The organism is Bordetella genomosp. 9 (genome assembly GCF_002261425.1).
GTDB lineage: Bacteria > Pseudomonadota > Gammaproteobacteria > Burkholderiales > Burkholderiaceae_B > Bordetella_C.
The window spans coordinates 2,283,611-2,398,953 of sequence record NZ_NEVJ01000003.1; the positions used below are offsets into that span (position 1 = coordinate 2,283,611).

Genomic DNA, 115,343 nt, shown 5'->3' on the forward strand with positions numbered 1-115,343 from the left:
GCATGCTTTTCGAGTTCGGCACGCAGGCGGGCTTCGTTTTCCTCGGACTGCGCGAGCTTTGCGGCCAGTTCGCTGTCATGCGTTTGCAGGCGTGCCTGCAAAGCCTGCAAACGGGCTTCGGCGTCTTCGCAATGTTCGCGCAGCTTGCGGGAATCCTGTTCTGCCTGGCTCAGGCGGGATCGCAACGCATCCCGTTCGCTATGAAGCTGACGGGTGCGTTGCACCAGTTGCCCGATGCGGGCAGCGAGTTGATCGAGGTCTTGCAGCATGGGCGCTATCGTAAACCATTCATCGCCCCGCTACATGGTCATATGCACCATGTGATACCTGGCAATATTTCGCCAGAACTCCATCCCCGCGGTGCGGGTTCAACGCCTGGATGCCGTCATCCATGGAACCGCGGCGAACCCCGCCGCCGATCCCTGCCCCGCAGGCTCATGTGGCCATCCCGCCACGCGGGACCCGACCCGGCTTTCCCTTCTCTTTCTAAAAACTTTCAAAAAGCTTTCATTCGCCTGCCACAACCACCCCTTTGTTACGACTCAGGTACCTGGCAGGTTCAATTCTAGGGAAAACCATAGGCATTCAGCCAAATTACAGGGTTTCATCCCTGAAAGCGCTCCATTACCATGGCGCCATTCGCAGACCTGTGAGTTTACTTTCATCAAGCACACTCCAACCTGAAATTAAGCAAACGGCCGGCTGAACGGTTTTTCTATCACATGCTGTATTAGGAGCAGACAATCATGCAGCTACGTAACAGACAGGACTTCTGGTCCGGGATAATGTTTATCGTCCTGGGACTGGGATTCGCCTTCCAAGCGACCAGCTACCAAATGGGTACCGCTGCGCGCATGGGCCCCGGGTACTTTCCCTTCTGGCTGGGCGTCGTCCTGGCGCTGCTGGGCGCCATCGTCCTGATCGGTTCGCTTTCGAAGAAGGCCACCGAAACCCACGTCGACAAGTTCGAATGGCGCATCGCCTTCCTGGTGCTCGGCTCCGTGGTGCTCTACGGCGTCGTCCTGCGCTTCCTGGGCGTCTACATCTCCGTCTTCCTGCTGGTCGTCGTCAGCAGCCTGGCGAGCCATGAATTCAACTGGAAGGTCGCCGTCGCGAACGGCATCTTCCTGGTGCTGTTCGTCTGGCTGGCATTCATCAAGGGCCTCGGTTTGATCTTCCCGCTTTGGCCGTCCTTCATTGGCGCGAACTAAGGAGCACCGGCCATGGAATTGTTGAACAACCTGATGCTGGGCTTCTCGGTGGCGATTTCGCCCGAGAACCTGGCCTACGCCCTGCTGGGCTGCCTGCTGGGTACGCTGATCGGCGTGCTCCCGGGCATCGGCCCCGTGCCGACGATCGCGATGCTGCTGCCGATCACCTATGTTCTGCCGCCCGTCGCGGGCCTGATCATGCTGGCCGGTATTTACTATGGCGCGCAATATGGCGGATCGACCACCGCCATCCTGGTGGCGCTGCCAGGCGAGACATCCGCGGTGGTGACCGTCCTGGATGGCCACCAGATGGCGCGCAACGGCCGGGCGGGCGCCGCGCTGGCGATTGCCGCGCTGGGTTCCTTCTTCGCCGGCTGCGTGGCCACGGTGCTGCTGGCCGCCTTCGCGCCCCCGCTGGCTGAAGTCGCCTTCAAGTTCGGTCCCGCGGAGTATTTCTCGCTGATGGTCCTGGGCCTGGTCGGCGCCGTGGTGCTGGCGTCCGGTTCGCTGCCCAAGGCGATCGCCATGATCCTGCTTGGCCTGCTCCTGGGCATGGTGGGCACGGACGTGAACTCCGGCGTGGCGCGCTACGACTTCGGCATCCCGGAACTGCAGGACGGCATCGATTTCGCCATCGTCGCCATGGGCGTGTTCGGCTTCGCCGAAATCATGACCAACCTGGAGCAGAAGGAAAACCGCGTCGACATCACCGACAAGATCGGCAGCCTGTACCCGAACAAGACCGAGTTCAAGGAAGCCTATCCCGCGGTGCTCCGCGGCACGGCCCTGGGTTCGGCGCTGGGCATCCTGCCCGGCGGCGGCGCGGTGCTGTCCTCGTTCGCCTCCTACACGCTGGAAAAGAAGATCTCGCGCAATCCGCAACGCTTCGGCAAGGGCCATCCGGCCGGCCTGGCGGGCCCGGAATCGGCCAACAACGCCGCGGCGCAGACCTCCTTCATCCCGCTGCTGACCCTGGGCATCCCGGGCAACGCGGTGATGGCGCTGATGGTGGGTGCGATGACCATCCACAACATCCAGCCCGGTCCGCAGGTCATGAGCAGCCACCCGGAACTGTTCTGGGGCCTGATCGCCTCGATGTGGATCGGCAACCTGATGCTGGTGGTGTTGAACCTGCCGCTGATCGGCCTGTGGGTCAAGCTGCTGAAGGTGCCCTACCGCGTCCTGTTCCCGGCCATCCTGGTGTTCTGCACGATCGGCGTGTACTCGCTGAACTACAACACCTTCGATATCTTCATGACGGCGGCATTCGGCCTGATCGGCTATGTGTGGTCGAAGCTGAAGTGCGAAGGCGCCCCGCTGCTGCTGGGCCTGGTGCTGGGACCCATGATGGAAGAAAACTTCCGTCGCGCCCTGCTGCTGTCGCGTGGCGATTTCACGACCTTCGTGACGCGCCCCCTGTCGGCTTCCCTGCTGGCCGCGGCGATCGCGCTGGTGATCATCGTGGCGCTGCCGTCGATCCGGAAAAAGCGCGAAGAGACCTTCGTCGAAGAAGGTTGACCGCGTGTCTGTACCGGGGGCGATCCCGCATCGCCCCCAACCTTGGAAAAGCGCCCCCCGGGGCGCTTTTTTTACGCCCGGAATAATATGGTGCAGTGCACACAATCTATTACGTTAAAGTAGGGGTTTACCCCGTCTCGAACGCCGCTCCGATCCCCTATGACCTTTGATTGGCAGAATCCCTACAGGACTGCGCGCACGCCCGTGTTCGCGCGCAATGTGGTGGCGACCTCCCAGCCGCTGGCCGCGCAGGCCGGCCTGCGCATATTGGCCGCCGGCGGCAATGCCGTCGACGCCGCCATCGCGGCCGCCGCGACCCTGACCTTGACCGAACCGGTCAGCAACGGCCTGGGGTCCGACTGTTTCGCCATCGTGTGGGACGGCTCGCGGCTGCACGGGCTGAATGCCTCGGGCACGGCGCCCGGCGGCTGGAATCCCGACTATTTCAAGCGCAAGCACAACGGCGTGATCCCGATGCGCGGCTGGGACAGCGTCACGGTGCCGGGCTGCGTGGCGGGCTGGAGCGCCCTGCACGAAAAGCTGGGATCCCTGTCGTTCGAGGACATCCTGGCGCCGGCCATCGATTATGCGGAGCGCGGTTACGCGGTATCGCCCGTGGTGCAGCAGAAATGGGCCGCGCAGGCCGATGTCCTGCAATCGCTGCCCGGCTTCGCCGAACACTTCCTGCCGCGCGGACGCGCGCCCGCGGTGGGGGAACACTTCGTCCTGAAGGGCGCGGCCAGCACGCTCAAGCGCATCGCCGCGACGGGCGGCCGAGATTTCTACGAAGGCGAGACCGCGCACAAGCTGGTGGCGCACGCGCAGGCGCACGACGCCGCGATGACGCTGGCCGACCTGCGCAACTACCAGCCGGAGTGGGTGACCCCGCTGGGCCAGGACTACCGCGGCTATACGCTGCACCAGATCCCTCCCAACGGCCAGGGCATCGCCGCGCTGATCGCGCTGGGCATCCTGCAGAACTTCGACGTGGCGGCGCGCCCGGTCGATCATCCCGAGACCCAGCATCTGCTGATCGAGGCCATGAAGCTGGCGTTCGCCGACGTCTACGCCCACGTCGGCGATTCGCGGCACATGTCGGTATCGCCCGAGCAGATGCTGGCGCCCGACTACCTGGCCGCGCGCGCCAAGCTGATCGACATGCGGCGCGCGAAGCTGTTCACCACGGGCCATGCGCCGATAGGCGGCACCATCTACCTGACCGCGGCCGATCGCAACGGCATGATGGTCAGCTTCATCCAGTCCAACTACATGGGATTCGGCTCCGGCGTGGTCGTGCCGGGCACGGGCGTCAGCCTGCAGAATCGCGGCCATGGCTTCACGCTGGAAGCCGGGCATCCCAATGTCGTCGGCGGCGGCAAGCGGCCTTTCCACACCATCATCCCGGGCTTCCTGATGAAGGAAGGCGCCCCGGTGATGAGCTTCGGCGTGATGGGCGGCAATATGCAGCCGCAGGGCCATCTGCAGACGCTCGTGCGCATGCTCGACTTCGGCCAGCAGCCGCAGGCCGCCTGTGATGCGCCGCGCTGGAAATGGAACCACGGCATATCGGTGGATATCGAGCCCGACATGCCGCAACAGGTGCTGGACGCGCTGCGCGCGCGCGGCCACCTGCTGGAAGGCCTGGAAGATCCGTACATGGATTTCGGCTCGGGCCAGTTCATCTGGCGCCTGGGCGACCCGGCGGTCGATGGCTACGTGGCCGCGAGCGACAGCCGCCGCGACGGCCTGGCGGCCGGCTTCTAGTTCCAGTACCGATCCAGTACCGAATTTCCACACTCACCCACCCCGCAATCGGAGATCCCATGGCTTCCATCGGCAATAAAACCTATGACGCGGCACCCTCGAAGAAAGTCGCCTTCCTGGGGCTCGGGGTCATGGGCTTTCCCATGGCGGGGCACCTGGCCCGCGCCGGCCACCAGGTGACCGTGTACAACCGCACCGCCGCCAAGGCCCAGGAATGGGCCAAGGAATTCGGCGGCAAGACCGCCGCCACGCCGCGCCAGGCGGCCGAAGGCGCGGAAATCGTCTTCTGCTGCGTGGGCAATGACGACGACCTGCGCAGCGTCGTGCTGGGCGACGCCGGCGCCTTCGCCGGCATGGCCAAGGGAGCGGTATTCGTCGACCACACCACCGCGTCGGCACAGATCGCGCGCGAGCTCTACGCCGAAGGCCAGGGCCTGGGTCTGCACTTCGTCGATGCGCCGGTATCGGGCGGCCAGGCAGGCGCCGTCAACGGCGTGCTGACGGTGATGTGCGGCGGCGAGCAGGCGGTGTTCGACCGCATCAAGCCGGTCGCGCAGGTGTTCGGCCGCGCCGTGACGCTGGTGGGCGCGCCGGGCGCGGGCCAGCTGGCCAAGATGGTCAACCAGATCTGCATCGCGGGCATCGTGCAAGGGCTTTCCGAAGGCATCGCTTTCGGGCAGGCCGCCGGCCTGGACATGAAGCTGGTGCTGGACGTCATCAGCAAGGGCGCGGCGCAGAGCTGGCAGATGGAAAACCGCGGCGCGACCATGGTGGACGACAAGTTCGACTTCGGCTTCGCCGTGAACTGGATGCGCAAGGACCTGGGGCTGGTGCTGGAAGAAGCGCGCGCCAATGGCGCGCGCGTGCCGGTGACCGCGCTGGTGGACCAGTTCTACGGCGACGTGCAGAAGCTGGGCGGCGGCCGCTGGGATACGTCCAGCCTGGTCAAGCGGCTGCGCGACTGAGCGGCCGGCGCGGGAGATCAGTAGCCGCGCTGCGAGGTGACGACGCCCGAAATGGCTTCGCCGCGCGCGAGCTTGCGAATCTTCGCGGAGATCTGCGCGATGGCCTCCGCGCGCAAGGTGCTGGCGGCGATGTGCGGCGTGACGTGCACCCGCGGATGCGTCCACAGGGGGTGCCCGGCCGGCAGGGGCTCGACGTCGAACACGTCGAGCGTGGCGCCTTCGAGCTTGCCTTCGTCGAGCAAGGCCAGGAGATCCGTTTCGTTCACGTGCCCGCCGCGGCCGACATTGATCAGGTGCGCGCCCGGCATCAACTGCGACAGCATGCGGCGATCGATCATGCCGGTGGTTTCCGGCGTCAGCGGCAGCACATTGACCAGCACCCGCGTGCGCCCCAGGAATTCGGGCAGTTGGTCCGCGCCGGCGTACGTCCGCACGCCTTCGACACTGCGCGGCGAACGCGACCACCCCAGCACGGGATAGTCGAAGGCCGCGATGGCCTGGGCCACCCGGCCGCCCATTTCACCCAGGCCCAGCACCCCGACCGGCCATTGTTCGCGGCGCAGGCCCGGCATGGGCGACCAGCGCCCGGCAGCCTGATCCTGTTCGTAGCGGCCGAAGCCGCGCGACGCGCGCAGCAGCGCGTACAGGGCATATTCCGCCATCTGCACCGCCATCCCGGCATCTTCCAGCCGCACGATCTGGATGTGCGGCGGCAGATCCATCCCCAGCAAGGCATCGACGCCGGCGCCCAGGTTGAACAAGGCCTTCAGATTGGGTTCGTGTTCGATCAGGGCCGCGGGCGGCTTCCATACCAGCGCGACGTCGGCATTCGACGGCGGGCCGGACGGATCCCACACCGAAATCCTGTAATCGGGCAGCTCGGCCCGCAGGCCAGGAAGCCAATCCGCGGGGTCGTTGTGGGGGCAGGCGAAGAGAACGTGCATGGTTCGAAGGAGAAGGTTGGCGAAGGCCAAAACCTTAGCATGCCGCGCGTGCGGCAGGCTCAAATAAAAACCGCCGCGCCCTTGCGGGACGCGGCGGTTTCGATGGCAGGCCGTGGACCGGTCAGGCGGTCTTGGGCAGCATCGGCTTGTCGCGTTTCTTGAACTTGCGACGTGCGTGGGCAATGATCTGCACCAGGATCAGCAAGGTCGAGATGCCGACGAACCAGGCGCTGATCGGACGCTGCAGGAAGATCATCATGTCACCGCGCGACAGCAGCAGCGCGCGACGGAAGTTTTCTTCCACCATGGGTCCGAGCACGAAACCCAGCAGGATGGGCGCAACCGAGAAATCGAGCAGCATGAAGATCGCGCCGATGATACCGAAGGCCAAGGCTTCCCAGATCTGGAACAGGCTGTTCTGCGTACTGAACACGCCCACTGCGATGAAGAACAGCGCGGACGGGAACAGGTAGCGGTAAGGCACCTGCAGCAGCTTGACCCAGATGCCGATCAGCGGCACGTTCAGGATGACCAGCAGCACGTTGCCGACCCAGAAGCTGGCGATCAGGCCCCAGAAGATGTCCGGGTGCTCGGTGATCAGCTGCGGACCGGGCTGGATGCCCTGGATCAACAGGCCGCCGAGGATCAGCGCCATCACCGCGTCGCCGGGGATACCCAGGCTCATGGTGGGGATGAAGTCGACCTGGGTCTTGGAGTGCGACGCGGCTTCGGGCGACGCCACGCCAGCCAGCATGCCGGTGCCGAAACGTTCCGGCGTCCTGGAGATCTTGCGTTCCAGGGCATAGGCGATGAACGTGGTGATGGTCGGGCCGGTGCCGGGCATGGCGCCGAAGATGGTGCCGACCAGCGTACCGCGCACCAGCGGCAGGAAGGACTGCTTCAATTCCTTGGCTGACGGACGCATATCGCGCAGGCGCAGCTTGGCGCCCGTGCCGATGATGCTCATGCGGTTGACGCTCATAATGAAGTCGGCGACGCCGAACAGGCCCATGGCGATGGCCACCAGTTCCAGGCCGTCGGACAGGTCCAAGATACCGAAGGACAGGCGGATGGTACCCGTGTTCACGTCCGTACCGACCACGCCGCACAGCAGGCCGAACAAGGTCATGCAGATGCCCTTCAGGGGCGACCCGCGCGACATCGTCGAGCCCGCGATCAGGCCCAGCAGCATGATGGAGAAGATTTCCGTCGGGCCGAACTTGAAGGCGATTTCCACCAGCAACGGCGAGAAGAAGATCATCACCAGGATGCCGACCGACGCCGCGAAGAACGACGCGATCATGGTGATGCCCAGCGCCGTGCCGCCCTTGCCCTGCTTGGTCAGCGGATAGCCGTCCAGGCAGGTCACCGCATGCGGCGGGTGTGAAGGCAGGTTCAACAGGATGGCGCCGATGGCGCCGCCGTATTGCGAGCCGTAGAAGATACCCGCCAGCATCATGATCGCGGGGACCGGATGCATGACGTAGGTCAGCGGCAGCAGGATGGAAATGGCCGACAGCGCGCCCATCCCCGGCAACACGCCGATGAGGTTACCCACCAGCACGCCGAAGAAGGACCACATCAGGTTGTGCGGTTCGAAGGCGACGCCGAATCCGAACCAGAGATCAGTTAGTGCTTGATGCATGGCGTATCAACCCCACTGGAACAGCGGGAGCTGCAGTTGCAGCGCCCACCAGAACACGACCACGGCGATGACCACCATGCCCAGAGAAAGAATCAAGGCCTGCTTCACCGTGTTCTTGCGATCGCCCAGCGCCGAGATGAAGGTGATGGCGAACGTCGCCGGCAACAAGCCGCCGTAATGGCCAAGGAAAATGAAAGCCAGGATACCGATGATGATGCAGATGGCACCGCGCATGTCGGGCATGCCGGTGGGATGCGAGGACGGCACGTGCGTCCCTTCGCCCGCTTCTTTTTCTTTTGCGCCTGTCTTGCCGCCGATCGCGATCAACAGGCCCGTGAAAGCCAACAACCCCCCTACCGCTGCCGGAAAGAACCCGGGCCCCATATGGCTTAGCGTCCCGATCTGATAGTTCAGACCACCGTATATCGACCCCAGGCCGATCAGGACCATCAGCGCTCCGCCGTAGTAGTCCTTGTTGTATTTTTTCAGTGTTTCCACTGCATTCCTCCGTGTACTAGGCTTACACCAGCCTTTATAGGAAGTGCTCAGGGTGAGCACGTCCCTCTCACAAAGCACCGTGAGCCTGGAGGGCAGAATAAGGAGGGAAGCTGCTAATCCGCTTTCTTTAGACTGTCGGGTTCCTGAATCCCAGGGTTATCCCCTAACAGGGGTATCCATAGGATGGCGCACAGTCCGACGCCGCCCTGGGCATTCGTTTCGCCGTCGGCCAGGACGATGTCGCCGCCGTTGCGGCGGGCGTAGGCCTGCGCGATGGCAAGGCCGAGGCCGGAGCCCGACGTGGGGGCGCCGCCGGCCTCCACGCCCGCGCGATCGAAGCGTGCGAAGGCCCGTGCGCGCAAGGCCGGGTTGAGCCCCGGCCCGTTGTCGGACACGTGGACTTCCACGCGTGTAGCGGTGCGCACGACCGATACCGTGATGCGTGCGCCGCGCGGCGCATAGTTCACCGCATTGTGGACCAGGTTGGCAATGGCTTCGTGCAATTCGACCTCGGAACCGGCCACGGGAGCCGCCGGGCCTGTCATGCCGCTTTCATCCGTGTCGCCGCGGGCATCGCTCCAGCCCAGGTCCTGCTGCTTTTCGTGGGCGAGCGGCAGATATTGCAGGACCACCTCGCGCGCGACGTCGTTCAGGTCGAGTACGCGCTGCGGCGCCTCGCCGCCCTGGCTGGCATGGGCGAGCTGCAGCAGCTGTTCGGTCAGGCGGCGCGTGCGCCCGAGCTGCGCGACGATGGCGCGCAGGCCATCGCGTATGAGCACCGGATCGCGCTCGCGCAGCGCGTATTGCGCCTGGGTCGACATGATGGCCAGCGGCGTGCGCAGCTGGTGCGAGGCATCGTCCAGGAATCGCGATTGTTCTTCCAGCATGTGGCGGTGCCGGGCGATGTGATAGTTGACCGCTTCCACCAGCGGCGTGACTTCCGAGGGAACGCGGGTGGCGTCGAGGGGCGTCAGGTCGTCGGCCGAGCGCGCGCGGATCTCGTTGCGCAGCCTGGCCAGCGGCCGCAGGGCCCAGGCCACGCCCCACCACACCATCAGCACGACCAGCGCCAGCATGCGGCCGTCGCGCAGCAGCTCCTTGCGGCGCGCGGCGTCCTCGGCCTCGATGCGCTTGCCGGTGCTCTCGCCCACCAGTATCAGGACCTGGCGATGGGTGCCGTGGTAGTAGAGATCGCGGACCAGGGCGACCATGCGGACCGGGTCGTTGCGGTACGCGCCGTCATAGAAAGTGGGCTGGCCGTCGCTGCGCGGCCAGACCGGCGGGCGCGGGATGTCCGGCATGCCGAGCAGGGCCAGGCCGGGGGTGGCGGGCGCCTGGCCGGAGGGCAGCGGCGGCTCGATTTCTTCAATGCGGAAGTACTTGCGCAGGCCGGCGCGCGATTCCAGCATGACCTGGGCATACAACGGGGTCACGACCTGCAGGGCGCCGTCCGGCGTGAATTCGATACTGCTTTCGAGCACGCGCGCCGGCTCCAGCAAGGCGGTGTCGTAGGCGTCGTTGGTGATGTCGGCCAGGGTCTGGTAATCGTTGTAGCTATCGATCACCAGCAGCGCGATGACGCCGGGCAGCAGCAGGGTGATCAGCAGCGCCCGGATGCCGACCCGGGCATACCACGGGCGGCCGGGATCGCGCGTGCCGGACACGCCCGGCGGCGGGAGATGCGCTGACACTGCCGGAACCGGGCCTTTCAAGCGTCAGCGGATTCGGATTCGCTGGCCACGCTTTCGAGCATGTAGCCGAGCCCCCGCACGGTCACGATGCGGATATCGCTGCCCGCCAGCTTTTTGCGCAGGCGATGCAGGACGACTTCGATGGCGTCGGGGTTGGCCTCGCTATCGTGGTTGAAGACCTTGCCGAACAGCTGCGATTTGTCGACCGGATAGCCGCTGCGGGTCAGCAGGGCCGCCAGGGCGGCGTGTTCGCGCGGGGTCAGGAACAGCAGGGAGCCGTCCAGCGTGAAAGCGCGGCTTTCGCTGTCGTACGAGAGCGAACCGCATTGCAGGCGCGGATGCTGCCGCCCACGGCTGCGCCGGACCAGCGCGGTCAGGCGCGCTTCCAGCTCTTCCAGCGCGAAGGGCTTGGTCAGGAAATCGTCGGCGCCCAGGTTCAAGCCGCGCACGCGATCCTGCAGGGCGCCCTGCGCGGTCAGCACCAGCACGGGCGTACGGTCGTCGCGGTTGCGCATTTCGCGCAGCACCACCAGGCCGTGCTTGTCGGGCAGGCGCAGGTCCATGACGATGGCGTCATATTCGGTGCCCGCCATGAAGGCTTCGGCCGTGCGCGCGTCGGGCGCGTGATCCGGCACGAAGCCGCTCTGGGCCAGCGCGCGCACCAGCCAGGACGCCATGTCCCTTTCGTCTTCAACCAGCAATATGCGCATGGCCGTCAGGCCCTCCCGCCAGATTCTCGGCCGCGCGCTGACCATGCACGCGTTGGCGCAGGTAGCGGGTTTCGTGATGCCGCCTGAACAAAATAGCCGAGAGCTCGTTCAGTGCCTGCGTGTAGACATCCCGCTTGAATTCGATGACGGCGTCCAGCGGAACCCAATACTGGCTCCAGCGCCATGCGTCGAATTCAGGATGCTGCGTGGCGCGCAGGCAGACGTCGCTGTCGCGCCCCACCAGCCTGAGCAGGAACCAGATCTGCTTCTGACCTTTGTAATGGCCACGCCATTCCCGCCGGACGAAATGATCCGGGACGTTGTAGCGCAGCCAATCGCGTGTGCGCCCCAAAATGCGGACATGCTCGGGCTTCAAGCCCACTTCTTCATGGAGTTCGCGATACATGGCCTGCACCGGGCTTTCGCCATACTTGATGCCGCCCTGCGGAAACTGCCAGGCATGTTCCCTGATCCGCTTGCCCCAAAAGACCTCGTTTCTGGTGTTGACGAGAATGATGCCGACATTGGGACGGTAGCCTTCGCGGTCCAGCATGGGCCACCCCCACCAAATTCAATACAATTACGACTGATTATACGTACCTGCCGCCTCCTGGAAACCATGCGCGCCTCCAACTACCACATCAATACACTCAAAGAAGCGCCCGCCGAGGCCGAAATCGTCAGCCACCGCCTTATGACGCGGGCGGGCATGATCCGCAAGCTGGCAGGTGGGATTTATACCTATATGCCGCTGGGGCTGAAGGTGATCCGCAAGATCGAGAAGATCGTGCGGGAAGAAATGAACGCCGCCGGCGCCATCGAGCTGCTGATGCCGGTGGTCCAGCCTGCCGAGCTCTGGCAGGAATCCGGCCGCTGGGTCCAGTATGGCCCCGAATTGCTGCGCATCAAGGACCGGCACGATCGGGACTTCGTGCTGCAGCCGACGTCCGAAGAGGTCATCACCGACATCGCCCGCAACGAGATCCACAGCTGGCGCCAGCTGCCGGTGAACTTCTATCACATCCAGACCAAGTTCCGCGACGAGCGGCGGCCCCGCTTCGGGTTGATGCGCGGCCGCGAGTTCACGATGAAGGACGCGTACTCCTTCGACCGCGACGAAGCCGGCGCCCTGCGCAGCTACGACGCCATGTACGAAGCCTATATGCGGATTTTCCAAAGGCTGGGTTTGGAATTCCGTGCCGTGGCCGCCGATACCGGCTCCATCGGCGGCAGCCGCAGCCATGAATTCCAGGTGATCGCCGACACCGGCGAGGACCTGCTGGTCTACAACCCGGACACCCAGTACGCCGCCAATATCGAACTGGCGGAAGCGGCGCCCTTGCTGGCCCAGCGCCAGGCGCCCGGCCGGGCGCTGGAAGCCGTGCCGACGCCCGGCGCGGCCAAGTGCGAGGAAGTCGCGGCGCAGTTGGGCATTCCGCTGGAAACCACCGTCAAATCCATCGTGCTGGCGACCGAGCCGGAAGCCGGCCAGGTGCGCATCTGGCTGCTGATGCTGCGTGGCGACCACGTCCTGAACGAGATCAAGACGGCCAAGGTGCCCGGACTGGACCAAGGCTACCGCTTCGCGACCGAGGACGAGATCGTCGAGCATTTCGGCTGCAAACCCGGCTATCTTGGCCCTATCCAGACGCAAAAGCCCGTCACGGTGGTGGCGGACCGCACCGTCGCGAATATGGGCGACTTCGTCTGCGGCGCCAACCGGGAAGGCTTCCATTACGTCGGCGCCAACTGGGGCCGCGACCTGCCCGAGCCGGCCCACGTGGCCGACCTGCGCAACGTGGTGGCAGGCGACCCGGCGCCGGACGGCAAGGGGACCCTGGCCATCCAGCGCGGCATCGAGGTGGGCCATGTGTTCTACCTGGGCACCAAGTACTCGTCGGCGCTGAAGGCGACCTACCTGGACGAGACCGGCAAGCCGGCCTTGCTGGAGATGGGCTGCTACGGCATCGGGGTCACGCGCATCGCCGCGGCGGCCATCGAGCAGAACCACGACGAACGGGGCATCATCTGGCCGCGCGCCCTCGCCCCCTTCGAAGTGGTAATTTGTCCGGTGGGATGGGGTAAAAGTGAAACTGTTCGTAACACCGCCGTTGCACTCTACGAAGCCCTGCGCGAACGCGGCGTGGACGTCATTCTTGATGACCGTGATGCCCGGCCCGGCGTCATGTTCGCTGAATGGGAGCTGATAGGCGCTCCCCTGCGCGTAACAGTTGGAGAACGTGGGCTCAAGGACGGTGTGGTCGAATTGCAGGCCCGCCGCGAAGCCAGCGCCAGTACGGTGCCGGCTGACCAGGCGCTGGAGCAAGTACTGGCCAAGCTGGAAAACCTTTGACCGCCCCGTCGTCCTCGCAGCAATCCCTGGAATCGACCCTGGACATCCGTGTGTATTACGAAGACACGGATGCCGGCGGCGTCGTTTTCTACGCCAACTACCTGAAGTTCATGGAGCGCGGCCGGACCGAATGGCTGCGCGCGCTGGGCTTCGAACAAGCCAGCCTGGCGCAGGCGCAGGACAGGATGTTCGTGGTGGCCGGGCTGGACATGGTCTACCGCAAACCCGCCCGACTGGATGACATGCTTACCATACGTTCGCGTGTTACACGAGTCGGCCGGGCTTCGATACACTTCGCGCAGCGGGCGGAACGCAGCGGGGAACTGCTGGCCGAGGGCAACATCCAAGTGTGCTGCGTGGATGCGACCAGCCTCAGGCCCGCGGAACTGCCTCCGGGATTGCGCGCAACACTCGATTCTATTCAGGGATAAAAATGCAAGTCTCCAACGACCTGTCGTTGTTCGCACTGATCGCACATGCGAGCGTGCCGGTCCAATTGATCATGCTGCTGCTCCTGGGCATTTCCATCATGTCCTGGACGTACATCTTCGCCAAACGCCTGGCTATCAGAAGGGCCCACCAACAGACGCGCCGTTTCGAAGACGACTTCTGGTCCGGCGGCGACCTGTCCATGCTGCAGCAGGCGGTGGCCAACCGCCGTGCCGAACAAGGCGCCCTGGCGCGGATCTTCGACGCCGGGATGACGGAGTTCCTGAAAGCCCGCCGCGCCGCAGCCAGCGACGCCAACGCCGTCCTGGACGGCGCCCGCCGCGCCATGCGCGCCGCGTACCAGCGTGAAATGGACTCGCTGGAATCCCACCTGAACTTCCTGGCCTCGGCCGGCTCGGTCAGCCCGTACATCGGCCTGCTGGGAACGGTGTGGGGGATCATGCACGCGTTCATCGGCCTGTCCAATATGCAGCAGGCGACCCTGGCCTCGGTCGCGCCCGGCATCGCCGAAGCCCTGATCGCCACCGCCATCGGCCTGTTCGCGGCCATCCCCGCGGTGGTGGCCTACAACCGCTTCACCAACGATATCGACCGGCTCTCCATCCGCTTCGACAGCTTCGTCGATGAGTTCCTGAACATTCTGCAACGGCAGGTGCGCTGATGTCCTCGGTACGCTCGGGCGGCCGTTCCAGCCGCCGCATGAAAGCCGACATCAACGTCGTTCCCTATATCGACGTGATGCTGGTCCTGCTGGTGATCTTCATGGTCACCGCTCCCTTGATCACGCCCGGACTGATCAACCTGCCTTCGGTGGGACAGGCGTCCGACGTCCCGGTCAAGCCGCTCGAAGTGCAGATCTCGGAAAACGGCGACATCGCGCTGCGCATGCGCGAGCCCGGCGCCAATCCGGAGAACATCGGCCGCTCGGAACTGGTCAGCCAGGTCCGCGCGCGCATCACCGCGGACACCCCGGTGGTGATCGCCGCCGACGGCAAGGTGCCGTATGAATCCGTCGTGAAAGTCATGGACGAACTGCGCACGAACGGCGTGACGCGCCTGGGCCTGCTGGTCGACCAGCAGTCGTCCACGGGTGCCGCCGCCGCGGCGGCGGGACAACCGCAGCAGCGGCCCGCCGCGACCAAGCGCTGATCGGCGCCCTATCCACTTCATTCGATGACGCCTCCTCTAATCAAGCACTCCAGCCGCGCGCCGGAAGCGCCGCCAGCGCAGGACAATCGGAAAGCATTCGGCCTGGCCGTGCTGGTCCACGCCATCCTGGTCCTGGTCCTGGTGCTCGGCGTGAACTGGCGCACGGAAAATCCAGGGCCTGTGCAGGTGCAGCTGTGGGCCAACGGCGATTCGCCGGTTTCGCCGCCGCCTACGCCCCAGCCGCAACCGCAGCCCACGCCCCAGCCGCAACCCACGCCGGAACCGCCGCCGCCCCCGCCGCAGCCCCAACCGGCACCACCGCCTCCCCCGCCGCAGCCGCAGGCCCAGCCCAAGCCGGACGACACGCCCGATCCCGAGATCGCGCTGCAGGAAGCGCGCAAGAAGAAAGAACAGGAAGAAAAGGAACGCCAGGCTGCCCTGGCCGAACAGGCACGCCTGGAAAAGGAACGCCAGCAGGCCGCGCTGGAAGAAAAGCAGCGCCTGGAGAAACAACGGCAGGATGCCGAAAAAGCCGCCGCGGCCAAGGCTGCGGCGGAAAAGGCGGCCGCCGACAAGGCCGCCGCCGAGAAAGCCGCGGCTGAAAAGGCTGCCGCGGACAAGGCGGCTGCTGAGAAAGCGGCTGCCGATAAGGCCGCCGCCGACAAGAAAGCCAAGGAAGACGCCGCCAAGAAGGCCGCGGCTGAAAAGGCTGCCGCTGACAAGGCGGCCGCCGAAAAAGCCGCCGCCGACAAAGCCGCGGCCGAAAAGGCTGCCGCCGAGAAGGCGGCAGCCGCCAAGAAGGCCGCCGCCGACCGCGCGCTGAAGGAAGCCTTCCGCAACGACGCCCTGGGCGCGGCCGGGATTCCCGGCGGCACCGCCGACCGCAACCAGGCGGGCGGCGGGCGCGACGATGGCTACGGCGCCAAGGTACGGGCCTGCATCCAGCCCGGCGTTTCGTATCCGACGCCCCCACGAGCCGGCTCGTCCAACCCCACCGTTCAATACCGGGTACAGTTGAACTCCAGCGGCGCCGTCACCTCGGTGAGCCTGACGTCGTCGTCCGGCAATACCGGCTTCGACCGCGCGGTGGAAACCGGCATCCGCCGCTGCAACCCCTTCCCGAAACCTTCGACCGGAAGGTACGAATCGGTGATCGACGTTATTTACCGCATGTATGACTGACAGGAGATTGCTTACCATGACTCCAGCCCATCGCCGACCCTCGATCCAGGCTGCGCTGAGGACCTACGGTTTCGGCCTGTTGGTGTTGCTGGCAATCCTGCTGGCAGGCCGGCCGGCCCACGCCCAGTTGCGCGTGGACATTTCCGGAACGGGGGCGACCCAGTACCCCGTGGCCATCGCCGACTTCGCCGGCGACACCACAAGAGGCCATGCGCTGGCCGAAGTCATCCGCGCCGACCTGAACCGCACCGGGCAGTTCCGCCTGATCGACGGCTCGAGCGCCGGACTGACGGTGGACAGCACCGTCAACTATGACGATTGGCGCGGCAAGGGGGCCGATTTCCTGGCCTACGGCAGCATCAACCAGACGCCGGACGGCCGCTTCGATATCCGCTACCGCCTGGCCGACACGGTCAAGCGCGGGCAACTGGATGGCGTGGCATTTTCAGGTTCCGAACAGGAACTGCGCCGCGTGGCGCACCAGATCGCCGACCGTATCTACGAAAAAATTACGGGTGTGCGCGGGGTCTTCTCGACCCGGATCGCCTATGTCCTGAAACAGGGCAACACCTATGAGCTGCAGGTCGCCGACGCCGACGGGCAAAATCCCCAGGTGGCGCTGCGGTCGCGCGAGCCGATCATTTCGCCGCGCTGGTCGCCGGACGGTACGCGCCTGGCCTATGTGAGCTTCGAATCCGGCAAGCCGGTGGTCTATGTCCACACCCTGGCCACCAGCGCCCGCGTTCCGGTCGCCAACTACAAGGGCAACAACAGCGCGCCGGCCTGGTCGCCGGACGGCAGCATGCTGGCCATCGTGCTGACCCGGGACGGACTGTCGCAGATTTACACCATCAGCGCGGACGGCTCCAACCTGCGCCGCGTGACCCGCTCGCCCGGCATCGACACCGAGCCCACCTTCACGCCGGATGGCGGTTCCATCATCTTTACCAGCGACCGCAGCGGCGGCCCGCAGATTTACCAGGTGAGCATCGGGGGCGGAGAGCCCCGCCGGCTGACGTTTAATGGTGGTTACAACGTCTCACCGCGTATTTCGCCCGATGGTTCCACGCTCGTGTACGTTGCAAGACGAGACGGCGCGTTTCGTATCGCTTCGCTCAATTTGTCCAGCGGCACCGAGACTTTGCTGACTAATGGCAACGATGACCAATCTCCCAGTTTTGCGCCGAATGGAATGCAAGTACTATACGCGGCTATCCAAGGCGGACGTAACGTTCTTGCAGTGGTATCGAGCGACGGCCGCGTGCGGCAGACGCTTTCGGTACTGAACGGGCAGATCAACGAACCGACTTGGGGCCCATTTACCCGCTAACACGTGTGACTCACTTATCAACAAAGGAACCATCATGAAGTCGCGCATTGCCAAAAGCCTAACCGTTGCAGCGCTCGTAGCAACTCTGGCCGCTTGCAGCTCCGTCCCCCTGGATGACAAGGGAGGCCAGGGCTCTGGCTCGGCGGGCACCGCCAGCGGCGGCTCGGGTCCGGTCATGGACCCGTTCAACCCCTCCAGCCCCCTTGCTCAGCAAAAGAGCGTGTTCTTCGACTTTGACAGCTACACCGTCAGCGACCAGTACAAGCAGCTGGTGCAGATGCACTCCGGCTACCTGACCAGCCATACGACGCAGCGCGTCCGCATCGAGGGTAATACCGACCCCCGCGGCAGCTCGGAGTACAACCTGGCGCTGGGTACCCGCCGCGGTAACGCCGTGGCCGACCTGATGAAGCTGAACGGCGTCAACGCCGGCCAGATCGAAGTCATCAGCTTCGGCAAGGAACACGCCACGGGTACGGACGAAGCCAGCTACGCCCAGGATCGCCGCGCGGACATCAACTACCAGCGTTGATTCCAACGGCTGATTCGTCAGCTGTCCAAGGCTGATATTCTTGCCTTACAACATGCGTCGGGATGGTCGAATGGCCGCCCGGCGCATGTTTTTATCTTGACCCAGGAATTCTCATGAACGACCGAGTCCCGTCTTTGCGTATCCTGGTGGCCTCCGCCGGCTTGGCTTTCGCCGCCCTGTCCTCTCCCGCCCATGCGTTCGCGGACGACGACGCGCGCAATGCGATCCTGGACCTGCGCAAGCAGATCCAGCAGATGAAGCAGATCAATGACAATTCACGCATGCAGCTGGCGGACCAGATCCAATCGCTGCAGCAGCAGGTGACCGAGCTGCGCAACCAGATCGAGCAGGCCACGCACCAGGCCGTGCCGCGCGCGCCCGCCAATGGCAGCCAGTCCGATACGGGCGGGGCGACCGCCGGCGACCCGCAGGAACAATCCACATACGACGGCGCCATCGACCGCTTCCGCAACGGCCAGTACAAGGAAGCCGCCGAAGCGCTGACCGCCTTCCTGGCGCTGTACCCCAACAGCCAGCTGGCGCCCACCGCGCAGTTCTACCTGGGCAGCAGCCGCTACGCGACCAAGGACTACAAGGGCGCGATCGACCAGCTGAACACCATGGTCAAGAACGCGCCCGACAATGCGCGCGCGCCCGACGCGCTGCTGGTCATCGCCGGCAGCCAGATCGAGATGAACAACCGCGCCGGCGCCAAGTCCACCTTGCAGCGCATCGTCAAGGACTACCCCAATACGCAGGCCGCCGACACGGCGAAGAACCGCCTGCAGCTGCTGCAATAAGGCGTGGCCCCCGCCGATCCGGTGGCGGCCTACCGGCGCCTGCTGCGGCGCCGCGCCCTGCTGCTGGCCGCCCTGGTCGCGCTGATCCTGGCGGCGATGCTGGGCAATTTCCTGATCGGCGGCAGCGACCTGCCGGCGCAGGCCCTGCTGGCTGCCCTGCTGCATCCGGACGGCGCGCCGCCGGTCGACCGCGTCATCGTGTGGACCCTGCGCCTGCCGCAGGCGGCGTCCGCGGTGCTGGTCGGCATGGCCCTGGGCCTGGCGGGCGCCGAGATGCAGACCGTCCTGAACAATCCCCTGGCCAGTCCCGACACCCTGGGCGTTTCGTCCGCCGCCGCGCTGGGCGCGTCGGTGGCGATCGTGTTCGGCGGCTGGCTGCTGCCGTGGATCGCGCCGGACTGGGCGATCGCGGCCTGCGCATTCGTGTTCGCGGCCGCCGGCGCGCTGCTGCTGGACACCGTGGCGCGCCGCGGTGGCATGCGGGCCAGCGGCGTGGTGCTGTTCGGCATCGCGATGGTGTTCCTGTGCAACGCGGTGGTTTCGGCGATCCAGTTCGTGGCCAGCGCCCAGGCCTTGCAGAACCTGGTGTTCTGGACCATGGGTAGCCTGGGCCGCATCGGCTGGATGCAGCTGGGCGCGCTGGCCCTGGCCCTGGCGCTGGCCCTGCCGCTCTCGCTGCGGGCCGCCTGGCGCCTGACGGCGCTGAGGCTGGGCACCGAGCGCGCCGCCAGCTTCGGCGTGGACGTGCGCCGCCTGCGGCTGGGCGCGCTGGCGCGCATCAGCCTGCTGTCGGGCCTGGCGGTGTCGCTGGCGGGCGTCATCGGATTCATCGGGCTGGTGGCGCCCCATATCGCGCGGCGCCTGTTCGGCGAGGACCATCGCTTCTACCTCGCGGGCAGCGCGCTGGTGGGGGCCGTGGTGCTGTCGCTGGCCTCGATCCTGTCCAAGTGGCTGGTGCCGGGGCTGGTATTGCCGATCGGCATCGTGACGGCCCTGGCGGGACTGCCGGTTTTCCTGGCGGTGGTCCTGCGGCGGCAATTGCCATGACGGTCGGCATATCGATGGCCGGCGCGCCGGGCGCGGACGGCCTGTCGGTCCAGGACATACGCGCCGGGTACGGCGCGCGGGAAGTCCTGCGCGGACTTTCGCTGCAGGCGCTGCCGCCCGGACGGGTCACCGCGGTGCTGGGGCCCAATGGCTGCGGTAAATCCACCCTGTTGAGAACGCTGGCGGGGCTGATGCCCATGCGCCAGGGCGCGGTCGCGTGGGCTGGCCGCGACCTGGCGTCCGTGCCGCCCGCCGACCGCTCGGCGCTGGTGGCGTACATGCCCCAGGATCTGCCGGACGCCGTACACCTGCGGGTGCTCGAGGCCGTGGTGGCGGCGGCGCGCGCGCGATCGGGACGTCTGGGCGGGCGAGCGGATGTCGACGCGGCGCAGGCGCTGCTGGCGCGGCTGGATATCGGCCACCTGGCGATGCGGCACCTGGATGAGCTGTCCGGCGGCCAGCGGCAATTGGCGGGACTGGCGCTGGCCTTGGTGCAGCAGCCTCGCGTCCTGCTGCTGGATGAGCCGCTTTCCGCGCTGGACCTGCGGCACCAGTTCGAGGTGATGGCGCTGCTGGCGCGCGAAACGCGCGAGCGGCGGCTGGTGACCCTGATGGCGACGCATGACCTGGCGGTCGCGCTGCGGCATGCCGAACATGCGATCCTGCTGCATGACGGGGCGCTGGCGGCCGAAGGCGCCCCGGCGGACGTGTTGGCCCCCGCCATGCTGGCGGACGTCTATGGCGTACGCGGGCGCGTCGGCCGCACGGACCTGGGTGCGCCTTATGTCGTCATCGACGGCCTCAACGCGGCCCCGGGCCCGCACCGAGCAGACGGTCCAGGCACTTGAACCGGCGCAGCGCCGGCAAGCCGAAAGGATTGATCACGCTGCCCGCGTCCAGCTCCAGCGACACGCGTTTGCCGGAAAGATCGAAGTCCAGCTTATAGCGGTCGCTGCGCACCTGCCGCAGCGTGCCCAGATCGAGCAGCCTGAACAACGCCCATGGTCCGCTGACCGCGTGGCCGTCGCGCCCGCCGGGGTCCGCCGGCTCATAGCCGATACGGCCGGACTGCGCGGCGCTGCTGTCGGGCCAGGCGAAACTGATCGGGACGGCGGGGCCATGCGCATAATCCAGGGCCTGGTTTCCCAACGCCAGCGTGAAGCGCGTGAAATAGGAATCCAGGAACAGCGGCAGCAGCTGGAAGCGCACCGCCATGGTCTTGCCGCCGTCCGGAAAGAAGGCCTGGCGTATGGTCGCGGCGTCCTGGAACACCTGCAGCGCGGCGCGCGAGAAACCCAGGCGCACGGCGTTCGGCCGCCAACGCCAGGGCGTCACGCTCATATCGACATAGGTCAGCAGGTTGGCCTGGAAGAAGCTCGCGAGCAGTCCCGCGGGTCCGAACAGGCGGTTGAAATCGTCCTGCGTCATGTCCTGGCTGGAACGCGGGTCGACGGGATAGCGGTTGTCCAACGCGGCATGGCAGAACGGCGCCACGTCGGCGCGCCATAGTTCGTCTATGCGGCGCCGGATGTCGTCGACCGCCACCGCCTTGCCGTCGTTCGCCAGCTGCTGCAGCATGTCGCGCAGCGGCGACGGCTGGCCTTCCGCGGCATCCTGCATGGCGCCGATCGCGTCGGCCGGCGGCGCCGGTACGCCATGCTGGCGGGCAGCATCGACACCATCCAGGAACTGCGCCACGCCTTCGATACTGGCCTGGATCCGTGCGATGGGCGGCGCGGCGCCGTTCGCCCCCTGGAACAGTTGATGGAGCGCGCCGAAGTGGCGGTCGACCGGGGTCGGCGGCGAGCCCTTGCCGGCCAGGTCGGTTTGCACCGCGACGGCTTGCAGGAAGCGGCGCAAGGGGCTGTCCGCCCCGGCCAGGACATGCATTTCGGCAGCGCCGTCGCGGGCGTCGGGCGGCATGGCGCCGACGCGCACGTCGTTCAACAGCGCATCCCAGGCTTCCACGTAGCGCGAAAAATAGGTTCTATCGAGCGACTCGCGCAAGCGCTCGGCATGGCCGGCGGACACCGGACGCCGCAGCACCCACCCATCCCGCTCGCTGCCTGTGATGAGCTTGTCGCGCGCGGCGGGATATAGGTGGTAGCCGGACAGCGTGTACACCCCCGGCACGCCATCGGACAAGGGCAGCCCGCTGGGACGATGCAATGCCAGCGGCGTGTCCATGCCTTCCAGCTGGGCGACGGACAAGGGTTCCGGCACCGCCTCCGACAGGTCCGCCTGCAGCATGTCGTACAGGCGGTCGGCCAGGGGCCGCGCGCTGAGCTCGGCGCGGACACGCGCGACCCGTTCGGCGTCGGGCGGGGCACTGGCTTCGAAATCGGGCACGTCCAGCAAGGCGCGCGCATGGGACAGGAGTTTCGCGCGTCCCGCATCGGTCAGCGGCAAGGCGCGCGCGTCATGCGTGATCCATGCCATGACGGCGGCGGCATCGAAGTGCTCGGCATCGCCCAGCATCAGATAGGTGCGCAAGGCCCGGAACCGCGGCATGTCGCCTTGCGCCGGGTCCATCATCGCTTCGCGGGCGCGGGCCTGGACGAAGGGCAGCAGGGCCTGCCGCAGCAGCGTGCGGTATTCGGTCCGGGCCGCATCCTTCAATCTGTCACCCTGGTACAGGCCGACCCAGCGCTCCAGGATGGATTCGGCCGGCGAGCGGGCCGGCGGCAACGCCGGTCGCATCGCCGCGTCGAGCAAGGCCAGCATCCTGGGCAGCTCATCGGCCGTGCCGCCGGTGTCCACGCTGGCGGCCAGCGCGGCCAGGCGTGCCGTGTCGGCATGCACCGCGCGCGTCATCACGCGGTTGCGGTCGAAACCCGCCATCAGCACGAGCACGATGGCGGCCACTGTCACGGCCAATGCCGCCGGCGTCAGGTAACGCGACGCGTGACGCCTTGCGCTTGCCGCCGCGCGGCCGGCCAGGCCGGCTTCGCGGAAGATCACGTCGCGCAGCAGCCCGGCGATGAAGTAGCCGTGCGGCTGCGTGGATCCGCGCGGACGGGCGGGCGCATGGGCCCGCACCGCGGCCGCCAGCGGGCTGGCCGAAACGGGATGCTCCTGGCCATCGCGCGCGGCGCTGGTGAAGTAGACGCCGCGCAGCCACGCAGGCGGCGCCTGGTAGGAGCGGGCGAACACATGGCCCAGCATCCCGTAAAGCGGCTCGGCCAGCGATTCGAACTGCGCGGGAAAGCCGTAGATGGCGCCCGCCTGTACATCGTCGCCCGCGGTGGCGGCCAGATGCACGACGCGATCCTGCAGGCGGCGCACCAGGGCGACGAACTCCGACATGAATGCGGCCAGCGCGGCATCGTCGGCGCGCGGTGCCGCGCCGGCGAACGTGACGCCCCAGGGCTGCTCTGCGCCGCCGCGGTCGAGGTGGGTGAAGAAGGTGTCGAAGCCGGCCAGGCGGTCGCATTGCGTGACGACGACGTACACCGGGAAGGCGCGCCGGAAGCAGCGCTGCATCTCGCGCAGGCAGGCGCGGATTTCGCCGGCGCGCGCCATGGCGGTCTGCTCGCCGCCGAGCAGGTCCTGCACGTCGATGGCGACGATGACGCCGTTGACCGGGCATAGCCGGCGTGCCTGGCGCAGGCGTTTCAGCAGGTGATGCCAGATCGCCGCGTGCGCGCCGGGCGTCTCGATCACCAGGGCGCGGTCGCCGAGCCAGAAACGGCAGGGATCACCTGGCCGCCATTCGGATTCCGGCGCCGGCGCGCCCAGGCCCAGGCGCGAGGCTGCCAGCAACAAGGTCTTGCCGCCACCAGGGCTGCCGAGCGCCAGGTACCACGGCAGCCGATACAGGCTGTGGCGACGCAAGCGCCACCACGGGCCGTCCCTGCGCAGCACGCGCAGCGTGGAACGGAACAGGGCATCCAGCCTGTCGCGCGCCGCCACCAGTGTGCCGTCGTCAGAGGCCGCCTGGGCGGGTTCCGGCGGGGCCGGCTGCCAGGTGATGCGCAGGCGATCCAGCCGCCGCACCAGCGCGAGCACGCCGTAGGCGAATATCCACAGCAGGCACAAGGCCAGGGTCAGCCACGCGCGCGCAACGGGCGTCGCGAACGGCGCATAGCCCGCATAGGAGACGCGCGGCGACTGCTGCACGACAAAAGCGATGCCCAGCAGCACCAGCACGGCCAGCGCGATGCGGCGTACGGTCAGGCCGCCGAAGGGATTCTTGAGCATGTTGCGCGGTTTGTTTTATATGACTTTGCGGGCCTGGCCTGCCGCCAGAGGGAAGGCCGGTGATGAAGCGCGCTATGGCGAAGCGCCCGGCGCCAGCAGGGTGATGACGACGCGCCGGTTGCGGGCCTGGCCCGCGGGCGTGTCGTTGGACGCCACGGGTTCGCTGCTGCCCTTCCCTTGCGCCAGGAAGCGCTGCGGCTGGTCGGTTTCCTGGCGCAGCAGCTCCACCACCTGCGTGGCGCGGGCCAAGGAAAGCGCCCAGTTGGAGGGCGCGCCGGGCGCGGGCCGCTGATCGTCGGTGTGCCCGACGACCAGGACCTGTCCGGGCACGATGCGCAGGGCATCGCCGATCCGGCGGATCAAGGGCAGATCGGCGGCGGGGACGCGCGCGCTGCCGGAGGCGAACAAGGCATCGCTACCCAGCGTCAGGACGACACGACCCGTCTGGTGGTCGATGCGCAGCCGTCGCGCATCGACGTCGGCGGCGAGGATCCGGTCGAGTTCGTCCGCGAACGACGCGAGCGGCGGGAGCGACGGGGCGGCCGCCGGCGCGGGCGGGGCGGTGTCGCGTTCCGGCGGGACGACGACGGGAACCTTCACCCGCACGGCCTCGCGCGCCAGCGCGACGGTTTCGGCCTGCTGGCGCAAGCGCAGCTCCAGCCAGCCGTAGAAGGACACCAGGGCGAAGAACAGGCCCGCCATGACCCACCACAGCGGCCGCAGCAGGCCGACGCGGCGGTTGCCCGCGCTGTCGCCGCGCCAGCGTGGCGACAGGGCGGAATCCGGCGCGCCCCGCACATTGCGGATCAGGCCGCGCAGCTTCTGGCGGACCTGGCCCAGCGCGGCCACGCCCTGCGGCGACAGGCGATAGCGGCCCTGCATGCCCAGCGCCAGTATCACGGACAAGAGCTCCAGCACATCGATGTTGGCCGAGGGATCGCGCGACAGTTCATGCAGGATGGTGAAGAAGCGCTCGCCGCCCGATGCTTCCCCGTGGAAGATGACCAGCAGGCTGCGCGCGGACCAGGCCTCGCCGCCCCAGGGCGTGGCGGCGACGGCTTCGTCCAGATAGGTGCAGAGGCAATAGCGGGCGGCCGCCACGGTGTCCGTCGGCACGTGGGCGCAGGCATCGACGAAGTTGCGCACCATCAGCGCCAGCCGGCGGCGCAGCTCTTCCAGCGGCAGCGGCGGCGGCTGGCGGCCATGCCGCAACAGCATGCCCAGTTCGAGCAGGGGATGCGCCGCCTCGACCAGCGGATTCAGCGCGTGGCGCGGCAGGAACAACGGCGTGGCGGCGAAGGTGGTGTCGACGACGGCGGCGCTGTCCGTCGACACCGGGTAATCCAACATCCTCATTGCCGTATGGCCCACAGCTCGAGGCGCAGGCCGGGGAAATCGCCCGCCACGTGCAGCGCGATGCCGGCGGAAACCGGCAGATCCGCCCATAGTTCATCGGATGCATCCAGGGCGAAATAGCAGCGGTTGGCGTGGAACGGCAACTGCCGGGGGGCGACCGGCAGCGTGCGCAAGGCGATGCCCGGCAATTGCAGCGTGACCAGGTCGTGGATCTTTTCCACCGGTCCGACCTTGAGCTTGGCGGGCAGGCTGGCCCACAGCGCATCGGCCGGCAGGTCCGCGCCCGCCGCGAGCACGAAGCTGGCGGTACGCAGCAGACCCACGTCCGGGATGCGCCCCACGCGCATCCCGAACTGGCCTTCTTCCAGCGGGATGGGGATGGCCTGCGGCTCGATCACGGCCGACAGCGCGCGCCGCAGGTATTCCATGAGCGGCTGGAAGCAGCTGTCCAGGCCATCGTGCCGATAGGGCGGCAGCTTGGGCGGCCGCCGGTCGCCCTGGCTGAAGCAGGCCAGCTCGCCCGCCAGCCGCAGCATCTCGCGATAAAGATGTTCCGGATGCAAGCCGCCCGCCGCCGCCAGGTGCGAAAAAAAGGGCTCGGCGCGATTGACCAGCTGCAGCAGCAGGAATTCGGCGATCTCGGCCGCGCCGTGGGTCGTCGGCCGAACCAGGCGGTCGGCCAACGCCGCGCCGCGCTGGCCCAGCAGGCCGACCAGTTCGTCCGTGAGCCGGACCAGGCGCGGCGCGGCGCGGCAGTCGATCACCGGCGGGCAGTAGGCGCGATCCAGTAAGACCGTGCCGTCGGAACGGCGTTCGAGTATGCGAACCACGCCCAGCACCGCATGGCCTTCCGCGACTTCATGGTCGAACGCCAGGCGCAGGCGCAACCGTCCGACCTGCAGCAGGGCATCCTGGTCCGCGTCGGCATTGCTGTCATGGACCGTGTATTCGGCGATGCGGTAGCGGGCCGGGGCCGCCCCCGGATTACCGACCACATCATCGGCCACATCATCGGCCGCAGCCTCGGGCGCGCCGGGCCGGGCCAGCGGCAACGCGAGCACCGCCAGCACGTCGCGCGTGCCATCGGGCACGTCGCGCGCCCCTGGCAGATCGTCGTCCACCGGCAGGCTGAAGGGCGTGCCGTCCGGCATGATGCCCTCGCAGGCCAGCAACGCCAGCTTGCCCAGGGCCAGTTGGTGCTCGTCCAGCTCCAGCCTGGAAAAACCCCAGCGCCGCGGACCGCGACCCAGGCGCCCGTCGATGTAATTGCGCCAGTAGCGATCATGCTGCTGCAGATGTTGCTGCTGCAGCAGCATGCCTTCCGACCAGACGATCTTATTGTTCCAGTACATCAATCCCCTCCTTCCAGGAACCCAAATCATTCTTGCCGTCGCGCTCGGCCACGGCCACGCTGCCCGCCGCCAGCGTCACCACCCAATCGACATCACCACTGTCCGGAAGGCCGACCACGGCCCGCCATCGGGCGCGATAGATGTCCCGGTAGGCAACGAGCACGGCCAGGTAACGCGCGCCCGGTACGAGCGATGGACGCAATGCGAGCCGTTGGCCGGGCCGGACCGCCAGCACCGAACGCGACAGCAGATCCTTCCCCAGGATGCGCTTGTCGTTGTCGTACAGGTCGAAGAAATTCGCCTGGCAGAAATCGTCGGACTGCGCCAGCTCGTAGATACGCACGATCACGGGAGAAGGCCGCCCTGCGCCGTCCGGGTTGAGATCCGGCGCGGCCTTCAGCCGCAGATGGATGTCTCGGTCGACGACGTCGGCCGTGCCGCATGCCGCCAGGCATGCGAGCAGGCAACTGGTGGTCAGCAGGCGCGCGGCAAGGCGTCGGCACTCATGCATCGGCGTCCGGGCACCCTGCCGTTGCCAAGCCCGCCTGCGTGGGCAGCCTGCAGGCGTAGTGCTCTGGCGAGGCGGTGTCGCGCGCGGCCGCCTCGCGGTAGCCCGGCAACGGCCGGCGCGGCGTGCGCAGGCCCAGCGGATCGGCGTCCGCCAGCACGGCCAGCCGGCGGTCCAGGGCGGGATCGCCGGCCAGCAGGTCGACACGGGCCAGCGCATCCAGCGCGCCCGCGCGGGTATTGAAGGTGTTCCAGAAATTGTCGTTCATCTGCTCATCCTCGAAGCGGCCGGCGCGTTGGTTCGCGGCGGCGCCGAATTGATCCCCCGCCGCGCCACCCAGGCGCCCCATGGTCAGGGGTCTGGATGCGCGCCGCGCGAGACCGGTACGATCGATACCCTTAAGGAATCCGATGCCTGAGGAGAGGATCGCATCATCCGGCGGTCCGGACACCGGGAAAAATCGTAGGCTCAGGGCACCATGGTGCGCACGCAGCCCGGCACGACGACGGAGATGACGCCGGCCCACTGGCACATGCAACGCGAGTTGTTGTCCAGCGCCGGCAAGCCGCCCACCAGCACGGTGGGCGCGCCCGGCAGCCAGGGCGCCTCGACGATGGGAATGCATGGCATGGGCGTCAGCACGCCCAAGGCGGCCGTGGTCGCCGCCTCCACTTCCGGATTCGCCAGCGACATGCACATCAGGAAGGGCGTGATGTTGAGCAAGGGCTTGTTGTCCTCGATGTTGGCGGCGGGCCGCCCTTCGACGAGGACACGCGACTCGGGCTCCACGATCAGCGTGGACGGCGCGGTGCCGAACGTGCACATCAGCTCGGCGCCAAGTACGACGGGCAGGGCCATGTCAGTTCCGCTTCACCGACGTGCCGTCGTCGGCCTTCCTGGGATGGTCGGGCGCGGTGGTGGAGCCGCCCGGCCCGCTGCCGGCGGCGCCGCCCGAGTTCAGCAGCACCATCGGCCCCGATATCTGCACGCCGGCAGGCGTCACCGAGACGAAGCTGTCGCCGACCTTGAGCGACAGCATGGCGGTGGCCTCCAGGACCAGCGTCGCGCCGGCCTTGACGTGCACGAGCTCGCTCTTGACCACGTATTTTTCGCCGGCTTCATGGACGATGGCCAGGCTGGCGTTCAGCGACACGTCGCGCGCGCGCGTCAGCTGGCTTTCGTTCACCGTGACGTGCTGTGATTTCGCTTCGACCAGATGGGCGTTCTTCACGATGGTGTGGGAATCCTGGCCGACGTAGGCCAGGCTGTCGCGCTCGATATAGTTGTCCTGGTTGCCGTCGGTGTAGAGCAGGATCTGCAGCTTGTCGTCGTTGAAGCGCAGCTCGTTGCGCTTGCCGGCATTCTTGCCGCCCGTGCCCTGCGTATGGAAAGTCGACACCGCGGCGGCATCGGGCAATACATAGGGCGGCTTGTTCTTGCCGTTGTAAAGGCCGCCCACCACCAGCGGCTTGTCGGGATCGCCATTCAGGAAGTGGACCAGGACTTCATGATCCTTGCGCGGCAGGAACATGGCGCCCCAACGGCCGCCGGCCCAGGGCTGCGCGACGCGCACCCAGCAGCGCTGCATGATCTTGCCGGCCGCGGGCGGATTGAATTGTTCCCAATGGAACCGCACCTTGACGCAACCATGCGCGTCGGTGGCGAAGTCGTCGCCGTCCGGCGCGACGACCGTGGCGGTCTGCGGACCGACGTTGGGGACGTGCGCCCACGGCGCCGGGTAGTAATGGCTGTTGCGCGGGATCGCCGCGAACCGGCAGTCGAACAGCGCGCGATGCCGGCCGCCCGCCGCCTTGCGCGCCAGGAGCCGCTGTCCATCGTTCATCCGGTACTTCACGTCGGTGACCAGGTAATCGCCGTCCTGCTCCGTGCACGGGTGGCCGGACAGGCCGAACCAGCCGCCGGCGGCCACGCCCACGGCGGTGGCGCGGCCATGCACCCGCGCGGCGCGTGCCAGATGCGTGTCGAGCTGGACGCGGGCATAGCGCTTTCCCACAGCGTCGTCGACATACCAGCGTGCCGGCTCCTGGTGCTCGTAGTCCTTGTCTCCGGCCGGGTCGTCGGCCTTGGCCTTCAGGCCCCCGGAGGCGCTACGGCCGACGTTCAGATAATCGAAGGCATTGGCCTCGCTCAATCCCGCCACGACGCGTCGCGATGCACGCCAGTCGTAGACGGCATCGGCGGCGGCCCCGCCGTCCCGATCACGCCTGACAGGGTCGAAGGGGATCGTTCGGTAGTCCTTGATGGCTTCATGCTGCTGCGTGTCGTCCACCAGGACCAGCGTGTCCGTACCGTCCTGCTGGTGCTCGAAGTAGTAGTAGATGCCTTCCCGCTGCAGCAGGCGGTTGAGGAAGTTGAAGTCCGTCTCGCGGTACTGCGTGCAATGGTCCAGCTTGGGATAGGACCGGGTGCAGGCGTTGCGGAACCCGACCTTGCGCTCGTCCAGCAGCACCCGCACGATATCCGGCACCGACTGGTCATGGAAAAAACGGCAATGCGAGGACCGCGTCAATCGCCACACCGTCGGGCGGATGATCGCGCGGTAGGCCTTCCGGGGCAGTTCGGCATTCCTGGTCAGTACACCCAGCTCCAGCAGGCTGAACTGCGCGACGATCCCGTTCAGGAAGCGGTCGCCGCGCTGCCCCCGCACGGTGATGCAGACATTGCTGCCGAGGAAACTGGGCGACGGCTCGCCGTTCGCGCAGGAAAACAGGATCTTGATCTTGTAGGGCCGGCCCAGGCGCTCGCGGCCTTTCACGTCGTGCAGCAAGGTGTCGGCCGGAAGCCGGGCGCCGGATATCCGCAAGGGCCGTTCGCCTTGCGCGTCACTCGCCATCGGCAGCCTCCGTGCTTGCGTCGCTGAGCGCGTAGCGGAATTCGCCGTCGCCGGCATCCACGCGGATCTCGCGCGGCACCCGTCCTTGCTTGCGCCACTCCAGCAGGCGCCGGCCGACGCCGGGCAATACCGCCTGCATCAGCACCGCGTCGACCAGGCGCGCGCCGCTCTGCCTTTCGTTGCAGCGGGCGGTGATCTCGTCGACCACCGCGTCCGTATAGGAGAAGGACAGCGCGTCGCTGCCATGCAGGCGTTGCGCCAGGCGGTCGAGCTGCAGGCGCACGATGCGGCGCAGGTTCGCCGGCGCCAGCGGGTAATAGGGAATGGCGGTCATCCGGCCCAGCAGGGCGGGCGGGAATACCTGCAGCAGCGGCGCGCGCAGCGCTTCCAGCAGCTGTTCCGGCGCGGGGTATGGGGCATCGTCCACGCACAGGCGTTCGATCACGTCCGAACCCGCGTTGGTGGTGAGCAGGATCAGGCAATTGCTGAAGTCGATCACCCGCCCTTCCCCGTCTTCCATCCAGCCTTTGTCGAACACCTGGTAGAAGACCTCATGCACGTCGGGATGGGCTTTTTCCACTTCGTCCAGCAGCACGACGCTGTAAGGACGGCGCCGCACGGCCTCGGTCAGGACGCCGCCTTCCCCATAGCCGACGTAGCCGGGCGGCGCGCCCTTCAGGGTGGAAACCGTATGGGCTTCCTGGTACTCGCTCATATTCAGGGTGATGACGTTGTGCTCGCCGCCGTAAAGCACGTCGGCCAGGGCCAGCGCGGTCTCGGTCTTGCCGACGCCGGACGGGCCGGCGAGCAGGAACACGCCGACGGGACGGCCGGGACGGTCCAGCCCCGCGCGCGCCGTCTGGATGCGGCGGGCGATGCATGCCGTGGCCGCGGGCTGGCCGACGATGCGGCGGTCGAGCGTCCTGTCGAGTTCGAGCAGGCCGTCGATTTCGTCGTTCAGCATCCGGCCCACGGGAATGCCGGTCCAATCCTGCACGACGGCGGCCACCGCATGCCGGTCCACGCAGGCAGCCACCAGGGGCTGGTCGTCCTGGGTCGATACCAGTTCGGCCTCCAGCCGCGCGAGCTCGGCCAGGCAGTCCGGCGCGGGAACGTCGCCTTGAGTTTCCGCTTCGGTTTCCGCTCCGGCTTCGATCAGCCTGGCGCGGCATCGCGCGATCCGGGCGACCAGCGCCGCCTCGGCGTTCCAGCGCGCTTCCAGCGCGATGCGGGCCTGCTCCTCGCGCACCAGCGCGGCCGCGATGTCGGCCGCGCGCGCGCCGTCGCCCAGGCCCAGCGCGGCCTCGCGCTCCAGCAAGGCCAGTTCGGCGCGCAAGGCATCGATGTCGGCGCGGCGGCGGTCCAGGGCCGCGGGCGTCGCATGCCGGCTGACCGCCACGCGCGCGCAGACGGTATCGAGCAGGCTGACCGCCTTGTCCGGCAGCTGGCGGTCGGGAATGTAGCGATGGCTGAGCCGCACCGTCGCCCGCAGCGCGTCGTCCAGGATATGGACGCCGTGGTGCGACTCCATGGGCGCCACCAGGCTGCGCAGCATGCGCAGCGCCTTCTGTTCGTCGGGCTCGTCGACGGCGACAGGCTGGAAGCGCCGCGTCAGGGCCGGGTCTTTCTCGATATGGCGCTTGTACTCGGCCCACGTAGTCGCAGCGATGGTGCGCAAGGTGCCCCGCGCCAGGGCCGGCTTCAGCAGGTTCGCCGCGTCGCCGGTGCCCGCCGCGCCGCCGGCGCCCACCAGGGTATGCGCTTCGTCGACGAACAGGATGATGGGCTTTTCCGCCGCCTGCACCTGGTCGATCACCTGGCGCAGGCGCTGTTCGAATTCGCCCTTCACGCCGGCGCCGGCCTGCAGCAGGCCCACGTCCAGCGTGCGCAGCGCCACGTCGCGCAACATGGGCGGGACATTGCCCGCCACGATGCGCTGTGCCAGCCCTTCGACCACGGCGGTTTTGCCGACGCCGGCCTCGCCCGTCAGGATGGGATTGTTCTGGCGCCGCCGCAGCAGGATGTCGATAACCTGGCGGATCTCGTCGTCGCGGCCGACGATGGGGTCCAGCTTGCCGTCGCGGGCCAGCGCGGTCAGGTCGACGGTGTAGCGTTGCAGCGCCTGCTGGCCGGGCTCCTGCCCCGGCGGCGATCCCGCGGCCTGGTTGGGCGGCATGCCCTCCAGCAGGCCGTCGGCGCCGGTGGCGCCTTCTTCCGGCGAACCGCGCAGCCACGCGCCGAAGCCCTCGTCCAGGACGGCATGGTCGATGGCGGCGAACTGGCGCGAGATGCCGATCAGCGCCCGCCGCAACGATGGCGTGCGCAGCATGCCCAGCAGCAGGTGCGCGGTGCGCACCTGGACTTGCCCGTACTGCAGCGACGCGTACATCCAGCCGCGTTCGGCCGCTTCTTCGAGCTGGCTGGAAAGATCCAGCGTCCTGCCCGCGCCGGGCGGCAGCCGATCCAGCGCGGCCGTCAGATCCCGCGCCAAGGCGGCGTTGTCGATCTGGAAATGGCGCAGGACGCGCAGCAGGTCCGAGTCATGGGACTGGAGGACCTGGTGCAGCCAGTGTTCCAGTTCGACGTGCGCGTGGCCGCGCAGTTTGCAGAAAGTGGTGGCGCTTTCCATGGCTCGATAGGCGAGCGGGGAGAGTTTGCCGAATAAAGCAGCGCGGCTGATTTCCGCCATATTTCAAGGTCCTTGGTCGCGCCGGTCAGCGCCTGGAGTAAGTGTTTTCGCGCGGCTGGATACGCACGGCGGGCGTTACGCCGGCGGCCGTGCGACGGCCCAGCCAGCTGGTGTATGCCAGCCGCGCGTGGCCATCCAGCCGCATGCATGCCGCGGCTTCGCGCGTCAGGCGCAGTTCGATATCCCATTCCAGCAGCCCGCCGGTGTAGAGCCGGACCCAATCGACGAGCCGCCGGTGGCTGGCGGTGCCGGGCAGCAGGCGCCGCATGTCGCCGGCCCCGACCGGCCCGATCAGCACGCGGAATTTGCTCTGCCGGTCCCACACGCGCCTGCCGATGACCAGGCCGCGGCCCAGTGGATGGCGGGAGGCCCTGCCGCCCAACCGGGTGCGGTCGCCGGCGCCCAGCCGCAACCACGTACCGACGAACTGCATGATCCGCACGGGCAGGTCGAAGTACTGGCCCAGCAGCAGCCCCAGGCCGCTGGCGTGACGGGTGCGCGTGGACAGGAGGCCGCAGAACTGCAGCCTGTCCAACACGTCTCCCACATCCGCGACATTCCGTTCGCCTGGACTTGCCGCGCCCGCGACCGCGCCGGACCAGCCGCACAGGCTGCCGACGTAGTAGCCATAGCCGGCGGACGCAGGCCGCTCCGGGTCCATCCCCACCACGGGTTGGCCGGCCGCCCAGGCCCGGTAGAACAGGCATAGCTGGCGATGGTGGAACACGTCGGCGAACGCGGCGAGCGTCGCGTCGCCGGCGTGCGCGATGCGGTTGTGCACGTACTCGGCCAGGTGCAAGGGCATGGGGCCGTTCACGCCGAACAGGCCGCCGACATTCACCGACAGCCGCGCCGGCCGGTCGTCGCCGGCCGGCTGGTAGGCGTCCAGTTCGGCCGCGACGAAACCCAGGCGGGGCCGCTGTCCGAGCCTGACCGCATCGTCGCGAGGATGCCGTGAATAGCCCAGCCGCGGCCGGTCGCGATGCGCGGCCTCGATGAGCCGCAGCGCCTGGAAGAAGCCGAAACGCCGCGTGTCGCGAGCCAGCGGCCCGTCCGGACCTACAGGGTGTGGCACAGGCCCTCCGTGCCGGCCCATCGCATGATCTCGCCCCGTGTGGGCGTGCGCACGAGGGTTTCGGCAAAGTGGTTGATCGACACATAGCCCGCGAAGAAGGCCTGCAGCACAGCGGAGAAAAGAAAGGCGCCGCCGCCCTGGAAGGCGCCGTCGTCCAGGGTCAGTGTGACTTCCAGGCCGCGCCCGAAGGCCGCGCGCCCCGGCGTGGGCAACCTGCGGGTGATCCCGCGCGATCGCACGCCGGCGATGCCGGAGATCTGGCGCCTGCCGACGACGTCGGTCTCGTGGCAGTACAGGTCCAGCAGCTCCCGTATGCCGCGCCCGCCCGCGCCCTCGTCGTCGAACAGCGAGCGGTGATTGAGCGCCAGGTGGTTCAGCAGGCGCCAGGTCGATGCATTGGCCGTCATGCCGGGCCGCGGTTCGCTCGGCCCGGCCACGCAGCGGATGCCGCGCACCGGCATTTCGTCATCGAAGAAAAAATCGGTGGTGCCCACACCCACGGGCATCGACAGCGGCAGGTCGCGATTGGTGCACAGTACGTCCAGCCCCAGCTGCCGGATGTCCTCGCTCAACGGCGCGGCGTCCATATCGAGCAAGGCGATGAACACGTCGCTGCCCATGTAGCGCGACCGCGGACCGTCACGCAGTTCCCGCTGCGTTGCCCGGCGCGGCTCGCGGCGCAGCTGGAAAAAGCCCCCGCCGGCACGGCGCTGCGCTTCCGGATCGCGGACCCGGAAGAACGGCTCGAACGTGCGCGGCCGGGTATCGGACGCGCCGTAACCGTGGGCCGCCTCCACGCCATGGATTTCGAGGTCGATGGGCCGGCTGCGATCCGGTACGACGTGGAACTCGAACTTGCCCGGATCCAGGATGAGCCGGTCGGAACGGCAGGGAAACAGGTTGATCGCCGGCGTGCAGTTCAGGCAGAAGTTCGACGGGCCGATGACGCGTTCGAGATGCGGGTCGTGGTTGTCCAGCAGCAGCACGACGTCGAAGGCGGAGTCGTCGCGGCCCCGCAAGGCATCGCCCAGGCCATGCAGCGCGACGAACAGATATCTTTCCGGAAAGGCGAAGTACTCCTGCAGCAGCCGGTAGCCGCGAAAAGCCTGGCGCGATGGCGGCAACAGCGCTTCGTGGTCGGACAGTCCCACCGCGGCGACGCAGTCCGCGCCCAGGGGCGCGAGCCAGCCCCGGGCCGAAGTGCCCGCCCCCGCCCGGCCGGCGGCATGCGACGCCGCGGGCGCCGACAGCCAGCCCTGGATGACGTGGCCGACCAGAAGCTCGTAGAGCCGGGACGGCAGCGCGTCCGCGCCACGCAGGAACAAGACCAGCTTGTCCATCGCCAGGGCATGCGCGGGCATGCCGCCCGTCAATGAAAACCGCAGGCGCAGCATGGCCTCCGGCCGCTGGCCATTGTCGATGCGCGCGCCGTTGATGCTACCGACGCAGGGTGTGTATTCGGCGGCATCGAGGCGCAGCGGCCAGAGCGTCACATCGTGCGCGGTCCGGTACTCGCAGCGCGTCGTGCCGAACTTGTCCAGATGACTTTTCAAGGCCGTGCCCCGCCCGACCCGATAGCCGCGCGCCAGGCCAGGATGCCCCCATTCGGGTTGCAGCTGGATCACCGTCATGGACGGGGTGGGCGCAAGATACTGGGGGTAGATCATCTCGGCGAGATGCCGCGTGAAGCGGGGGAATTCGGCCTCCAGCCGCATGCGGGTCCGCGCCGCCAGGAAGCTGAAGCCTTCCAGCATGCGCTCCACGTAAGGATCGGCGCATTCGAAGCTTTCCAGCCCCAGGCGGCCGGCGATCTTGGGATAGGCTGCGGCGAACTCGCCGCCCATCTCGCGCAGGTAGCGCAGCTCCTCGCTGTAGTACCGCAGGAATTCCGGATTCATTCACGCCCCTGTGTGGCGCCCGGGGCGACCGCGATCTGGCCGTTTTCCAGGTCCAGCTCCGTCATCAGGTACAGGCGTTCGGGATACGGTTGTGCCCAGAGATCGCCCTCGACCAGGAAGGCCATGGTGTTGCGCCGGGCGTCCTGGTCTGGCGGCACGGGCGACACCTTGAGCGTATCGACCAGGATCCGCGGTTCGAAGCGCCGCAGGGTCTCGGCGATGTCCGCCGCCAGCCGCAGCCGGTCGACGTTGGACGCGACCTTGCCGGCGTAGTCGGGCAGTCCCGCGTTCAATACGGAACCGGCGATCTCGGGATACGCTTGCGGCCCGCTCTCCAGTCCGGGGATTTGGAGCCGGCGCGCATTGAGCAGCTGGCGAACGTCGCGCAGCACGCCTTCGCGCAGCTGGCGCAGCGAGATCACCCTGTGCTCGCGCAATTCCAGGGCCGATCCGGGGTCCAGGTCGGTAAGCCTGTCCAGTAGCGCCGGCTGCAGCCGATTCCTGCTGACAAGTTCGGTCATCTCGCGTGTGCAACCATCAGATGAAGAAACGATGGAAAGACGGCCGGACCGCCTGATCGGCGGCCCGGCCATACCGGGGTGGCGCTTCGATAAAGCGCCATCCCGTTCAAGCCGCCTGTCAGAACGCTTCGTGCGTGACGCGGTCGTAGCCGCGCGTGCCGGTGGGCTTGAGGGTGCCGTCGTCGATCACCTCGAAGGTGTCGATGGTGATCCGCTTGTAGTCGATGGAGAAGTTATCGACACCGCCCACGGAGCCCGGTTGGAAATCGATGATGTAGCAGTTCTCCAGCTTCCACTTTTCGGCGATAGACGGCGTCTTTTCGCCAGCCCGCGTGTATTGGTAGATGGTGATTTCGGGCACCTCGAGCCGCTTGTCGAATGCGGAAGCCAGCTTGGGCGTGGCCGCCGACGTCGGCTTGGACACGGTGACGTCGCTGTACACCACACTGCCCGGACGCATCTGGCCGCCCATCTTCAGACGCCCGGAGTTGCCGGCTTGATAGCTGGCATGGAACAGGTCGACCTGCTTTTCCGCGCCGGCGAGCTCGCAAGCACCGGGAATGTCCTTGCCGAAATCGCCGGTCCAGCGAATCGGTTGATCTTTATAATCCATGTCGTTCATGCGTTACTCCTGATACGTGATACGCAAAAAATGCCGAACACCGGGCCCGGCGGCGGGTATGCCGCCGGACCTATACGGCGGCGCAATGACGCGGCCGACGTATTACTTCCCTTCGACGGCGGGAAGCTTGCTGACCAACCGCAGCGAAACGGTCAGCCCTTCAAGTTGGTAGTGGGGCTTCAGATAGATCTTCGACGTGTAGAAGCCGGGATTCCCCTCGACTTCCTCGACCGTCACGGCCGCGTCGCTGAGCGGCTTCATCGCCTTGACGATTTCCGACGACTGCGTCGGCATGCCGTCCATGTACTTCAGGATCCAGCGGTACAGCCAGCGCTGCATCTCTTCCTTCGTCTTGAAAGAGCCGATCTTGTCGCGCGCGATGCACTTCAGGTAATGCGCGAAGCGGCAGCAGGCGAACAGGTACGGCAGGCGGGCGGACAGGTTGGCGTTGGCGGTGGCTTCCGGATCGTCGTATTCGGTCGGCAATTGCAGGGACTGCGCGCCGATGAAGGCGGCGGTGCCGCTGTTCTTCATGTGTACGAGCGGCAGGAAGCCCGCCTTGGACAATTCGGCTTCGCGGCGATCGCTGATGGCCACCTCGGTCGGGCAGATGACGTCGACGCCGCCGTCGTCGGTGGGGAACATGTGCACCGGCAATCCGTCCACGGCGCCACCCGACTCCACGCCGCGGATGCGCGAGCACCAGCCGTATTCGATGAAGGACCGGTTGATGTTGACGGCCATCGCATACGCCGCGTTGGCCCAGGTGAAGCGTTCCGGGTCACCCGATCCGGTGTCTTCCTCGAAGGCGAACTCATCCACCGGGTTGGAGCGCGCGCCGTACGGCGTCCGGGCCAGGAAACGCGGCAAGGTCAGGCCGATATAGCGAGAGTCCTCGGATTCGCGCAGCGCGCGCCAGGCGGCATGTTCCGGCGTCTGGAACAGCTTATTGATGTCGCGCGGGTTGGCCAGGTCGCGCCAGGACTCCAGCAGCATGACCGATGGCGCTGCGCCGGCGAAGAACGGCGTATGGGATGCGGCGCAGATCCTGCCGATCTGGGTCAGCAGGTCGACGTCGCGCGCGCTGTTGTCGAAGTAGTAGTCGCCCACCAGGGCGCCGTAGGGCTGGCCGCCGAACTGGCCGAATTCTTCTTCGTAGATCTTCTTGAAGAAGGGACTCTGGTCCCACGCCGAGCCCTTGTATTTCTTCAAGGTCTTGTACAGATCCGTCTTCGAGACGTTCATCACGCGGATCTTCATCTGCTCGCTGGTTTCGGTATTCGATACCAGGTAGTGCAGGCCGCGCCATGCGCCTTCCACGTCGCGGAACTCGGCGCAGTTCAGGATCCTGTTGATCTGCAGCGTCAGCTTGCGGTCGATCTCGGCGATCATGGCCTGGACCGTATCCATGACGTCGGCCGAAATCAGCGTCGCGTCCTTGAGGGCGTATTCCGCCAGGGTGGTGATGGACCGCTCCACCGCACGTTTGGCCTCGTCGTTCTTCGGCCTGAATTCCTTCAGCAACAGGCTCGAGAAATCGCTGCTGGCGCCCTCGATTTCCACTAGTCCGTTGGCCTGTTCGGCCGCCGTCACTGCTTCACTCATGTTCTAACCTCGTATCCTGGGGAATTTACGATTGGGGTGCCGCGCCTTCCGGCTGGTCGGCCGCGGGCGCCTGGCCGGCGCCGGCATCCGGTCCTTCCTGGCCTTCGGCTGGCGCGGCCGGCCGCGCGAGCGTCTGCATCAGCGCCGGATCGGCCAGCAGCTGGGAGACCATGTCTTCCGCGCTGACCTTCCCATCCATATAGGTCATCAGGTTGGACAGGTGGCTGCGCGCTTCCAGCAGCCGGCGCAGCGGCTCGACCTTGCGCGCGATCGCCGCGGGCGAGAAATCGTCCATGCATTCGAAGGTGATATCCACGCCCAGGTTGCCCTCGCCGGTCAGGGCGTTGGGCACCGACGTGGCCACGCGTGGCTTGATCGCGGCCATGCGATCATCGAAGTTCTCGCTGTCGATCTCCAGGAACTTGCGCGCGGCGACCGGCGGCAGCGCTTCGAGCGACTGTCCGGACAGGTCGGACATCACGCCCATGACGAAGGGCAGGTTCACCTTCTTTTCCGAACCATTCACCTCGACGTCGTACTCGATCTGCACACGAGGCGGACGCATGCGCCCGATGGACTTCTGACTGTTTTCCTTGGCCATCCGGAATATCTCCGTTAGTGGGTTGAATAAGCTTCCGACGGATCGATACCGGGTAGGGACACCTCGGGGCGAATGCCGAGAAGAATGCCGATCTCCGCGGAGCCCTGCGGCGCCAGTTCGGACATGAGCTCGATGAAGTTCATGGGGATGAGCCCCTTGGCGCGCTGGAGCAGGACCGGCACGGGGCTGCCGGGTTCCTGTTGCGCGTAGTACTCGCAGATGCGGTCCAGCAGGCGCGCGACGTCGTCGCGGCCGCGGATGTCGCGGTCCGCGCCGGCATGGCCGTCCGCATGGCTGCCTGCATGGATTCCCGCGTAGGTGCCGCCTGCGACTGCTTCGCCCGAGGCGGTGTCCGGCCCCGCCAGGCGCTGGCCGGATCGCAGCACGTCGGGATGGCGCGACAGGTAGTCGCGCAACACCCTGGCCGCATGGCGCAAAAGCCGGGGCAGCTTCTCCACGGCCAGCGCGTGACCGGGCTCGACACGGCGCGCCAGCAGATCCTCGATGCGTTCGAGGCTGGCGCTGGCCTGCTCCAGCCAGGCCAGGCAGGTTTCGATTTCCGCGCGGCTGGCGGCATGCACGGCGGCCTCGACGACCGCCGGTTCCGTCGCGGTTTCGCCCTGGCGCGGGCTGAGTTCCCCGGTGGCGAGTTCGATATCCCGCGGGCTCACGGCGCCGAAACCCGCCGTCCGCACCAAGGCCGCGAGCCGCGCCTGCCGCAGCAGGCCATCGACGTCATCGAGCGCCACCAGGGTGTTCAGGCGCTCCACCGGATCCTTGTCTTCGTCCAGGGCGGGATGCAAATGGTCCCAATGGCGCTCGATGCTGGCTTCGAGCAGCGCCAGTCCGTCGGCCAGGCCCGCGTGTCCATGCAGGCCGGTCAGGCAACGTGCGTTCCACACCAGCACGCGCAGGTCGCGGGTACGTGCCAGCAGCTTCGATATCGCCGGCCTGACCGCCCGCCAGTCGGGATCGGCGGCGTCGATGCGCATGTCGCCGTACTCCACCGCGGCCGTGCCCTGCATGAGGCGGGCCAGCTCGATATAGTCGGCGTCGTACTGCAGGTCGGGACCGCAAGGCGCGTCGGGCGCGATGTCGCCCAGATACGCGTCCAGGTCCATGACGCCGGCGCCCTGTCGGACGTGCCCCGCACCGTCGCCCGGCGCTTCCCGCACGACGCCGTACGCCACGCCGGAGGCCTGCATGGGCTCCGGCGGCGCGGCGCCATCCTGATGCGCGGCTCGCTCGGGAAGTACGTCTTGAACAGACACGATAATGTCTCTCTGGGGCAGCAGCACGCTGGCTTGTGACTGGGGCTGCATCGATACGAAGCGAGTCGCTTCGATCTGGCGATGCGGGTTGCGCGAGGCACATCCTGTGGGATGCACGCCGACGAACGAAACTTTACGTGCGCGCCGCGGTCGCCAGAATCCGAGAAATCTGAGGACGTCGAGAAATCGCGCGCCTGGGATCGCCTCATGTTGCGCGTCGATCACTTTGAGATTTATCGGCAGGCCATGATCGCGGCACGACGCTATGTTCTGGTCTCAGGCAATTCCGCCGATCACCACATGACGGAGACATCGATGCCCACGACGATCGACAACCCTGGCCTCGCCCGCATGCGCCTCGCGCGCAACCAGGTATTGGGAATGCGTCAGTACCTGAAGGACGATGGCGACTACACGGAGCGCGCCTTCCAGCGCTATGTGCGCATATGCCGCCCGCCCCGCGACCTGGAACGCCGGAACTTCCAGGCCATGGTCAAGGTCCTGACCGATGCACGCGTCACCATCAACTTCAATGCCGCGACTTTCTTCACGGGGGAGTGCGCCTACGAGAGCTATATCAACTGCTTCGAACGCGCAGCGCAGGGCCTGGCGCCGCCCCATTCACTCAAGCAACGGGATCAGGTCGAGACGCGGGTGTTCGATTATCCCGGGAAGGACGAATACCATGCGGGGCGCGGCGCCGGCAGAAAACCCGCGCAGGTTCGAATGCAGATCCAGCACTACGCCGCCGACTGGCAGCGGTATCCGATGATGCGGCCGCGTTACGGCGCATTGGACTTCGGCTACTGCGTCAACGGCGGCGTGGGCAGCGATTACTACGGAAAATCCTTATTCATCCTGGAGGACTACGTCAAGGCGGCCAGCAGCTATTCGCATACGGACTCCTTTTTCGTCGAGAAGGACTTCCGCGCACGCCGGGCGGAATACGGCGGCGTGGCGCCCCAGGCACACCAGGCCATCGCGCTGTTCCACGAGATGCCCAAGCTGCTCTATTACTGCCATCCCTTCATGCTGCGGCAGATCTACCGCTATGCCAGCGGGGCAGCCACGCGCGGCAGCGAGCGCAGCCTGCCCGGCGTCCTCGATGGCAAGCTGAATTACATCGAGTGCCAGATGCAGACGGACGTGCGGTTCTCGCGCGACGTGCGGGGCATGGTGATCTCGCACGGCGATATCCAGGCCGCGGCCGCCGCCTACCGCAACAAGGGCTACCAGGCCTACCAGATGCGGAAGTTCGCGCAGCGCTTCGCGCACCGGCATGGATTCCCGGTCCGCTTCGTCGACTGACGAGTCCGGCGCGGGGCGGGGGCGGGCTAGAATCGAGGCGCCGAGTTCCGGCCCGCCGCTACGAATCCGCCATCCGCGATGCCTCACGATTTTCCGTATCCGATCCATCACGCCTCCGCCGACGACCTGGCGCATGCCGTCCATGGCGCCGGCCAGCCCGTCGTACTGGTGCATGGATCGCTGTGCGATCTGCGCTATTGGAAGGCCCAGGTGCCGGCGCTGTCGCGCGACTTCCGCGTGTATTCCGTGAGCCTGCCGGGTTATTGGCCGGCAGCGGCGGACACCGACCTGGCGGGCTTTTCCGTCGAGGACCATGCGGACGCGCTGGCGGCCTTCATCGACCGGCATTGCGGCGGACGCGCGCACGTCCTGGGACATTCGCGCGGCGGGCGCGTCAGCTTCCAGCTGGCGCGTCGGTATCCGGACAAGGTGGACGCGCTGGTGCTTGCCGATCCCGGCCTGGTGCTGAGCGAGCATGACGACAACCGGGACGATTTTCGCCGCCGCGCGCTGGAATGCATACGCGCCGGCAGGATCGAACCCGGCCTGGCCTTGTTCATCGACACGGTCAGCGGCGAAGACACCTGGCGCCGCATGGTGCCCTGGTTCAAGGATATGGTGATCGCCAACGCGCATACGCTGACGGCGCAGGCGCATGAGGCGCCCTACATGCTGACGCCGGCGGACGCCGGGTCGGTTCCGCACCCGGCATTGCTGATAGGCGGCGCGCTCAGCCCGCCGCCTTATCCCGCGGTGCTCGATGCCCTGCAGGATTGGTTGCCGAACGCGCAGTCGCTGCGGATCGCGGGCTCTTCCCATGGCATGAACCTGGGGAATCCGCGCGCCTTCAACGAAGCGGTCCGGCGCTTCCTGGCCGCCTAGCGGCCGCCGGCCCGCGGGTCAGATGGCGGCGTCAGGCGCCGGAGCCGCGGATGCTGTCCGGGCTGAGCTTGCCGTTGAACAAGTCTTCCAGCCGCTTGGAACGCGCGGGCAAGGGCGGGGGCATCCCGGCATCGGGCTGTTGGGCGGGCGGCGTACCGGGGCTGATGCCCGGCTTCAGGCGCACGCCGCAGTAGGCCGGACTGCCGGCCGGCGTGCCAGTGCTGGTGGTCCGGGCGGGACTGGACGACGATCGGCTCGACCACGCGCCGGGCGAGCCGTCGGGATCGTCGATGCGCGCCGCGCCGGCCGATGGCCTCGCGCCGGGCGCGACGGCCGCGGCCGTGCTGCCGCTCATCGCCGGGATGTCAGCGCCGCCCATCATGCACGTGCCCGTGACCGGCCGCAGCGCCAGCCTGGCCAGGCTGGCGCGGGGCCCGCCGCCCGGGCGCGTGCCGATCAAGGTCGTCTTGGGGGTGCGGGCATGAATCAGCCGCTCCACCAGCCGGCTGATCGAGCGGGCGGCGCGCGTGACGCGGCTCCTGCAAGTCCGGAATACGCGCGCGCCCAGCCGGCCGCGCGGCGTCTCGATGCCAGCCATGCCCGCCGCGCCCAGGGCGGACGGCGAGGCGCCGGGTAACTGTATAGCCATTTGATGAATCTCCAAGGCCCTGTCGTGACGGGGCGTGAAAGACGCCGCGGCGCGCGGATCACGCACGCCGGGCGCGTGCCGCACGCGAACGCCGGCCACTGTATCGTCGGCAGGATTCCCGGTCTGTCAGGCCGCGCCGCGCAGGGACCGGCGCGCCGCGCGTCCCGCGACGGAAAGGCCGCCCGGCAAGCTTCCTGCACGGGCGGTGATTCGTAGGACTGTTTGACCACATGTAGGACCAACTAACCCGAACTCTCCCGTCGCACACCGTTGCGGCATCGGTCCGGATCCCCATGCCATCGTCAGGAGCGCCGCGACTTGCGCCGTGCGGCGCTCGGGCGCGCGGCGGCCGCCCGCATGGCCCCGTGGTAAAACACCGGCGACGGCCCGCCGGCGGCGCCCTGCCCCCATCCCCATACGGAGCGACGCATGACCACTCTTTCCGCCACCGTGTGGCAGACCCTGCAGGAAGAATTCTCCGATATCGCCGACGCGCAGGCCTATACGCGCATCGTCACGCGCCTGCTCATCGCCGTGCTGCTGGGCGGCCTGATCGGCTACGAACGCGAACGCAGCGGCAAGGCCGCGGGCCTGCGCACCCATATGCTGGTGGCCCTGGGCGCGGCGCTGTTCGTATTGGCGCCGCTGCAGGGCGGGATGGAAGTCAATGACTTGAGCCGGGTGCTGCAGGGCGTGATCGCCGGCATCGGCTTCCTGGGCGCGGGCGCCATCATCAAATCGAGCGCCGAAGGCGAGGTCCGCGGACTGACCACCGCGGCCAGCATCTGGCTGACGGCGGCGATAGGCATCGCGGCGGGCATGGGCAAGGAAGTCGTGGCGATCGTCAGCGCCCTGATGGCGCTGGTGATACTGGATGTGCTGCACCGGGTGGAGCGGCGCATCAACGGCAGCGCGGCGAACCCGCGCCCGGGCTCGGACGGCCAGGCCTGACCCGCCGCTGTCGCCGCCCGCCCATATCTCCGCCCGTAGCTCCGCCCGTAGCTCCGCCCATATCGCGGCGTTAACCGCCGCGGTTGTCGCCGCGGTTGTCGCCTCGGGCGGATACCTGCCGGGCGACGATCTCGCCCAATACCCGCATCGCGTCTTCCAGGGTGTCGTCCCAGGGATGGCCATAGTTCAGCCGCAGGCAGTCGCGGAACTCGCCGCGCGGCGAAAAGATAGGCCCCGGCGCGACGCTGATGCGCTGCTCCAAAGCCGCACGGTAGACGGCCAGGGCATCCGCGCCGGGCGGCAACTGCACCCACAGGAAATACCCGCCCTGCGGGCGCGAGGCCCGCGTGCCTTCGGGGAAATGGCGCGCCAGCGCCGCCATCATCAGCTGCTGCTGGCGCGCCAGCGTCAGGCGCAGCTGGCGCAGATGGCGGTCGTAGCCGCCATGGTCCAGGTACTCGGCCAGGGCCAGCTGGTTGGGACTGGGGGAAGCCAGCGTCGTCATCAGCTTCTGACGTTCCACGTCACGCGCGTAGCGTCCGGCGGCGACCCAGCCGACGCGGTAGCCCGGCGCCAGGCATTTCGAGAAAGACGCGCAATGCAGCACCAGGCCGTCGCGGTCATAAGCCTTGGCGGGCAGCGGCCGCACCCGCCCGAAATACAGCTCGCCATAGACGTCGTCTTCGATCAGCGGGATGCCATGTCGGGCCAGCAGCCCCACCAGCGCCTGCTTGCTGCTGTCCGGCATCAGGCTGCCGGTGGGGTTCTGGAAATTGGACATGATCCAGCAAGCGCGCGGGCGATGGCGTTCGATGGCCTGGGCCAGCGCGTCCAGCTGGATACCCGTGCGCGGGCTGGTCGGCACTTCCACCGCATGCAGCTTCATGCGTTCCAGCGCCTGCAGGGTGGCATAGAAGGCCGGCGACTCGATCAGCACCGTGTCGCCCGGCCGCGTGACCGCCAGCAGGGCGAGCTGCAAGGCTTCCATCGCGCCATTGGTAATGACCAGGTCGTCGCCCTGCACGTCCATGCCGTCGATCAGGTAGCGCACGGCGATCTGCCGCCGCAGGGCGGCATTGCCCGTGAACATGTCGGCGATGCTGCTGCGCGGATGCATGCGCCGCAGGCCCGCCTTCAGCGAAGACGCCAGACGCATCAAGGGAAACAGCGTGGGCGCCGGAAAGGCGGAGCCCAGGGGAATGGTATCGGGGTCGCGCACGGACCCAAGGACGTCGAATACCAGCGCGGCGACGTCCACCTGCGCGGCGTCGCCATCGGGACGCGATATCTCCGGCTCGGGCGGCGGACGCCGGGTCGGGCTGACGTAATAGCCCGAGCGGTCGCGCGCCTGGATGTAGCCGCGCGCCTCGAGCAGGTAATACGCCTGGAATATGGTGGACACGCTGACGCGGCGCGCGGCGCTGGCCTGCCGCACGGACGGCAAGCGGTCGCCGGCCCGCAGCGTCCCGGCCTGGATGGACCGGGCGATATCGGCGGCGACGGCTTCGTAGCGCTTGAGCGGCGCGGCCCGGGTGGAAGGGGAATCTGGCATGGCTGCTAAGGTAACAATTCCCACGCGCCGGCGCGACAGAAGCGCCGTTTCGTTGCCGATTTGACCATATCCCCCCGCCCGCGAGACCGGTCATGCCTGGAAGTCCCGCCGCTGGGCACGATACTTGCTATCAGGGCGCCCGCTGCGATACATGAAGTAACGTGCGGTACTATTTCCACCGTCGCTGCGATAAGGCGAAGCTTTCAACCGGAACGTCATGCAACTGTCCCACAAAAACGACGATATGCCCGTCCATCTGGGCATAGCGATCCTTAGCGTGCTGATACTGGCCATCGACATCGTGACGCCGCTGGGCGTGGCGATATGGGTGTTCTACATGCTTCCGGTGGTGCTCAGCGTCTTCCAGCGCAATCGCTACGTCCCGTTGATGGTCGCGCTGCTGGAGCTGGTGTTCATCATCGCCGGCACCTTCCTGCCCCTGGGCGGCAATGTCCCGACGCAGAACCTGATCAACCGCAGTTTCGGCCTGGTGACGATGTTCACCACCGCGCTGCTGTGCATGCAGGTCATCACCGCAAGGCTGAACGCGCAGCGGCTGATGTGGCTGCAGCAGTCCGAGAACGCCTTGGCGCAGGACCTGCTGGGCGAACTGAGCGTGCAGGAAATCGGGCAGAACGCCCTGCGGGCGCTGGCCAAGGTCACCAATGCACAGGTAGGCGCGATGTACCGGCTCCACCGCGGCGCATTGTCGTGGGTCGGGGGCTACGCGCGCGACCGGGCCGACGCGCCCGACGCCACGCCGGGCCGCGGCATGGCGCTGGAAGTCGCCAACCATGGCGCCCCGCTGGTCGTGCGCGACCTGCCTCCGGGCTACACGCGGGTCACGTCCGGCGTCGGCGAAGCCGCGCCGCGCGTCCTGGTGGTTGCCCCCATCACCGCCGACGGACGCGCGCAGGGGGTGGTGGAACTGGGATTCCTGCAGGACGGCGGCGATTTCGAGCGCGAGCTGGAACTGCTGCGCACCGGCGGCGAAGTCATCGGCGTCGCCCTGCGCTCGGCCCTTTACCGCGAACACCTGAAGGAGCTGCTGGAAGAAACGCAGCGCCAGAGCGAAGAACTGCAGACGCAGCAGGAAGAGCTGCGCGTCTCCAACGAAGAACTGGAAGAACAGGGCCGCGCCCTGCGCGAATCGCAGACCCGCCTGGAACAGCAGCAAAGCGACCTGATGCAGAGCAATGCGCGGCTCGAAGAACACACGCAGCGGTTGGAGCAGCAGAAGCGCGAGCTGCAGCGGGCCCGCGCCACGCTGGAAACCAATGCGCGCGAGCTGTCCCGCGCCAGCCGCTACAAGTCGGAATTCCTGGCGAACATGTCGCATGAATTGCGCACGCCCTTGAACAGTTCGCTGATCCTGTCGCAGATGCTGGCCGATCCCAAATCGGCGAACATGGCGCCCGGGGAAATACAGCGCTACGCCCGCACCATCCATGCGTCGAACGCGGATCTGCTGACCCTGATCAACGACATCCTGGACCTGTCCAAGATCGAGGCCGGCCATGTGGATATGGCGCCCGAGACCGTGTCGGCCGCCGGCGTGCTGGAACCGCTGCGACAGATGTTCGAGCCCATCGCCGCCGGCAAGCAGCTGGATTTCCGCATCGACATCCACGACAGCGCGCCGGCCACCTACGTGACCGACGCCGCCAAGCTGCAGCAGGTGCTGAAGAACCTGCTGGCGAATGCCTTCAAATTCACCGAACAGGGCGAAGTGGTGCTGACGGTACGGGGCGTGGCCGACGGACGCGTGGCGTTTGCCGTCAGCGATACGGGCATCGGCATCCCGCCGCACCAGCAGGAAGTCATTTTCGAGGCCTTCCGCCAGGCCGACGGCACCACCAGCCGCAAGTACGGCGGCACCGGGCTGGGGCTGTCGATCTCGCGTGAACTGACGCGCCTGCTGGGCGGCGAGCTGCGCGTGGAAAGCGAGGCCGGCAAGGGCAGCACGTTCACCGCCGAGATCACCTCCGACCTGGCCGCCCATCTGGCCGCCACCGAAGCGCAGGCGGCCACGGCCGCCGATGCGGCAAGCCGGGAGAGCGGCGCGGAAGCGGGCGGCGATGCCCCCCTGCCCGCCACGGCGCCCACCAGGACCGCGGCATCGCCCGCCGACAGCGCGGGCGCGGGCATGCGCGCCGCCTTCGCGCGCTTCGATCGCAGCCAGCGTGCCGAGGCCGGCGACGCCGCCCCGCGCGCGCCGTCGGGCTCAGGAACGGGCCTTGCCGGCGCCGGCGAGCGCACGCTGGGCCCCGCGCCCAACATCGGCATCTTCCGGCCGGCGCGCGGCGATATCGAGGAACGCCGCCACGAACGCATGGTCATGGTGATCGAGGACGACGAGCGCTTCGCCGACATCCTGTACGAACTGGCGCACGAACTGGGCTTCGATTGCGTGCTGGTTTCGCACGGCGCCGAAGCGATGCGCCTGGCGCGCGAACTGCGTCCCAGCGGCATCCTGCTGGACGTGGGCCTGCCCGACCAATCGGGCCTGAGCGTGCTGGACCAACTGAAGCAGGATCCGGCCACCCGCCACATTCCCATCCACGTCGTGTCGGTGGCCGACCACATACAGACGGCGCTGGAACTGGGCGCGGTCGGCTATGCGCTGAAACCGGTGGCCCGCGAGGAACTGGTGGAAGCCTTCAAGCGTGTGGAGGAAAAGCTGCAGCGGCGCGCCAGCCGCCTGCTGGTGGTGGAAGACGACCCCGACCTGCGCGCCAGCATTTCGCTGCTGCTGCAGGCCGACGATATCGAGATCACCACGGCGGGCACGGTGGCCGAAGCCCTGGAACACCTGGCCACGCGCACCTTCGACTGCATGGTCATGGACCTGATGCTGCCCGACGCTTCGGGCTACGAGCTGCTGGAACAGATGGGCACCGGCCGCAAGTACGCCTTCCCGCCGGTGATCGTCTATACCGGCCGCGCGCTGACCCGCGACGAAGAACAGCGCCTGCGCCGCTATTCGCGTTCCATCATCATCAAGGGCGCCAAATCGCCGGAACGGCTGGTGGACGAGGTGACGCTGTTCCTGCACCGGGTGGAAGCGACCCTGCCGCCGGACCAGCAGAAGCTCCTGATGCAGGCACGCCAGCGCGACATGGTGTTCGAAGGCCGCCGCGTCCTGCTGGTGGAAGACGACGTGCGGAATATCTTCGCCCTGTCCAGCGTGCTGGAACCGCTGGGCGCGAAGCTGCTGGTGGCCCGCAACGGCCGCGAAGCGCTGGACGCGCTGGCCAAGGACGCGCACGTGGACATCGTGCTGATGGACCTGATGATGCCGGAAATGGACGGCCTGACCGCGACGCGGGAGATCCGCAAGCGGCCGGAATTGCGCGACCTGCCCATCATCGCCCTGACCGCCAAGGCCATGACGGATGACCGCCGCAATTGCCTGGAGGCGGGCGCCAACGACTATATCTCCAAGCCGATCGACGTGGACAAGCTGATTTCGCTATGCCGAGTCTGGATGCCCAAGTAAGCGGCCCCGCCGCGATGGACGCGCTGTTCGACCTGGAGCTGAAGCTGCTGCTGGAAGCCGTCTACCTGCGCTACCAGCACGACTTCCGCGGCTACGCCGTGGCGTCGATGCGCCGGCGCGTCAGGCAGGCGATGACGCACTTCGGCTGCGACACGGTCAGCCAGTTGCAGGACATGGTCCTGCACCAGCCCGAGATTTTCGCGCGCATGCTGCAGTACTTCACGGTGCAGGTCAGCGAGATGTTCCGCGACCCGGAATATTTCCAGGCCGTGCGTGAACACGTGGTGCCGGTGCTCAAGACCTATCCGTCGGTGAAGCTCTGGGTGGCCGGCTGCAGCAGCGGCGAGGAAGTCTGGTCGCTGGCCATCCTGCTGGACGAAGAACAACTGCTGTCGCGCACGCTGATCTACGCCACCGACATCAATACCGACGCGCTGCACCAGGCCGAAAGCGGGATCTACCCGGTGGACCGCATCGCCCAGTTCAGCCGCAACTACCGGGAAAGCGGCGGCACGCGCTCGCTTTCGGATTACTACACCGCCAACCTGCACGACGCCCGTTTCGACCGCCGGCTGCGCGAGCAGATCGTGTTCGCCGACCACAGCCTGGCGACCGACAGCGTATTTTCGGAAGTGCATTTCGTCTCCTGCCGCAACGTGCTGATCTACTTCAACCGGGAACTGCAGGATCGCGCGGCGCAACTGTTCCATGAATCGCTGATACGGCGCGGGTTCCTCGGCCTGGGAACGCGCGAAAGCCTGCGCTTTTCCTCGCAGGCCGGCCGCTTCACGGAAGTCGCGCCGCGCCAGCGCATCTACCAACGCCTATGACGACCGCCGCCCCGCTCTCCTCCGCCGCGATCGAGCTGGTCGCCATCGGCGCATCGGCCGGTGGCGTCGATGCCATCGGCACCGTGCTGGACGCCCTGCCGGCCGACTTTCCGGCGGCCATCGCCATCGTCCTGCATCTGCCGCCGGACCGGCACAGCCTGCTGGCGGAGCTGTTCGCCGCGCGCTGCGTCCTGCCGGTCAAGGAAGTGGAAGACAAGGAATTCATCGCGCCCGGCATGGTCTATATCGCGGCGCCCGACTACCACATGCTGGTGGAGCCGGACCGTTCCTTCGCGTTGTCGCAGGACGAAGCGGTGAACTTCTCGCGGCCATCGATCGACCTGCTGATGGAATCCGCGGCCATCGCCTACCGCGATCGCCTGCTGGGCATCGTGTTGACGGGCGCCAGCCAGGACGGCGCGGCCGGCTTGCAGCGCGTGCGCGCGCTGGGCGGACAAGCCTGGGTGCAGGATCCCGATAACGCGGACTCTCCCGCCATGCCGGCCAGCGCCATCGCGCAGGCCGGCGCGGACCGCATCATGGACAAGGCCACGCTGGCGCTCGCGCTGGCGGCCTTAGGCAAAGACCCTAGAAATAACGGAAATCGACCGTGACTGAAAGCGTCAACATCCTGGTGGTCGACGACATCGCCCAGAACCTCGTGGCGGTGGAAGCCCTGCTGGCCAGGCCAGGCATCCACATCCTGCAGGCGCGCTCCGGCGTGGAAGCGCTGGAGCTGCTGCTGGCGCACGAAGTGGCCCTGGCGCTGATCGACGTGCAGATGCCGCAGATGAACGGCTTCGAGCTGGCGGAACTGATACGCGGCAGCGAGCGCACCCGCAGCGTGCCGCTGATCTTCCTGACCGCCGGCACCAAGGAGCGCGAAGCGCATTTCCGCGGCTACGAGGCCGGCGCCGTGGATTTCCTCTACAAGCCCCTGGACGCCGACGTGCTGATCAGCAAGGTCAATGTCTTCGTCGAGCTGCACAACCAGAAGAAGCTGCTGGCGCGCCAGCTGGAAGAACTGCGCCAGGCCCTGACGCTGAACGAGATGTTCACCGCGGTGCTGGGGCACGATCTGCGCAACCCGCTGTCGGCGGTGCTGCACGGATCGGAGCTGCTGCTGCGCGGCTCCAGCGACCCCAAGGTGCAGACCAACGCCCAGCGCATCCGCTTCAGCGCCGGCCGCATGGCCCGCATGGTGGACCAGTTGCTGGACGTCGCGCGCATCCGCTCGAACGGCCTGGTGCTGCAGCCGGTGCGCAGCGATTACGCCGGCGTGTGCCGCGCCATCGTCGACGAAATCGCGGATCCCGCGCAGCGCGAACGCGTGCAGCTGCACGTCCAGGGCGACTGCCATGGCGATATCGACGTGGACCGCTTTTCGCAGGTGGTGTCGAATCTGCTGGGCAACGCCTTGCAGCATGGCGATCCCGCGCATCCGGTGCTGGTGCGCATCGACGGCGTCGCGCCGGACCGCATCGTCGTGCAGGTCGCCAACCAGGGCGTCGTCCCCGCCGATCTGCTGCCCAATCTGTTCAACCCCTTCCATGCCAGCATGGAAAGCCGCGCGAACAAGAACGGCCTGGGCCTGGGGCTTTATATCGTGAAGAAGTTCATCGACGCGCACGGCGGCACGGTGAGCGTGCGGTCCACACGCGCCGAAGGCACCGTGTTCGAGATCGTCATGCCTCGCGCGAGCGGCGGCGGCGCAGCGTGAACAGGCGCTTGAAGCCCAGCCACTGCTGGGCCAGGAAGGTTTCGCCGTAATCGTGGCCGCCAGCGTCCGGCAGCTGGTCGGCGATGCCCGTGGGGCCGAACTTGCCGTCGAAGCGGCCGGTGCGGAACAGGACGTCCCATATCGGGAAGATCACGCCGTAATTGCTGCCCACCACCTTGCCGGTGGGCGTGGTTTCGTAGGCGATGCCGTGATGCTCGCGATGGAAGCGCGGGCTGACCAGCAGGCGCTCGCCCCAGCGGCCGAAATGCAGGCGCAGGTTGGCGTGGGAAAAGCTTTCGACCAGTTGCAGGATCGCGACGATGGCGACGAACTGCGCGGGCGGCACGCCGATCAGCTGCGACACCACCACGATCACGATGTCGTGCAGGACGTCGTCCAGCAGGTGGTTGCGGTTGTCGCTCCACATGGTCATCTGACGCTGGCTGTGATGCACGGCGTGCAGCGCCCACATCCACTCGAAGGTGTGCTGGGCGCGGTGATACAGGTATTCGACCAGATCGAAGATGAGCAGGTAGATCGCCAGGCTGACCAGGGGATTGTCCGTCACGCCGGGCCACAACTGGTCCAGCTGCAAGGTCGCCAGGCCCCACACGTGCAGGGTGCCGAAGATGTCGTCCCAGAAGGGGTCGATGGCGAAGAACAGCGCGACGCGGAACACGCCCAGGCGATGGATGATCGTGTACAGGATGTCCAGGCGCACGGCGCGGCGGTCGGTGACCGCTTCCACCGGCCGCCAGCGCTGCAGCGGCCCGATCACGCAGATCAGCACCGCGATCTGCAGCAGGCCGGCGATCAGCCACAGCGTGGCGTCGTAGGCGTCTTCGATGACGCCGGACAGCCCCAGCTTGTACAGCACGGGCTGGATGACGGACTCGAACAGCCCTTCCTGGGCCATGCCGATGAGATGATTGAACGTATCCATCGCGAAAAAACCGGTAAACCTATTGACGATGCGCCGCGACCCAGGCGCGGTAAGCGGGATGCTGGTCCAGCGTGGCGAAGCAATAACCCTTTTCCCGCAGCCCCGTGATCAGGGGTTCCAGCACGGCCGGCGCCCAGGGATCCTGGCGCGACCAGATGCCCAGGTGGGCCATCAGGATATCGCCCGGCTTGATATTGGCGAGCGCGCGGGACAGCAGCTGTTTGTTGGGGTATTTGTCGCTGGGCAGTTCATCGCCCAGGAAACCGGCCGACGCCCAGCCGACGTGGCGGTAGCCGCACTGCTGCGCCGCCTTGAGCAGCGCGGGCGACGTGCGCCCGCCCGGCGCGCGGAACAGCGGCAGCATGGCGTGGCCCGTCATTTCCTTGAACCGCGCGGCGGAACGCTGCAGCTCGTCGCAATACTGCTGCGCGGTCAGGACTTCCTTCTTGCCGGCATTGGGACCGAAGTCGGGCCGCATTTCGAAGCGGTCGCCGGGCAGGTCCTTCAGCCAATGGACGTGATCGTAGGTATGCGAACCGAACACGTCGCCATCGGCCACGCGGGCGCGCCACCAGGGCGCCCAGTGGTCGTCCAGCGACGTGCCGTTGGTCTGCGTGCGTTCGTTGGCCAGGAAGAAACTGGCCTTGACGTCGTGGCGCTTGAGCACGTCGGCGATCAGGGGCGCCACGCCCATGTGGCCTGTGTCGAAGGTCAGATAGACGGGCTTGGCGCACAACGGCGCCGGCGCGGCGGCGGCGCCGCCGGCCATGGCCGTGGCAAGCAGGCCGCACAGGGCGGCCGATGCGCGTCTAGTGCATCGCGACATGATCCAGTGTCCATACCCCGTGCGGCGACCGGCCTACGTTGATCTGCCGCACGACTTCTTTCTTGTCGATATCGATGAAGGTCAGCTTGCGCGCCCAGCGCGAGGTGACCAGCAGGGTCTTGCCGTCGGCCATCAGGTCCATGCAGTCCGGACCGCCGGGCGCCGGATATTCCGCCACCGCCTTCAGGTTCTTGAAGTCGATGCGGCTGATGGTATTGGCCGCGCGGTTGCTGACGAAGATGTGCTGGCCGTCGCCCTGGATGCGGAAGGCATGGGCGCCCGCATTGGTCTTGATGCGCGTGATCAGCTTGGGCATGCCCGGGCTGGTCAGGTCGTAGGCTTCGACGTAGCTGTCGCCGGTCAGGGCGACCAGCATGACCTTGTCGCCCGGGACGATGTAGACGTCCGCCGGCGTCTTGCCCACGGGCAGCGTCCAGCGCTTTTCCTGGGTCGCCAGGTTGATGGCCACGACTTCGTCGCTATCCTGCAGCGAGACGTAGGCGGTGGTGCTCTTGCTGTCGATGCCGATGTGGCTGGGGGTCTTGCCGGCCGGCACGCGTTTCATCAGCTTGAGATCGAAACCATCGGCGCGCGGCACGTATTGATAGATGTCGACGTGGTTCAGGCGGTTGGCCGCCGTGACGAACCATTTCATGTCGGGCGAGAAGCGCAGCTGGTAGGGGTCGACGATACCCGTGATGGTGCGCTGGATCTGGCCCGTGCGCGGATCCATCAGCGTCAACGTATCGCCCACCGAGTTGGCGACGATCAGCGATTTCTGATCCGGCGAAAAATACAGGTGATGCGGCTCCTTGCCGGTGGGCAGGCGACGGATTTCCTTGTAGGTGACCGGATCGATCACGCTGACGTTCGCGTCCAGGGAATTCAGGACGAAGATCGGATCATTGTGGGAGGGGCGGGCGGCCTGGCCTTGGGCCTGGGCGGGAGCGACGAACGCGAGGCAGGCGGCCAGCATGGCGCCGCAGGCAAAAGACAAACGATTCAAAAGGGATCTCGCAGTATCGGTGGATAGCGCCCTGAATTTTGACACACGCGCCGCCGATTGGAACGGAAGCTCGGCGGAAAGTTCGCTTCCCGGCACGTAAAATATCAAGTTATTCCGCCGGAACAACAACGCCGCGCGGCCAGCCCATCATCCAGGCCCGTACAAGGACCTGCCGCCAACCGCGCCCACGATGCACTCCCCTGCTCTACCTGAACCGCTCCAGTTGTCCTGGACCGAGGACGGCGCCGACCGTCACGCGGACTGGCGTTCCGAAAGCGGCGCGCCGCCGCCTCGGCGGGTGGTGGTCGCGGACGACACCATGAACGCGGATACGGCCTATCGCCTGGCCTGCGAAGGCACCGCGCTGCTGTGGCGCGGCGACTTCCAGAACGCGCGGCAGCTGCTGCAGGCCCTGACGCGGCGCGTCGACCGGCGCCCGGCATCGAAAAAACGGCCGGCGGATTTCCCGGAAGCCTTCCATCTGCACCGCCAGGCGCGCGCTCAGCGGGCCCGCGTGCTGGGGATGCTGCTGATTCCCTTCGAGCCGGGGCACGTGATTCCCTTGCGGCGCGCGCCCGACGTGGCGCGCGCCTGCCGCGCCGTCCACGGTGAAGCCGAGCGGCCCTATGTCGCGTCCCTGCGCGAACTGCTGGGGCTGGTCGGCGCGTGGCAGTGGCGTGAAAAAGGCGTGGAAATCGCCGCGCTGGGTGCGCGCGTCTATCCGCATTACGGCGTGTACTCGCCGGTGCGGGGCGAGTACCTGGACCTGATCGCGCAGGCGCCCCTGCCGCGCCCGGCGGGTGTGGACCTGGCGTTCGACATCGGCACGGGCACCGGCGTGATCGCCGCGCTGCTGGCGCGCCGGGGCGTGCGGCAGGTGGTGGCGACGGACATGGATCCGCGCGCGCTGGCTTGCGCCGGGGAAAACCTGGACCGCCTGGGCCTGCGGGATCGCGTGCGGCTGGAGCGGGCGGATCTGTTCCCGCCCGGCCAAGCGCAATTGGTGGTGTGCAACCCGCCGTGGGTGCCGGCCCGCGCCAGCGCGCCGGTCGAATACGCGGTCTACGACCCGGAATCGCGCATGCTGCGCGGTTTCCTGCAGGGGCTGGCGGGGCATCTGGCGGATGACGGCGAAGGCTGGCTGATTCTTTCCGACCTGGCGGAACACCTGCGGCTGCGGACGCGCGAAGAACTGCTGGCGTGGATAGAGGCGGCAGGCCTGGCGGTGGCCGGCCGGCTGGATACGCGGCCCGTGCATGGCAAGGCAGCCGACCCGGACGATCCGCTGCATGCGGCCCGCGTGCGCGAAGTGACGTCGCTGTGGCGCCTGCGGCGCCGCGCGGCCGCGAACTGATCGGGCCGGATCGGCCTGCGCGGACCGGCCCGGATAGACGTGGAATAGCCCGGCGCCGACCGGAGCGGCCTAGACCGTCGCGGCGGCGACGCAGAGCGTCGCGACGATGGACACGCCCAGGATGGCGGCGCCCACGGTGCGGCGGCGATTCAAGCCGGTCCAGAGCAGCACCCCGGTAATGGACAGCAGCACCATCCCGCCGGCGATGGTGTCGGCGATCAGCACCCAGGCCGCGGTCACGCCGTTGGCGCGATGCAGGTTCTCCAGGGTGGCGAGCAGGCCCGGCTCCATGCGGCGGACGCTGACCTGGCCGGCGCCCGCCCAGTATTCCGCCTGGACGATGGTCTTGGGCGAACGGAAAGCGATCTGCCAGTGTTCCGGCTGGGTCACGGCCTTGTCGCCCCAGGCCACGGCCTTGGCGGGATCGCGCTGGATGCGTTCGGCGGCCTTGGGCAGCTTCAGTTCGGCCTGCAGCCAGGCGGCCATCTCCTGCGGCGACGCCGGGGCGGGCACGGGCAGGGCCAGCTGCACATTGGTGACCTGCGGCGCGCCGGTGCTGATCTTCATGACCGCGCGGTGATTCTGGAAGAACCCCGTCAGCCCGAACAACAGGCCCAGCACCGCGCCCCACAGGCCGATCCAGCTGTGCGCCTTGCGCAGCCATTTCAGGAAAACGCCGCGGCGATGCCCGGCGGCGTGTACGGGATCGGCGCGACGCGCGGCAGCGGGGTGGGCAGGCAGGATGTGGCTCATTGGATAGGGGCCTTGCCTGTCCGCGCACCCCGTATGGCGGGCGCGGCGGCGGGCCTTCTTTTCGAAAACGCTAATGATATTCGATCTCAGTGCGCTTTCCCTTGTCCAACGTGAACTCCAGCGTGAAGTTGACGCCTGGGCGTGGTCAGGATGCGACGCTCGGGAAATCGGGACGGTATTAAGATGGAGGCCGACCGTCAGGCCGGCCCGCGCAGCCGGCAACCATGCACGACGGCGGCCAACACCGTAGAGGAGCTCAAAGTGACCGACGTTTTTGATCCGGCCCCGGCAGCCGCATTGCTGGCTCGGACGTGGCGGGAGGGACGCCAGATAAGCGAAATCCCCGCCGACATCCGTCCGCGCACCCTGGCCGAGGGCTATGCCTTGCAGGACGCGTTCATCAAGGCCTACACCGCCGAGACGGGCGATCGCGAAGCCGGCTGGAAACTTGGCGTGGGCAGCGTCGCCGCCATGCAGGCCGCCGGCACCGAACGGCCCCTGGTGGGCCGCGTGCTGGCGGGCCATCGCTACGACAACGGCGCGACCGTGCAGGTGCTGTGCCAGGCGCCGATCACCGTGGAGTTCGAAATCGCCTTCGTCCTGGGGCGCGATATCGCGCCGGGCGCGGCGCCGTCCGATCCCATGCAGGCCGTGTCGTCGACCCATATCGCCTTCGAACTGGTCCTGTCGCGCTTCATCAACCGGCGGGCGGTGGGCTGGCCCAGTTTCGTGGGCGACAGCGTGGGCTTCGAGGCCTCCATACTGGGGCCGCGCATCGATGCCGCCGCCATCCAGCGCGGCGTCGCCACGGCGACCGTGCAGGCCGACGGCCAGACGCGGGGCACGGCCCTGAGCGGTGACGACGCGATCGACCCGACGCAGATGCTGCGCCACCTGTTCGACCATGCCTGTTACCACGGCCTGACCCTGCGGACGGGCGACGTGGTCACGACGGGCGCGGTGGCCAAGCCCTTCGATATCCCCGCCGGCAAGACCGAACTGAGCGCCCGCTTCCTGGGGCAGACGCTGAGCGCCCAGGTGGTGCCGGCGCAAGCCTGAGCCGGTTCAGCGCGCGGCGGTGTCTTCCAGCGCCGCGAGGATGCGGCGCTTCAGGCCGAGCAGATCGTCGGCCAGGGACGCCGCCACGGCGGACGGCGGCTCGGCCGTCGTCACGCTGACGTTCAGGGCATACACGGCCCCGTTGGGCAACACCAGCGGCGTGGACAGCGCCACCACGGCGGGCTGCCAGGCCGCCACGCAGTAGCCCGCGTCGCGCACGCTGGCGCAGGCGGACTCGATATCGTCGGCCAGCATCTGGCCATGCCCGGGACGCCTGTGCATCATGGCGGCGATCCAGCCCCGCCGCGTGGCTTCCGGCAGCGCGGCCAGGTAGGCACGGCCCAGCGACGTCAGCTCGATCGGCACGCGCTGGCCCGCCACCACGCTGCGCAGCGACACTTTGCGGCTGTAGCGCACCGATTCCAGGTAGACCATATCGTCGCCGTCGGCGACCGCGATGCCGACGTTGATGCGGCGTGCCTGCGCCAGTTCGCGCATGCACGGGGCGGCCACCTTCATGATCGGCGAGCCGCTGCGCATGGCGTGCGCCAGGCTCAGCACCGGCGCGCCCAGGCGATACGCGCGCAGCGTCGGCTCGTATTCCAGGAACCCGGTGCGCACCAGGGTCTGCGACAGGCGGCTGACGGTCGCGCGCGACAGGCCGGTGCGTTCGGCCAGTTCGCCGTTGCCCAGCACTTCCAGGCCGGGCCGGAAGGCGCGTAGCAGGGCGATGCCGCGCTCCAGCGACCGGTTCGCGGGCGATGCGCCGGGCGCGAATCGGGCGGGCGCCGCCGCGGCCGGCGATCGGGTCGCCCCTGCCGCGCCGGGCCTGGCGGGCTGGGTGGCGGACCGCGCGGCCGTCGGTGCGGGCGGCTGGGCGGCGGGCGTGGGGCGGCGAGAGGGTGGCATGGATCATCCAGGGCCGGCGGCGACCCATTTCCATCAGGTGAAAATACCGGCGCGCCGGGCGCGACATTGTCACCTAAACTGGCCGCATCGCAAAAGACGATCGCACCCGCCTTGCGCAGCCGTCTCCAGGCCCTCGCCTGAACAGCCGCATCCATGCTGCCCACCCGGCGGGGCGTGCTTCCGGAGACGCTGATGACCTTCCCCCCGACCCTGACACGGCGCGCCGCCATCGCGCTCGCCGCCAGCTGCCTGGCGCTTGCCGGGCTGGCGACGACCGCGGCCCAGGCCGCCTATCCCGAACGCCCCATCCGCCTGATCGTGCCCTTCCCGCCGGGCGGCGGCACCGACCTGGTCGGCCGCCAGCTCGCCGAGGGCATGACGCAGAACCTCGGCCAGACGGTGGTCGTGGAAAACCGCGGCGGCGGCAGCACCATCATCGGCACGGAAGCGGTGGCCAAGGCGCAGCCTGACGGCTACACGCTGCTGCTGGCGACCTTCGCCCATGCCGTCAACCCGGCGCTGCACAAGAAGCTGCCCTACTCCACCTTCGATGCCTTCGCGCCGGTGGCCCTGATCGGCCGCTCGCCCAACGTGCTGGTGGTGTCGCCCAAGGCGCCGTTCAAAACGGTGCAGGAGCTGCTGGCCTATGCGCGCGCGCACCCCGGCAAACTGACCTTCGGTTCCTACGGCAACGGCACGTCCGCGCACCTGGCCGGGGAAATGTTCAAGAGCCTGGCCAAGGTCGATATCGTGCACGTGCCCTACCGCGGGTCCGGGCCGGCGCTGACCGACCTGATGGGCGGCCAGATCGACATGATGTTTTCCACCGTGTCCAGCGTGGCGCAACTGGTGAAGAACGGCCAGCTGCGCGCCCTGGCGGTCACGTCGGCGCAGCGCTCGCCGTCGCACCCCGACTGGCCCACCGTGGCCGAGGCCGGCGTGCCCGGCTACGTCGTCGAAAGCTGGTACGGCATCTATGCGCCCGCCGGCACGCCGGCGGACGTGATCGGGCGCCTGAATGCCGCGTTGAAAGTGGCCGTGCAGGCGCCCGGCTTCCGCCGCAACGTGGAAGAGGAAGGCCTGGTGATCAATGTCGGCGAGCCCGCCCAGCTGGACACCTTCGTGCGCGGCGAGGCGCAGCGCTGGGACAAGATCATCAAGGACGCGGGTATCTCCGAACAGTAATCCGCGCCGGCGAACGCGGCCGCGCCCCGGCACCGAATCATCCATGCAACCCAACGCGAGCCGCGGCTCGCAGAGAAGAGATCATGTCGAATCCCACCCTACAAATGCAGGTCGACGACGGCGTCGCCGTCATCACGCTGAACCGTCCCGAAGTGCGCAATGCGATCGACGACGAAATGCGCCAGGACTTCATCGCCATGCTGGACCAGGTGACGCGCGACAACGCCATCCGCGCGCTGGTGCTGACCGGCGCCGGCAAGGCCTTCTGCGCGGGCGGCGACATCCGCGGCATGCGCGAACGCATGGCGGCGCCGGCCGGCCAGGTCGCCTTCAACGGCTGGAGCCGCCAGCAGCGCACGCACCATGCGATCGCCGCCCTGCACGACCTGACCAAGCCCACCATCGCCGCGGTGAACGGCGCCGCGACGGGACTGGGCTGCGACCTGGCCCTGTGCTGCGATTTCGTGATGGCCGCCGATAACGCGACTTTCGCCATGACCTACATCCTGCGCGGCCTGATCCCGGACGGCGGCGGCATGTACTTCCTGCCGCGCCGCGTCGGCCTGCAGCACGCCAAGGAATTGATCTACAGCGGGCGCACCGTCACGGCGGAAGAAGCCCACGCCCTGGGCATGGCCGACCGCGTGGCGCCCGCCGGCGAGCTGTTGCAACAGGCCTGCGACTGGGCCCGCACGCTGAGCGCCGGATCGAGCGCCGCGCTGGCCCTGAGCAAGACCATCCTGAACCAGACCTTCGAGCTGACCGCCGACCAGGTCTTCCAGATGGGCAGCCAGGCGCAGGCAATCTGCTACACCACCGAACAACACCAGGCTTCGGTGCAGGCCTTCCTGGACAAATCCGCGAAGAAGAGCTGAAAAGAGGGCTGACCCCATGAACGCCATCCATACCCTGCTCCACCCGCGCAGCATCGCCGTCATCGGCGCGTCCGCGGATGCCAGCAAGACCGCCGGCCGTCCCGTCGCCTATCTGCAGAAGCACGGCTACGGGGGCGCCATCTATCCCGTCAATCCGCGCGCCGACCAGGTGGCCGGATTGACCTGCTATCCCGACATCGACAGCCTGCCCGGCGTGCCGGACGTCGGCCTGGTGCTGGTGGCGCCGGACCGCGCGATCGAGGCCGTGGGCGCCTTGTCACGGCGCGGCACGCCGGCCGCCATCGTGCTGGCCAGCGGCTTCGGCGAAACCGGCGAAAGCGGCGCGCGCCGCCAGCAGGCGCTCAAGGAAGCCGCCGGCGGCATGCGGCTGCTGGGGCCGAACACCATCGGCCTGGTCAACCTGACGGATCGCATCATGCTGTGCGCCAGCGGCGCCCTGGAGATGGAATCGCTGCAGGGCGGCGGCATCGCGGTGGTGTCGCAGAGCGGCGGCATCCTGGGTTCGCTGCTGTCGCGCGCGGCGGCGGCCGGGCTGGGTTTCTCCAAACTCGTTTCCACCGGCAACGAAGTCGACCTGGAAGCCGCAGACTTCATCGACCACCTGGCCGACGATCCGGCCACGCAGGTCATCGCCTTGTACATGGAAGGCCTGCGCAATCCGGAAAAATTCCGCCAGGCGGCGTTGAAGGCGGCCCGGGCCGGCAAGCCGGTGGTCGTCTACAAGGTCGGCCGTTCGGAATCCGGCGCGCGCTCGGCGGCGTCGCATACGGGCGCGCTGGCCGGCGAAGACCGCGTCTACGACGCCCTGTTCAGCCAGGTCGGCGCGGTCCGCGCCCAGACCTTCGCCGATCTGCTCGACATCCCGGCCGCGCTGGCCACGCGCCGGCCGCTGCGCGGCAAGCGCATCGCCATCCTGACGTCGACTGGCGGCGCGGGCACGCTGGTGGCCGACAGCCTGGGCGTGGCGGGCTTCGAAACCCCGCCGCCCGGGCCGGAAACGGCCGCGCGGCTGCGCGATCTGCAAAAGAACGACCAGATCGTGCTGGACCGCAATCCCATCGACGTCACGCTCGCCGGGCTGCAGCCCGAGCTGCTGCGCAGTACCATCGCCACGCTGCTCGACAGCGCCGATTACGACGCGGTCATCACGATCGTGGGTTCGTCCGCGCTGGCGCAGCCGACGCTGGCAGCGGGCGCCATCGCGGCGTCGCTGGACCAGAGCGACAAGCCGGTGCTGGCCTACGTCAGTCCCCATGCGCCGGCGGTGCTGTCCAACGTCAACCGCGCGGGCGCGCCCGCCTTCACGGCGCCGGAAAGCTTCGCGGCGGTGCTGTCGGCGATGCTGGCGCGCACGGCGCGCGAGAACGCCGGATCGGTCGCGGGCGACGCGGGCGGGGCCAAGGCGGCCGGTGCGGGTGCGGCCGGTGCGGCGGGCGCGCATGCCGGGGCAAGCGGATCCAGCGCGGGGACCTCGGCTGTCGACGCGGCGGACCTGCCTTCCGGTTCGCTGAACGAAGCCCAGGCCCGCGCGCTGTTCGCGCGCTACGGCATTCCTTCGGTCGGCGAGCGCGCGGTGGCGGACGCGGCGCAAGGGCAGCGCGAAGCGCGAGCCTTCGATCGCCCCGTCGTGCTCAAGGTCCTGTCCAGCCGCATCACCCACAAGACCGAAGCCGGCGGGGTCGCGGTCGGCGTCGCGCCGGAGGCGGTGGGCGAGGCGATCCAGGCCATGGCGGCGCGCGTGCGCGAGCGCACCGGCATCGAGCCGGAAGGCTATCTGCTGCAGGAAATGGCGTCCGGCGTGGAAATGATCGTCGGCGTGCATCGCGACCCGCAGTTGGGCCCGACCCTGCTGGTGGGACTGGGCGGCGTCACGGCCGAATTGTTCCAGGACACCGCGTTGCGCCTGCTGCCCGTGGACCGCGCCACCGTGGGCGAGATGCTGCGTTCGCTCAAGTCCTGGCCGCTGCTGGACGGCTATCGCGGCCGCCCCAAGGCCGACGTCAAGGCGCTGGAGGACGCGGTGCTGAACTTCGCGGCCATGGCCGGACAGTTGGGCGATCGCCTGGTCGAGGCGGAGATCAATCCGCTCTTCGTCCAGGAAGAAGGCCGCGGCGTGCGCGCGGCGGACGGCGTCGCCATTTTGAAATAAGGCGCTTCAACGCCTCTGGCACGGGGCCGCCGCCGCGGCGCGGCGCCGGAGCCTGGGGCGCGCCCGGCCGCCCTCGCCTGGGCATCCCGGCCGCCCCCCGGCCGGGGACCGGTGGCCGGCGCCCCTGGCCGGGCGCCCCTGGCCGGGCGCCCCTAGCCGGGCGCCCCTGGCCAATACCATCCGTCAAACTCTTGGTGTACCTTACGGCAGAGCGGCGTGGATTTTCCGCGCGGCTCGTCGCCCAAGGAGTACATGACGCATGAAGCCCGGCATACTGGCCATCGACATCGGCGGAACCGGCCTTAAGGCTGCCGTCATCAACGAGAAAGGCCAGATGCTGGCCGAGCGCGTCCGCGTGCCCACCCCGCATCCCTGCCCGCCCAAGATCCTGCTCGAAAACGTCAAGCGCATGGTCGCCGGCCTACCCGAATTCGACCGCATCTCCATCGGTTTCCCCGGCGTGGTGCGCGAAGGCAAGGTGCTGACCGCCCCCAACCTGGACACCAGCTTGTGGGCCGGCTTCCCGCTGCGCCAGGCGATCTCGCGCGCCTTCGGCAACAAGCCCGCCCGCCTGCTGAACGACGCCGACATGCAGGGCCTGGGCCTGGTCAGCGGCCGCGGCCTGGAATTCGTGATGACGCTGGGCACCGGCGTCGGCACCGCACTTTTCCGCGACGGCGAACTCATGCCGCACATGGAACTGGCCCACCATCCCATCCATAAAGACAAGACCTACGACGAATACCTGGGCGAAGCCAAGCGTAAAACCCTGGGAAAGAAACAATGGAACCGACGCGTGCGGCGGGCGATCGAACTGGTCGACATGCTGTTCATGCCGGATCGCATCTACATCGGCGGCGGCAATGCCGCACGGCTGGATTTCGCCGGCGACGACCACATCCGGATCGGCTCCAACGACGCCGGCCTGGAAGGCGGCGCCGCCCTGTGGCGCGAGGCGCGCCGCGCATGAACGGCCCCTGAATACCTGCCCGCGACGGCCTGGCGCCCGGCCGTTCGCGATGCCAGACGCCCTTGGTCCACCGGCGGCCAAATGGGCATGACGATTGCTCCTGAAGCCGGTTTGTCCGCGTTTCCGCCAGAGAGAGGTCTCATGAATACTCCACCGTCCCCCGATCCCGCGCGCAATGACGAAAAGCTGGACCTGCTGTGCATCGATACGCTGCGCACCCTGGCCATGGACGCGGTTCAGAAAGCCAATTCCGGCCACCCCGGAACGCCCATGGCGCTGGCGCCGGTCGCCTACACCCTGTGGCACGATTTCCTGCGCTACGACCCGGCCCATCCCGACTGGCCCAACCGCGACCGCTTCGTGCTGTCGGCGGGCCATGCGTCCATGCTGCTGTACGGCCTGCTGCACCTGGGCGGCGTGATCGAAATCGACGCCGACGGCACGCCCAGCGGCAAGCCGGCCGTCAGCCTGGATGACATCAAGCAGTTCCGCCAGCTCGACTCCAAGACCCCCGGCCATCCCGAATACCGCATGACCACCGGCGTGGAAACCACCACCGGCCCGCTGGGCCAGGGCTGCGCCAACAGCGTCGGCATGGCCATCGCCCAGCGCCACCTGGCGCAGCGGTTCAACGCCCCGGGACGCGAGGTCTTCGACTACAACGTCTATGTCATCTGCGGCGACGGCGACATGATGGAAGGCGTCTCCGGCGAAGCCGCGTCCATCGCCGGCCACCTGGGCCTGTCGAACCTGTGCTGGATCTACGACAACAACACCATCAGCATCGAAGGCCATACCGAACTGGCCTTCAGCGAGAACGTCGCCGCGCGCTTCGCCGCCTATGGCTGGAACACGTTGCACGTCACCGACGCCAACGACCGCATGGCGGTGGCCGCCGCGCTGCGCCAGTTCCAGGCCACCACCGACCGGCCGACGCTGATCGTGGTCGACAGCGTGATCGGCTTCGGCTCGCCGAACAAGCACAATACCGCCGCGGCCCACGGCGAAGCCCTGGGTGAAGAAGAAGTCCGCCTGACCAAGAAAGCCTATGGCTGGCCGGAAGACGCGCAATTCCTGGTGCCCGACGAAGTGCGCGACCGCCTGCACGACGCCCTGGCCGCGCGCGCCCAGCCCGCCTACGCGCAGTGGACGAAGACGATGGAGCAGTTGAAGGCGCAGGACGCGGCCATGCATGAAGAACTGCAACGCATGCGCCAGGGCCAGCTGCCCGACGGCTGGGACAGCGAGGCGCCCGTCTTCCCCCCGGACGCCAAGGGACTGGCGACCCGCGACTCGGGCGGCAAGGCCTTGAATGCATTCGCCAAGCACATCCCGCTGCTGATGGGCGGCGCCGCCGACCTGGCGCCTTCCACCAAGACCAAGCTGACCTTCGACGGCGCGGGCAGCTTCGAGCGCGACGACTACGGCGGCCGCAACATGCACTTCGGCGTGCGCGAACATGCCATGGGCGCCATCGCCAACGGCATGGCGCTGTCGCACGTGCGCCCCTACACCGCCACCTTCCTGATTTTCAGCGACTACATGAAGCCGCCGATCCGGCTGGCCGCGCTGATGGAATTGCCGGTGATCTTCGTTTTCACGCACGATTCCATCGGCGTGGGCGAAGACGGTCCCACCCACCAGCCGGTCGAACAGATGGCGCAACTGCGCGGCATACCCGGCATGCGCGTCCTGCGGCCCTGCGACGCCAACGAAACCGTGGAAGCATGGAAGGTGGCCCTGCAGCAGACCAATCATCCCACCGCGCTGGTGCTGACGCGCCAGCCCCTGCCCACGCTGGACCGTACCAAGTACGCGCCCGCGACCGATCTGCGGCGCGGCGCCTACGTGCTGGCCGACTGCGCGCCGCAGCAGCCCCAGGTCATCCTGATGGCCACCGGCAGCGAAGTATCGCTATGCCTGCAGGCCTACGATCGATTGCGCGCCGACGGCATCGCCGCGCGCGTCGTCTCCATGCCCAGCTGGGACCTGTTCGAAGAGCAGGACCAGGCGTATCGCGACAGCGTGCTGCCGCCGGACGTGACCGCGCGCGTGGCGGTCGAGCAGGCCGGCTACATGGGCTGGGACCGTTACGTCGGCACCAAGGGCGAGACCATCGCCATGCGCACCTTCGGCGCGTCCGCGCCCATCGCCAAGCTGCAGGCGAAGTTCGGCTTCACGGTGGACAATGTGATTCGCGCCGCGCGCGAGCAGGTTCAAGAGAAAAGGAGTACGAAATGAACCAAACGACCAAGAACCCGCTGGTCCGGCTGGCGGAAGCCGGACAGGCCATCTGGCTGGATTTCCTGAGCCGTGAATTCCTGGCGCAGGGCGGCCTGGACAAGCTGGTGCGCGAGGACAGCCTGACCGGCGTCACCTCCAACCCGTCCATCTTCGAAAAGGCGATGGGCCACGGGGAATCCTACGACGAGCAGCTGCACGCCATCCTGTACCAGGCCGATGCCGAGCCCGGCGACGTCTACGAGCAACTGGCGGTGCGCGATATCCAGCATGCCGCCGACGCGCTGCGGCCGGTGTACGACCGCCTGAAAGGCAAGGACGGCTACGTCAGCCTGGAAGTCTCGCCCTACCTGGCCTACGACACCGAAGGCACCCTGAACGAAGCCCGCCGCCTGTGGAAGGCGGTGGACCGTCCCAACCTGATGATCAAGGTGCCGGGCACGCCGCAGGGCGTGCCGGCCATCCGCCAGCTGATCGAGGACGGCATCAACGTCAACGTCACGCTGCTGTTCTCGCGCGACGCCTACCGCGCGGTGGCGCTGGCCTATATCGACGGCCTGGAAGCCCGCGCCAAGGCCGGCAAGCCGGTGGACAGGCTGGCCAGCGTGGCCAGCTTCTTCATCAGCCGTATCGATAGCCGCATCGACAAGAACATCGACGAAGCCCTGAAAAAGCCGGGCGCCGACGGCGACCGCCTGAATGCGCTCAAGGGCAAGATCGCCATCGCCAACGCCAAGCTGGCCTACCAGGACTACCTGGGACTGATCGGCGAGGACCGCTGGAAGGCGCTGGCGCAGAAAGGCGCGCAGCCGCAGCGCCTGCTGTGGGCGTCCACCGGCACCAAGAACCCCGCCTATCCGGCCACGCTGTATGTCGACGAGCTGATCGGCCCGGACACCGTCAACACCATGCCCGCGCCCACCATGGACGCATTCCGCGAGAAAGGCACGGTGGAAACCACCTTGACGCGCGACGTCGACACGGCGCGCCGGCAGCTGGAAGACGCGCAGAAGCTGGGCCTGGACCTGGACGGCGTCACGCGCGAACTGGTGGAAGACGGCACCAGGCAATTCTCCGACGCCTTCGACGCGCTGCTGGGCGCGGTCGCGGCCAAGCGCATGACCTACCTGGGCGAACAGGTCAACGGCGTGGCGTACGAACTGCCCAAGCCGCTGGCCGAGGCCGTCGACAAATGCCTGGACCGCGCGCGCGCCGATGGCTGGGTGCGCCGCCTGTGGCAGCATGATGCATCCATGTGGACCGGCCAGCAGGAAGACCGCTGGGTGGGCTGGCTGGCCGCCGGCCAGGGCAAGCAGGTCGATGCCGACGCCGTCGCCGCGCTGGCGCGCGATCTGCAGGCCGAACGCTACACGCACGCCGTACTGCTCGGCATGGGCGGCTCCAGCCTGGGACCGGAAGTGCTGGCGCAGACGCTGGGCGAGTCGGGCCAGGGCCTGGCGCTGCATGCGCTGGACTCCACCAACCCGGAAGAAATCTGCGCGGTGGAACGCGGCATCGATTTCGCCCGCACGCTGTTCATCGTGTCGAGCAAGTCGGGCTCCACGCTGGAACCGGAAATCCTCAACGCGCATTTCCACGCGGCCACCGTAGCCGCCGTCGGCCAGGAAAATGCCGGCAAGCATTTCATCGCCATCACCGATCCGGGTTCGAAACTGGAAGCGGCCGCCAAACAGGCCGGCTATCGCGCCATCTTCCATGGCGACCCCACCATCGGCGGCCGCTATTCGGTGCTGTCGGTGTTCGGCCTGGTGCCGCTGGGCGTCATGGGCCACAACGTCGCGCACTTCCTGGAAACCACCCAGACCATGGTGCGCGCCTGCGGCCCGTCGTCGCCGCCCGCGGTCAACCCGGGCGTGCGCCTGGGCGCCGTCCTGGGCGAGGCCGCCCGCGCCGGCCGCGACAAGGTCACCATCTTCGCGTCGCCCGCGGTCGCCAGCATCGGCTCGTGGCTGGAACAACTGCTGGCCGAATCCACCGGCAAGCATGGCAAGGGCATCGTGCCGGTGGACCTCGAACCCATCGGCACGCCCGACGTCTACGGCCAGGACCGCGTGTTCGCCTACGTGCGCTGCGCCGAGGACGACACCGCCCAGCTCGACGCCAAGGTGCAGGCCCTTGCCGCCGCCGGGCAGCCCGTCATCCGCATCACGCTGCCGCGCCCGGCCGCCATCGGCCAGGAATTCTTCCGCTGGGAAGTGGCCACCGCCATCGCCGGCGCCGTCATCGGCATCGACCCCTTCGACCAGCCCGACGTCGAAGCCAGCAAGATCAAGACGCGCGCCCTGACGGACGCCTACGAGAAAACCGGCCAGCTGCCCGCCGAAACGCCCATCGCCGAAGACGGCGACCTGGCCTTCTACGGCGACAAGTCGCTGGCCGCCGACGGCACCGTCGAAGGCGTGCTGAAGGCGCACCTGGCCCGTCTGGGCCAGGGGGACTACGCCGCGGTGCTGGCCTATGTGGCGCGCAACGCCGCGCACGAACGGCAGATCGCCAGCCTGCGCGCGACGGTGCGCGACCGCCGCAAGGTCGCCACGGTGGGCGGCTTCGGTCCGCGCTTCCTGCATTCCACCGGGCAGGCCTACAAGGGCGGCCCGAACAGCGGGGTTTTCCTGCAGATCACCGCCGATCCGGCGCGCGACCTGCCCATCCCGGGGCGCAAGATCAGCTTCGGCACGGTGCAGGCGGCGCAGGCTTCCGGCGATCTGCAGGTGCTGGCCGAGCGCGGCCGGCGCTATCTGCGGGTGCACATCAAGGGCGGCGACGTCGAAAGCGGGCTGGCCCGCCTGGCCAAGGCCGTCAAGCAGGTGACGAACTGATCCGGGCCGAGCAGGCCCTGGTTTTCCGGACCGGGCGCGGCTAGCCGCGCCGGTTTATTTACGCGGAGATTTTGCTATGCAACTCGGATTGATTGGACTTGGGCGCATGGGCGCCAACATCGCGCGCCGCCTGATGCGGAACAAGCACGAGGTCATCGTGTACAACCGCAGCCTGGACAAGGTCAAGGAGCTGCAGTCCGAAGGCGCGACGGGCGTCGACAACGTGGAAGCCCTGATCGCCAAGCTGGCCAAGCCCCGCGCGGTCTGGGTCATGCTGCCGGCCGGCGCCGTCACCGAACACATGATCGATACGCTGGCGGGCCTGATGGAGCCGGGCGACATCATCATCGACGGCGGCAATACCATGTACAAGGACGATATCCGCCGCGCCAAGGCGCTGGCGGCGCGCCAGATCGAGTACGTGGACGTCGGCACCTCGGGCGGCATCTGGGGCCTGGAACGCGGCTATTGCATGATGATCGGCGGCCAGGACAAGGTCGTGAAGCACCTGGATCCGATCTTCTCCTGCCTGGCGCCGGGGCTGGGCGACATCCCGCGCACCCCGGGCCGCGAAGGCCGCGACGCGCGCGCCGAGCAGGGCTACATCCATGCCGGTCCCGCCGGTTCGGGACACTTCGTCAAGATGGTCCACAACGGCATCGAGTACGGCATCATGCAGGCCTATGCCGAAGGCTTCGATATCCTCAAGACCAAGGGCTCCGACCAGTTGCCGGAAGACCAGCGCCTGAACATCGAAGTCGCCGACGTCGCCGAGGTCTGGCGGCGCGGCAGCGTGGTGTCGTCCTGGCTGCTGGACCTGACGGCCATCGCGCTGGCCAAGGATCCCAAGCTGGCGGGCTTCTCCGGCGACGTGGCCGACAGCGGCGAAGGCCGCTGGACCATCGACGCCGCCGTCGAGCAGGCCGTGCCGGCGCCGGTGCTGGCCAGCGCCCTGTTCGCCCGCTTCCGCTCGCGCCAGGACGCCACCTTCGGCGACAAGATGCTGTCCGCGATGCGCTTCGGCTTCGGCGGCCACGTCGAGGAGAAAAAATAATGACGGCCGCGCAATCGACAAACCGCGCCCCGCGGTCGCAGATGGCGCCGCCGGCTACCCTTTTTCTGTTCGGCGCCCATGGCGACCTGGTCAAGCGGCTGCTGGTGCCGTCGCTGTACAACCTGACGCGCGACGGCCTGGTGGGCGACGCGCTGCATATCGTCGGCGTCGACCACAACAAGGTCAGCGACGAGGAATACCGCGGCAAGCTGGCCGACTTCATGCAGGAAATGTCGGCCAAGCGCGGCAAGAGCGAAGGCGGCGAGCCGGCGCTGGACGACCAGCTGTGGGACCGCCTGGCGCAGCGCATCACCTACCTGGAAGGCGACTTCCTGGATGACGGCACCTACCAGGCGATCAAGCAGCGCATCGAGGCCTCCGGCACGCGCAACGCGGTGTTCTACCTGGCCACCGCGCCGCGCTTCTTCTGCGAAGTCATCACGCGCCTGGCCCATGCGGGATTGCTGGAAGAAGGCGACGACCAGTTCCGCCGCGTGATCGTCGAAAAGCCCTTCGGCTCCGACCTGAAGACCGCGCAGGAACTGAACGCCGGCATCCTTGCCGTGATGGACGAAAAGCAGGTCTATCGCATCGACCACTACCTGGGCAAGGAAACGGTGCAGAACATCCTGGTCAGCCGTTTTTCCAACGGCCTGTTCGAGGCGTTCTGGAACAACCACTACGTCGACCACGTGCAGATCACCGCCGCCGAAACGGTGGGCGTGGAACAGCGCGGCAACTTCTACGAACGCACCGGCGCGCTGCGCGACATGGTGCCCAATCACCTGTTCCAGCTGCTGGCCATGGTCGCCATGGAGCCGCCCGCGGCCTTCGGCGCGGACGAGGTGCGCAGCGAAAAGGCCAAGGTGGTCGCCGCCATCCGCCCGCAGTCGCCGGAAGAGGCGCGCCGCAATTCGGTGCGCGGCCAGTATTCCACCGGCGAGACCGGCGGCCAGCGCGTGCCCGGCTATCGCGAGGAAAACCGCGTCGCGCCAGACAGCTGCACGGAAACCTTCGTCGCGCTCAAGCTGTGGGTGGACAACTGGCGCTGGGCCGGCGTGCCCTTCTACCTGCGGACCGGCAAGCGGCTGGGCGTGCGCAGCACGCAGATCGCCATCTGCTTCAAGCCCGCGCCGATGTCGCCGTTCCGGGACACGCATGTGCACCGCCTGCGCCCCAACTACCTGATCATCCAGATCCAGCCCGACGAAGGCATGTGGTTCGACTTCCAGGCCAAGAAGCCCGGCACCACGCTGGAAATCGACAACATCCAGATGGGTTTCGCCTATTCGGATTTCTTCAAGATGCAGCCGTCGACGGGCTACGAAACGCTGCTGTACGACTGCATGATCGGCGACCAGACGCTGTTCCAGCGCGCGGACAATATCGAAAACGGCTGGCGCGCGGTGCAGCCTTTCCTCGATGCCTGGCAGGACTGCAAGGACGTGCACATGTATCCGGCGGGGACGGACGGCCCCGACGCCGCCGACGAACTGCTGCGGCGGGACGGGCGCGCATGGCACAGCCTGAAGTAGACCGGGGCGCCATCCGGCTGCTGGTGTCGGATGTCGACGGCACGCTGGTCCGGCCCGACAAGCAGATCAGCGCCGCCACCATCGCGGCGGTGCGCGCGCTGCGCGGCGCGGGCATCGCCTTCACGCTCGTCAGCAGCCGGCCACCGCGCGGCATGCTGCCGCTGATCCGCCTGCTGGACCTGGACGTGCCGACTGCCGCCTTCAATGGCGGCGCCATCGTCGATACCAGCGGGCGCACCATCGAATCGCATCCGCTGTCGGTGGAAAACGCCCGCATCGCGCTGGACATGTTCGACGGCCAGCCCGTGGAAACCTGGGTGTTCGCCGACGACAAATGGCTGCTGCGCGATCCGGACGGTCCCTACGTGCCGCTCGAACGGCACACGCTGGGCTTCGACGGCACCCTGGTCGACAGCTTCGAGCCCTACCTGGACCGCATCGGCAAGATCGTCGCCGCCAGCGCGGACGCGGACGGCCTGATCCGGCTGGAACAGGAAATCAACCCGCGCATCGCGCCGGGCGCCCATGCCTCGCGTTCGCAGGTCTACTACCTGGACGTCAACCATGCCCGCGCGAACAAGGGCGACGCGGTGGAAGCGCTGGCGCGCCACCTGGGCGTATCGCTGGCGGAAACCGCGGTGATCGGCGATGGTGACAACGACGTGCCCATGTTCCAGCGGGCCGGCCTGTCGATCGCCATGGGGCAGGCAAGCGCGCAGGTGCGGGCCCAGGCCACGGTCACCACCGCCAGCAATGCCGACGACGGACTGGCGGCGGCGGTGCACCGCTTCATCCTTCCCGCGGCCTGAGGAGTCTTCATGGACAAGGAACAAAGCTGCATCTTCGAGAACACCGCCAGCCTGGTGGCGCATCTTGCCGACTGGCTGACGGCGCGCATCGCGGCCTGCGAAGGACGCTTCGCGCTGGCCCTGTCGGGCGGCAGCACGCCCAAACCCTTGTATGAACTGCTGGCGCAGCCGGAGCGCGCGAGCCGCATCGACTGGTCGCGCGTGCACCTCTTCTGGGGCGACGAGCGCTTCGTGCCGTACGACGATCCGCAGAGCAACTACCGCATGACCCGCCTGGCCATGATCGACCACGTGCCGATCCCGCCGGACAACGTGCACCCGGTGCCGGCGGACGGCACGCCCGAATCGGCGGCCGCGCGCTATGCCGACACGCTGCGCGAGTACTACGGGTCGGCGAAGCTGGAAGCTGGACGGCCGCTGTTCGACGTGAATCTGCTGGGCATCGGCGACGACGGCCACACGGCCTCGCTGTTTCCCGGCGCGCCGCAGGTCGAGGACACCCGCGACTGGACCGTCGCGGTGGTGGGCGTGAAGCCGGAACCGCGCATATCGCTGACGCTGCCCGCGCTGGACAGCGCCGCCGCCGTCGTATTCCTGGCGGCGGGCGACAAGAAGCGCACCGCCGTCAGCCGCGCGCGGGCGCACGATCCCGGCGTGCCCTCCGGCCGCGTACGGCCGCAGGGCGAACTGCTGTGGTACCTGGATCGGGACGCGGCGGGCGAATAGCGCCGGCCCTGAATGGGCGGGGCGGGATCGCTCCACGCCCCGCGCGACGGGAAGGCTGCCCGCCGCTCAGGAAGACAGGCGATTCATCTCCGCGTACAGGTCGCTCTTGCCCTCGAAACCGATGCCAGGCAGGTCCGGCATGGTGATATAGCTGTTTTCCACCCGCACGCCGTCGGGGAAACCGCCATAGGGCTGGAACAGGTCCGGGTACGACTCGTTTCCACCCAGGCCCAATCCGGCGGCGATGTTCAGCGACATCTGGTGGCCGCCATGCGGGATGCAGCGGCTGGGCGACCAGCCGTAGCTTTTCAGCATATCCAGCGTGCGCAGGTATTCGACCAGGCCGTAGCTGAGCGCGCAGTCGAACTGCAGCCAGTCGCGGTCGGGCCGCATGCCGCCGTAGCGGATCAGGTTGCGCGCATCCTGCATGGAAAACAGGTTCTCGCCGGTAGCCATGGGCTTGTCGTAGTGCTGCGCGAGCTCGGCCTGCAGTTCGTAGTCCAGCGGGTCGCCGGCTTCCTCGTACCAGAACAGGTCGTATTGCGAGAGCGCCTTGGCATAGGCCACGGCCGTCTTCAGATCGAAGCGGCCATTGGCGTCGACGCACAGCCGCTGGCCGTCCTGCAGCACGTCCAGCACGGCATCGATGCGGCGCAGGTCGTCGTCCAGCGACGCACCGCCTATCTTCATCTTGACGACCGAATAGCCGCGATCCAGGTAGCCGCGCATTTCGTCCTGCAGGCTTTCCAGCCCCTTGCCGGGGTAGTAATAGCCGCCGGCCGCGTAGACGAACACCTTGCGTTCGGGCCTGCCGTCGCCATAGCGCTCCGACAGCAGCTGGAACAGGGGCTTGTTGGCGATCTTGGCGACCGCGTCCCACACCGCCATGTCCAGAGTGCCCATGGCGACGGAACGCTCGCCGTGGCCGCCCGGCTTTTCGTTGATGAACATGCGGTCCCAGATCTTGTGCGGATCCAGGTTCTGGCCAGTGACATCCAGCAGGGTGTCGGGTTCGGCGGACAGCACGCGCGGGATGAAACGTTCACGCATCAGCGTGCCCTGGCCGTAGCGGCCATTGGAATTGAAGCCGTAGCCCACCACGGGCTTGCCGTCGCGCATCACGTCGGTGATGACGGCGACCAGGCTGAGCGTCATTTTGCTGAAGTCGATGTAGGCGTTGCGGATGGGCGAGCTGATGGGTTTGGTCTGCTCGCGGATTTCGACGATGCGCACGGGAGTCTCCTGTCGGTATGCGTGGCCCGGCGGGGCTGGGGTCGACCAGAGATTAACGAAGTCCCGGGGGTTTTTTATTCACCTGAAGGAAGATTATTATTAACTTTCGGCGAAAACCGGATCTCCAGGGCACGAGGTACGCGCGTATATGAAATCCGATATTGCCTCCGAGCTGAACTTCTTCGTCCTGCTGGCCAAACACGGCAACCTGTCGGCCGCCGCGCGCGAACTCGACATGACGCCGCCGGCCGCCACCAAACGCCTGGCGCAGCTCGAGCAGCGCCTGGGCGTGCGCCTGGTGAATCGCACGACGCGGCGCGCCAGCCTGACCAGCGAGGGCGAAACCTATCTGCGCCACGCCAGCCGCATCCTGGCGGAGATCCGCGAAATGGAGGACCAGGTCACCAGCAGCCGTGCCGAACCGCGCGGGGTGCTGCGCGTCAACGCCACCCTGGGCTTCGGCCGCACCGTGATCGCGCCGCTGGTGTCCGACTACGCCCGCCTGCATCCCGACGTCGAAGTCCGGCTGGAAGTCACCGACCGGCCCGTGGACCTGGTGGAACAGGGCCTGGACCTGGCGGTGCGCTTCGGCACCCTGCCCGACAGCCGCCTCAGCGCGCGCCGATTGCTGAGCAATCGCCGCTTTCTGTGCGCGTCGCCCGCCTACCTGGCCCGCCACGGCGCGCCGCAGCGGCCCGCCGACCTGGCGGCGCATCGCTGCATCATCCATCGGCAGAACGACGAGGCCTACGGCGTCTGGCGCTTCACGCGCAATCGGGAAACCCAGGCGATCAAGGTCGCCGGCGCGTTGGCCAGCAATGACGGCGATATCGTCCTGGGGTGGGCGCTGGACGGCCATGGCATCCTGATCCGTTCCGAGTGGGACCTGGCCAAATACCTGGAGACGGGCCGCCTGCGCCGGCTGCTGCCGGCCTACACGCTGCCTTCGGCCGACCTGTTCGTGTATTACCCCGGCAGCCGCCATCTGTCCGCGCGGGTGCGGACCTTCATTGATTTTCTGGCGGCGCGTTTCCAGGCGCCTCCGGGACGTCCGGCGGCGCCGCCCGGCGGTCGTAGGGCAAGGCCTCCGTCACCCTGAATTCCAGCGCCCACACCCAGGGATTCACCGCCCAGGCGCGTGCGCCATTGGTTTCGCACCACGCCACCGCGAATATCGACTTCAGGGGCATGCCCGGCAGGAAGCCGCCGCGCGCGCTCTGGCCGTCCGCGCAGCCTTCGGCGACGACGTCGGCCTCGCTGATATCCTGCAGCCGCTGGATGCGCACGCCCACCAGGGTCACCACCCCGAAGGCGGCGCCCGCATCGTCGTACACCCGGATGCTCTGGCCCGGTTCACCATACGGACACACCATGCGGCGCACCCGCCGGCGCGAAGGCGTGGGCGGCGGGTCTTCCACCGCCATCCATTTGCCGCCCGGGCCGATTTCCCGCAGCCAGCTGACCGTATTGTCGGGCGGCTGCGGCTTGAGTATCCGGCGCGCCTGGACCTTCCTGCCGGCCAGGACATCGTCGATCACGTTACGATCGAATCTTAGCGGTTGCGCTTTCATCGCTGCGGTCGTGAAATCCCACCTGAGTTGGACGAAGTCGTGCAATTATGCGCCCTGCCACCATCACCGAGACCGGCGATGGGCCTCAAGCCTAACAGAAGACCGGCATGGCCGCCGGACGAGGCGCACGGCGACAGCCGGATACATCGATCATGCGATACGACCTGACCAGCCTGGATTTGTTTATCGCCGTGGCCGAGGACAAGAACCTGACCAAGGCCGCGCAGCGCAAGCACCTGGCCGTATCGGCCATCAGCAAGCGGATCGCCGAACTGGAGGCGCAGGCGGGCTCGCCCCTGCTGGTGCGCTACGCGCGCGGGGTGGACCTGACGCCGGCCGGCCAATCCCTGCTGCACTACGCGCGCCAGATGCAGCATACGCTGTCGTTGATGGACGAAGAACTGGCGGGCTATGCCGCCGGCGTGAAGGGCCACGTGCGCATCCACGCCATCACGTCGGCCCTGGCGCAATTCCTGCCGGGCGACATCGAACGATTCGCCAACGACTATCCGCAGATCAAGTTCGACATCGAAGAGCGCGTGGGCACGGCTGTAGTGCGAGCGGTGGCCGACGGCCACGCCGACCTGGGCATCTTCGCCGAACAGACGCCCGCGCATGGCCTGCAGCTGTTCCCCTACCGGCAGGACGAACTGGTGGTGGTGGTGCCGGCGACGCATCCCCTGGCGCGCCGCCAGAAGGTGCGCTTCGACACGGTGCTGGACCACGAGTTCGTCGGTCCCCACCTGGATAGTTCGGTGCACGCGCTGTTGACGGCGGAGGCCAAGAAGCGCGGCAAGCCGCTGCGGCCGCGCATACGCATCAGCGGCTTCGATTGCATGTGCAAGCTGGTGGAAGCCCAGTTGGGTATCGCCGTGCTGCCCCGGGCGGTCGCCGCGCCCTACCTGCGCGGCGGCAAGCTGCGCGCGCTGACCCTGGCCGAACCGTGGGCCCGGCGCAGCCTGCTGATCGGCGTACGCAGCCTGGAAACGCTGCCGCCCACGGCGCGGTCGCTGGTGGGGTATCTGCGCGCGTAGCGACGCGCAGGCGGGGCGCAGCGTTCTTCAACGGGAAACGCTCGCTTGGCGAAGCATCAATTTTCCCGGCGGCGGGCGGGGTTTACGATCCGTCCATGAATCGACCCGACCCCGCTCTGCTCGACCGCCTCGCCGTCAACGGGCAGGACCACGCCTATGTTGCGCTGCACCGCATCCTGGCGGCGGAGCGCCTGTCGGCCCTGCCCTACTCGATCCGCCTGCTGATCGAGAACGTGGCGCGCTGCCAGCCCGAGGCGTTGCCCGCCCTGCTGGCGCGCGCCGCGGGCGGCGGCCCGGCCTGCGAAGTGCCGTTCCATCCCAACCGGCTGATGTTCCACGACACGACCTGCCTGCCGGCGCTGGCCGACTTCGCGGGCATGCGCGACGCCGTCGCCGAACTGGGTGGCGACCCCTCGCGGGTCAATCCACTGATTCCCGCCGTGCTGACGATCGACCACTCGGTAATCGTGGAACACTACGACGATCCGGACGCGGTTCAGGCCAACCTGGATATCGACTTCCGGCGCAACGGCGAACGCTACCGCTTCATCCGCTGGGCCGAACAGAGCCTGGACAACTTCAAGGTCATCCCGCCGGGCACGGGGATCATCCATCAGATGAATATGGAAGCGCTGGCCGAAGTCGTGTGCGCCGCGCGCACGCAGGACGGCCAGGCCCTCCTGCATCCGGACGATATGGTGGCCACCGACAGCCATACGCCGATGATCAACGGCATCGGCGTGCTCGCCTGGGGCATAGGCGGCCTGGAGAGCCAGGCGGCGCTGCTGGGCGAGCCGGTCCCCATCGCCTACCCCGAGGTCGTGGGCATACGCCTGAGCGGCCGCCTGGCGCAGGGCGTGACGGCCACCGACCTGGCGCTGACGCTGGCCGAGCTGCTGCGCGCCCACGGCGTGGTGGGCAAGTTCGTCGAATTCTGCGGGCCCGGATTGTCGACATTGGGCTGGGCGGCGCGGGCCACCGTGGCGAACATGGCGCCGGAGTACGGCGCCACCGTGATGTTCTTCCCCTTCGATGACGAAGCCATGGATTTCCTGCGGCTATCGGGCCGTACCGACGCGCAGCGCGAACGCGTGCGGGCGTATCTGCTGGCGCAAGGGCTGTGGCGGCGCGATGGCGAGCCGGAGCCGCGCTTCGACGCGGTGATCCCGCTGGATCTGGCGGCCGTGCAGCGCAGCGTGGCGGGGCCGCACCAACCCCACGAACGCCAGGCGCTGGCGCGCGCCGGGGCGTCCTTCGTCGAGCGCATGGGCGCGCAGGCGCCCGCGACGGGCGGACCGACGAGAGAACCCGCGGACGAACCGACGGACGGCGCCGTGCTGGTCGCCGCCATCACCAGCTGCACCAACACCGCCAACCCGCTGCTGATGCTGCAGGCGGGCCTGCTGGCGCGCCGCGCGCGCGAGCGTGGCCTGCGCCGCAAGCCCTGGGTGAAGACCTCGCTGTCGCCCGGGTCTCGCACGGTGGGCGACTACCTGGCCGAGGCCGGCCTGCTGCCGGACCTGGAAGCCCTGGGCTTCGGCCTGGTCGGCTACGGCTGCATGACCTGTATCGGCAACTCCGGCGGCCTGGCGGCGGCCGGGGAAGCCATGGTGGACCAGGGCCTGCGCGGCGTCGCCGTGCTGTCCGGCAACCGCAATTTCGAAGGCCGCGTCAATCCCCGTCTGCCGGCCGGCTACCTGGCCTCGCCCGCGCTGGTCGTGGCCTACGCGATCGCCGGCAACATCCGCGTCGACCTGGAGCAGGACCCCTTGGGCGCCGATGCGGACGGCCGGCCGGTCTGGCTGCGCGACCTGATGCCCGCCGACGAGGACGTCGCCGCGCTGGCCGATCGCGTGCTGCGGCCCGAACTGTTCCGCCAGCGCGCGGCGACCATCTGGGCCGGCACGCCGCAATGGCGCGCGCTGTCGGCGCCGCCCAGCGTGCGCTATCCCTGGGACGCCGGCTCGACCTATCTGCGCCGGCCCCGCTATCTGGAATCCGTCACGCCGCAGGCCGCGCCCCTGGCCGCGCTGAACGACGCGAGAGCGCTGATGGTATTCGGCGACAACGTCACCACCGACCACATCTCGCCGGCCGGCACCATACCGCCCGCCAGCGCGGCCGGCCAGTGGCTGCTGGCGCGCGGCGAAGCGCGGGAAGACCTGAATCAATATTCCACGCGCCGCAGCAACCATGAGGTCATGCTGCGCGGCGCCTATACCAACAAGGCGGTCCGCAACCGGCTCGTGGGCGACCAGGGCGGCGCCGGCGCCTGGGCCTGGGACGCCGACGGGCGCGAGGTCCTGCCGGTCTACGATGCCGCCGCGACCTACGTGGCGCGCGGCATTCCCCTGCTGGTTTTCGCGGGATGGAACTACGGCGCCGGGTCCAGCCGCGACTGGGCGGCCAAGGCGCAGGCGCTGCTGGGCGTGCGCGCGGTGGTGGCGCGCAGCTTCGAGCGCATCCACCGCAGCAACCTGATCGGCATGGGCGTGCTGCCGCTGACCTTCACCGGCGACGCCCATGCCGACATGTTGGCGCTCGATGGCAGCGAACGTTTCGATCTCCTGGGCCTGGACGACTTGAAGGTGGGCGACAACCTGCTGACGCTGCGCATCCGGCGCGCGGGCGGTGCGGCGCCGCGCGAACTGCAAGTCTCCCTGCGGCTCGATGCCGAACAGGAAATCCGCTACCTGACGCATGGCGGCGTGCTGCCCTACGTGGTGCGCAAGATGGCCTTCGCGGAGCTGCGCGCATGAAAGCCAGCGTCTATGTGGGTTGCAGGACTTCCCGGGAACGCAATGCGCGCGGACGCGGCATCACGGCCTGGCATCGCGATCCCGGCACCGGCGCGCTGAGCCTGGTGCAGGAAGTCGCGGACCTGGTCAACCCTTCCTATCTGGCACTGGGCCCCGTGCCGGCAACGGGACGCGGCCGCGTGCTGTACGCGGTGCACGGCGACGCCAGCGAAATCAGCGCCTTCCGCGTCGATTCGGACACCGGCCGCCTGGCTTTCCTGAACCGCCAGGGCACGGAAGGCCGCAACCCCGTGCACCTGGCGATCGCGCCGCGCGGCACGCACATCGTCGTCTCGAACCATGCGACGGGCACGCTGGCCGTGCTTCCGTTGGCGGGCGATGGCATGCTGCTGCCGGTCAGCCAGCTGGTCTCGCTGCCGGGCGAGCCCGGTCCGCACCGCATCGAGCAGCAGCACGCGAAGCCGCATTTCAATCCTTTCGTGCCGGGCAGCGACCAACTGATCGTGCCGGACAAGGGACTGGACCGGATCTTCGCTTTCCGTCTCGCCGATGGCAGGCTGGCGCCGGCCGCGGCGCCCTGCGTCGCGACGCGCGAAGGCGCCGGCCCGCGCCATATCGCCTTCCATCCGGCCGCGCCATGGGCCTATGTGGTGAACGAACTGGACTCCACCGTCACGGCATACCGCCATGACATCAACACCGGCGGCCTGACGCCGTTCCAGATACTGTCCACGCTGCCGGACAGCTACACCGGCAACAGCCGCGCCGCGGCGATCGCGGTCGACGCGACGGGCCGCCATCTGTACGCATCGAATCGCGGCGACGACAGCGTCACGCTGTTCGCCATCGACGCCGCCAGCGGCCGCCTGCGCTACGTACGCGCCTGGGCCACCGGCGGACGCACGCCGCGCTTCTTCACCCTGGACCCCGCGGGCCGCTACCTGTACGCGGCCAACGAGGACAGCGACACCATCGTGGCCTTCCACGTCGATCCCGGTACCGGCGAACTCGCCGACGCCGGCGTGGTCGCGGCCACGGGCAGCCCGGTCTGCATGGTGTTCGGCGATTGAACGTCCCGGCCGTCGGGCGGAATCGGGCGGATCGCCCGGACCCGCCGATCGAGCCGCAATGAAACAGAAAACATGAGGAGACCGATGATGAAACCCCTGATCCCACGCCTGCGCGCCGCGCTGGGCATCGCCGCGCTGCTGTCCATCCCCTGCGCCGCCAGCGCGGCGGATGACTATCCCACCATGCCGATCCGCCTGATCGTCCCGTACACCGCCGGCGGCGGCGTCGACCTGATCGCGCGCCTGATGGCGGAACGCCTGCACGACACCCTGGGCACGTCGATCATCGTCGAGAACAAGCCGGGCGCCAGCGGCATGATCGGCGCGAACTACGTTTCCAAGGCCAAGCCGGACGGCTACACCATCCTGCTGTCCGCGGCCGGCGAAATCGTGGTGAACCCGTCGCTGTACAAGGAAAAAATGATGTTCAACCCGGAGCGCGAGCTGGCTTCGGTGACGCTGGTCGCGCGGATTCCCAACGTCCTGGTGGTGAACCCGTCGGTGCCGGTCAAGACGCCCGCCGAGCTGGTGGCCTACGCCAAATCGCAACCCGGCAGGCTGACGTTTTCTTCCAGCGGGATCGGCAACCTGCAGCACGTTTCCGGTGAACTGCTGGACCGCATGGCGGGCGTCGACATCCGCCACATTCCGTACAAGGGCGCGGCGCAGCAGATCGCCGACGTGGTCGCCCAGCACGTGACGATGACCTTCACCAGCGTGGCGGCCGCGATGCCCTTCATCAAGAGCGGACAGGTGCGTCCCATCGCGGTCACGTCATCGCATCGCCTAGAAGCCCTGCCGGACGTGCCCGCCCTGTCGGAAACGCCGCAGCTCGCCGGCTACGAGGTCGTCAACTGGTTCGGCCTGTTCGCGCCCGGCGGTACGCCGGCGCCCATCCTGGACAAGCTGAATAAGGCCGCGCTGCAGGCCATGAAGGATCCCCGCCTGCTGCAGGCCCTGAAAGACCAGGGCGCCGAGCCCGCGCCGTCGTCGCGCGCCGAGTTCGACGCATTCCGCCGCGCCGAAACGGCCAAGTTCGCCAAGGTCATCAAGGAAACGAATATCACGCTGCAGGAATAAAGACACCCACCGCAGGCCTGGACCAGCGGAATGCCAGCCCGCGTGGAAGCATCAGACTGTCAGGCGCGCCGGCGTCCCGGCTCCCGACTCGGAAGTCGTGAAGTGAGGCAGCAACACCGCGGGACGGAAATGTGCCGCCATCCTTATGAATTCCAACGCGGCGCTGGACACCCGCAGGCTGGCCGAGCGAATGAAGCACGTCTCGGCCGGCCGGCCTTTCTCGTCGATCCGATGAGTCGCGACCATCCCGTCACGGACATAGGGCCTTACGCCGCCGGCCGGCAGCAAGGCCACGCCGAGCCCCGCGCCTATGCTGTTCATGATTGCATCGAGCGAGTACAACTCCATCGTGCGGCGCGGTGGCGCGCCTTCCCTGTGGAGCAATTCCGCAAGTTGTGGCCGATAGGCGCAGCCGTTGGGAAACACGATCATCCGCAACGAACGATTGTCCAGCACCTCTTGAAGACAACGGACCGACGGAGGGGTAACCAGGACCAGCTCATCCATGAACATCGGCTCGGAGATCAGTCCCGGGACGCAGATCGGTCCCGCCACGAACGCACCGTCCAGCTTGTGCGAACACACGTCCTCTATCAGGCGTCCGGTAGTCGACGTCGTAACGGACAAGTCGACGTCAGGCCAGGTCTGCGCGTATCGGGATATCAATCGGGGAAGTCTCTGCGACGCCGTGAGGGCGCCCGCGCCGATGGTCAGGGGACCGGACGGCGCGCCTGTATCCGCGGTGGCCTGTTTGGCCTGGTTCATCAGCTCGATGACCTGGACCGCGTACGGTTGCAGGCGTTTGCCCGCCGCCGTCAAGGCAACGCCTCTGGAATGCCGCTCGAACAGCGGCGTCCCCAGTTCTTCTTCGAGACGCCGCATGCGGGCGGTCACGTTGGACTGAACCGTGTTCAACTCCGCCGACGCACGCCCAATGCCGCCCGTGCGCGCCACCATATTGAATATCTTCAGGTCCCAGAGATTCATGTCGACCACCCGGCAAGCCCATGTTGGTCAGATTTTTGACCAGGGCGCGGGATTTAACAACTGACTTTCCTGCAGTTGGATGTACGCGCCGGCTGCCGTCAACTTCTTGTATGCCTGCCAGTCGGGGTCCGCCTCCATGGCTGCGCGACGCGCCTGGCGATCGGCGAAGTCCTCGTATTTCCACAGATGGACCACCTGGTTGACAGTGCCTATCTCGGAAATGAAGTACCCCACGGGTTCCCCCACGTGCTTCCGTTGCGCTGGAAATCCTCTTTCCTGGTACAGGCTGAGATATTCCTTCAGCTTGCCGGGGACGATGGTGTAGCGCCTCAACTCGATCAACATCTGGACAGCTCCTTTTCTGGAAACGGTTACTTCCGATGGTCCTTACGGTCGAGCAGCCAGCGCGACACGCCGGCAACGTCAGGCTCGACACCCAGTCCCGCGCCTTGGGGCAAGGGGAACCTGCCGTCGCGGACCCTGGGAAAAGGAAGCGCGAGAGGCTCCCGCAGCGGATTCTCCATGACGTCATGCTCAAGTATTCCGTCCCCGCCCACAGCGGATAGCAGATGGGCCGATGCGGACAACCCAATGCCGCTGCCCAGCCAGTGCGGGCAATACGTCAAGCCGTTGGCCACGGCCTGGCGGGCGACCGCGAAGCAGCCGGTGATGCCGCCCCACTTGAGTACGTCGGGCTGCACCACCTTATGGCTGCGCTGCGCGATCAGCCGCGAGAAATCCGCGAATCCGGCAACGTTTTCTCCCCCCGCGATGGGTGAAGAGGAAAGCATCGCCAACTCCGCCCAGTCTTCCGCCGGACTGTCGGCGGGAATCGGCTCCTCGATCCAGCCGAGCTCGCGTTCCGCCATCCTGGGTACCGCGATCCGCGCCTCCGGCATGTCCCAGCCCTGGTTGGCATCGACCATCAGGCGCTCGTCTCGGGCCAACTCCTTGTTGATGGCGTCCAGGACCGCGAGGTCCTGCGCCAGCCCGAACGCCACTTTGACCTTGAAGGCATTGAATCCGGCCACGCGCGCCCTGTCGATGGTCTTCAACGCGGAATCGGGATTGAGCCCGCTCGCATAGGCAGGCACGGTTTCGGGGACATCGCCCGGCACGAGCAAAGCCCTCAAGGGAAGCTTGGCTTTTCGTCCCGCCATATCCCAGAGCGCAAGATCGAGCCCGGCCAGGCAGGCTGCTATCGGGCCGTATTCCCCACTCTGTATCGCCCAGCGGCGGGTCTTCGCGCTCAATGCATGCCATACGGCTTTCGGGTCCTGGCATTCGACGCCCAAGGCTACCGGCGCGATGACCGTCTCGACCAAGCGGGCCTTGTTGTCGGCGGAGAACGGCGGGAAATTGCACCAGATCTCGCCCCAGCCATGCGCACCGTCGGAATCCTCCACGCGCAGCAAAAGGACCGACCTGCGCGGAATCGAACCGAAGGATGTCTTGACCGGCTCATGGACTTCGGCGCGGTAAAGCAAGGTCTCGATTCGAGTAAGTGTCGCAGCCATGACGCTCCCGCATATTGAATGACTTGGCGGCATCTTAGCGTCGGGAAAATGCCGAGGGGAGCGATTCTTTCAGATGCCTTCGATCACGGATGCAGATACCCCGGGGATTCACATTTCCAGATCGATTCCATCTTGGAAAACTGCTACCGCCGCCCTTGACGCGACCATATTATTCATCGGCGGTCCGATGGGTACATGCCTGGGGGCACGGAAGCAGATGGGCCGTATTCGCCAATCACAAAGGTGGCTCAATTGACCAGGAAACCTCTCGGTGGCGGACTCATCCGCCGTTTCTTCGCTCGCCACGCCGCCCGCCATGCGGCGGCCTTCGGCGTCGTTATGCTGTCGGCCATGGCACCCCTCCAGGCGGGGGCGGCGGACTTTCCCACCAGGCCCATCACTGTGGTCGTGCCGTATACCGCCGGGGGCGCACCCGACGTGTTCGCGCGCACCCTGACCGAGGCAGTCGGAAAGGCGCTCGGGCAACCCATCATTATCGACAACAGGACCGGTGCCGGCGGCAATATCGGCGCGCAATACGTCCAGCGCGCGAATCCCGACGGCTACACCCTGCTGCTGTGCGCATTCGGTTGCGCGGTCGCGCCGGCCTTGTACAACCCCGCGCCGTACGACATCGTCAAGGACTTCGCACCCGTCACCCTGCTGGGCACCGTGCCCAGCGTGCTGGTGGTGAATCCGAACGTGCCCGCGAAGAATCTCGCCGAACTCATTGCCTACGCGCAAGCCAACCCCGGCAAGTTGAACGCGGGATCGGCCGGCGTCGGCACTTCGCCGCATTTGGCGATCGAGCTGCTTCGGGCGAAGACCGGCGCCCAGGTCGCGCATATTCCCTACAAGGGCGTGGCGTCGGTCGCCCAGGACCTGCTCGCGGGCCAGATCGACATGCTCTTCGACAACCTGCCTTCGTCCTTGGCGAATATCCGCGCGGGCAAGCTTCGTGCACTGGCGGTTGCCAGTGAACGACGCTCCCCATCGATTCCCGACGTGCCGACTTTTGCCGAGGCGGGAGTCCCGGGCTTTTACGTCACGCCGTGGTTCGGCCTCATGGCGCCGGCCAAGACGCCCCCGGCCATCCTGGACAAGCTCAATGCCGCCTTCGTACAGGCCCTGGCGGACCCGGAGGTCAAGGCCAGGACCATGCAGCAAGGTATCGATCTGACACCCAGCACACGCGCGGGGATGGCCGCCTTCGTGGTAAACGAACGGGACAAGTGGAGCCAGATCATCAAGGCGAATGGCATACGCGCCGACTAGGCAGCGAACCGTGCCTGGGCTTTGCCTGGGAGCAGGGCCAGGCCGGACTTACCTCGCCGGCCTCGCCACGCCCGCCTTGGCGCGCCGCTCGGACCAGTAATTCAGCAGCGCGCACAGCAGCAACAGCGCGCTCGTCACGAAGAAGACATGCGGCAGGCCCATGTGGACGCCAATCGCGCCGCCCAGCAATGGGCCTATGACCTGCCCGGAAAACTGGGCGGATTGAAGATAGCCCAGCGCCGATCCCGACTCGCCTTCGCTGACGGACTGGCGTATGAGCTTGGCCACCGAAGGAAGCAAGCCGGCGAGTGTCGCGCCCATGATTCCCCGCAGCACTGCCAGCTGCCACCACTCTTTGACGAATGCCTGGGGTACCAGGACCAATGAAGTCGCGACCAGGCAGCCGATGATGACCGGGCGGCTGCCGACGCGATCCGCCATCGCGCCCAGTCGCGGCGCGGCGAGTATGCTGCCGAGCGCGGAACAGGCCATGATGATGCCGGCCGACTGCGCCAGCTTGTCGTGATGCACGCCCAGCTCGCCCACGTAGATCGTGATGATGGGTTCGATCGACATGTTCGACAGCAGGACCATCATCGCTGTGGTCAGCAACGTCCATATGTACAGGTTGTTGATGGAGCGAGGACTGCCCGCTGCGCGCGTTGCGGTCGACGATCGGTGGCTTTGCACGTCGAAGTCTTCGCGTATGAGGAACATCGTCGCGAGCGCGGCCACGGCGATGATGCCGCCACCGACGAAGAACGTACCGCGGATGCCGACGAGGCCTGGCAGGAACCCGCCCACCAGCGGTCCGACCAGGCTGCCCGCCAAGGCGCCGGTGGAAAGGACACCCAAGGCCCATCCGGCCTGACGCGGCGGCGCCTGGGTTCCTATCATCACCGTCGAGGCGGAGGCATAGCCGCCGACCAGGCCCGCGACCAGTCTCAGCAGGACGAGATCCGTAATGCCACGCGCCAGGCCGATCAGCGACATGACGATCGCCATGCCCACCGCGGCGCGTATCAGCATGGGCTTGCGGCCGTACCTGTCGGCCAGCCTGCCCCACACCGGCGCCGTAATGGCGGTTCCGAAGAACGTCGCACCGAAGGCGATGGCCGACCAGCGCATGACGTCATCCGCAGACTTCGCGCCCAACTGCTGCACATACAAAGGCAGGAAGGGCAGCAGCATGCTCAAGCTGACCAGCGTGGTGAACGATCCGAAGACGCATACCACCAGGTTTCTCTTCCAATACGGCGCGTTGCGTTCGGCATAGTTCATGGGTGGAATGCTACCCAGAACCCCATATCTGGAGAAACGAAATATAGTGATTCGTGTTATCTGCCTTTTAGATAACTACCGGCTGGACGCGCCCCCGGAAGCGCCTATCCATACGCGCGCAGCCATTCCTCCAGCTTGCGCATCCAGATCGCGTCGACGCGCTTCGCATTGCCGTCCGAATGGCCCGCCGCATGCGGCGTGGCGATGACGTTGGGCATATGCCAGAGCGGCGAGCCGGCATCCAGCGGCTCGTGCTCGTAGACGTCCAGGTAGGCTCCGCCCAGCCGCCCCGCGCGCAGGGCCTCGATCAGGTCGGCTTCCACGACGACCTCGCCGCGCGCCACGTTGATCAGGTGCGCGCCTTCGGGCAGCGCCGCCAGCGCCCGGCCATCGACCAGCCCGCGCGTGCGCTCGCTCAAGGGACAGGCCAGGATCAGCCAGTCGGCGCGCGGCAACAGCTTGCCGATGTCCTCGAACGCCACGGTTTCCGTCTCCGCGTCCACCGGTTCGGCGCTGCTGCGCACCACCGCGATCTTCAGGCCCAGCAGTTTCAGCACGGCGCCCAGGCGCTGGCCTATGCTGCCCCAGCCGACGATCACCGCGGTCTGGCCCGCCAGGTCACGCGGGATCTTCAGCTCGGTGGCCTTCAGCCAGCGACCCTGCCGCTGCGCATCCAGGAGCACGTGCATGCGCCGGTTCAAGGCCAGCAAGCCGGCCAGCGCCGTCTGCATCACCGGTTCGGAGTTCGCGCCCGCCGATGCGCTGACTTCCACGCCGCGCGCCTTCAGTTCGGGAAAGATCGGCCGGTCCAGCCCCGCCGAATGCACATGCACCCAGCGCAGCCCCGGCGACGCCCGCAACGATTCGTAGAAGGCCTGCAGGGACTCCATCAGCACGTGCTTGGTCGAGGCGCCCGTCACCTCGCGCGAGATGTATGCGAGATCCACGTCGTCGTACGCGTGGCCCAGCGTGGGCTCGGCGATGCGCAATTCGTACGGACGGCCATTCATCACCTTCGCGATGGGCTCGCGCAGGCGTTCGGCGGTATCGCGGGAAAGCAGTATACGTATCGTCATGATGACTAGTGTTATGGCACCTATCGTTACCTGGAGGCGCACCCCATGCGCCTATTCTTACGCCGGCTGCGGATCGGCCGCACCGATGCGCCGACACGCGTGCGGTTCGTGCTCCGCGCACGGCCGGGGCGGTCCGGCGCCGACATTATCGCCCGATTAGGCCCATGGCCCGGGCATTTCCTCGCATAGGAGTTCACCCAGGAGTGAGAGCAATGAAGACACGCAATTTCGCACGCGCCGCCGCGCTGGCGGGCATGCTCGCGGCCATGGCGGCCGGTCCCGCGCATGCCGAAGGATTGGACCTGAAAGGCGCCTTGGGTGGTTTGGGTGGTCTGGGCGGCGGATCGACGCCCGACGCGGGCGGACTGACCGCCGGCAACCTGGGCAACGCCGCGGGCATCCTGGAGTACTGCATCAAGAACAAGTACCTGTCGGATGGCACCGCGAGTTCGCTGAAGGACCGCCTGCTCGGCAAGCTGGGCGGCAGCACCGGCCAGCCTCCGCAGAAGGACAGCGGCTACCTGTCCGGCGCGATGGGCGTACTGCAGACCGGCTCCGGCAAGAGCGTCGACCTGAGCGGTGGCGGCTTGAAGCAGGCCGCCGCCCAGCAAGCCTGCGACGTGGTATTGCAGCAGGCCAAGTCCTTCCTGTAAGGACCCGCGCCGAGCAATGATGCGAGCCGGACCGCCGGCGACATCAACGCCCGCGCGTCAGCTCCCTGCCCGCTCCCCGCGGCATGCGCGCCGTCACCGGGATGGAAGCGGCGGAGAACAGTCCCAGCACCAGGAACGCCGGCCAGAAATCCGTCCACACGATCTGCGCGTGGCCCTGCACATAATGGGAAAGTTGCAACACAATACCCGCCACCGTCACGCCCAGCCCCAGCGACATCTGCTGGATCACGCTGGCCACGCTGGTGGCCCGGCCCACGTCGCCGCTATCGATTTCCGCATAGGCCAGCGCATTCAGCGCGGTGAATTGCAGCGACGGGAAAATGCCGCCGAACAGGACGATGACCCAGATCACCCCGCGTGACATCTCGGGGTGGAACAGCCCATAGCTAGCCAGCGCCAGGCCGGACAGCGCCGCGTTCGCCATCAGCACCGGACGGAAACCGAAGCGCCGCAGCAGCGGCTGCGCCAGGGTTTTCATGAAGAGCGCACCGAAGGCCGATGCGCACGTGATCATGCCGGCCTCGAACGGCGTCATGCCCAGGCCTTCCTGCAGCGCCAGCGGCAGCAGGAAAGGCACCGCGCCCAGGCCGATGCGAAACAGCGAACCGCCCATCACGCTGGTGTGGAAGGTCGGGATGCGCAGGAAACGCAGGTCCAGCAGCGGGTTCTTCGCGCGCCGCGCATACAGCACATACAAGCCCGACAGCACGATGCCCACCGCGCACATGATGGTGGTCGCGCGGTCGCTGACGACATCGCTGCCGACCAGCGACATGCCCAGCATGAACAGCGACGCGCCGCCCGCCGACAGGACGAAGCCCAGCCAGTCCAGGTGCCCCGGCTCGGTATCGCGCACGTCGTCGATATAACGGTTGGTCAGGTAGATACCCAGCAGGCCGATGGGCACGTTGATGAAGAACATCAGCCGCCAGTGCAGGTAGGTCGTGATGAAGCCGCCCAGCAGCGGCCCCACGACAGGCCCGAGCAGCGCCGGGACGGTCAGGTAATTGACGGCGCGCACGAAGTCGGCGCGCGCCACCGAACGGAAAATGATGATGCGCCCGACCGGCACCATCATGGCGCCGCCCACGCCCTGCACGAAGCGCGCGAGCACGAAGGTGAACAGGGAGTCGGAAGCCGCGCACAGCAACGAGCCCACCACGAATACGCCGATGGCGGCACGGAACACCGTGCGCGGACCGAAGCGGTCGGCGACCCAGCCGCAGATGGGGATGAACACGCCGAGGCCGACGACATAGCTGGTGACGGCCAGCTTCAAGGTGATGGGGTCTTCGCCGAGGTCGCGCGCCAGCGAGGGCAGCGCGGTCACCAGCACCGTCGCGTCGACGTTCTCCATGAAGAGGGCGCAGGCCACGATGAGCGGGACAATGAACGCACCGATGGCAAGCGGCATGGCGGAAAAACAGACGGTTCTATGGCGACGGAGCGAGATTATGACATCCCGTTCAACGCCATTCTTTCAGCATTTTGTCAGCGAACGCGCGCCACGCGCGCCTGCATCGGGCGCCTATACCGGGCCGCGATGCAGATGATCGCGCGTATAGGGCGCATCCTGGCCGGACAAGGCCAGGGCCAATGCCACCACGACGTCATGCGTGCGCACCTTGGGCGCGACCGAATAACTGGCCGCCGCCGACAGCAGGAAAGCCAGCGCCACCGCCCCCCCGCGCAGGCCCAGGCGGCCGACGGGCCAGCGCGCCAGCACCACCCCGGACACCAGACCGCCCACCGCCAGCCCGAGTATCACTTCGGAAACCGAATGCGCGCCCAGCACCAGGCGCGAAATGCCGATCAGCACCGCGAAGGCGGCGCCGGTCCATGCCAGCGCGACTGCCAAACGCCGCGAGTGGCGATTGCCCAAGGCATACCCCAGCACCGGATACACCGCCGCCGACACCATGGAATGGCCGCTGAAGCCCGTGAAGTCGATGGCGGCCCAGCCTATGCCCCACCCCAGGAATGCCAGCTTGGACGCCAGTACCGCCGCCCCGGCGATGCCGAAGGCCCAGAGCCAATTGAGCACGGGCGGCCGTTGCGTCATCGCGACGAACAGCATCGCGATCAGCGCGGCCGGCAGCACCAGCCGCGATTCACCCATAGCCGAAACCCACATCCAGAAACCGTGCATGCCATCCTCGGGAGACCATCGATCAAGCGCTCCATGGGACCATATCCCGCGCGGCTTGGCTATCCCCCATCTTGCCCACCGGCGCGGCCGCGGCGGTATGCCTGCCGCGGCCGCGCCGGCCCTACCAGCCCGCCTTGTAGCGGGCGTACAGGGCAATCACGTCGCGCACGTACTGCTGGGTTTCCGCATAGGGCGGAACGCCATCGTATTTCTGCACCGCGCCCTGCCCGGCGTTGTAGGCGGCCAGCGCCAGGTCCAGGCGGCCGGGATACTGGTCGATCAGGCTGCGCAGGTGGCGCGACCCGGCCCGCACATTGGTGGCCGGATCAACGAGGGCACGCTCGATATCCGGATCGGCCAGCAAGGCGGCGGCGGTGCCGGGCATCAGCTGCATCAGGCCCAGCGCGCCCTTGGGGGACCGCGCGTCCTTGCGGAAACCGGACTCGATGGCGATGACCGCGCCCAGCAGGGCGCTATCCAGGCCGTAATCGGCTGCCGCCTTGGCGATGACGGTGCGGTAATCGTCCAGCCCCCGATGCGTGCTGAGCGCCGCCACGCGCGCTTCGTCGGCCTGCGCCACCGCGGCCGTGGCCGGCGCGCCGGCGGGGCCGCCGACCCGCAGGCGCGGGGCGCAGGTCGCGCAGCGCGATACCGCGCGCGCCTGGGCCTGCCTGTAGTACTTGGCCATCCCCTTGTCGACCGTCATGCTGCGCCAGTTGCCGAAGGGATCCTTGTAGCGGTAGGTCTCGCCCGCCCTGGCCTGTTCCGCACCTGCCGCCAGGGCCAGCACGGTCGCCAGCGCGGCCAGGAACAGCCATCGTGGCCCATTGTTTCGCGCGCGGTTACGCCAGTGTGTCGTCATGGTGATTTTGCGTGTGCGGTGGCCTGCCGCGCTGGCGCGGCCCCATGCGGGCGCGTCCTCACCACTCGCGCCACCCGGTCTCTCCTCCGGTCCCAGATATTGGGGTATGGCGGCGCGCGCTGTCTTCTGCCCGGACGTCTTAGTGCATCGAGCGGAGCACTCATGCACATGGCCGGGTCCGCCGGCCATGTCGCCACGTCGAATGCGTCAGGCCCGCCGCAGGAAGCCCACGTCGCGGCTGCCGAAGTTGCGCAGATGGGGAAACACCTCGTCCAGCGCGCCGTCACCGGCGCCGAACCAGGCGCCCAGCGTCGCGCCGAATTCCTCGACGGAGGTGCTCGGCAGCAGCCGTCCGGCATCGACGTAGCCGGGGCCCTTGATGTCCCAATCGGGTTGCGTGCCGTAGAAGCGGCCGCCGCGCACGGCGCCGCCCAGGATGAAATGGTGGCCGCCCCAGCCATGGTCGGAACCGTCGCCGTTGGACACCAGGGTGCGGCCGAATTCGGATGCGGTGAACGTGGTCACCCGGTCTTCGATGCCCAGCGCGGCGATCGCCTGCTGGAAATCGGCCAGCGCGCCGCCCAGTTCCCGCAGCAGGCCGGGATGCGTGCCGTTCAGGCCGTCGTGATTGTCGTAGCCGTTCTGGGAGACGAAGAACACCTGGCGCTTGACGCCCAGCGTCCGGCGCGCGGCGATCATGCGGGCGACGATCTTCAATTGCGCGCCCAGGGGGGTATCGAAGCCGCCGCGCACGTCGACGCCTTCCAGGGCGGCGCGCAGTTGCGTGTCGGCGCGTATCGATCGCGCCAGCGTGGCGGCGATCTGCTGCTGGAACAGATGCGGTCCGGGCCGCGTCAACAGCGCGCGCAGCAGATCGGTGCAGGCGGTCGATCCATAAGTGTCCCGTTGCAGCAGCTCGATCGGCGTCGAGCCGGCCGGACTGACACGGTAGGCGGACACGTGCTGCCCGGCCAAGAGCAGCGCCGTCCCGCCGGCCGTGACGTTGGCGAAGGTACTGTTGCCGTTGCCGGCGGCGAACAGGTCGGCCAGCCGGCCGGCCCAGCCCGATGCCGCGCCCTCCGGCGCCAGGCCTTGCCAGTAGGATTGCTGGTCGTTGTGCGAAAACAGCTTGGGGGGCATGGGCACCCGCCCGCCGATGTAATCGGCCTTGGTGGTGGGCACGACCATGGGGCCGACGTTCAACTGCACCGCCAGCGCGCCGCGCTCGAACAGCGGCGTCAGCGGCGCCAGCGCCGGCGCCAGCGCGTAGGCGCGTCCGGCGGCGCCATTGTCGCGCGCCGATCCGCGCAGCACCGTCGCGTCCAGCTTGTCCCGCTTCAACGCGATGTCGGCGCGCGTGCGGAAATAGCGCTCGTAGCTATCGGCATCGTAGGGCACGACCGTGTTGTAGGGATCGTTGCCGCCGTACAGGAAAACGCAGACCAGGGCCTTGTAGTCCTCGCTGCCATCGGATCGCGCCGCGGTGCCGGGCGGCGCCGCCTGCGCGGCGGCTTCGCCGGCCGCGGCCAGGCGCACGGCCAGCGGCAGCGCCGCGCCCGCGACACCCGCCGCGCCCAGCGCCGACACGCGGCGCACGAACTCCCGGCGCGAAGTTGAAGTCGTCATCGCTGCACCAGATAGTCAGGGGTGGCCGCCACCAGCGTGACCGCGGCGCGCACGCGGTCCAGCGCGCGATCGGCCGGTATGGTGGCCACGGCGCGCGCGATCTCGGCGGCGGTGCCGCGATCATAGGCATCGCCGGCCATCAACAGCACGACGCGGTCCACCAGGGCTTGCGTATCATGCGCCACCGCGACTTCCGCCTTATAGGATGTCTGCAGGTCTTCCCAGCCGCGATCGACGTAGATCGCGACGAAGTTCAGGTAGCCCGCGACGCTGGTTTCATCGGTGATCTGCATTTCCGGCGCCACCATGCCGCGCTCCGCAATCGGACTGCCCGGCGGCGTGTAGCGCGGCCGGAAGAAGTTGAACACCGATGCCGAACGCATCGGACTCTGCGCCAGCCGGATGGTGTTGTCGGTGGTATCGGGCATGGCCCACTTGCCATTGGTCGACGTCGCGCCGAAGGCGCGCGCCCAGGCGGCGAAGCGCACGATGGGCTCGCGCACCTTGCCCCAGGTCGGCGACGCCAGGTCGGGAAAGCGGGCCTCCGGATCCAGCAGCACCGCCCTGACCACGGCGCGCAGGTTGCCGCGCCGGCCGCGCCCGTCATCGGCGAACACCGCCGCCACGCGGCCCACGTATGCCGGGCTCGGGTTGCTGGTGACCAGCCGCTGGATCAGCTGCGTGCCGACGAAGGGTCCCACGTTGGGGTGGCTGCACAGCACGTCCAGGGCCTTGTTCATCGATGCGACGCCGCCCGTTCCGGCCGGCACCACCGCCCCCAGGAAGCGCTTCTCCGACAAGGAATGCAAGGCGGGGTTCAGCGCCATCGGCCGCCGATGGAAGGCCACGTTTTCCTCGCTGCCGCTCAGGTCCCAGCCGGTGAACACCCTGGCCAGCCCGCGCACGTCGTCGTTGCTGTAGGTCTCGATCGGCTTGCCCTTGGACAGCTTGATCGTGCCATCCGGATTCAGCTGGTACAGGCCGATGGTGAACAGCTGCATCACCTCGCGCGCGTAGTTTTCATCCGGCTCGCGGCCGGTGCGCGGGTCTTCCTTGCGATTGCCGCGATACGTCAGCATGCAGCCCATCGATACGTTCAGCGTCACCGCGCCCAGCAGCGTGCGGTAATCGCCCAGGCCGTGTTCGGCCAGGATGTCCATGAACGATGCCGCGCCGAACAAGGGCCAGTTGGCGGTGATGGCCGACACGCCCACCACGAAGATTTCCGACAGGGCGAAAGCCACGCGCGTGCGCACCTGGTCGGGCGCGGCGATGAACTTGCGCCACAGCGTGGATTCCAGCGGCGCATTGATGCCGTTGCCCTTGTTGGCTTCGTTATCGGCGCGGATGGAGAGCAGCCAGTCGAAATGCGTCTGTGACGGCGGCAGGTTCAGCTGCTCGTCCAGCCACGCCGCATACCCCATGCGCACCACGCGATCGATTTCCGCGGGCGTCGGGCCGAACGTGGCCTGCGCCAGGAAACGCGACGCCTGCCCGGGCGTCGGTCCGGGATAGTCATCGCCCAAGGTAGCGGGATCGGCGCGAGGCGGCCGGGTAGTCGTCACGGAGATGGCGGGATGGGGTCTCAACGCCCCTACCTTAGACGCATCGCAGCATGCCTACAATTCCGGCGCTTGGCGGAGGAACGCGCCGCGCAGCCAGCCGAACGAACTAGTCCGGGTGATGCCCGGCGCCGCAGCCGCCCGGCACAGGCCTTGCCGCCACGGCGCGCACAGGGCAACTCATCCTTTGGGAGCAGGCATGGCAGACGACGCATCGCGCTACGCACGCGCGGAGGTACTGCGCACCCTGGGACGCTCATTATGGAAATACCGCCGCCGGGCCGGCGCGGCGTTGGTACTGCTCGTCCTGGCAAAGGGCTTCGCCGTGGCCGTACCCGTGGCGCTCAAGATGGTGGTCGACCAGTTGAGCAGACCCGATGCGGTACTGGCGCTGCCGGTGTTCCTGCTCATCGGCTATACGTTGCTGCGCTTCGCGGGCGGCCTGTTCACCGAGTTGCGCGACATCGTGTTTTCGCCGGTAGCGCAGGCAACGGTGGCCGAATTCAACCTGCGCATCTTCGACCACCTGCACCGGCTGGGCGCCCGCTTCCACGCCAATCGCCAGACCGGCACGCTGGCGCGCGACGTCGAACGCGGGACGAACGGCATCGGCTTCCTGATGGGGACGGCGCTCTTCACGCTGCTGCCGACACTGGTGGAGATAGGCTCCGTCGTCGGGATCCTGGTCGGCGCCTACGATCTGGCCTTCGCCGTCATCGTCGCCGCGACCTTCGTGCTCTACGCCGTCGTCACCTATGTGCTGACGAAGCGGCGTATCTATTACCAGCGCATGATCAATGAACTGGATTCCGCCGCGGGCGGCCGCATGGTGGACAGCCTGCTCAACTACGAGTCGGTGAAGGTATACACCAACGAGGCGGGCGAATCCCGGCGGCTGCGCGATCTGCTGGATCGATGGCGCGCGGTGGGGATCGACAACCAGCGCGCGCTGTCGACGCTGCACATCTCGCAAAGCGCGGTCATCGCACTGGGCGTGGGCGCCGTCATGCTGCTGGCGGGCGTGCAGGTCACCGATCGCGCGATGACCGTCGGCGACCTGGTGCTCGTCAACGCCTACATCATCCAGATCTGCCTGCCGCTCAACACCCTGGGGCTGGTGTTCCGCCAGACCAAAGAGGCGATGATCAACGCGGAGCAGGTCTGCGGGCTATTGCGGCTGCCCCCCGAAAGCGATCCGGCGACGCCCGCGCGCCCTTTTCATCCCGGACGCGGCGACGTGCGGTTCGAGAATGTGAACTTCAGCTACGAGCCGGGCAGGCAGATCCTGTGGGACGTCAGCCTGCACATCCCCGCCGGCGGCACGCTGGCCGTGGTCGGCGGCAGCGGCTCCGGAAAATCGACGCTGGGACGTCTGCTGTTCCGCTTCTACGAGGCGGACTCCGGCCACGTCACCGTCGACGGCGTGGACGTGCGCGGCGTCGATCCAGGCAGCCTGCGCCGGCACCTGGGCATCGTCCCGCAGGACACCATGCTGTTCAACGACACCATCGCGTACAACATCGGCTATGGCAGGCCAGGCGCGTCGCTGACCGACATCATCGAGGCCGCCAAGGGAGCCCGCCTGCACGACTTCGTGCAAAGCCTGCCGGCGCAGTACGACACCGTGGTGGGCGAGCGTGGCGTCAAGCTGTCCGGGGGCGAACGGCAGCGTATCGCCATCGCGCGCGCGATCCTCAAGAATCCACCGATCATGTTGTTCGACGAGGCGACATCGGCGCTGGACACGCGCACCGAGCGCGCCATCCAGGCGGAGCTGGACCGTATTTCGCACGGCCGCACCACCCTGATCATTGCGCACCGCCTGTCCACGGTGGTCGACGCCGACGAAATCGTGGTGCTGGAGCATGGCCGCGTCGTCGAGCGCGGCAAGCATGCCGAACTGCTGGCGGCGAAAGGCATCTACGCGCAGATGTGGACCCTGCAGCGCCAGCAGACGGAACTGGAGAAGGCCGGATCGAGACAAGCCGCGCAGCCCGTCAACCTGGCGGCGCTGGTGGCGGGCGTCCTGGACGCCATACGGCAAGTCATCGATGAGAAGGGCGTCATCCTGTACACCGAGCTGAGCATGGAGAGCGCGCGCGTCACCGGCGACCCCGGCGTGCTGCAGCAGGTCATCTGGGACATGTGCCTGAACGCCATCGCAGCCACGCCGGCGGGCGGGCGTATCGAACTGAGCCTGCGCCGCGCGCAGGACGCCGCGCGCCTCGCGGTGACCGACGGCCGCCTGCCGCCGGCCGATGCCGCCGCGCTGGATGTGTCCGATCAGATGAACGCGGTGCTCGCCGACCGGCCGCCGCTGGACGCCACGCACGCACGCGGGGACATCGAGAAATTCGGCGGACGCTTCGGCAGCGACACCTCGTCCACCGGGCCGGGCCGCACCTATTGGCTGGAAATGCCGCTGCGTGCGCCCAACGCGCCCGCGCTGCCTTTCGTCGGCCCGCTGCGGCAGGCGTCGTTACAAGGCGCACGGGTGTTCCTGGTCGACGATAGCGAAGAGGAGCGCGCGCGCGTCGGCGCGGCCCTGCGGCGCGCGGGCGCGGACGTGCGCTACTTCAAGACGGGAGGCGCGCTGCTGGACGTACTGCGCGGCACGGCTGAAAGCGACTGGCCCGATGCGCTGGTGTGCGACGTCACGCTCGACGACATGGATGGCTATGCAATGGTCGCCGCGGTGCGCCAGCTCGAGGCCGCGCGCGGCGTGGGCCTGGCCAACCGCATCCCCGCCATCGCCATATCCGGCCATTCCGCATCCGAAGGCCGCCTGCGCGCATTGATGGCGGGCTACCAGACGCATACCCCCAGACCGGTCGACGTCGACGCCGTCGTCAATATAACCGCGAAGCTCATGAGCGAGAAGTTCCATCGCTTGTAATCGGTGCTGTGCGGTCTCCACGCGGGACGACTCAAGCTTGAACCGTTACGGTTGAACCGTTACGTGAGGCACGGCACAACGGCATGCAGCTTGCACCCTCCACGCTACCGAGCAGAGGATGAGTCTGGCCATCGCACAACGCGCCATCATGTGTGAAACGCAGCTGGTTCTCGGATGAGCGGCAAACGAGTCGATCGGTAGGAGAGAACCATGCGAAGAATCGCCATCGTGAGTGAACACGCATCGCCGCTGGCGCTTGCCGGCAGCGTCGACAGCGGCGGACAGAATATCTACGTTGCGCAGATCGCCAGGCACTTCGCGCGGATGGGCCACCAGGTGGATGTGTTCACGCGCGCAGACAGCCGGCGCCTTCCCGCCGAGGTGACGTGGGAAGACAACGTCCGCGTCATCCATGTCCCCGCCGGACCGGCGCGCGAGATTCCCAAGGAACAGCTGCTGCCCTGCATGGATCAGTTCGGAGAGTTCCTCATGCGTCATTTCGCCGCGCAGCGGCGACGCTACGACATCGTGCATGCGAACTTCTTCATGTCCGCCCTGGCCGCGCTGCCGGCAGCGCGGGCATGCGGCATTCCTGTCGCGGTGACCTTCCATGCGCTGGGCCGCGTGCGCCGCAAGTTCCAGAAAGACGCCGATATGTTCCCCGAGTGCCGCTTCGATATCGAAGACGACATCATCGCGCGCGCCGACCGCATCATCGCGGAATGCCCGCAGGACGAGCAGGACATGGTGGAGCTGTACGGCGCCGATTCGCGCCGCCTGTCCATCGTGCCCTGCGGTTACGACCCCGCCGAAATGCTGCCCATGGATCGCACCCGCGCGCGCGCCGAACTCGGATGGAATGACAACCGGTTCACGCTGCTGCAGCTGGGCCGCATGGTGCCCCGCAAGGGCGTGGACAACGTGATCCGCGCCCTTGGCCGCCTGCGCCACCGGCACGGCATCGATGCCAGGCTGTGCGTCGTCGGCGGCAATAGCGCCACGCCGTCGGAAAGCGCGACGCCGGAACTGGCGCGCCTGCGCGCCGTCGCCCGCGAGGAAGGCGTGCTTCAGCACGTGGAATTCACCGGCCGCCGGGACCGGTTGCAACTGCGCGCCTATTACTGCGCCAGCGATGTCTTCGTCACCACGCCCTGGTACGAGCCCTTCGGCATCACGCCGCTGGAAGCCATGGCCTGCGCCCGGCCGGTGGTGGGCTCCGATACCGGGGGTATACGTTTTTCCGTGCGCGACGGCGAGACCGGCTGGCTGGTACCGCCCAAGGAACCCGATGCGCTTGCCGATCGCCTGGCCATGCTGGCGCGCGACAGCCTGCTGCGCCACCGCATGGGCGAAGCCGGATTGCAACGCGCGCGCAAACACTTCACCTGGGGACGCGTCAGCCGCCAGCTGATGGACGTCTTCGAAGAGATCATGGCGCCGGCCACCGTGCCCGACGCCGCCCCCGCGCCTGCCGATGCCGCGGCCCGCGCCATTGCATGAGGAGCAGCCGAATGCCTGATACCGATACATCGACCGTGGCGGGCCGCGTCGCCATCGTTACCGGTGGCGGCAGCGGCCTGGGCAAGGCCATCTGCGAGCTGCTCGCCAGCGACGGCGCCAGAATCGTGGTCGCTGACCACGACGTCGATGCCGCCGAACGCGTCGCCCGTTCGTTGCCGGGCGAGCAGGCGCTGGCCTTGCGTCTGGACGTGGGCAACGAACAGCAGGTGCGAGATGGGCTGCGCGTGGCCGCGCAGCGCTACGGCGGACTGGATATCCTGATCAACAACGCAGGCATCGACGTCACGGCGCCGTTGGAGGCGCTGGACGTGGCAGATTGGGAGCGGGTGGTGCGCACCAACCTGACCGGACCGTTCATGATCTGCAAATACGGCGTGGGCCATCTGGGCAAGGGTGGCCACATCGTCAACATTGCCTCGACCGCGGCCCGCCGCGCCTGGCCCAACGCGTCCGTGTACCACGCCACCAAGTACGGCCTGATGGGCTTGTCCCATGCTCTACATGCCGAACTTCGACCCAGGGGCATCAAGGTTTCCGCCGTGATAGCCGGCGGCATGCGCACGCCGTTCCTGCTGGATCGCTTTCCCGACATCGACGCCGGCACGCTGCAGGATCCGGCCAATGTCGCGCGCGCCGTGCGTTTCGTGCTGACCCAGCCGGCGGAAACCGTGGTCCCCGAAGTGATGGTGCTTCCCATGCGCGAGAGCTCATGGCCATGAAGCCCGCCATATTCCTCGACAAGGACGGCACCTTGCTGGCCGACGTCCCCTACAACGCCGATCCGGCGCGCATGGTATGGGCGCCCGGCGCGCGCGAAGGCATCGCCCTGCTGGCCCAGCTGGGCCATCCGTTGATCGTCATCAGCAACCAGGCCGGCGTGGCCATGGGCCGCTTCGACGAGGCGGCGCTGCATCCGGTTCGCCGCCGCCTGGAAGCCATGTTCCGCACCCGGGGCGCGCAGCTGGCCGACTTCTATTACTGTCCGCACCATCCGGACGGCACGCAGGCCGCCTACGCCGTGTCCTGCATCTGCCGCAAGCCCATGCCAGGGCTCCTGCGGCGGGCGGCCGCCGACCATGGCATCGATCTGCGCGCCTCGTGGTTCGTGGGCGATATCCTCAACGATGTCGAAGCCGGCGCCCGCGCGGGCTGCCGCACCCTGCTGCTGGACAATGGGCATGAGACCGAATGGGTACGGGGACGCTGGCGCATGCCGGACGATACGGCACCCGACCTTTACATGGCGGCGCGGCTGATTTCGCGCAAGATGCGCTGCGCGCCATTGCGCGGAAAGGAGACGGCATGAGCCCATGTGATCCGCCGGAAGGATGGCGCGAGGCGCGCAATCTGCTCTGCGTCCGCTTGGACAATATGGGCGACGTGCTGATGACCACACCCGCCCTGCGCGCCCTGAAGGCGGCGCGGGCGGACCGGCGCCTCACCCTGCTGGCGTCGCGCTCGGGCGCGGCGGTCGCGCCGCATGTGCGCGACGTCGACGACGTGATCGTCTACGAGGCAGCCTGGATGAAGAACGCGGCCAGCCCGCCGGAGCGCTTCCACGCAACGATGCAACAGCTGCGCGAACGCCGCTTCGACGCCGCGGTCATCTTCACCGTATACAGCCAGAGCGCCTTGCCCGCCGCGCTCCTGTGCCATGCCGCCGGCATCCCCCGCGTGCTGGCCTACAGCCGCGAAAACCCCTATCACCTGATCAGCGACTGGGCCCGGGAGATCGAGCCCCTGCCCGCGCCGCGTCATGAAGTGCAGCGTCAGCTGGACCTGGTGGCGACCATCGGCGCGCGGGCGTCCGATCCGCATCTTTCCTTCAGCGTCGAGGATGCCGACCAGGCCGGACTGGACACAGTGTTGCGGGCGCACGGGATATCGCTGCCACCGGAGTTTGTACTGGCCCATTGCGGCGCGACCGCGGAATCGCGCCGCTACCCGGCCGCCCTGTTCGCGCAGGCCATCGACATGGTCGCCGGCGCCGGTGAATGCGTCATCCTGACCGGGTCGCCCGATGAGAAAACGCTGGTGGATGAAGTCATGGCCCGCAGCTGCGACCCGCGCCGGCTGGTGAACCTGGCGGGCACGCTGACCTTGGGCGAATTCGGCGCACTGATCGCCCGCGCCGGGCTGCTGATTTCGAACAACAGCGGTCCGGTGCACATCGCCGCCGCACTGGGCACGCCCATCGTCGATCTCTATGCCTTGACCAATCCCCAGCACACCCCTTGGGAAGTGCCGCATCGCCTGCTGTATCGGGACGTCCCGTGCAAGTACTGCTATCGCAGCGCGTGTCCGCTGGGGCATCACGCCTGCCTCAGCGCCGTCGCGCCGTCACAGGTGGCGCAGGCGGCGTTCGAACTATTGGAAAGCCGTGCGGGCAACCGCCCGCCCATCATGATCAAGGCCGCCTGAGACAACGCGAAAGCGACACGCGAAGGCCAAGCAGAGGAAAACGTCATGTACACATTGGGCATCAACGCCGCCTTTCACGACTGTTCCGCCACGCTCGTACGCGACGGCGAGGTGCTGGCGGCCGCGGAGGAAGAACGCTACACCCGCATCAAACACGGCAAGCGGCCCGTGCCTTTCACCGCCTGGCAACTGCCCTATCACGCCATCGACTACTGCCTGGCCCATGCGGGAATCACGCTGTCCGACGTGGATCACGTCGCCTATTCCTTCGACCCGTCGCTGCTGGCCGGCGGCCGTTCCCTGCCCGAGACCATCACGCTGCCGCTGGAGCCCTCGCGGCAGGCGCGTGGAGCGGACGGACCATCCCCGTGGGACCCGTTGTTCCTGTCCTATGTCGTGAACGCCCCGCGGCAACTGATAGGCGGCGCGCCGCATCACCTGCGCCAGCGCTTCGAAGGGCTGACGCTGGACCAGTTGCTCGGCCGCTGGCAGTACGTCGAGCATCATCTGTCGCATGAGGCCAGCGCCTTTCTGGCGGCGCCTTGTGAAGAATGCGCGGTGCTGACCATGGACGGCCGCGGCGAACGCGCCACTACCAGCTTCGGCCACTTCACGAAGGGCCGCTACCGGCGTCTCAGGCAGATCGACCTGCCGCACTCGCTGGGCCTGCTCTACGAGGACGTCACCGACTACCTGGGCTTTCTGCGATCTTCCGACGAATACAAGGTGATGGCGCTGGCTTCCTACGGCAAGCCCGACTATGTGGACCTGTTCCGCAAGATCGTCCGCCTGGACAAGGAAGGCGGCTACACCATCGAGCCGATCAACCTGGTCAGCCAGTTCGGCCCGGCGCGCAAGCGCGGAACGCCATTCGATCAACGCCATATGGATATCGCGCGCTCGCTGCAGCAGGTGCTGGAAGAAACCGCCCTGCATATGGCGACGTGGCTGCAGGCGCAAACCGGCGCGCAACACCTGAGCATGGCCGGCGGCGTGGCATTGAACTGCGTGATGAACGCGCGCATCGCGGCGGACGGCCCGTTCAAGTCGGTATGGGTCCAACCTGCCGCGGGCGACGCCGGCACATCGCTGGGGGCCGCGCTATGGGTGGACTACGAGCGCCGCGAGGCGCCGGGACGGCGCTGGGCCATGCAGCATGCCTACCTGGGCCCCGAGTATGGAGACGAAGAGATCGAGCGCCTGCTGGATCGCTCGCACCTGGCATACCGCCGGCTGGACGATGTGGCGGAGCAGGCGGCGGAACTGCTGGCGCAGGAAAAGATTCTGGGCTGGTTCCAGGGCCGTATGGAGTTCGGTCCGCGCGCGCTGGGCGCGCGCTCCATCCTGGCTTCGCCGCGCGACAGCGCCATGCAGGCCAGGCTGAACGGCTTGAAGGATCGCGAGGATTTCCGGCCGGTCGCGCCGGTCGTCATGGAAGAACGCGCCCATGCATGGTTCGATGCGCGCGGCAACCCGGGCATCTGCGCGCCGTTCATGCTGTTCGTCTATGACGTGCTGCCGCATCGCGAACGGCAGATACCGGCGGTCAAGCACATCGACGGCACCGCCCGCGTGCAGACGGTGCGGCGTGACCAGCACGCGCTGTACTACGACCTGCTGGCCGCCTTCGAACGCCGCACCGGCGTGCCCGTGCTGGTGAACACGTCGTTCAATACGCGGGGCCTGCCGGTGGTCTGCACCCCGCGCGACGCGCTGGAATCGTTCTGGACGTCGCCGCTGGACGCCCTGGTCATCGGCAGCTATCTCGTGGAGAAGCCGCTTTGAGCGGCACGGAGCACCGCCCGGCGGCGCCACGCCCGCGGGACGACCGGATGAACGATCAGGATGAACCCATGAATGCAGAATCCCGACCGCGGATTTCGGTGGTGGTTCCGACCTACCGCCGCCCCGATCTGCTCGAACGCTGCCTGGGCGCCCTGCTGCGCCAGACGCTGAAACCGAACGATTACGAGATCATCGTCTGCGACGACGGCCCCAGCGACGCCGCCTACCAGGTGGTATGCAAGATGACGCCCGTAGCCGGCGGTCCGACGCTGCGCTATGTCCCGGTCACGAGTACGCAGGGGCCGGCGGGGGCTCGCAACGCCGGGTGGCGCCGCGCGCGGGCGGCGCTGATCGCATTCACCGACGATGATACGGTGCCCGACCCGGCCTGGCTGGCCGCCGGGCTGGCCGCGTTCGCGCCCGGCGTGGACGCGCTCTCTGGCCGCATCGTCATGCCGCTGCCGCCCCATCCCACCGACTACGAACTCGACGCCAGCCGCCTGCAGGACGCCGAGTTCGCGACGGCCAATGTCTTTCTGCGGCGCGATGCCCTGGCGCGCGTGGGCGGCTTCGATCCGCGCTTCGAGCTGGCGTGGCGGGAAGATTCCGATCTGCATTTTTCGCTGATGGAACACGGCCTGCGCGTCGAACGCGCGCCGCACGCCATCGTGGTGCACCCTATCCGTCCCGGCGCATTCGGCGCGGGCATAGGCATGCAGCGCAAGATCGTGTTCGACACGCTGCTCTACAAGAAGCATCCGCGCCTGTACCGCGAGCATATCCGGCCGCATCCGCCGTGGTTCTATCTGGCGGTGACGGCCATGCTGATACTGACCGTCGCCGCGCTGGCCGCGGGCTGGTACGCGGCGGGCTCGGCCGCGCTGGTGGCCTGGCTTGCGCTGACCGCATGGTTCAGCCTGCGCCGCCTGCGCGGCACGCGGCGCACGCCGGACCACATCGCGGAGATCGTCATGACGTCCGCGGCGATCCCGCCGGTATCCATCTTCTGGCGCCTCGTCGGATCGCTGCGCTACAAGGCGGGCTTTCCATGACGGAGGATCTCTGGCACCCGCGTCCGCGCCGCATCGCGATCTTCCGCGCCTTGCAGCTGGGCGATATGTTGTGCGCCATTCCGGCTCTGCGCGCCTTGCGGCAACACTGTCCGGACGCCCACGTCACGCTGGTCGGACTGGAAAATGCCGGGCCATTCGTGCAACGCTTCCAGCGCTACCTGGACGAGCTGCTGCCCTTCCCCGGTATTCCGGAATTTCCGGAGCAGGCTGCCCGGCCGGAGGCCCTGCCGGCCTTTTATCGCCAGGCGCGGGCGCGCGGGTTCGACCTGGCGCTGCAGATGCACGGCAGCGGCACGATGTCGCAGCCCATCGTCGGCGCGCTGGGCGCGCGGACCCATGCCGGCTTCGTACCGCATGGCGGCATGGCGCGCCCGGGCCGGCTCATGGCCTGGCCGGACGGCCTGCCCGAACCGCTGCGCTATACGGCGCTGATGCGGCACCTGGGCGTCCCCGTGCACGGCAATGCGCTGGAAATGCCCTTGACCGCGGAAGACCATGCCGAGGCCGGCCGCATCATTGCGGAGGCCGATTTCGACCCGGCGACGACCGTCCTGATCCATCCTGGCGCGCGCCTGCGATCGCGCCGCTGGCCGGCGGCACGCTACGGCGCCCTCGCCGCGCGGCTGGCGGGCCAGGGATGGCGAATCGCCGTGACGGGCAGCGCCGATGAGCGCGCGCTGGCAGCGGAAGTCCTGGCCGCCGTCGGGCCCGGCGCCATCGACCTGACGGCCCGCACGTCGCTGGGCGCGATGGCGGCCCTGCTGGCGCGCGTGCCGCTGCTGGTGTGCAACGACACCGGCGTATCGCACGTCGCGGCGGCGGTGGGCACGCCCAGCGTCATCGTGGCCTGCGGCAGCGATACGCGGCGGTGGGCGCCGCTGGACAGGATGCGCCACACCGTCCTGGCCGACCATCCGCCATGCCGCCCCTGCGCCTACGAGACCTGCCCCATCGGCCACGTCTGCGCCTTGAACGTCTCCGTCGACGCCGTCATGCGCGCCGTGGAAGCGAAGCTCAGCCTGCCGGAAGGAAGGACCAGCCATGCCGCATAGCCCGACCTCGCCGCGCCCGCTGCGTATCCTGACATGGCACGTGCACGCCAACTACCTGTACGCGCTGACGCGCGTGCCGCATGAATTCGTCGTGCCCGTCCGTGCGGGCAATCCGCCCGGCTACGGCGCGCTGGGCACTCGGATTCCCTGGGGCGGGCGCGTGCGGGAGATCGACGCCGATGCGATACGCGATGCGCGCTTCGATTGCGTGGTTTACCAATCCCGCGCCACCTACGAGGAACGCGAGCGGCTGTTGTCGCCCAGGCAGCTCTCCCTGCCCTGCGCCTATATCGAGCACGATCCGCCCATGCCGCACCCCACCGATACGGCGCACGGGTTCCGGCATGAGCGCGGCATCCTGGTCCATGTCACCCACTACAACCACGCGGCCTGGGACAACGGCGCGGTGCGCACGGCGGTCATCGAGCATGGTGTGCCGGCCCCGCGCATCGATCCGCGGTCCACCCGCCTGGCACGCGGCATCACCGTCGTCAACCACCTGCGCCGGCGCGGGCGCCGCATGGGCGCGGACCTGTTCGAACAGGCGCGCGCCCAAGTGCCGCTGGACCTGATCGGCATGGATGCGCAAGCCATGGGCGGGCTGGGCGAGATCCCCAACATGGAGGTCGGCGCCTTCGTATCGCGCTATCGCTTCTTCTACAGCCCCATCCGCTATACCAGCCTGGGCCTGGCCCTGATCGAGGCCATGATGGCCGGCTTGCCTGTCGTGGGTTTCGCCGCCACCGAACTCGCGCGGGTCATCGTCAACGGCCGCAACGGCTATATCGACACCGACGCGGACCGCCTCGTCGACGTCATGAAGGCCCTGATAGACGAACCGCGCCTGGCCGCCGACTGGGGTGCGGAAGCAAGAAACACGGCATTGGAGCGCTACGGCATGGACCGGTTCGTAGCGGATTGGACTGCCTTGTTCGCCAGGCTGATCGGAGATACGCAATGATCCAGGCTCGTACTCGTCCTTTGCGCGTGCTCGTGTCCGGCGGCGCCGGCTTCATCGGCTCGCATCTTTGCGCGCGGCTGCTCGACAAGGGACATACCGTCATCTGCCTGGACAATTTCTATACCGGCCAGGTGCAGCACGTCGACCCCTTGCGCGGCAATCCGCGCTTCGCGCTGGTGACCCACGACGTTGTCGAGCCCTACGAGGCACAGGTCGACCGCATCTACAACCTCGCGTGTCCCGCCTCGCCCATCCACTACCAGAACCAGCCGGTGCACACGCTGCGAACCTGCGTGCTGGGCGCGATGAACATGCTGGAGCTGGCCCGCGCGACGGGAGCGCGCATCCTGCAGGCATCGACCAGCGAGGTCTACGGCGACCCGCAGGTGCATCCGCAACGCGAAAGCTACTGGGGCCACGTCAATCCCATCGGCATGCGTTCCTGCTACGACGAAGGCAAGCGGTGTGCGGAAACCCTGTTCCACGACTATGCGCGCGTCTACGGCGTCAGGGTCAAGATCGCCCGGATCTTCAACACCTACGGTCCGAGCATGGCGCCCAACGACGGCCGCATCGTTTCCAATTTCATCCTGCAGGCGCTGCAAGGGCATCCCATCACGATCTATGGCGACGGCAGCCAGACCCGCGCCTTCTGCTACGTGGACGATATGGTGGACGCGCTGGAGCGCCTGATGGAAAGTCCGGACGACGTGACCGGGCCCATCAACCTGGGCAATCCGCAGGAGCTGACGGTTCTGGATATCGCGCAGCGCATCCAGCGCCTGGCGGGCACCCGCGTGCCGCTGGACTTCCAGCCGCTGCCGCCGGACGACCCCACCCAGCGATGCCCCGACATCGGCCTGGCCGCCCGCGAGCTGGGGTGGGCCCCGCGGGTGCCGGTGGACGAAGGCCTGCGGCGCACGATCCGCTATTTCAGCCAGTTCGTGAACGCCGATATCGTACGGACGCCAGCGCGAGCCGACGCGTCGCTATAGGGATGTGCGGCGAGGGAGACCCGGGTGCGACTCATCGATGATCCTGGCGCGATCGCGGCAATCTCGCCGCACCTGGACGACGCGGTAGCCGGCTGCGGCGCGCTGCTGGCGGGCGCGCCGGGCAGCACCGTCATCACCGTGTTCGCCGGCGTGCCGGACGCCACGACGCCGCTGACGGACTGGGACCGCCGCTGCGGCTTCGGCGACGGCGCGGCCGCCATGAAGCGGCGCCTGGCGGAGGACGACAAGGCGCTGCATCTGCTCAAGGCCCATCCGGTGCGTCTGCCCTTCCTGGACGACCAGTACATGCGGGCCATGACGCGTGCGACCGCCAAAGCCGGGAAAGTGGCGCACGCGCTGGACGCCGCGCTGGATGAGGCTGGCGCGCGCACGGTGCTGTTTCCCCTGGGCCTGTTCCATTCCGATCACACGCTGGTGTCGGATGCCGTGCTGGGCCTGTTCGCCACCCGGCCGCAGCGGCGCTGGGTGGCCTACGAGGACGCGCTGTACCGCACCAAGCCCGGGCTGCTTCATGCCAGGCTGGTGCAGTTCCATACGCGCGGTATCAGCCTCACGCCGGTGGCCTTCGCCAATACGAACGCGCACCGCAAGGCGACGGCGATGTCGGCCTACGGCAGCCAGATGCCGGAACTGGGTATCACCCGTCACGAAGGCGACACCATGGACCCGGAGCGGTATTGGCTGCTGAGCGAAGCCATCAAGCAAGCGCCCGAGTCCGCGGACGGTCCCGTCGGCGCCGGGGACGCTGGCGGACAGCCTGACCCACGCCACCCGGCGACGCCGCCACGACGGCAATGAGCGCCTCGCCTGCCCGTTTGTCCATCGTCGTGCTGACCTTCCAGCGTCGCGAGGAACTGCTCGGCAACCTGGAGCGGCTGCTCCGCCGCCACCCCGGCGTCCCCGTGATCGTGGTGGACAATGGTTCGCCCGACGGGACGGCGGACGCCGTCGCCGCGGCCCACCCCCGCGTGACGCTGGTGCGGGCACCGCGCAATCTCGGCGCCGCCGGCCGCAATCTCGGCGTGGCGGTCGCCGCCACCCCCTATATCGCCTTCTGCGATGACGACACCTGCTGGGAGCACGGCGCGCTGGCCGAGGCCGGGCGGCTGCTGGACGGCGCGCCGCATGCCGGCGTCATCAGTGCCGCCGTGCGCGTCGGACCCGGCGGCCGACTGGACGCCACCTGCCAGGCCATGTCCCGCAGCCCGCTGGGCCGGGGCCCCATGGGCACCATGCGCTTGCTGGGCTTCATGGCCGGCGCGTGCGTCATGCGCCGCCAGGCCTACCTGCAGGCCGGCGGCTACGAAGCCCGCTATTTCATCGGCGGCGAAGAAGCGCTGATGGCCCTGGACCTGGCCGCCTTGGGCTGGGACATGCTCTACGCGGGGCAGGTCGCGACCTGGCATCACCCCTCTCCCCATCGGGACCGTCCCGCCAGAAGGCGGCTGCTCGGCCGCAACAACCTGTGGACGGCCTGGTTGCGGCTGCCCGCGCGCGCGGCCTGCGCCGAGACTTGGACGGTGCTGCGGGAGTGCCGCCAGCACGGCGATGCGCTGCGCGTGCTGGCCGCCGCGCTGGCGGGCGCGCCATGGATCCTGCGCCAGCGCCGGTGCATACCCGCAGCCGTCGAGCGCCTGCGCCAGCAGCTGGCCAACCAGGCGACCGCTGAGGACGCCGTACTCATCCACGGTGCGCAAATCTTGCCAAGCGTGCGCGCACGGGACGGGCACGAGGCATGCGCCATGCAAGTGCAATCAGGCGGCGAATTCCAGGAGACTCCCATGACGATGCACCGCGACACAGAGAGACAGGGCGACGAAAAAGCCCATAGCGACCACAGTGGCGACGCACAAGATCACGCAGTTTTACGTCCCGATACAGGGCCGCGGTCCGATCCGCCCAACCGGTCGCTGCAGAACCGGCCGCTCGATCCTAACTCCTCGGCAGAAAAGACTTTTCCTCCCGGCGTGGACGCCGCCGACATCCTCGATCCCGGCCGCCAGACCCCCGGCGCACCTCCCGTGGACAACCGATCCGGGCAAAAAAGCTAGCGCTCCCGCATAACACGGGCACGGTGCTTGCGTTGATGCCGCGCCGCGCCATTGCGGCACCCCGTGAACCAGGAGAACTGTATGAATAAGGCGGAAATCCCTCTCGCACAACGCGACGCCCTGACCCTGATGCTGGACGATCACGCCACGATCAAAAAGCTTTTCAAGGATTTCGGGAAAACGGATGACCCGGAAATCCGCGAGTCGATTGCCCACGAGGCCTGCATGACCCTGACGGTCCTGGCCCAGATCGAAGAAGAATTGTTCTATCCCTTCGTTCGCGCGCAGAATCCCGCCGCCTTCGGCCGCCTGCTGGACAAGGCCGTGGTCGAACATGGCGTGGCGCGCAATCTGGTGGCCCAGATCCAGGGCATGACCAGCGAAGACCCCTTGTTCCATGCCCGCGTCTCGGTGCTGGGCGACTACATCAGCCACCACATCGAAGAAGAGGAAGGCGAACTCTTCCCCAAGCTGGTCGTGCTGAACGTGGATTTGCGCGCCATCGCCAAGAAGATGCAGCAGCGCAAGGAAGAAATCGCCACGGTGGCCCATATCGCGTGACCGGCACGCCGGTGGGGATCGGAATGTAATGAGGATCTTGACGAAGGAAACCCCCAATTCGCGGGCGACCCTATGGCTGGCGCCCACCATGCAGGGGGGGTTCCGCTGGGAAGTCGAAGTCGTCGACACGGGTAAGACGACGATGCCCCAGCTGATTCAATCCCAGTTCATATTCCGTACGCCCACTGATGCCGCGTTGGATGGGATCCGCGCCCTGGAAGAGCTGGCCGAGCTGCCTTAGCGGCATGCGCCAGCCACGACTCAGACAAAAAGCGCGTCGCACGAGCGGCGCGCTTTTTGTCGTCCGGAATCTGTCAGGGCTTCGGCGCGCCCTTGTCGCCCGGCAGCAAGCTGGGCGGGGCTTCGCGCGATGCGGGCGATACCGCGCCGGGCACGCCCGAACGGGCGGCTGGCGAGTTCTCTTCCGGGCTTGCCTTCCCGCTGGCGGCCAGGCTCTTGCGCAGCGCCAGGCCCGCGTCCAAATGCGCCTTCAGCGTGGGCAGCATCTGCTGGGCATAGGCCTTGACCTCCGGATCCTTGCCACGCTCGGCGGCGTCGACGAAAAGCGCGACCGCTGCCTGATGGGCCGCGATGGCGACGTCGTCGGCATAGGCCAGATCGAAATCCGTCCCGTTCTTGGCCTGCAAGGCGTCCATGACGCGCGCCTGGTCGGAAGATATCGCCCCCGGCAGCGCGAACTTGCGCGCCGCCGCCAGGGCCTTGAGCTGGCTGGCCATGTCGCCATGCTCGTCCAGCATCGTACGCGCGTAGCGTTTGACGTCGTCATGCTCCGCCTTGCGCTGGGCCAGCTGGCTGGCGGCGATCTCGAAGCTGCCGGCCTGCGCCGCCTGCTCCATGAATGCCGCATCGGCGCGATCGACCTCCTGGGCCTGAGCCAGGCAAGTTCCCGTCACCAACAACATTGACACCCCGATTATGCGCACCCAGTCTTTCATGGCGATCTCCCTCGACGCGTGGCCGGCCGGCACAGGCGAGCAACCCATGTGCCCATCCTTGGGCCTGCTGTTCAGGCAGCGTTGAAAAGTACGCACAGACCGCGGCAAGCGCGGCACAAGGAGACAAAAAATGCAGGACACCATGCAGATCTTCGTCGGCTGCGACCCCAACAACGGCGACCTCGAACAGATGATGGTGCTGGACTACAGCCTGCGCAAGCACGCCTCCCTGCCCGTGCACATCCAATGGATGCGGCTCACGCGCGATTCCGCCAGCCCCTGGTACTGCGATCCCGCGGCCGGACGCGGCTGGCGCACGGAAACCTGGTCGACGCCGTTTTCCGCCCTGCGCTGGAGCCTGCCGGCCTGCGTGGGCTACCGGGGACGCGCGCTGTACATGGATGCCGACATGCTGGTCCTGGACGATCTGGCCGGACTCTGGACCATGCCCTTGCACGACAAGGCCGTGATGGCCGCGCGCCACAACGGCAGCCACAACGGCAGCCACGACGGCGCCCCCACGGGACGGCCGGACTGGCTGTACTGCGTGACGCTGTGGGACTGCGCACGGGCGCGCCGCCACCTGCCGGCGCTGGACGACATGCGGAAAGACCCACAGGCGCATCGCCGGCTCAAGAAGTACTTCTCGCGGCGCCCGGAATTGATCCAGGCCGTCGATCCCCGCTACAACTGCATCGACGGCGAAAACCGGGCCGTGGATGAGATCGGCATCCTGCACTACTCGGACATGAGCACACAGTTCAGCCATCGATACGCGATGGCGCGCCGCCAGGCAGAAGGCGGCGAACACTGGTACGACGGTCCGGTGCGCGCGCACCCGCGCGCCGACCTGGCCGCGCTGTTCGACCGCTATTTCCAGGAAGCCCTGGATGCCGGCCACCGGCCGGACGACTATCGCGCACCCGCCTTCGGTCCGCTGCCCAAGGCGTCGCAGCAGGATTATCCCGGCAACGTGCGGCGCGTCAGGCAGGGCTGGACCCGCCGGCTGTTCGCTTCGGCGGGGCTGTTCAAGCGGGCGTGAGTCCGGCGGCGCGGCGTGGCGACGCCATCACCACGCCACTGCGGCGCGATGCGCACAGAACCGTTCAAGGCGGCAGGCGGTCAGGGCTCAAGGCACACACGGCGTTCAGGCGAACAGGCTGCCGGCCTGTTTCAGCAGCTCGCTTTTCTGCAGCATGCCCACCACCCGGCGGCCTTCGCGGTCGCTCAGCACGGGCGTGCGTTCGGCGGGCGACTCCACCACCGTCTGCCAGACGTCCAGCAGCCGCTGGTCCGCATAGACCACCGGAAAATCAGTCGTCGCCATGTGCGGCAGCGTGGCCTCCCGGCCTTCGCCGGCGTTGACGCGCGCCATCAGGTCGTTGACCCACACCGCGCCGGCGAAACGTCCGGCATCGTCGATCAGGAACACGAAGCGGTTGCGCTGCGCCAGGCCGATCCGCAAGGCTTCTTCGAGCGACGCCGACACGGGAGCCAGCAAGCCGATGGGCCGCATCACGCCCCCGGCCGTCGCGTCCGCCAGCAGCGCGCGCCGCATATCGCGCGCGCGGTGCCGCGCGATGACCTCATAGGTGCCCGTCAGGCGGAACAGCATGGAAACCGCATAGGCCGCCACGGTCGCGATCATCAGCGGGAATACGAAGGTGGGCTCGCTCGTCATCTCGAAGACCATCAGGGTCGACATCAGCGGCGCCTGCGTGGTGGCCGCGAGCGCGGCGGCCATGCCCAGCACGCCCAGCAGCACGAGGCCGTCCTGCACGCCGAACACCTGCGCGGCCAGCGGCGCACAGGCCGCGCCGGTCAGCGCGCCTATCATCAGCGACGGCGTGAACAGCCCGCCGATGGCGCCCGACCCCACCGTGGCGATGGTGGCGACCACTTTCAACACCAGCAGCATCAGCAGCGGCGTAGCCATGGGATGGCCGTCCAGCAGCCGCTCGATGGGCGCGAAGCCGTTGCCGGTGACGTCGGGCGCCGCCAGCGTGATGACGCCGACGATCAGGCCGCCCAGGCTCATGCGCCATACCGGCGAGGCAAACAGCCGCGCGAACAGATTGCGCGCGTAGCGCACGCCCCACAGAAACGCCGAGCCGACGGCGCCGGCGACCAGTCCCAGCGCCACCACCGCCAGCACGCTGCGCGCCGTGAAATCGAAAGCGTAGGCCGGCAGGTCATACAGCGGGTTGAACTGCCCCAGCATGCTGGTGGTCCAGGCCGATGCGACCGCGGCGGTGAACAGGTAGCCGATGCGCCGCAGCTCGAGCGAACCGAACGCGATCTCGGCAACGAAGATGACCGCCGCCAGGGGCGTGTGGTAGACCGCGGTCAGGCCGCCGGTGGCGGCCATGGCCACCGCCAAACGGAAATCGGCGCCGCGCAGGCCGGGCAGCACGCGCTTGCAGAAGGCCGAGCCCACGGTGGCGGACAATTGCACCATGGCGCCTTCCTTGCCGATGGAGCCGCCGGACACGATGGAAAAGAATGACGACACGCAGCGCAGCAGCGACGGCAGCACCGGGATGCTGGCCATCTTGCCATCGATGGTCTCCAGGTATTCCGACACGACGCCGGCGCGCTTCTCGCGCCGCTGCGCCTGGACCAGGATAAGCGCGGCGATGGCGCCGCCCAGCGTCGGCAAGGCGATGCGCGCGTACCAGGGCAAGCCGGCGAACACTTCGGTGATATCCGCGACGCTGTCGAACATGCGCTCCGACGCGTGCTCCAGGCTCCAGCGAAACGCATGCGCCGCCAGCGCGCCCAACACGCCGGCCGTGATCGCCAGGACGATCCCGCGCAGGTAGTCCGCCACGGACCGTTCGATCGTGCTCGCACTTTTCAAGGCCGGCTCCTCAGGACCGCGCGGAAGGCTTTCATCATGGGCGACCAGACCGCCTGGCGCCGGCTCAACAGCGAGATATCGCGCTTCAGCGGCAGCGCGGAGTCGACGGGCAAGGCGGCCACGCCGGTGCCGGCGTCCGCCAGCAGCGCGTCCGGCGCCACGGTCAGCAGGTCGGTCCCCGCGACCAATTGCAGGGCGCCGGCCGAGATGAAGTCGACCTCCAGCGCGGCGCGCGGCAGCGGCTGGTCCGCGCGCGCGAAGGCGGCATCCAGCCGCTGGCGCGCCACCGACGTGCGCTTCGGCAGTATCCAGCGCTGATCGGCCAGGTCCGCCAGCGCCAGCGCCGGACGCTTGAACAGCGGATGGCGGCGGCTGGCCACCAGGCGCAGCAGGTCATGGCCCATGGCATCCTGGCGCAGCACGCCCCCGCGCGCGCCATCGGCCGGCGCCACGGCCAGGTCCAGGTCGCCGCGTTCGACCAGATCGGGCAATTCATCGGACAGCCCGAGCGTCAGGTCCACGCGCAGCTCCAGCTGCCTTGGCAGCAGCACTTCCAGCGCGGGCATCACGACAGTATCCATGGTGGCGGCGGTGGCGCCCAGCCGCAACAGCCCGCCGCCGCCGCTGCGCAAGCCCTGCGCGTGCCGCACCGCATCTTCGTATTGATTGACCACCTTGCGCGCGTGCTCGGCGAAGGCCAGCCCCGCGGACGTCGGGCGGATGGCGCGTCCCGCGCGGTCGAACAGCGCCAGGCCGGTTTCGTCTTCCAGCCGCTTGAGCGATTTCGACAAGGCGGGCTGGGTCACCGCGCAGGCGGATGCCGCGCGCCCCATGTGGCCATGGGCGACGACAGCCAGAAAATACGAGAGATCCCGCAGCGAAAGATCCATGAATTTCAGTTATGCGATTCATAACCATCAGGAATCCGGAGTGTAGCGCGGCGGAAACGGCCGGTCCATCTCTCCATCCGGTCGGGGCTTGCCACTAGAATCGCCCCATGAACGATGCTCAGGCCTCCTACACCGTCACGCTGGCGCCCACGGAATGGCGCTTCGACGTCCGCGCGGACGAAGCCGTGGTCGCGGCCGCGGCGCGCGCGGGCATCAGGATGCCGGCGTCGTGCCGCAATGGCACCTGCCGCACCTGCATGTGTTTTCTGGTCGAAGGAGAAGTCGCCTATCCCGACGGAAGACCGGGCCTGACGGCGGACGAAATATCAGAAGGCTGGATACTGCCCTGCGTGGGCAGGGCGCGCAGCGACCTGCGCATCGAACTGCCCGATGCCGAGCTGGCGGCACCGGACGCGCCGCGTCCCATCATGGTGGGACCGCGGCGCTGAAGGCCTGTCGCCGGGGATCACCCCGCGGCGATGCGGTAGTGGCTTTCGGTGAACTCGACGGCGGCCTTGCCGTCGGCCGCGCTTTCAACTTGCTGAATGGATTCCGCC

General features: G+C 67.7%; 101 protein-coding genes (2 of these 101 running past the window's edge). 56 read left to right on the top strand and 45 right to left on the bottom strand.

The features are described 5' to 3' along the window. On the bottom strand, nucleotides 1-269 hold the 5' portion of the coding sequence (locus CAL26_RS21470) for a hypothetical protein (protein ID WP_086066659.1). Its footprint begins 178 nt before the window's first position; only the first 269 of its 447 coding nucleotides appear in the window; it begins with the start codon at nucleotides 267-269; its stop codon lies off the left edge, out of view. Nucleotides 270-746: 477 nt separating this feature from the next. Between CAL26_RS21470 and CAL26_RS21475 the strand changes: the two genes are divergently transcribed. The 4 genes from CAL26_RS21475 to CAL26_RS21490 all read left to right on the top strand — a co-directional run bounded on the left by CAL26_RS21475 (nucleotide 747) and on the right by CAL26_RS21490 (nucleotide 5,458). Beyond that, nucleotides 747-1,211: a tripartite tricarboxylate transporter TctB family protein gene (locus CAL26_RS21475; protein WP_094848747.1), complete on the top strand. Its 465-nt coding sequence runs from the start codon at nucleotides 747-749 to the stop codon at nucleotides 1,209-1,211. Nucleotides 1,212-1,223: 12 nt separating this feature from the next. Beyond that, a complete protein-coding gene (locus tag CAL26_RS21480) occupies nucleotides 1,224-2,729 on the top strand; it encodes a tripartite tricarboxylate transporter permease (protein ID WP_094848748.1) in 1,506 nt (501 codons plus the stop codon). Between the two features lie 159 nt (nucleotides 2,730-2,888). After that, nucleotides 2,889-4,493, top strand: a complete 1,605-nt coding sequence (locus CAL26_RS21485) for a gamma-glutamyltransferase family protein (protein WP_094848749.1) — start codon at nucleotides 2,889-2,891, stop codon at nucleotides 4,491-4,493. Between the two features lie 59 nt (nucleotides 4,494-4,552). Then, nucleotides 4,553-5,458 carry an NAD(P)-dependent oxidoreductase gene (locus CAL26_RS21490; protein WP_094848750.1) on the top strand — a complete coding sequence of 302 codons (906 nt, stop codon included), beginning with the start codon at nucleotides 4,553-4,555 and terminating at the stop codon, nucleotides 5,456-5,458. 17 nt (nucleotides 5,459-5,475) lie between these two features. On the opposite strand, the gene CAL26_RS21495 is transcribed toward CAL26_RS21490, so the two are convergent. From CAL26_RS21495 to CAL26_RS21520, 6 genes are all read right to left on the bottom strand, one after another. After that, nucleotides 5,476-6,402, bottom strand: a complete 927-nt coding sequence (locus tag CAL26_RS21495) for a 2-hydroxyacid dehydrogenase (RefSeq protein WP_094848751.1) — start codon at nucleotides 6,400-6,402, stop codon at nucleotides 5,476-5,478. 121 nt (nucleotides 6,403-6,523) lie between these two features. Next, nucleotides 6,524-8,047, bottom strand: coding sequence for a tripartite tricarboxylate transporter permease (locus CAL26_RS21500; protein ID WP_094848752.1), 1,524 nt, complete (start codon nucleotides 8,045-8,047; stop codon nucleotides 6,524-6,526). 6 nt (nucleotides 8,048-8,053) lie between these two features. After that, a complete protein-coding gene (locus CAL26_RS21505; protein ID WP_094850008.1) occupies nucleotides 8,054-8,497 on the bottom strand; it encodes a tripartite tricarboxylate transporter TctB family protein in 444 nt (147 codons plus the stop codon). A gap of 161 nt (nucleotides 8,498-8,658) precedes the next feature. Further along, entirely contained in the window at nucleotides 8,659-10,209 is a 1,551-nt protein-coding gene (locus tag CAL26_RS21510) for a sensor histidine kinase (RefSeq protein WP_094850009.1), read from the bottom strand. A gap of 44 nt (nucleotides 10,210-10,253) precedes the next feature. Beyond that, entirely contained in the window at nucleotides 10,254-10,946 is a 693-nt protein-coding gene (locus tag CAL26_RS21515; protein WP_066354643.1) for a response regulator, read from the bottom strand. After that, nucleotides 10,927-11,499: an RNA pyrophosphohydrolase gene (locus CAL26_RS21520; protein ID WP_086066668.1), complete on the bottom strand. Its 573-nt coding sequence runs from the start codon at nucleotides 11,497-11,499 to the stop codon at nucleotides 10,927-10,929. The genes CAL26_RS21515 and CAL26_RS21520 overlap by 20 nt, the downstream gene beginning before the upstream one ends. Nucleotides 11,500-11,565: 66 nt before the next feature. Between CAL26_RS21520 and CAL26_RS21525 the strand changes: the two genes are divergently transcribed. The 10 genes from CAL26_RS21525 (at nucleotide 11,566) to CAL26_RS21570 (ending at nucleotide 20,637) form a co-directional block, all read left to right on the top strand. After that, the gene (locus CAL26_RS21525) at nucleotides 11,566-13,299 is read left to right on the top strand and encodes a proline--tRNA ligase (protein ID WP_094848753.1); all 1,734 of its coding nucleotides are present in this window, start codon (nucleotides 11,566-11,568) and stop codon (nucleotides 13,297-13,299) included. Beyond that, nucleotides 13,296-13,730, top strand: a complete 435-nt coding sequence (gene ybgC, locus CAL26_RS21530) for a tol-pal system-associated acyl-CoA thioesterase (protein ID WP_179283422.1) — start codon at nucleotides 13,296-13,298, stop codon at nucleotides 13,728-13,730. Before CAL26_RS21525 ends, ybgC begins: the two co-directional genes overlap by 4 nt. 2 nt (nucleotides 13,731-13,732) lie before the next feature. Then, complete coding sequence (tolQ, locus tag CAL26_RS21535; RefSeq protein ID WP_094848754.1) at nucleotides 13,733-14,410, top strand: protein TolQ; 678 nt, start codon at nucleotides 13,733-13,735, stop codon at nucleotides 14,408-14,410. Beyond that, complete coding sequence (tolR, locus tag CAL26_RS21540; RefSeq protein ID WP_086066671.1) at nucleotides 14,410-14,898, top strand: protein TolR; 489 nt, start codon at nucleotides 14,410-14,412, stop codon at nucleotides 14,896-14,898. The genes tolQ and tolR overlap by 1 nt, the downstream gene beginning before the upstream one ends. 24 nt (nucleotides 14,899-14,922) lie before the next feature. Continuing rightward, nucleotides 14,923-16,080 (top strand): cell envelope integrity protein TolA, encoded by a 1,158-nt coding sequence (gene tolA, locus CAL26_RS21545; protein WP_094848755.1) that lies wholly within the window; start codon nucleotides 14,923-14,925, stop codon nucleotides 16,078-16,080. Between the two features lie 16 nt (nucleotides 16,081-16,096). Further along, nucleotides 16,097-17,410 (top strand): Tol-Pal system beta propeller repeat protein TolB, encoded by a 1,314-nt coding sequence (tolB, locus tag CAL26_RS21550; protein WP_094848756.1) that lies wholly within the window; start codon nucleotides 16,097-16,099, stop codon nucleotides 17,408-17,410. 34 nt (nucleotides 17,411-17,444) lie between these two features. Then, on the top strand, nucleotides 17,445-17,942 hold the full coding sequence (locus CAL26_RS21555; RefSeq protein WP_094848757.1) for an OmpA family protein: 498 nt from the start codon (nucleotides 17,445-17,447) through the stop codon (nucleotides 17,940-17,942). Nucleotides 17,943-18,055: 113 nt separating this feature from the next. Then, nucleotides 18,056-18,742, top strand: coding sequence for a tol-pal system protein YbgF (ybgF, locus tag CAL26_RS21560; RefSeq protein WP_094848758.1), 687 nt, complete (start codon nucleotides 18,056-18,058; stop codon nucleotides 18,740-18,742). A gap of 3 nt (nucleotides 18,743-18,745) precedes the next feature. Next, nucleotides 18,746-19,789 (top strand): FecCD family ABC transporter permease, encoded by a 1,044-nt coding sequence (locus CAL26_RS21565; RefSeq protein WP_256988553.1) that lies wholly within the window; start codon nucleotides 18,746-18,748, stop codon nucleotides 19,787-19,789. After that, entirely contained in the window at nucleotides 19,786-20,637 is an 852-nt protein-coding gene (locus CAL26_RS21570; RefSeq protein ID WP_094848759.1) for an ABC transporter ATP-binding protein, read from the top strand. The genes CAL26_RS21565 and CAL26_RS21570 overlap by 4 nt, the downstream gene beginning before the upstream one ends. Here the strand turns inward: CAL26_RS21570 and tssM are convergent. From tssM to tssA, 15 genes are all read right to left on the bottom strand, one after another. Further along, on the bottom strand, nucleotides 20,591-23,989 hold the full coding sequence (gene tssM, locus CAL26_RS21575) for a type VI secretion system membrane subunit TssM (protein ID WP_094848760.1): 3,399 nt from the start codon (nucleotides 23,987-23,989) through the stop codon (nucleotides 20,591-20,593). The two genes, CAL26_RS21570 and tssM, sit on opposite strands and share 47 nt — an antisense overlap. 72 nt (nucleotides 23,990-24,061) lie before the next feature. Further along, nucleotides 24,062-25,324 (bottom strand): type IVB secretion system protein IcmH/DotU, encoded by a 1,263-nt coding sequence (icmH, locus tag CAL26_RS21580; RefSeq protein WP_179283423.1) that lies wholly within the window; start codon nucleotides 25,322-25,324, stop codon nucleotides 24,062-24,064. A 17-nt stretch (nucleotides 25,325-25,341) separates the two neighbouring features. Continuing rightward, nucleotides 25,342-26,697: a type VI secretion system baseplate subunit TssK gene (gene tssK, locus CAL26_RS21585; RefSeq protein WP_094848762.1), complete on the bottom strand. Its 1,356-nt coding sequence runs from the start codon at nucleotides 26,695-26,697 to the stop codon at nucleotides 25,342-25,344. Next, a complete protein-coding gene (tssJ, locus tag CAL26_RS21590; RefSeq protein ID WP_179283424.1) occupies nucleotides 26,681-27,208 on the bottom strand; it encodes a type VI secretion system lipoprotein TssJ in 528 nt (175 codons plus the stop codon). The genes tssK and tssJ overlap by 17 nt, the downstream gene beginning before the upstream one ends. Then, a complete protein-coding gene (locus CAL26_RS28405; protein WP_179283425.1) occupies nucleotides 27,201-27,473 on the bottom strand; it encodes a hypothetical protein in 273 nt (90 codons plus the stop codon). Before CAL26_RS28405 ends, tssJ begins: the two co-directional genes overlap by 8 nt. A 200-nt stretch (nucleotides 27,474-27,673) precedes the next feature. Next, nucleotides 27,674-28,063, bottom strand: coding sequence for a DUF4280 domain-containing protein (locus CAL26_RS21595; RefSeq protein WP_094848764.1), 390 nt, complete (start codon nucleotides 28,061-28,063; stop codon nucleotides 27,674-27,676). A gap of 1 nt (nucleotide 28,064) precedes the next feature. Beyond that, nucleotides 28,065-30,059, bottom strand: a complete 1,995-nt coding sequence (locus tag CAL26_RS21600) for a type VI secretion system Vgr family protein (protein ID WP_179283426.1) — start codon at nucleotides 30,057-30,059, stop codon at nucleotides 28,065-28,067. Next, complete coding sequence (gene tssH, locus CAL26_RS21605; protein ID WP_094848766.1) at nucleotides 30,049-32,748, bottom strand: type VI secretion system ATPase TssH; 2,700 nt, start codon at nucleotides 32,746-32,748, stop codon at nucleotides 30,049-30,051. The genes CAL26_RS21600 and tssH overlap by 11 nt, the downstream gene beginning before the upstream one ends. Nucleotides 32,749-32,773: 25 nt before the next feature. Further along, a complete protein-coding gene (tssG, locus tag CAL26_RS21610) occupies nucleotides 32,774-33,823 on the bottom strand; it encodes a type VI secretion system baseplate subunit TssG (RefSeq protein WP_256988554.1) in 1,050 nt (349 codons plus the stop codon). After that, the gene (gene tssF, locus CAL26_RS21615) at nucleotides 33,808-35,721 is read right to left on the bottom strand and encodes a type VI secretion system baseplate subunit TssF (RefSeq protein ID WP_094848768.1); all 1,914 of its coding nucleotides are present in this window, start codon (nucleotides 35,719-35,721) and stop codon (nucleotides 33,808-33,810) included. Before tssF ends, tssG begins: the two co-directional genes overlap by 16 nt. Then, a complete protein-coding gene (gene tssE / locus CAL26_RS21620) occupies nucleotides 35,718-36,242 on the bottom strand; it encodes a type VI secretion system baseplate subunit TssE (RefSeq protein WP_094848769.1) in 525 nt (174 codons plus the stop codon). Before tssE ends, tssF begins: the two co-directional genes overlap by 4 nt. Before the next feature lie 118 nt (nucleotides 36,243-36,360). After that, nucleotides 36,361-36,864, bottom strand: coding sequence for a type VI secretion system tube protein Hcp (locus tag CAL26_RS21625; protein WP_094848770.1), 504 nt, complete (start codon nucleotides 36,862-36,864; stop codon nucleotides 36,361-36,363). A gap of 102 nt (nucleotides 36,865-36,966) precedes the next feature. Then, nucleotides 36,967-38,469 (bottom strand): type VI secretion system contractile sheath large subunit, encoded by a 1,503-nt coding sequence (gene tssC / locus CAL26_RS21630; RefSeq protein ID WP_094848771.1) that lies wholly within the window; start codon nucleotides 38,467-38,469, stop codon nucleotides 36,967-36,969. A gap of 25 nt (nucleotides 38,470-38,494) precedes the next feature. Then, nucleotides 38,495-39,070: a type VI secretion system contractile sheath small subunit gene (gene tssB / locus CAL26_RS21635; RefSeq protein ID WP_094848772.1), complete on the bottom strand. Its 576-nt coding sequence runs from the start codon at nucleotides 39,068-39,070 to the stop codon at nucleotides 38,495-38,497. Between the two features lie 14 nt (nucleotides 39,071-39,084). Next, the gene (gene tssA / locus CAL26_RS21640) at nucleotides 39,085-40,341 is read right to left on the bottom strand and encodes a type VI secretion system protein TssA (RefSeq protein WP_179283427.1); all 1,257 of its coding nucleotides are present in this window, start codon (nucleotides 40,339-40,341) and stop codon (nucleotides 39,085-39,087) included. A gap of 315 nt (nucleotides 40,342-40,656) precedes the next feature. Between tssA and CAL26_RS21645 the strand changes: the two genes are divergently transcribed. Both CAL26_RS21645 and CAL26_RS21650 read left to right on the top strand, forming a co-directional pair. Then, nucleotides 40,657-41,649 carry a DUF3626 domain-containing protein gene (locus CAL26_RS21645; protein ID WP_179283428.1) on the top strand — a complete coding sequence of 331 codons (993 nt, stop codon included), beginning with the start codon at nucleotides 40,657-40,659 and terminating at the stop codon, nucleotides 41,647-41,649. 78 nt (nucleotides 41,650-41,727) lie between these two features. After that, nucleotides 41,728-42,531: an alpha/beta fold hydrolase gene (locus CAL26_RS21650; protein ID WP_094848775.1), complete on the top strand. Its 804-nt coding sequence runs from the start codon at nucleotides 41,728-41,730 to the stop codon at nucleotides 42,529-42,531. Nucleotides 42,532-42,562: 31 nt separating this feature from the next. On the opposite strand, the gene CAL26_RS21655 is transcribed toward CAL26_RS21650, so the two are convergent. Next, on the bottom strand, nucleotides 42,563-43,180 hold the full coding sequence (locus CAL26_RS21655; RefSeq protein ID WP_094848776.1) for a hypothetical protein: 618 nt from the start codon (nucleotides 43,178-43,180) through the stop codon (nucleotides 42,563-42,565). Between the two features lie 429 nt (nucleotides 43,181-43,609). Between CAL26_RS21655 and CAL26_RS21660 the strand changes: the two genes are divergently transcribed. Then, nucleotides 43,610-44,131 carry an MgtC/SapB family protein gene (locus tag CAL26_RS21660; RefSeq protein WP_094848777.1) on the top strand — a complete coding sequence of 174 codons (522 nt, stop codon included), beginning with the start codon at nucleotides 43,610-43,612 and terminating at the stop codon, nucleotides 44,129-44,131. A 70-nt stretch (nucleotides 44,132-44,201) separates the two neighbouring features. Here CAL26_RS21660 and CAL26_RS21665 read toward each other — a convergent pair whose 3' ends face one another. After that, on the bottom strand, nucleotides 44,202-45,683 hold the full coding sequence (locus CAL26_RS21665; RefSeq protein WP_094848778.1) for an aminotransferase-like domain-containing protein: 1,482 nt from the start codon (nucleotides 45,681-45,683) through the stop codon (nucleotides 44,202-44,204). A 217-nt stretch (nucleotides 45,684-45,900) separates the two neighbouring features. On the opposite strand from CAL26_RS21665, the gene CAL26_RS21670 reads away from it, so the two are divergent. The 4 genes from CAL26_RS21670 to CAL26_RS21685 are packed head-to-tail and all read left to right on the top strand — an operon-like array spanning nucleotide 45,901 to nucleotide 51,732. After that, nucleotides 45,901-49,182: a response regulator gene (locus CAL26_RS21670; protein WP_094848779.1), complete on the top strand. Its 3,282-nt coding sequence runs from the start codon at nucleotides 45,901-45,903 to the stop codon at nucleotides 49,180-49,182. Beyond that, nucleotides 49,158-50,012, top strand: coding sequence for a CheR family methyltransferase (locus tag CAL26_RS21675; protein ID WP_256988555.1), 855 nt, complete (start codon nucleotides 49,158-49,160; stop codon nucleotides 50,010-50,012). The genes CAL26_RS21670 and CAL26_RS21675 overlap by 25 nt, the downstream gene beginning before the upstream one ends. Beyond that, entirely contained in the window at nucleotides 50,009-50,626 is a 618-nt protein-coding gene (locus CAL26_RS21680) for a chemotaxis protein CheB (protein WP_094848781.1), read from the top strand. Before CAL26_RS21675 ends, CAL26_RS21680 begins: the two co-directional genes overlap by 4 nt. After that, nucleotides 50,623-51,732: a hybrid sensor histidine kinase/response regulator gene (locus CAL26_RS21685; RefSeq protein WP_094848782.1), complete on the top strand. Its 1,110-nt coding sequence runs from the start codon at nucleotides 50,623-50,625 to the stop codon at nucleotides 51,730-51,732. The genes CAL26_RS21680 and CAL26_RS21685 overlap by 4 nt, the downstream gene beginning before the upstream one ends. On the opposite strand, the gene CAL26_RS21690 is transcribed toward CAL26_RS21685, so the two are convergent. The 3 genes from CAL26_RS21690 to CAL26_RS21700 are packed head-to-tail and all read right to left on the bottom strand — an operon-like array spanning nucleotide 51,698 to nucleotide 54,507. After that, complete coding sequence (locus CAL26_RS21690; protein ID WP_094848783.1) at nucleotides 51,698-52,675, bottom strand: sterol desaturase family protein; 978 nt, start codon at nucleotides 52,673-52,675, stop codon at nucleotides 51,698-51,700. The two genes, CAL26_RS21685 and CAL26_RS21690, sit on opposite strands and share 35 nt — an antisense overlap. A gap of 19 nt (nucleotides 52,676-52,694) precedes the next feature. Further along, nucleotides 52,695-53,501: a polysaccharide deacetylase family protein gene (locus tag CAL26_RS21695; protein ID WP_256988556.1), complete on the bottom strand. Its 807-nt coding sequence runs from the start codon at nucleotides 53,499-53,501 to the stop codon at nucleotides 52,695-52,697. Continuing rightward, on the bottom strand, nucleotides 53,485-54,507 hold the full coding sequence (locus tag CAL26_RS21700; RefSeq protein ID WP_373454499.1) for a YncE family protein: 1,023 nt from the start codon (nucleotides 54,505-54,507) through the stop codon (nucleotides 53,485-53,487). Before CAL26_RS21700 ends, CAL26_RS21695 begins: the two co-directional genes overlap by 17 nt. A gap of 190 nt (nucleotides 54,508-54,697) precedes the next feature. On the opposite strand from CAL26_RS21700, the gene CAL26_RS21705 reads away from it, so the two are divergent. Continuing rightward, complete coding sequence (locus CAL26_RS21705; RefSeq protein WP_094848786.1) at nucleotides 54,698-55,861, top strand: methyltransferase; 1,164 nt, start codon at nucleotides 54,698-54,700, stop codon at nucleotides 55,859-55,861. 69 nt (nucleotides 55,862-55,930) lie between these two features. On the opposite strand, the gene CAL26_RS21710 is transcribed toward CAL26_RS21705, so the two are convergent. Beyond that, nucleotides 55,931-56,614, bottom strand: coding sequence for a PepSY-associated TM helix domain-containing protein (locus CAL26_RS21710; protein ID WP_094848787.1), 684 nt, complete (start codon nucleotides 56,612-56,614; stop codon nucleotides 55,931-55,933). A 261-nt stretch (nucleotides 56,615-56,875) separates the two neighbouring features. Between CAL26_RS21710 and CAL26_RS21715 the strand changes: the two genes are divergently transcribed. Then, nucleotides 56,876-57,673, top strand: a complete 798-nt coding sequence (locus CAL26_RS21715; RefSeq protein WP_094850012.1) for a 2-keto-4-pentenoate hydratase — start codon at nucleotides 56,876-56,878, stop codon at nucleotides 57,671-57,673. Nucleotides 57,674-57,679: 6 nt separating this feature from the next. On the opposite strand, the gene CAL26_RS21720 is transcribed toward CAL26_RS21715, so the two are convergent. Next, a complete protein-coding gene (locus CAL26_RS21720) occupies nucleotides 57,680-58,582 on the bottom strand; it encodes an IclR family transcriptional regulator (RefSeq protein WP_094848788.1) in 903 nt (300 codons plus the stop codon). Nucleotides 58,583-58,774: 192 nt separating this feature from the next. On the opposite strand from CAL26_RS21720, the gene CAL26_RS21725 reads away from it, so the two are divergent. The 10 genes from CAL26_RS21725 (at nucleotide 58,775) to pgl (ending at nucleotide 72,987) form a co-directional block, all read left to right on the top strand. Further along, complete coding sequence (locus CAL26_RS21725) at nucleotides 58,775-59,767, top strand: tripartite tricarboxylate transporter substrate binding protein (protein WP_094848789.1); 993 nt, start codon at nucleotides 58,775-58,777, stop codon at nucleotides 59,765-59,767. 83 nt (nucleotides 59,768-59,850) lie between these two features. Then, nucleotides 59,851-60,642, top strand: a complete 792-nt coding sequence (locus CAL26_RS21730; RefSeq protein ID WP_218831570.1) for an enoyl-CoA hydratase/isomerase family protein — start codon at nucleotides 59,851-59,853, stop codon at nucleotides 60,640-60,642. A gap of 16 nt (nucleotides 60,643-60,658) precedes the next feature. Further along, entirely contained in the window at nucleotides 60,659-62,812 is a 2,154-nt protein-coding gene (locus tag CAL26_RS21735; RefSeq protein ID WP_094848791.1) for an acetate--CoA ligase family protein, read from the top strand. Nucleotides 62,813-63,071: 259 nt separating this feature from the next. Continuing rightward, entirely contained in the window at nucleotides 63,072-63,782 is a 711-nt protein-coding gene (locus CAL26_RS21740) for an ROK family protein (RefSeq protein WP_094848792.1), read from the top strand. Nucleotides 63,783-63,923: 141 nt separating this feature from the next. After that, nucleotides 63,924-66,023: a transketolase gene (gene tkt / locus CAL26_RS21745; protein WP_094848793.1), complete on the top strand. Its 2,100-nt coding sequence runs from the start codon at nucleotides 63,924-63,926 to the stop codon at nucleotides 66,021-66,023. Further along, complete coding sequence (locus CAL26_RS21750; protein WP_094848794.1) at nucleotides 66,020-68,863, top strand: bifunctional transaldolase/phosoglucose isomerase; 2,844 nt, start codon at nucleotides 66,020-66,022, stop codon at nucleotides 68,861-68,863. The genes tkt and CAL26_RS21750 overlap by 4 nt, the downstream gene beginning before the upstream one ends. Before the next feature lie 76 nt (nucleotides 68,864-68,939). Next, entirely contained in the window at nucleotides 68,940-69,917 is a 978-nt protein-coding gene (gene gnd, locus CAL26_RS21755) for a phosphogluconate dehydrogenase (NAD(+)-dependent, decarboxylating) (RefSeq protein WP_094848795.1), read from the top strand. Then, nucleotides 69,917-71,452 carry a glucose-6-phosphate dehydrogenase gene (zwf, locus tag CAL26_RS21760; protein WP_094848796.1) on the top strand — a complete coding sequence of 512 codons (1,536 nt, stop codon included), beginning with the start codon at nucleotides 69,917-69,919 and terminating at the stop codon, nucleotides 71,450-71,452. Before gnd ends, zwf begins: the two co-directional genes overlap by 1 nt. After that, complete coding sequence (locus CAL26_RS21765; RefSeq protein WP_094850013.1) at nucleotides 71,434-72,261, top strand: HAD family hydrolase; 828 nt, start codon at nucleotides 71,434-71,436, stop codon at nucleotides 72,259-72,261. Before zwf ends, CAL26_RS21765 begins: the two co-directional genes overlap by 19 nt. A gap of 9 nt (nucleotides 72,262-72,270) precedes the next feature. Beyond that, nucleotides 72,271-72,987, top strand: a complete 717-nt coding sequence (gene pgl / locus CAL26_RS21770) for a 6-phosphogluconolactonase (RefSeq protein ID WP_094848797.1) — start codon at nucleotides 72,271-72,273, stop codon at nucleotides 72,985-72,987. Between the two features lie 66 nt (nucleotides 72,988-73,053). Here pgl and CAL26_RS21775 read toward each other — a convergent pair whose 3' ends face one another. Next, a complete protein-coding gene (locus CAL26_RS21775; RefSeq protein ID WP_094848798.1) occupies nucleotides 73,054-74,220 on the bottom strand; it encodes a mandelate racemase/muconate lactonizing enzyme family protein in 1,167 nt (388 codons plus the stop codon). Between the two features lie 148 nt (nucleotides 74,221-74,368). On the opposite strand from CAL26_RS21775, the gene CAL26_RS21780 reads away from it, so the two are divergent. Next, nucleotides 74,369-75,319 (top strand): LysR family transcriptional regulator, encoded by a 951-nt coding sequence (locus CAL26_RS21780; protein ID WP_094848799.1) that lies wholly within the window; start codon nucleotides 74,369-74,371, stop codon nucleotides 75,317-75,319. Here CAL26_RS21780 and CAL26_RS28185 read toward each other — a convergent pair. Next, a complete protein-coding gene (locus CAL26_RS28185; protein ID WP_143277478.1) occupies nucleotides 75,228-75,758 on the bottom strand; it encodes a hypothetical protein in 531 nt (176 codons plus the stop codon). The genes CAL26_RS21780 and CAL26_RS28185 overlap by 92 nt on opposite strands. A gap of 185 nt (nucleotides 75,759-75,943) precedes the next feature. On the opposite strand from CAL26_RS28185, the gene CAL26_RS21785 reads away from it, so the two are divergent. From CAL26_RS21785 to CAL26_RS21800, 4 genes are all read left to right on the top strand, one after another. Continuing rightward, nucleotides 75,944-76,825, top strand: coding sequence for a LysR substrate-binding domain-containing protein (locus CAL26_RS21785; RefSeq protein ID WP_094848800.1), 882 nt, complete (start codon nucleotides 75,944-75,946; stop codon nucleotides 76,823-76,825). 95 nt (nucleotides 76,826-76,920) lie between these two features. Continuing rightward, the gene (acnA, locus tag CAL26_RS21790; RefSeq protein ID WP_094848801.1) at nucleotides 76,921-79,584 is read left to right on the top strand and encodes an aconitate hydratase AcnA; all 2,664 of its coding nucleotides are present in this window, start codon (nucleotides 76,921-76,923) and stop codon (nucleotides 79,582-79,584) included. Continuing rightward, nucleotides 79,581-80,654 (top strand): lactonase family protein, encoded by a 1,074-nt coding sequence (locus CAL26_RS21795; protein ID WP_094848802.1) that lies wholly within the window; start codon nucleotides 79,581-79,583, stop codon nucleotides 80,652-80,654. The genes acnA and CAL26_RS21795 overlap by 4 nt, the downstream gene beginning before the upstream one ends. An 84-nt stretch (nucleotides 80,655-80,738) precedes the next feature. Further along, nucleotides 80,739-81,734 (top strand): Bug family tripartite tricarboxylate transporter substrate binding protein, encoded by a 996-nt coding sequence (locus CAL26_RS21800; protein ID WP_256988557.1) that lies wholly within the window; start codon nucleotides 80,739-80,741, stop codon nucleotides 81,732-81,734. Nucleotides 81,735-81,785: 51 nt separating this feature from the next. On the opposite strand, the gene CAL26_RS21805 is transcribed toward CAL26_RS21800, so the two are convergent. The 3 genes from CAL26_RS21805 to CAL26_RS21815 are packed head-to-tail and all read right to left on the bottom strand — an operon-like array spanning nucleotide 81,786 to nucleotide 84,238. Next, nucleotides 81,786-82,721 carry a LysR family transcriptional regulator gene (locus CAL26_RS21805; RefSeq protein WP_256988662.1) on the bottom strand — a complete coding sequence of 312 codons (936 nt, stop codon included), beginning with the start codon at nucleotides 82,719-82,721 and terminating at the stop codon, nucleotides 81,786-81,788. A 27-nt stretch (nucleotides 82,722-82,748) separates the two neighbouring features. Next, on the bottom strand, nucleotides 82,749-83,066 hold the full coding sequence (locus CAL26_RS21810; protein WP_086066719.1) for an NIPSNAP family protein: 318 nt from the start codon (nucleotides 83,064-83,066) through the stop codon (nucleotides 82,749-82,751). A 26-nt stretch (nucleotides 83,067-83,092) separates the two neighbouring features. Beyond that, nucleotides 83,093-84,238 carry a mandelate racemase/muconate lactonizing enzyme family protein gene (locus tag CAL26_RS21815; protein ID WP_094848804.1) on the bottom strand — a complete coding sequence of 382 codons (1,146 nt, stop codon included), beginning with the start codon at nucleotides 84,236-84,238 and terminating at the stop codon, nucleotides 83,093-83,095. 351 nt (nucleotides 84,239-84,589) lie between these two features. Between CAL26_RS21815 and CAL26_RS21820 the strand changes: the two genes are divergently transcribed. Continuing rightward, complete coding sequence (locus CAL26_RS21820) at nucleotides 84,590-85,513, top strand: Bug family tripartite tricarboxylate transporter substrate binding protein (protein ID WP_256988558.1); 924 nt, start codon at nucleotides 84,590-84,592, stop codon at nucleotides 85,511-85,513. A gap of 48 nt (nucleotides 85,514-85,561) precedes the next feature. Here CAL26_RS21820 and CAL26_RS21825 read toward each other — a convergent pair whose 3' ends face one another. After that, on the bottom strand, nucleotides 85,562-86,794 hold the full coding sequence (locus tag CAL26_RS21825; protein WP_094848806.1) for an MFS transporter: 1,233 nt from the start codon (nucleotides 86,792-86,794) through the stop codon (nucleotides 85,562-85,564). A 104-nt stretch (nucleotides 86,795-86,898) separates the two neighbouring features. Then, nucleotides 86,899-87,870 carry a D-2-hydroxyacid dehydrogenase gene (locus CAL26_RS21830; RefSeq protein ID WP_094848807.1) on the bottom strand — a complete coding sequence of 324 codons (972 nt, stop codon included), beginning with the start codon at nucleotides 87,868-87,870 and terminating at the stop codon, nucleotides 86,899-86,901. 212 nt (nucleotides 87,871-88,082) lie between these two features. On the opposite strand from CAL26_RS21830, the gene CAL26_RS21835 reads away from it, so the two are divergent. Further along, nucleotides 88,083-88,523: a DUF2501 domain-containing protein gene (locus CAL26_RS21835; RefSeq protein ID WP_094848808.1), complete on the top strand. Its 441-nt coding sequence runs from the start codon at nucleotides 88,083-88,085 to the stop codon at nucleotides 88,521-88,523. A gap of 43 nt (nucleotides 88,524-88,566) precedes the next feature. On the opposite strand, the gene CAL26_RS21840 is transcribed toward CAL26_RS21835, so the two are convergent. From CAL26_RS21840 to CAL26_RS21860, 5 genes are all read right to left on the bottom strand, one after another. Further along, nucleotides 88,567-89,958, bottom strand: coding sequence for an MFS transporter (locus CAL26_RS21840; RefSeq protein ID WP_094848809.1), 1,392 nt, complete (start codon nucleotides 89,956-89,958; stop codon nucleotides 88,567-88,569). A 114-nt stretch (nucleotides 89,959-90,072) separates the two neighbouring features. Beyond that, the gene (locus tag CAL26_RS21845; RefSeq protein ID WP_179283430.1) at nucleotides 90,073-90,663 is read right to left on the bottom strand and encodes a phosphatase PAP2 family protein; all 591 of its coding nucleotides are present in this window, start codon (nucleotides 90,661-90,663) and stop codon (nucleotides 90,073-90,075) included. 151 nt (nucleotides 90,664-90,814) lie between these two features. Continuing rightward, nucleotides 90,815-91,555 (bottom strand): lytic transglycosylase domain-containing protein, encoded by a 741-nt coding sequence (locus CAL26_RS21850; protein ID WP_094848811.1) that lies wholly within the window; start codon nucleotides 91,553-91,555, stop codon nucleotides 90,815-90,817. 207 nt (nucleotides 91,556-91,762) lie between these two features. Continuing rightward, nucleotides 91,763-93,181, bottom strand: a complete 1,419-nt coding sequence (locus CAL26_RS21855; RefSeq protein ID WP_094848812.1) for a DUF1501 domain-containing protein — start codon at nucleotides 93,179-93,181, stop codon at nucleotides 91,763-91,765. Continuing rightward, the gene (locus CAL26_RS21860; RefSeq protein WP_094848813.1) at nucleotides 93,178-94,707 is read right to left on the bottom strand and encodes a DUF1800 domain-containing protein; all 1,530 of its coding nucleotides are present in this window, start codon (nucleotides 94,705-94,707) and stop codon (nucleotides 93,178-93,180) included. The genes CAL26_RS21855 and CAL26_RS21860 overlap by 4 nt, the downstream gene beginning before the upstream one ends. A gap of 235 nt (nucleotides 94,708-94,942) precedes the next feature. Between CAL26_RS21860 and CAL26_RS21865 the strand changes: the two genes are divergently transcribed. The 14 genes from CAL26_RS21865 (at nucleotide 94,943) to CAL26_RS21930 (ending at nucleotide 110,321) form a co-directional block, all read left to right on the top strand. Further along, a complete protein-coding gene (locus tag CAL26_RS21865) occupies nucleotides 94,943-97,639 on the top strand; it encodes an ABC transporter transmembrane domain-containing protein (protein ID WP_094848814.1) in 2,697 nt (898 codons plus the stop codon). 210 nt (nucleotides 97,640-97,849) lie between these two features. Beyond that, nucleotides 97,850-99,139, top strand: a complete 1,290-nt coding sequence (locus CAL26_RS21870; protein WP_094848815.1) for a glycosyltransferase — start codon at nucleotides 97,850-97,852, stop codon at nucleotides 99,137-99,139. A gap of 11 nt (nucleotides 99,140-99,150) precedes the next feature. Beyond that, entirely contained in the window at nucleotides 99,151-99,879 is a 729-nt protein-coding gene (locus CAL26_RS21875; protein ID WP_094848816.1) for an SDR family oxidoreductase, read from the top strand. Beyond that, entirely contained in the window at nucleotides 99,870-100,466 is a 597-nt protein-coding gene (locus tag CAL26_RS21880) for a D-glycero-alpha-D-manno-heptose-1,7-bisphosphate 7-phosphatase (RefSeq protein ID WP_094848817.1), read from the top strand. Before CAL26_RS21875 ends, CAL26_RS21880 begins: the two co-directional genes overlap by 10 nt. Continuing rightward, nucleotides 100,463-101,581 (top strand): glycosyltransferase family 9 protein, encoded by a 1,119-nt coding sequence (locus tag CAL26_RS21885; protein ID WP_094848818.1) that lies wholly within the window; start codon nucleotides 100,463-100,465, stop codon nucleotides 101,579-101,581. Before CAL26_RS21880 ends, CAL26_RS21885 begins: the two co-directional genes overlap by 4 nt. Nucleotides 101,582-101,626: 45 nt before the next feature. Beyond that, nucleotides 101,627-103,366, top strand: a complete 1,740-nt coding sequence (locus CAL26_RS21890; protein WP_094848819.1) for a carbamoyltransferase family protein — start codon at nucleotides 101,627-101,629, stop codon at nucleotides 103,364-103,366. A 68-nt stretch (nucleotides 103,367-103,434) separates the two neighbouring features. Beyond that, nucleotides 103,435-104,418, top strand: coding sequence for a glycosyltransferase family 2 protein (locus tag CAL26_RS21895; RefSeq protein ID WP_094850015.1), 984 nt, complete (start codon nucleotides 103,435-103,437; stop codon nucleotides 104,416-104,418). Beyond that, nucleotides 104,415-105,491, top strand: coding sequence for a glycosyltransferase family 9 protein (locus CAL26_RS21900; protein ID WP_094848820.1), 1,077 nt, complete (start codon nucleotides 104,415-104,417; stop codon nucleotides 105,489-105,491). The genes CAL26_RS21895 and CAL26_RS21900 overlap by 4 nt, the downstream gene beginning before the upstream one ends. Next, nucleotides 105,481-106,452: a glycosyltransferase gene (locus tag CAL26_RS21905; RefSeq protein WP_094848821.1), complete on the top strand. Its 972-nt coding sequence runs from the start codon at nucleotides 105,481-105,483 to the stop codon at nucleotides 106,450-106,452. The genes CAL26_RS21900 and CAL26_RS21905 overlap by 11 nt, the downstream gene beginning before the upstream one ends. Next, nucleotides 106,449-107,447 carry a UDP-glucuronic acid decarboxylase family protein gene (locus CAL26_RS21910; protein WP_094848822.1) on the top strand — a complete coding sequence of 333 codons (999 nt, stop codon included), beginning with the start codon at nucleotides 106,449-106,451 and terminating at the stop codon, nucleotides 107,445-107,447. Before CAL26_RS21905 ends, CAL26_RS21910 begins: the two co-directional genes overlap by 4 nt. A gap of 24 nt (nucleotides 107,448-107,471) precedes the next feature. Then, nucleotides 107,472-108,266: a PIG-L family deacetylase gene (locus CAL26_RS21915; protein ID WP_094848823.1), complete on the top strand. Its 795-nt coding sequence runs from the start codon at nucleotides 107,472-107,474 to the stop codon at nucleotides 108,264-108,266. Nucleotides 108,267-108,283: 17 nt separating this feature from the next. Continuing rightward, nucleotides 108,284-109,519 carry a glycosyltransferase family 2 protein gene (locus tag CAL26_RS21920; protein WP_256988559.1) on the top strand — a complete coding sequence of 412 codons (1,236 nt, stop codon included), beginning with the start codon at nucleotides 108,284-108,286 and terminating at the stop codon, nucleotides 109,517-109,519. An 81-nt stretch (nucleotides 109,520-109,600) separates the two neighbouring features. Continuing rightward, a complete protein-coding gene (locus tag CAL26_RS21925) occupies nucleotides 109,601-110,080 on the top strand; it encodes a hemerythrin domain-containing protein (protein ID WP_094848825.1) in 480 nt (159 codons plus the stop codon). Nucleotides 110,081-110,108: 28 nt separating this feature from the next. After that, nucleotides 110,109-110,321 carry a hypothetical protein gene (locus CAL26_RS21930; protein WP_094848826.1) on the top strand — a complete coding sequence of 71 codons (213 nt, stop codon included), beginning with the start codon at nucleotides 110,109-110,111 and terminating at the stop codon, nucleotides 110,319-110,321. 73 nt (nucleotides 110,322-110,394) lie between these two features. Here the strand turns inward: CAL26_RS21930 and CAL26_RS21935 are convergent, their stop codons facing one another. Next, nucleotides 110,395-111,003, bottom strand: a complete 609-nt coding sequence (locus CAL26_RS21935) for a DUF4142 domain-containing protein (RefSeq protein ID WP_256988666.1) — start codon at nucleotides 111,001-111,003, stop codon at nucleotides 110,395-110,397. A gap of 163 nt (nucleotides 111,004-111,166) precedes the next feature. Between CAL26_RS21935 and CAL26_RS21940 the strand changes: the two genes are divergently transcribed. Then, nucleotides 111,167-112,078, top strand: coding sequence for a glycosyl transferase (locus tag CAL26_RS21940; RefSeq protein WP_094848827.1), 912 nt, complete (start codon nucleotides 111,167-111,169; stop codon nucleotides 112,076-112,078). Between the two features lie 105 nt (nucleotides 112,079-112,183). Here the strand turns inward: CAL26_RS21940 and CAL26_RS21945 are convergent, their stop codons facing one another. Continuing rightward, nucleotides 112,184-113,896, bottom strand: coding sequence for a chloride channel protein (locus CAL26_RS21945; RefSeq protein WP_094848828.1), 1,713 nt, complete (start codon nucleotides 113,894-113,896; stop codon nucleotides 112,184-112,186). Next, on the bottom strand, nucleotides 113,893-114,786 hold the full coding sequence (locus tag CAL26_RS21950) for a LysR family transcriptional regulator (RefSeq protein WP_094848829.1): 894 nt from the start codon (nucleotides 114,784-114,786) through the stop codon (nucleotides 113,893-113,895). Before CAL26_RS21950 ends, CAL26_RS21945 begins: the two co-directional genes overlap by 4 nt. Before the next feature lie 107 nt (nucleotides 114,787-114,893). Here CAL26_RS21950 and CAL26_RS21955 point away from each other — a divergent pair, with 107 nt between their 5' ends. Further along, nucleotides 114,894-115,235, top strand: coding sequence for a 2Fe-2S iron-sulfur cluster-binding protein (locus CAL26_RS21955; RefSeq protein WP_094848830.1), 342 nt, complete (start codon nucleotides 114,894-114,896; stop codon nucleotides 115,233-115,235). Nucleotides 115,236-115,252: 17 nt separating this feature from the next. Here CAL26_RS21955 and CAL26_RS21960 read toward each other — a convergent pair whose 3' ends face one another. After that, nucleotides 115,253-115,343, bottom strand: the 3' portion of a protein-coding gene (locus CAL26_RS21960) for a hypothetical protein (protein ID WP_094848831.1). It continues 134 nt past the right edge of the window; the window shows 91 of its 225 coding nt (coding positions 135-225); the start codon falls outside the window, past its right edge — the gene reads right to left on this strand; its stop codon occupies nucleotides 115,253-115,255.

Coding starts and splice junctions, on each gene's coding strand:
- gnd (WP_094848795.1), top strand. CDS start 68,940: ATGCAACTCGGATTGATTGGACTTGGGCGCATGGGCGCCAACATCGCG.
- CAL26_RS21875 (WP_094848816.1), top strand. CDS start 99,151: ATGCCTGATACCGATACATCGACCGTGGCGGGCCGCGTCGCCATCGTT.
- CAL26_RS21475 (WP_094848747.1), top strand. CDS start 747: ATGCAGCTACGTAACAGACAGGACTTCTGGTCCGGGATAATGTTTATC.
- CAL26_RS21515 (WP_066354643.1), bottom strand. CDS start 10,946: ATGCGCATATTGCTGGTTGAAGACGAAAGGGACATGGCGTCCTGGCTG.
- CAL26_RS21865 (WP_094848814.1), top strand. CDS start 94,943: ATGGCAGACGACGCATCGCGCTACGCACGCGCGGAGGTACTGCGCACC.
- CAL26_RS21880 (WP_094848817.1), top strand. CDS start 99,870: ATGGCCATGAAGCCCGCCATATTCCTCGACAAGGACGGCACCTTGCTG.
- CAL26_RS21950 (WP_094848829.1), bottom strand. CDS start 114,786: ATGGATCTTTCGCTGCGGGATCTCTCGTATTTTCTGGCTGTCGTCGCC.
- CAL26_RS21570 (WP_094848759.1), top strand. CDS start 19,786: ATGACGGTCGGCATATCGATGGCCGGCGCGCCGGGCGCGGACGGCCTG.
- CAL26_RS21810 (WP_086066719.1), bottom strand. CDS start 83,066: ATGTTGATCGAGTTGAGGCGCTACACCATCGTCCCCGGCAAGCTGAAG.
- acnA (WP_094848801.1), top strand. CDS start 76,921: ATGAATCGACCCGACCCCGCTCTGCTCGACCGCCTCGCCGTCAACGGG.
- CAL26_RS21930 (WP_094848826.1), top strand. CDS start 110,109: ATGAGGATCTTGACGAAGGAAACCCCCAATTCGCGGGCGACCCTATGG.
- tssK (WP_094848762.1), bottom strand. CDS start 26,697: ATGTACTGGAACAATAAGATCGTCTGGTCGGAAGGCATGCTGCTGCAG.
- CAL26_RS21840 (WP_094848809.1), bottom strand. CDS start 89,958: ATGCCGCTTGCCATCGGTGCGTTCATTGTCCCGCTCATCGTGGCCTGC.
- tssE (WP_094848769.1), bottom strand. CDS start 36,242: ATGACCGAACTTGTCAGCAGGAATCGGCTGCAGCCGGCGCTACTGGAC.
- CAL26_RS21600 (WP_179283426.1), bottom strand. CDS start 30,059: ATGGCGAGTGACGCGCAAGGCGAACGGCCCTTGCGGATATCCGGCGCC.
- CAL26_RS21725 (WP_094848789.1), top strand. CDS start 58,775: ATGACCTTCCCCCCGACCCTGACACGGCGCGCCGCCATCGCGCTCGCC.
- CAL26_RS21955 (WP_094848830.1), top strand. CDS start 114,894: ATGAACGATGCTCAGGCCTCCTACACCGTCACGCTGGCGCCCACGGAA.
- CAL26_RS21555 (WP_094848757.1), top strand. CDS start 17,445: ATGAAGTCGCGCATTGCCAAAAGCCTAACCGTTGCAGCGCTCGTAGCA.
- CAL26_RS21650 (WP_094848775.1), top strand. CDS start 41,728: ATGCCTCACGATTTTCCGTATCCGATCCATCACGCCTCCGCCGACGAC.
- CAL26_RS21655 (WP_094848776.1), bottom strand. CDS start 43,180: ATGGCTATACAGTTACCCGGCGCCTCGCCGTCCGCCCTGGGCGCGGCG.
- CAL26_RS21885 (WP_094848818.1), top strand. CDS start 100,463: ATGAGCCCATGTGATCCGCCGGAAGGATGGCGCGAGGCGCGCAATCTG.
- CAL26_RS21705 (WP_094848786.1), top strand. CDS start 54,698: ATGCACTCCCCTGCTCTACCTGAACCGCTCCAGTTGTCCTGGACCGAG.
- CAL26_RS21795 (WP_094848802.1), top strand. CDS start 79,581: ATGAAAGCCAGCGTCTATGTGGGTTGCAGGACTTCCCGGGAACGCAAT.
- tkt (WP_094848793.1), top strand. CDS start 63,924: ATGAATACTCCACCGTCCCCCGATCCCGCGCGCAATGACGAAAAGCTG.
- CAL26_RS21870 (WP_094848815.1), top strand. CDS start 97,850: ATGCGAAGAATCGCCATCGTGAGTGAACACGCATCGCCGCTGGCGCTT.
- CAL26_RS21785 (WP_094848800.1), top strand. CDS start 75,944: ATGCGATACGACCTGACCAGCCTGGATTTGTTTATCGCCGTGGCCGAG.
- CAL26_RS21820 (WP_256988558.1), top strand. CDS start 84,590: ATGGCACCCCTCCAGGCGGGGGCGGCGGACTTTCCCACCAGGCCCATC.
- CAL26_RS21710 (WP_094848787.1), bottom strand. CDS start 56,614: ATGAGCCACATCCTGCCTGCCCACCCCGCTGCCGCGCGTCGCGCCGAT.
- CAL26_RS21855 (WP_094848812.1), bottom strand. CDS start 93,181: ATGACGACTTCAACTTCGCGCCGGGAGTTCGTGCGCCGCGTGTCGGCG.
- zwf (WP_094848796.1), top strand. CDS start 69,917: ATGACGGCCGCGCAATCGACAAACCGCGCCCCGCGGTCGCAGATGGCG.
- CAL26_RS21660 (WP_094848777.1), top strand. CDS start 43,610: ATGACCACTCTTTCCGCCACCGTGTGGCAGACCCTGCAGGAAGAATTC.
- pgl (WP_094848797.1), top strand. CDS start 72,271: ATGGACAAGGAACAAAGCTGCATCTTCGAGAACACCGCCAGCCTGGTG.
- CAL26_RS21830 (WP_094848807.1), bottom strand. CDS start 87,870: ATGACGATACGTATACTGCTTTCCCGCGATACCGCCGAACGCCTGCGC.
- CAL26_RS21735 (WP_094848791.1), top strand. CDS start 60,659: ATGAACGCCATCCATACCCTGCTCCACCCGCGCAGCATCGCCGTCATC.
- CAL26_RS21625 (WP_094848770.1), bottom strand. CDS start 36,864: ATGAACGACATGGATTATAAAGATCAACCGATTCGCTGGACCGGCGAT.
- CAL26_RS21675 (WP_256988555.1), top strand. CDS start 49,158: ATGCCGAGTCTGGATGCCCAAGTAAGCGGCCCCGCCGCGATGGACGCG.
- CAL26_RS21765 (WP_094850013.1), top strand. CDS start 71,434: ATGGCACAGCCTGAAGTAGACCGGGGCGCCATCCGGCTGCTGGTGTCG.
- CAL26_RS21480 (WP_094848748.1), top strand. CDS start 1,224: ATGGAATTGTTGAACAACCTGATGCTGGGCTTCTCGGTGGCGATTTCG.
- CAL26_RS21805 (WP_256988662.1), bottom strand. CDS start 82,721: ATGAATCTCTGGGACCTGAAGATATTCAATATGGTGGCGCGCACGGGC.
- CAL26_RS21900 (WP_094848820.1), top strand. CDS start 104,415: ATGACGGAGGATCTCTGGCACCCGCGTCCGCGCCGCATCGCGATCTTC.
- CAL26_RS21680 (WP_094848781.1), top strand. CDS start 50,009: ATGACGACCGCCGCCCCGCTCTCCTCCGCCGCGATCGAGCTGGTCGCC.
- CAL26_RS21485 (WP_094848749.1), top strand. CDS start 2,889: ATGACCTTTGATTGGCAGAATCCCTACAGGACTGCGCGCACGCCCGTG.
- CAL26_RS21780 (WP_094848799.1), top strand. CDS start 74,369: ATGAAATCCGATATTGCCTCCGAGCTGAACTTCTTCGTCCTGCTGGCC.
- tssB (WP_094848772.1), bottom strand. CDS start 39,070: ATGGCCAAGGAAAACAGTCAGAAGTCCATCGGGCGCATGCGTCCGCCT.
- tssJ (WP_179283424.1), bottom strand. CDS start 27,208: ATGCATGAGTGCCGACGCCTTGCCGCGCGCCTGCTGACCACCAGTTGC.
- tolA (WP_094848755.1), top strand. CDS start 14,923: ATGACGCCTCCTCTAATCAAGCACTCCAGCCGCGCGCCGGAAGCGCCG.
- CAL26_RS21835 (WP_094848808.1), top strand. CDS start 88,083: ATGAAGACACGCAATTTCGCACGCGCCGCCGCGCTGGCGGGCATGCTC.
- CAL26_RS21495 (WP_094848751.1), bottom strand. CDS start 6,402: ATGCACGTTCTCTTCGCCTGCCCCCACAACGACCCCGCGGATTGGCTT.
- CAL26_RS21665 (WP_094848778.1), bottom strand. CDS start 45,683: ATGCCAGATTCCCCTTCCACCCGGGCCGCGCCGCTCAAGCGCTACGAA.
- CAL26_RS21935 (WP_256988666.1), bottom strand. CDS start 111,003: ATGTTGTTGGTGACGGGAACTTGCCTGGCTCAGGCCCAGGAGGTCGAT.
- CAL26_RS21690 (WP_094848783.1), bottom strand. CDS start 52,675: ATGGATACGTTCAATCATCTCATCGGCATGGCCCAGGAAGGGCTGTTC.
- CAL26_RS21695 (WP_256988556.1), bottom strand. CDS start 53,501: ATGTCGCGATGCACTAGACGCGCATCGGCCGCCCTGTGCGGCCTGCTT.
- tolB (WP_094848756.1), top strand. CDS start 16,097: ATGACTCCAGCCCATCGCCGACCCTCGATCCAGGCTGCGCTGAGGACC.
- CAL26_RS21740 (WP_094848792.1), top strand. CDS start 63,072: ATGAAGCCCGGCATACTGGCCATCGACATCGGCGGAACCGGCCTTAAG.
- tssH (WP_094848766.1), bottom strand. CDS start 32,748: ATGGCGGAAATCAGCCGCGCTGCTTTATTCGGCAAACTCTCCCCGCTC.
- CAL26_RS28405 (WP_179283425.1), bottom strand. CDS start 27,473: ATGAACGACAATTTCTGGAACACCTTCAATACCCGCGCGGGCGCGCTG.
- CAL26_RS21910 (WP_094848822.1), top strand. CDS start 106,449: ATGATCCAGGCTCGTACTCGTCCTTTGCGCGTGCTCGTGTCCGGCGGC.
- CAL26_RS21800 (WP_256988557.1), top strand. CDS start 80,739: ATGATGAAACCCCTGATCCCACGCCTGCGCGCCGCGCTGGGCATCGCC.
- CAL26_RS21825 (WP_094848806.1), bottom strand. CDS start 86,794: ATGAACTATGCCGAACGCAACGCGCCGTATTGGAAGAGAAACCTGGTG.
- CAL26_RS21815 (WP_094848804.1), bottom strand. CDS start 84,238: ATGGCTGCGACACTTACTCGAATCGAGACCTTGCTTTACCGCGCCGAA.
- CAL26_RS21850 (WP_094848811.1), bottom strand. CDS start 91,555: ATGACGACACACTGGCGTAACCGCGCGCGAAACAATGGGCCACGATGG.
- CAL26_RS21670 (WP_094848779.1), top strand. CDS start 45,901: ATGCAACTGTCCCACAAAAACGACGATATGCCCGTCCATCTGGGCATA.
- CAL26_RS21520 (WP_086066668.1), bottom strand. CDS start 11,499: ATGCTGGACCGCGAAGGCTACCGTCCCAATGTCGGCATCATTCTCGTC.
- CAL26_RS21595 (WP_094848764.1), bottom strand. CDS start 28,063: ATGGCCCTGCCCGTCGTACTTGGCGCCGAGCTGATGTGCACGTTCGGC.
- CAL26_RS21895 (WP_094850015.1), top strand. CDS start 103,435: ATGAATGCAGAATCCCGACCGCGGATTTCGGTGGTGGTTCCGACCTAC.
- tolQ (WP_094848754.1), top strand. CDS start 13,733: ATGCAAGTCTCCAACGACCTGTCGTTGTTCGCACTGATCGCACATGCG.
- CAL26_RS21940 (WP_094848827.1), top strand. CDS start 111,167: ATGCAGGACACCATGCAGATCTTCGTCGGCTGCGACCCCAACAACGGC.
- CAL26_RS21490 (WP_094848750.1), top strand. CDS start 4,553: ATGGCTTCCATCGGCAATAAAACCTATGACGCGGCACCCTCGAAGAAA.
- tssF (WP_094848768.1), bottom strand. CDS start 35,721: ATGAATCCGGAATTCCTGCGGTACTACAGCGAGGAGCTGCGCTACCTG.
- CAL26_RS21720 (WP_094848788.1), bottom strand. CDS start 58,582: ATGCCACCCTCTCGCCGCCCCACGCCCGCCGCCCAGCCGCCCGCACCG.
- CAL26_RS21730 (WP_218831570.1), top strand. CDS start 59,851: ATGTCGAATCCCACCCTACAAATGCAGGTCGACGACGGCGTCGCCGTC.
- CAL26_RS21890 (WP_094848819.1), top strand. CDS start 101,627: ATGTACACATTGGGCATCAACGCCGCCTTTCACGACTGTTCCGCCACG.
- CAL26_RS21525 (WP_094848753.1), top strand. CDS start 11,566: ATGCGCGCCTCCAACTACCACATCAATACACTCAAAGAAGCGCCCGCC.
- CAL26_RS21905 (WP_094848821.1), top strand. CDS start 105,481: ATGCCGCATAGCCCGACCTCGCCGCGCCCGCTGCGTATCCTGACATGG.
- CAL26_RS21505 (WP_094850008.1), bottom strand. CDS start 8,497: ATGGTCCTGATCGGCCTGGGGTCGATATACGGTGGTCTGAACTATCAG.
- tolR (WP_086066671.1), top strand. CDS start 14,410: ATGTCCTCGGTACGCTCGGGCGGCCGTTCCAGCCGCCGCATGAAAGCC.
- CAL26_RS21750 (WP_094848794.1), top strand. CDS start 66,020: ATGAACCAAACGACCAAGAACCCGCTGGTCCGGCTGGCGGAAGCCGGA.
- ybgF (WP_094848758.1), top strand. CDS start 18,056: ATGAACGACCGAGTCCCGTCTTTGCGTATCCTGGTGGCCTCCGCCGGC.
- tssM (WP_094848760.1), bottom strand. CDS start 23,989: ATGCTCAAGAATCCCTTCGGCGGCCTGACCGTACGCCGCATCGCGCTG.
- CAL26_RS21645 (WP_179283428.1), top strand. CDS start 40,657: ATGCCCACGACGATCGACAACCCTGGCCTCGCCCGCATGCGCCTCGCG.
- CAL26_RS21845 (WP_179283430.1), bottom strand. CDS start 90,663: ATGGGTGAATCGCGGCTGGTGCTGCCGGCCGCGCTGATCGCGATGCTG.
- tssC (WP_094848771.1), bottom strand. CDS start 38,469: ATGAGTGAAGCAGTGACGGCGGCCGAACAGGCCAACGGACTAGTGGAA.
- CAL26_RS21500 (WP_094848752.1), bottom strand. CDS start 8,047: ATGCATCAAGCACTAACTGATCTCTGGTTCGGATTCGGCGTCGCCTTC.
- CAL26_RS21925 (WP_094848825.1), top strand. CDS start 109,601: ATGAATAAGGCGGAAATCCCTCTCGCACAACGCGACGCCCTGACCCTG.